Consider the following 115,343-nt stretch of genomic DNA (forward strand, 5'->3'; position numbering starts at 1 on the left):
TGGCGTATATGGACGTAGCGTCAACTGGCAAGTCAAACGGCAAAAGTGTCATTCTTTTCCACGGCAAAAACTTCAATGGTGCGTACTGGCGGGATGTAATTGCATTTTTGAGCAAAGCTGGTTACAGAGTCATTGTGCCCGATCAGATTGGTTGGGGCAAATCCGACTATCCGGATTTACACTACAGCTTTCATGCACTGGCGGCTACGAATAAACGCCTGCTCGACTCACTGAAAATCAGCAAAGTAATCGTTATAGCCCACTCAATGGGCGGCATGCTGGCAACGCGTTTTACGTTGCTTTATCCAAACATAGTAAGCCAGTTGATTCTCGAAAATCCAATTGGTCTGGAAGATTACCGCACCTTCGTCCCGTACGCCCCAATTGATAGCCTGTATAAGTCAGAAGCATCGGCTACGTATGAATCTTACAAGAAGTATCAACAGAGTTACTACCCGCAGTGGAAACCCGAATACGAAGCGTGGGTGCGGGCACAAGCGGCAGCCCTGAACGATCCCCGATTCAAGCAAATTGCCTGGGTCAATGCACTAACGTACCAGATGATTTATGAGCAACCCGTCTGTTATGAGTTCAGGAACATCAACGTCCCGACGCTGCTCATCATTGGTCAGGCCGACCGCACGATTGTCGGCAAAGCCCGCGTTCCAAAAGCTATCATCAATGAGCATGGGCAATATCCTGAACTAGGGAAACGTATACAGCAACAAATCCCCGGCAGTCGATTAGTAGAACTGCCGGGTGTTGGCCACATCCCGCATGTGCAGTCACTGGAAGCTTACACCAAAGCCGTTGTGGGATTTTTGAAGTGATACGTTCATTACCCGCTACAAACTCACGGCCTGCTTCCCTCCTTTCAAAACCATCGTTTTACCCTTCCAACGTAACGTACCGGTTAGGTTCGTCGGGAGCGTTACGTTCCCGGTTAGACCACCCGTTGGCGTTTTCTGGAACTGCACAGCAATCTCGCCCAACGGGTGCGGCATCTTTCCGTCCACCGTTTTCAAATCGCCCAGAAACGGCTCGATACGTACCGCCCGAAAACCCGGCTCCCCCGGTCGAATGCCACAGGTTGTGGACAGAAATTCGTACAAGGGCGAAGCACTCCAGGCATGACAATCGGAACGGGTGGGTTCGGGGTTTTCGGCGAAGGTGGTCAGTCCCATAGCCAGCATATCACGCCAGGGTTTTAATTGAGCAATAAATTGATCACCCAAACCCGTTTTTTTGAGGGCTTCGAACAGATAAAATTTGAAGTAGAAGGTCGCCTGCGTCAATGACGTATCAGCCATTGTTTTCTGAACCAAAGCTGCTTGCTGGGCAGCAGGCACCGCATCGGTTAGTACGGCCAGAATGTTCGCGTGTTGACTAAACGAGTTCTTGTCCGGCGTGTCGGCGAAAAGACCGCGTCCGGCATCATAGCACTGGGCGAAGACGGCTTTGTTCAACCGTCGGCCCAGATCGCGGTAGTATTCAGCTCGTTCGTTCTGGCCGTAATGCGCGAAGAGGTCCCCCGCGCGGAAGTATGTGTATGCCTGTTGCAGCGACAGAATACTCGAACCACCTTTCCGCGCTCCTGCCGGAACACCCCCGGCCGTTTCGTCTTTCGCGTTTTTCCAGGCCGACCAGTCCACAAAGTTCCACCATTCCAGCGGTCCGTTCAGACCAGTCTTGGCGATACGTTGCTCATGCCAGCTTAGTACACTCTGGATACCAGGCAACATCGACTTCACAAAGGTGTCGTCCTGCCGATGCATCCAGTAGTCGTGAATCATACATACCCAGAACAGTGAAAACGTCGGAATCACCTGAAAATCAGCCGATGGATACCGGCTTTGCGTCAGTCCTTCGTTGAAACGGCTGTGGTCATAGTCCATAATGGCTTTGCGCATCAGCCGATCATCACCCGTTACGTAGAGCGAAATCATGGACTGTATGCGCGTGTCGCCGGTGTATTGTAATTGTTCGTAGTAAGGGCAATCGTAATACGTCTCCCCCGCACAGAGTCGGGCCGTTCGCCAGCCGACATTCCAGATGGCTTTCAGCGTTGTATCGCCCGGTGTGGATGTACTCGCAGTAAAATTCGCCTTCTGCTCGAACGGGTAGGCCGTAAATTGACCAACCAGATCATTTAACTCAATCGGCTCTCCCTTCGTTTCAACAGTCAGTTGCAGATACCGATACGTACGGAACCAGAGTGGCCGAAAGGTTCTTTTGGGGTTACCATCGGCTATGAATTGATCTTCAAAACCCAGCAAGGTCCTGCCTTCCACCTCATTACGGTTACCTTTTTTGTTTTTGGCATCCACCAGTGCTTCGGCATAGCCTAAGGTGATAACGGTCCCTTTTCCCCGGCTGACGGTCAATTCGGGATAGGCATTTGTCAAGTAACTCTGATCGAGCAGAAACACAGCTTTTGTGTTAGCGGGCACTGTCACCGACGATTTACCTTGTAGGAACGTATCATCCATTTTACCGTTTTCGCTACGTCGAACGGTTGTCAACCGGAGGGTATTTTCTTCCATCATCGGAATCGTACGTGGCACCAATCCCCAGTTCCCATCGGTCCCCAGGCCCCGCGGCTTAGTCGGAAAACCCAGAGGTTTAGCCGCTACCCAAGCTTTATCGTCGAAGTTCGGTTGCTCCCAGCCCCAGGGGTATTGAGCGGCATCGACCCGATCGCCATCCCCCGCCACGATGTAGGTCCTGAGTTTAGGAATGTCGTTTTTAATGGGCGAATAAGCAGGATTCTGGAAAATTTTCCACGTAGCATCGGTATTCGCCATCTTCTCCGCATCGGTATCTCCCTGTAGCACAAAGCCAAGCTGATAACTCATCTGCGCAAAAGGGGCGCCCTCACCCATATACCACACCTGCGCGGCCAGTACATTACGTCCTGCTTGCAAATAGGGCGCAAGATCGAGGGTTTCGTAATTCCAGTTTTGCGTATCGCTGCGGGCGGGTCCCATCGCCACCGATTTTCCGTTGACAAACAATCGATACCGGTTATCGGCTGAAACATGAACAATAAATCGGGCAGGCTTCTGCGGTAATTCAATGGCCTTCCGGAAATGAAAAATACCGTACTGTCGCGATGGAGCCGTTGGGTGCAGAATCCAGCGGGCCGTCCAGTATTGGTTCGTCCAGTTAGGCGTAGGATTTTGCGAAAAAACGCCGGTAGCATTCAGCAGAAGCAGCGCAAAGAGGTATGTACGAAACATAATAGATACGAAATGAAGCGTGCAAGATAACAACTTCGCTGCATTTGAAATTCGAAGCGATGTTGTATTCCTGTTATAGCCAGTCAACAAGCGAAACGGCCAGCCCGATAGTCGTTTGTTTGTGGTTATAGTCGATGAGCGTTTCGCCATAGCCATGCAGAATCTGAAGATCACCCCGCAAATTGCCTGTTACCGGAAACGTCCAGTCGAATTGAACCTGACCCCTGCTTTTATCACCCCAACGTAGCGAATGACTAGCCAGTGCCGAGAAAAGGTGCCGACCAGTCCGGTAAATAACCGTAGCATCGGCCCGGCCGATATAGTCTGCTACCGCCGGATTTTCATCGTCAGTATCGGGAAGCCGCATCCAGGGACGTAGTAAAACAACCCATTTCCCTCGCTCAAAACCGGCTTGCAGAACGACCCGATTCCAGCTTCGCGAGAGCGGTAGCGCCCGGCCGTTGGACTGGTGGTTAAGCGCAATGCCCAGCATCCGGGTTTTAAAGCCCAGCAGTGGGAAATCTGTAGCAAAATTTAAGATGATCTCCGGCTCGTAGTTGGTTTCCCGGAAGGGGCGCGAGAACGTAGTGTTATACACCTGCCAGTGCGACTTTTGCGTATAGGCAACCCACAAATCACCCTGCTTACCAAAAATACCCTGGAAAACTTTGACCTTCATACTGAACTGAAAGCGAGCTTCGTAGCGGCCCAGATCGATAAAAAAGGGATACGTATAATTCGGATTTTCACTGACGGGATGTTCGTTGGGATCACTTGACCAGCGCCCGGCCGTGACATACACCGGCTTATAAGGTGTAATCAAAAACGTACCTTTTCGGGTAGCAGAATCAAGTTCCCATCGGTCAGACAAGGAACGAAATACCCGTTTCTTATCAAACAACGGCTCTTTATCGGCCTGAGCATGCAGGATAACGGGACAACTACCAATAAATGTTACGACAAGGCATAGTAAACGTTTGAGGCCCATGAGTTACGATTGATTAAGGCTTATGACCAAAGTTTACCGGTTTTTGTCGATTATCAAGCAGCTTTATGAGCAAGCTGCCCGTGTTGGTTGACAGTTGCTTTACTTATTTATCGCTATCGCGTTGTACTTTCGCAACAGATTTCTTAACTCCGGTAACCGCATGTATTTTCTTGGATTCGACCTCGGCAGTTCGTCAGTCAAAGCCTGTTTAGTTGATGCCGACAGTGGCAAAGCCGTTGCTTCTGCCTTTTTTCCACAACCCGAAATGGTGATTGAATCCCCACAGCCGGGTTTCGCCGAACAACAACCCGAAAACTGGTGGAAAAACGCCTGCCTGGCCAGTAAGGCCGTCATGCAGGAGACCAATATACAGCCTGAAGAGGTGAAAGCCATTGGTATTTCCTACCAGATGCACGGTCTGGTTGTGGTTGATAAGGCGTTTAACGTACTGCGCCCATCCATTATCTGGTGCGACAGCCGGGCCGTGCCTTATGGCAATCGAGCCTTCGACAAGCTTGGCCATGATCGTACGCTTCATCATTTGCTCAATTCACCGGGTAATTTCACGGCGGCAAAACTCGCCTGGGTCAAGGAAAACGAGCCAGCGGTCTATGCGCAGGTGGATAAATTCATGCTGCCCGGCGATTACCTGGCCGCCCGTATGACTGGCGATATCGTAACGACGGCATCGGGATTATCGGAGGGTGCGTTCTGGGATTTTCAGGCAAATGAACCCGCTCAGTTTCTGCTCGATTATTTTGGATTTGATACATCATTAATCCCTTCCATTAAGCCAACGTTTGCTCCACAAGGCGAATTGATGGCTTCGGCAGCGGCTGAGTTAGGACTCGCAGCGGGAACGCCTGTAACGTATCGTGCGGGTGATCAACCCAACAACGCCCTGTCGCTGAACGTACTGGAGCCAGGACAGATTGCGGCTACAGCTGGAACGTCGGGCGTGGTGTATGGTGTAAGTGATCAGGCGAGTTATGATCCGAAGTCACGGGTTAATACGTTCCTACACGTAAGTCATACCGCCGAGGCACCACGTTATGGGGTACTGCTCTGCGTCAATGGCACGGGCATTCTGAATAGCTGGCTACGGAATCAGATGTTGCAGCGCTCCATCAGTTACGCTGATATGAACGTACTGGCGCACGAAGCGCCCATTGGGGCCGATGGCCTGCTTTGTTTACCGTTCGGAAATGGTGCCGAACGAATGCTCGAAAACGCCGATTTGGGAGCCTCGTTTCATGGCCTGAATCTAACACGTCACGGCTTGCCACACATGATCCGGGCGGCTCAGGAAGGCATCGTTTTTGCGCTTTATTACGGCATTCAGATCATGGAAAGCGTGGGCGTGGGTTTGCAAACCATCCGCGCGGGCGAAGCCAATATGTTCCTTAGCCCGCTCTTCCGCGACACAATGGCCAACCTGACCGGAGCTACCATTGAACTCTACAATACCGATGGCGCGCAGGGAGCTGCTCGCGGGGCGGGGCTGGGGCTGGGTTACTACAAAAATGCACAGGAAGCTTTCGCTGGCCTACACGTAACGAAAACCATCGAGCCCGATATGCGGGCGCAGGAAGCGTATCGCGATGCCTACGGGCGTTGGCTGGAAGTCCTGGAAACGGAGGTTAAATAAAGAGTTGAGTAAATCTGGCGCGGGCGAATGCCCGCGCCAGATTTACTCAACTCTTTGGTTTCTAGTGACTTCCCCATCTTTAGAGAAACTGGCCTGTCTTCTGGCTGGAATGTAAGTTGAAACAACAACCAGACTTACATTACCGCAATTTTGTCCCGCTTACAAGCCATCAGGGAGTTAAAAAATATTGGTTATACGCTGACTGAAATAAAGCAGATCACTGATTCCTGCGAGCTTGGTGAGTTGGATTGGGTAGCCGGAAAGAAACAGATTTCCGAGAAAGTGCAGGTGACAGACCAGCAAATCAGCCTGTTGCTACGTGTCAAAGACCAATTGATGGAAGCAGTCGCCAATGGCCCGTATGATTGCAAGATCACTATCATCCTCCAGGGAATAATAGCAGCAGAGTAATTCCCAGGGCCTCATCATTTATGTCTCACTAGTCTGGCAAAAGACTTATTTGTACAATTTAAAATTTATTTAATACAACTACCTCAACCCTAATGTACATTTACTCTAAAAAACGATATGAAAACGCTGGCGCTGTTTATCATAAGTGTAGCCACACTGGTGGCCTGCTCACCTAACGCCCAACTCGTTACGCTACGTGGTAGCAACGTCAAACCGGTTTCCGATGAAGGGCTGGTACTAGACAACGATACGTTGACAATTCGCTATAACTTCGCCAGCGAACGGGGACAGATGCACCTTACCCTAATTAATAAACTCAATCAGCCTCTATACGTTGACTGGAAACGATCTTCGTTTATTATTGGCCAGGATAAGGTCGATTACTGGCAGGACGTAGCCGATGTTAACCTGACGGGTTCTTCCTACAGCAATCGTTACGGCCGCTATTCAATTGGGAATTTAAGTGGCGTCATCTCAAAAGAGAATCAGGTGGGTTTTATTCCTCCTCAGACTAAACTCGAAAAGCGGCAATTTGTAGTCCTGCCTGATGGTACAGTACACCTAAAAGGCACGTTCAAAACGGAGGAAGAGAAAGCCAATTGGGTAAACAGTAAAAAGCCAGTTAAGGTCAGTGTATACAGCTACGAAGACGCCGATCAATCGCCCTTAACGTTTCGAAATTATCTGACCCTTTCGACAGATAAAGATTTCAAGACTGAGTTCCATATTGATACAAAGTTTTGGGCGTCAGATGTGAAAGTGTTGCCCCGTGATCAGCTATTGACCCGACAAACTACCGGTGGTGAATATCAATATTCAGAACCCATACCCTTCAAAAAAGCAGATAGTTTTTACGTAGTGCTACCCGTACAATAGTTACCAGCAAGCGGCCTTTTCAAACCATACGCATGAACGCCATTTTCGCTAAACTCAATTACAAATCCCAACCCGAAATCGCTTTCATCAATGCGCCAGCCGAGTTCTTGTCTGTCGTTAATGACATGCGACCCTTGGCAACAATCGTGACCGACGTAGCGGAAATCCAGAGAGGTACATTTGCGATGGCCTTCCTGAAAACTCAGCAGGAAGTTGACGCACTCAGCCCGGTTCTAGCCGACAAGCTAACCGGCGATGGAATCCTGTGGCTGGCCTATCCTAAAGGAAGTTCGAAGAAGCACAAATGCGATTTCAACCGGGATAATGGCTGGACTGTTCTGAGTGAACTTGGCTTTGAACCGGTCAGGATGGTAGCTATTGACGAAGAATGGAGCGCCCTACGTTTCCGGCGGGTCGACTTCATCAAAAAAATGACCCGTCAGAGTAGCCGGACCATGACTGAGCAAGGAAAAACCAGGACAACCCGAGAAGCTACCTAAAGACATTGCCGGGTAAATAGGAAAAACTACCTTTGGCTTTCTTTTTCAATCTAGCAATACCTTAATTCCTTACTTCATGTCTGACGTTAAACTAACACTCGGCGACAAAACGTATTTTCCGTCTATTGAAAAGCCAATTTCGTACGAAGGCCGCGAATCCGACAACCCGCTGGCATTTAAATTTTACGATGCGAATCGACCTATTCTGGGTACGCCCATGAAAGATCTGTTCCGGTTCGCAACCGCCTACTGGCATACATTCTGCGGAACTGGCGCTGATCCCTTCGGACCCGGCGTCAAGCATTTTCCGTGGGATGCCAATCCCGACCGGCTGGCAGCGGCTCATGATAAAATGGACGCAGCCTTCGAATTCATCACGAAAATCGGCATGGAATACTACTGCTTCCACGACGTGGACGTAGCACCCGAAGGAAACTCCAATGCTGAGTTCGAGAAAAACTTCCGTGCCATTGTCGACTACGCCAAACAGAAACAAGCGGCCAGCGGAGTGAAATTATTGTGGGGAACGGCAAACCTGTTTTCGCACGAACGCTATATGAACGGGGCATCAACCAACCCCGATTTTCACGTATTGGCGCACGGTGGCTGGCAGGTTAAAAACGCCATTGATGCCACCATCGAATTGGGCGGGCGCGGCTATACCTTCTGGGGAGGTCGTGAGGGCTATATGTCGCTGCTAAATACAAACATGAAGCGCGAACAGGAGCATTTGGGCAAGTTCCTGCAGATCAGTCGTGATTATGCGCGCAAGCAAGGTTTCAAAGGGGCGTTCTATATCGAGCCAAAACCTATGGAGCCGACCAAGCACCAGTACGATTTCGATGCAGCTACGGTCGTTGGCTTCCTGAATCGTTTCGGTTTACAGGACGATTTTGAACTGAACATCGAAACCAACCACGCTACGTTAGCGAATCACACATTCGCCCATGAATTGCAGATTGCGGCCGATAACAACATGCTCGGTAGCCTTGACGCCAACCGTGGTGACTACCAGAACGGTTGGGACACCGACCAGTTTCCGGTGGATGTGTATGAACTAACAGAAGCCATGCTGGTAATTCTGGAAGCGGGTGGTATTAAATCGGGTGGTGTTAATTTCGACGCCAAAACGCGCCGGAACTCAACCGATCTGGAAGACATCTTCATTGCCCACATCGGTGGTATGGATACGTTCGCGCGAGCCGCCATTGCCGCCGAAGCGATTCTTGACAAATCGCAATACAAAAAACTACGCGCCGAACGCTACGCCAGTTACGATTCGGGCGAGGGTGCCCGGTTCGAAAAAGGCGAACTAACGCTCGAAGACCTGCGCCAGTACGCCATGACGAATGGCGAGCCCAAGCAATTGAGCGGTAACCAGGAATTGTATGAAATGATTGTTAATCAGTATATTTAGGCGGGGAGGCCTTACTGGTGTTGACGCCTGTAAGGCCTTTTTCACAACGTACCATCAACCGTATCGTATGAAAACTCTTTTACTGATTCTCGCCTGTCTTCCGGCTTTCGCCCAAACATCCAGCAACGACGAAGCCGCCGTGAAAGCCACCGTAAATAAGCTTTTTGAAGGGATGCAGAAAGCCGATTCGACTATACTGAGACCGCTATTTACACCCACGGCCCGTCTCCAGACAGTCGTTAACAAGCAAGGCGAAGTAGCTGTAAATGATGATGGAATCGGGAAATTTATCAGTTCTATCGGTAAAGCAAAAGCCGGAACGCTGGATGAACGGCTGGCAAGCATGGAGGTGAAGATTGATGGCGAGCTGGCAACCGCCTGGACACCGTATGTTTTTTATCGTCAGGACCAGAAAAGCCATTGTGGTGTTAATGCCTTTACGCTCGTAAAGATGAGTGGCAGTTGGAAAATTCAAACGATTATTGATACCCGACGGAAAGATAATTGCCCGGATTTGCCGAAGCAATAAATCGTCTATCTACCCCCGCCCTGTCCAGTTCGGCTTTCGTTTCTCCAGAAAAGCAACCATTCCTTCTTTCGCGTCAGGCGTTTGTTGAAGCCGTACAAATTGTTCGTATAAAAAGGCCTGCTGTTCATTGGATGGCAGGTTTTTTAGTTGTTGGTAAACCCGTAACCCAACCTGAATGGCCGTGGGCGAGAATTGCTTTAGCTCATCAGCTAATTGCCCCACAGCAACGTCCAACTCACTTGTTGACACTACGTTCGTCACTAAACCAATGCTCAGCGCATCCGAAGCCGTGAGTGTTTTGGCACGAAGACACAGGTCAAGCGCTGTTCGGGCAGGCATAATATCCAACAGGATAGCCAGCACCTGAAACGGAAACAGGCCCCGTTTTACTTCTGGCAACGTAAACGTAGCGAATTCAGCAGCAATCACGTAGGTACTCCCCCCTACCAGCAAAAAGCCGCCTGCGTAAACTGGGCCCTGCACACGAGCAATACATGGTTTGTGTAAACTGGCCATTAACTCGCCCAAACGAACTGGTCCGGATGGTTCAGGAATTGAGGCAACCTCAGCGTCAGACTCAGTTAAGCTTTTCAAATCCATCCCCGCGCAGAACGTATCGCCTGAAGCGGCCAGCACAACGACCCAGACATCGGCCGTATAATGCGCATACGCCATAACAAACGCCAGTTCGTTTAGCATCGTCGGATTGAGCGCATTCTTTTTTTCGGGGCGGTTTAGCGTGATCGTCAATACGTGATCATCGAGCGATGTAAGCACGTAGCGAAACCCTTCCACGGGCAATTGAGTGGCTTGTTCAGCAGTATAGAGCATGGTGGGAAGTTAAGAAAATACCGCTTAAAAAATCTTTAATCCAGCGTATATAACTATGTATCCATTCTAAGTTATCTGTATAAATCCGGCTTTTCTTTCCCTTAATCATTCATGAAAACGTTTCTACTCCTGTGCCTGATGCTACTGACTATTCAGGCAGCTCGGGCTTCGCATCTACTTGGCGGGTACATTCAGGCAAAACCCGTTGCAGGCTCAGCGCAAACGTATCAGATTACGGTAGCCCTCTATTTGGATGAAGTTCGTGGACAAGCAGCATCTAGTCAAACTACGTCTCTATCGATCTGTTTTGGCGATGGCACAAGTGGGATCGCCAATCGGCAAAGTCAGGTATTGGTGTTGAGCAAAACGGTTAGTGTAAGTGTGTATCAGATGACACATACGTACTACGGCCCCGGTACGTATGTGTTAACCACGTCTCTTCCCAGCCGATCTTTAACTCAGAATATTACCGATGCAACGAACCAGGTATTCTCGCTTAGTTCAACCATTTCTACAAATACCACCGTACAGAATCAAACGCCAACTCCCGGTTTTCCAGAAGCTGGTTTTCATGTTAATCTGAACCAAAAGGCAACTCTTGCGCTAAAAGCTACGGATGCCGAAGGCGATAGCCTGGTCTATGGGTTAGCTAAGCCGCTCACCAGTACGTACAAAGATTTGTGCATCCGGCAGACCATACCGACTTATAAATTTCCGAACGATGTAGCCCAGCAGGGTACATTTAAACTTAATAATCGGACTGGTGATCTCGTTTGGGATGTTCCTACCAGAGAAGGTCTTTACAGCCTCGCGATCACTGTGGACGAATATCGCAATGGTATCCTTATCAGTCAGACGCTACAGGAAATTCCCTTATTTGTTGAGGACCGGCCCGGTACGCCCGGCCCAATTCCGCCTTACGAACCAGCTATAGAAGGTACTACGGGCGTAATTACCGCCATCAGTACGTATGCAGATGCCGACGTCGCCTTTACGGCCTTTCCCAATCCCGTAAACGATCGCTTGCAGGTGGTTATTCAAACGAGTAATCCAACGACAGCTACTGTACAGTTGATTAACGTAAATGGCCGCAAACTACACGAATCAGCTTTAAAAAAGCTTGCCCGACAGCACGATCACGTTATCGATATGGATGGTCTGGCACCCGGCGTGTATCTGCTACGTGCCAACGTTGGTGAGCGCTCGCTGGTACAGAAGATTGTGAAGCAATGAGTCACAGCAACTGTTTCCAGGTGCCTTTCATCCAGTTATACTTGATGGTGCTGGGTAAAGCCCGCCAGAAATACTTGTTAATATCAACGGCAAATGACGGTTGCATGTAGCAGTTGATCGCGCAGCCTTCGCAGGCGGGCAACCGCCCTTCCAAGGCCACTAACTTTTGGACTTCAGCGGACTGATAGAGTTCGTACAGGTTATTATCGATGGCAAAGTCTTTCAGCCCCAAATGATAGCAGGGCAAAACGAGTTTATTTTCGGGGGAGATTACGATGGTGGTGCTGGCCGCCCGGCAAATGGGGTCTTCGATATGGTTCCCACCATCGCGCCGAAGCTGGATAAAGGCATCGTTGAGGTACACGTTTTTCTGCTTACCCCACCAGGACATCTGCAACAGAGCGTCTTCGGAAAGGCGATCACCCGTGTCAACCGTATTGTATTCAAATACCGGATTCAGGATTAGCACCAAATCATTCGGCAGGCAAATCTCTTCATACATTTGCCTGATCTGGTGAACGTTGTGTTCAAAGACCGTAAACAGAATATCGGGGCGTTCGCCCAGTTGGCGGGCAATGGCAATGGATTCCATCACCTTGTCGAAGCATCGTACTCCCCGCGATTTGTTGTGTTCCTCTTCCACCGGCGAGTCCAGTGAAAAATGAAGCATGTCTACCACCCCCCGTAGTTGTTCAGCTTGTTTAGGATAAAGCAGGGCATTAGTCGTAACGGTCGTAATCAGCCCGAGCTGTTTCGCTTCCTGTAGAAGTTCAGGCAGTTGGCGGTGCAGAAGTGGTTCTCCGCCCGTGAAATCGACAACCCGAACGCCTAGTTTTTTGAGATCCCGCAGATTCTGACGGGCATTTTCGAGCGTAACATAAGGTGATGGCCGCTCCCATATGTCGCAAAAGCTACAGCTCGCATTGCAGCGATATGTAACGTAGTAATTGCACAGAACCGGATGGGAGACTAGGCGCATGGGGCGAGGAGCAGGGCGCAGGGAGCAAAGTACAAGAAATTAAACTTTCCGTGCGCCCCGCCCCATGCCCCGCGCTATAACAACATTCTAAACAGGGTCACTACTTTATCTTTCAGGTCTTTGCGGTCCACGATGAAATCCAGAAAACCGTGATCAAGCACAAATTCGGCACTCTGGAAACCCTTGGGCAAATCTTTACCAATAGTTTCCCGAATAACACGCGGTCCGGCAAAGCCGATCAGCGCTTCGGGTTCGGCAATATTGAAGTCGCCCAGCATGGCGTAAGACGCCGTGACGCCACCCGTTGTTGGATCGGTCAGCAGCGAAACGTATGGTAGTTTAGCTTTATCCAGCAACGCCAGTTTAGCCGATGTTTTGGCCATTTGCATCAGCGAAAAACCGGCTTCCATCATACGCGCTCCACCCGACTTGGAGATCATCAGAAACGGCGTTTTATGCTGAATGGCGTGGTCGATGGCGCGGGCAATCTTCTCCCCTACCACTGACCCCATTGAGCCTCCGATAAAATTAAAATCCATAACAGCCATCGTAACGGTCAGCCCATTCATAGGGCCGTAAGCCGTCCGAACAGCGTCGTTTAAGCCCGTCTTGGCAATGGTCGCCTTTACCCGGTCGGGGTAAGGTTTGGTATCAACAAACCCTAGCGGGTCACCCGACTTCATATTGGCATCGAGTTCCGTAAACTCATTCTCATCAAAAAGGATGGAGAAGTAGGCCTCAGAGCCAATTTTTTCGTGGTAATTACAGTGAACACAGGTATACGCATTGAGCTTGTGCTCGCGCGTATTCATTACTTTTTTGCAGTTCGGACATTGATACCACAACCCATCAGGAGCTTCCCGCTTCATTTCGGTTGGGGTCTGAATACCCTTATCTTTTCGGACGAACCAAGACATTTTCGGTAAATAATTATCAGGAAAGTAGTCGTAAAGGTACAAAGAAAACAAGACCAACGAGCACACGTCACCGGCTTGTGGGGTTGCTCCCCAAGTAACAAATCCATCCTGTTACTACGTTCACTAAAAACCGGACAGTCGTTTTACGGCCCATCCGGTTTTTTTATGCTCGATAAAGTTGTTGATTTGCGACTATGAAACACGTCTTAACTGCTTTGCTTTTGGGCATTACCTTGTCCGCCTTCGGTCAGGCTTCCGTAGCCTATTACCCATTCAACAGCAACAATCTTGTTACGGTCAGTACCAACGCCGATCGTCCGTTCTGGCTCGATGCCCGCCTGCAAACCAATACGTTATTCGGGTCGCTCAGCACGACGATCTGCCCAATGGTGAACGTAGCGCGCCGGAATCAGGTCAATTATTACACCGGCTTGGGTGTTCGCTTTAACGCCCTGAATGGTATTGATGATCGGGATATATTGGAAGGATACTCCCTACACGTTGGTGTTCGGGTAAAACCCCTGTTGTTCATGCCGAATCTTCGGGTCGCCTTCGAAATTGCGCCTTATTCCCGAAAAGATTTTAAGACGGGTAACCTGCAGTCGTTTCTGGGGTTTGTCTATCAGTTCAGTAAAAAAGCGAAATAAAAAGAGGAAGGAGACGAAAGGCGTACAGGGTTTATGTTCCCTTTTCCCTTTTGTCTCCTTCCTCTCTTTGTTCCTTTTTCTCTTTTATTTCTGATTATAGGTCATCGTGCCGTGTTCCAGTTTATTAGCGCGATCGAAGAGCGTCAACGCTTTTTGATACGTATCGTCGGTCTGGCTGATAACCCGAAAGAACTCGTTGTTCTGCCCGGCTTTGTTGCTTTTCTGATACACCGTCCGTGCCACCAACGCCTTTATCTGATTGCGGATATAGTTTTTTGAGCGGTTATACTCCTTCTCGTTAAACTTAATTCCTTCAGACGTAGCATCTTTCACCAACCGGTTCATTTGCTCATCGCTTATCGTAACGGTGCGATTGAATTCATCGAACGGCATTTTCTCAAATTTCTTGAGGTTCTCGTTCGTGTATTCCATGGCAAACTCCCGAATGATGTTCTTGCCGTAAAGCTGAATTAGGTAAGACGTCTGCCAGGTAGAATCTCTGGGAATAAAATAGTCTGGCGTAATACCACCACCCCCATATACGACACGGCCACCGTCGGTTTTGAATTTCAGTTTAGGATCGTTTTTAATGGAATCGGCAATGTAGTATTCACCCCGTTTTGAGCGTAGTTCAAGGTCTTTTTCATAGTCACCTTCCTGACCCGGTACGTATTTTTTCTGGATACTTCGGCCGCTTGGCGTGTAATAACGGGATATAGTCAAGCGCAATTCTGAACCGTCCGTGAGTTGAACAGGCATTTGAACCAGCCCTTTGCCAAACGACCGACGGCCCGCAATCAGCGCCCGGTCGTGGTCCTGCAGCGCACCGGACACAATTTCCGAGGCTGATGCACTTCCTTCATCAACCAGCACAACCAGCGGTCCTTCTTCAAATTGTCCGTCAATGTGAGCGTACGTTTTTCGGTCGTAGCGGCTGTCTTTCCCGTCGGTATAAACCAGCAGTTTATTCCCCGAAATGAATTCGTCGGCAATATTCGTAGCCCGGTCCATGTAACCACCAGGATTGTTGCGCAAATCCATCATCAGTTGCGTCATTCCTTTAGCCTTGAGCGATGCCATCGCCGTTTTAAACTCGTCGTAAGTCGTCTCTGAAAAACGGTTGATCTTAATATACCCCGTTTTGGCATCGATCATATAAGCCGCATCGACCGAGTAGGTAGGAATCCGGTCACGCGTGATCGCAAAGTCTTTCGGCTGCTTATCGCCTTTACGCAGGATAGTGAGTTTTACCTCGGTACCACGTTTGCCACGTAGTGCTTTAAAAACGGCACTGTTTTCGATTTTCTTACCAGCCAGCGATACATCGTCGACTTTAATAATCTTGTCACCACTCTGAATCCCGGCCGCTTCCGACGGGCCACCCGCCAGGGGTGTCACTACGTAAATAGTGTCTTTGTAAATGTTAAACTCAACACCAATGCCGTCGAAACCTCCTTCGAGCTGCGACCGGGCCGCCACGGCATCCTGCGGATTCATGTAGGCCGTGTGCGGATCGAGTTTTTCAAGCATCTTCGTGATCGAATAATCCACTAGATCGTCGGTATTAACCGAATCAACGTAGTTATTTTCAATCAGTTGCAAAATCTCTCTATACTTGGTGTAGCTGCGCCCAATAGTATTCAGGCTCTTAGTACCACCAAAGAACGTAGCGCCAATGAGCATACCACCTGCCAGGGTAATTCCTAGCAGCATGGGCATCCGAACGATGGCTTTATTGTTCCGAATCTTATTCGGTTGGCCGTCGCCGGGTTGACGGTCAGGGTTATTCGTAGTGTTATTTTCCACCTCCATTCGTTCCTCTCTTAACTTGTGTCCGTCTATACTCCCATAACGTTATGAAGATAGTGAAATGTTTTCCCAGAAAGTTTAATGCGTGTTAAAAAAACAGAAAAGCGTGAAAGATTGGTATTTTTACGAGCCCTCGCCTACCAAAGGCACTAACAACCCATATTATGTTCGTTCATACCGTTTTTTTCTGGCTCAAACATCCCGAAAGTCAGGACGACCACAAAGCCTTACGCGCTGGTCTTGACTCCCTAAAAAGCATCACTGACATTTCAGTAGCTTATGTTGGTACGCCCGCCGAAACCCGCCGACCCGTCATTGATCATTCGTATGACTTTTCCCTGACGCTGGTTTTCGCCGACAAAGCGGCTCACGATGCTTATCAGGTCCATCCGGGTCATTTGGCGTTCGTCGATACGTGCGCCCATCTTTGGGAGCGTGTAAAAATCTATGATGCGGTGAGCTAGAAATTAATCACTAGTCGTCAGTGGTTAGTCAATAGCTATCAATGTCGTTACCTATTGACTAATCACTGACGACTAGTGACTGTCTTATACCATCACCTCAATTTTCATATCCATATTTCCCTTCACAGCTTTAGAATACGGACAAACGCTGTGAGCCGTTTCTGCTAATTGCTGTAGCTGGTCGTGATCCATGCCTGGCGCTTTGACAGTAATCTTCCCTGATAAAAACATATTGTTGCCATCTTTATTGAGCGAGATGCTGACCTCTACGGCATGTTGTGGAAGAATTACTTTCCGTCGTTCGGCAACGGCCATGAGTGCGCCATTATAGCATGAGCTATAGGCTGCGGCAAACAGCATTTCGGGGTTGGCAGCTCCGCCTTCGCCATGCATTTCAACGGGCCTTTTGATATCTAATTCTAAAATACCATCGAGCGATTTAACATCGCCTTCGCGCCCACCAACATTACTGACGGTGGCTGTATACAGGGTTTCCATGCGTACTGATTTTGAGTTTTTGAGCATTCAGCCTTACTGCTGTGCTATAGATAAACTCCCTGTTAATTGAAAAGTTATACCCCTCTCCTCCCGTCCTTATATCTATTGTGCATGTTTAGCCTACTTGAGCCATATCGTTTTTTTTACCTCATGCGCCATGCCCTATGCCCTATTACTTACATTCCGCCATTTTGAACTACCTTTGCCTAAGGGGTTTACTTGGCCCAAAGCCGCAATAGAACGAGGCAGACCACGTTTTGGTAAATAAGTTCTTCTATACGCCGACCAGCATGGATACGTTATGTAAATTTTATCTCAACCGGCGCCTGATTGGGTGGATAGGTAGCCTCGGGCTGGTTCTTTGGTTTAGTGTTACACCAGCATCAGCCCAACGTCGGCGGGCAAAATCAGGTGCAGATACGACCTTAGCCAAGGCGGCTTCGACCAGTACGGTTCGTATGGAAGAAGAAACGCAGTTTACAGAAGGCATGCGTTATCTGATGACCGATGAACCAACAAAGGCCATCGCTCAGTTTACCAAGGTCCTGCAAAAAGACCCTAATAATGCCGCTGCTCAGTATTCAACCGCTAATGCCCTGCTAAAAACGGGCAAAACGGCCGAGGCTATTCCGTATGCGACTAAAGCGCATTCGTTGGATAGCCAAAACAAGTTTTATGCGCTGTTACTGGCTGAACTCTACGTCAAACAAAAGCGCTATAGCGAAGCTGAGCAGCTCTACGAAGGACTTGTGAAAAAAGGTCCTGAGAATGCTGAGTATGGTGTCGAGCTAGCCGCTATTTATTTATTCAATGAAAAGCCCGACAAAGCACTCGAAGCGTACAATAAAGTGGAGCGGGAACTGGGTTTGAATGAGGAAATTACCCGGCAGAAACAGCGTATTTATCTAAAGCAGAATAAAATTGATAAGGCCGTTGAAGAAGCCGAGAAATTGGTAGCATCGGAGCCAACCGATCCCGATTATTTACTCGAAGGAGCCGAACTACTCATCGCCAACGACCGGGCCGACCAAGCCATTACGTGGATCGACCGGGCGCTCAAACTAAGCGCTGATCTACCGCAAGCCCATGTTCTGCTGGCCGACATCTACCGCAAGAAAGGCGACATGGCCCGCGTTACGAAAGAACTGAATCAGGTGCTGGCAAACCCGAATCTTGAAGCCGGACTCAAAGCACGGATTTTGTCGAGCTACGTAGACGTAACAGGTAAAAATCCGGGTGCACAACAGGATGCATTGGGAATGGCTCAGAATCTGGCTAAAAGCTCGCCCAACGATCCAAAAACGCAGGTCATGCTCGCCGATTTGCTTATGCAGCAAGGCAAAAAGAAAGAAGCCCGGGACGCCTATGCCAAAGCAGCTCAATTGGATGCCTCGATCTACGAAGTGTGGGGAGCCTTGCTTCAACTGGATGGCGAATTAAATCAGGTCGATAGCTTGCTGGTGCATTCCGAAAAAGCGCTTGAGGTCTTTCCAACGCAAGGTCTGTTCTGGTATTCCAACGGATCAGCCAATTTGTTCAAGCGCAAGTATCAGCAAGCCGTTGATGCGTTGGAAGAAAGCAAAAAGCTATTGGTATCCAGTGCAAATACCGAGTTAAAAAAAGGCATTGACGCCCAGCTAGGTGATGCTTACAATGGACTTGGCGATCACGCGAAATCAGATGAGGCTTATGAAGCCGTTCTGAAAGTTGATCCCTTGAACGACCACGTTCTCAACAATTACAGTTATTTCCTGTCGCTACGTAAAGACAACCTGCCCCGGGCGCTACAACTGGGCCAGAAACTCGTCGAACGAAATCCGACCAATGCTACGTATCTGGATACCTATGCCTGGGTGCTCTATGTATCGAAAGATTATGCCAAAGCAAAACAGTACCTGGAAAAAGCACTCGCTGATACAGCCAACCTTAGCGGTACTATTATAGAGCATTACGGCGATGTTCTGTATCAACTTGGACAGCCAGATAAAGCGATGGAACAGTGGAAACAGGCAAAAATGAAAGGGGGCACCAGCACTGATTTAGACAAGAAAATAGCCACTGGAAAGTTATAAAACGGTTTTAGTCTGTAGATGACAGTTTCTGATTTTCGCTGGTAGGAATCTTTACTTATCCTGGCAGCCAAACTCAAAAACGTACGCCGAAAGCCGAAAACAATTCAAATGATTAAATACCAGCTAGTTACATTATTACTGAGCGTATTGCTGTGTTCAGAAGGTTGTCGGCGTCATCATATGTCGCACTCTACAGGACCGGCTCCAGCCTTACCATCCCTTCCTGACTCCACGCTGGCTACGTTACCCGCGACCGGTAAGATCGATTCAACTACGACACCTACACTCTCAACCAGGCCCGGCATTGAAGAAGCCCGCAGCAACGTGGCTGAAATTGATTTCAGGTACCTGACGGCGAAGTCAAAAATATCGTTTAAAAGCCGTGACCAGGATATTGATAACGCCAATGTCAACATTCGGGTCCGTAAAGACAGCCTTATCTGGATGTCGATTTCGAAATTAGGCATTGAGGCCGTTCGTGGATTAATTACGAAGGATTCAATCGTTATCATCGACAAAATTCATCGGGAGTACTCCGTTTACGACTTCCCAACGTTGAGCAAGCAATTCAATTTCGACATGAATTTTGACTTGTTGCAAGCCCTGATTGTGGGCAATTTACCACTCCCCAAACGGCCTGCCCAAAAAGTCAAAAATGAACGGGATTACTTACTGCTACGTCAGAGTGAAGGTAAAGTGTTAGTCGAGAATTATATTGGTGAACAGGACCGGAAATTGAAAAAGCTGATGGTAACCGAGCAGCCTACCAAAAATACCTTGCGACTGGATTATGAGGATTTTACCTCGCTTAGTAATTTTCTGTTTCCATACACCAGTCTGGTAACGCTTGATTACAAGTCGAAGACTGATGGACAGTTTTATCAGACGCTGCTACGTATCAAGCATAGTAAAGTTGAAATGGTTGAGAAATCTCCAGGCTTTCCGTTCAATATCCCGGCTAATTACAAGCGTCGGCCGTAAGTAAATTAGTTGGTTTTCAAGAGCTTATGTACCCCAAATTTTCGTTTTCTTCGTTCGTTTATTGGTTCGTCGTCTCGCTGGTGTGGCTTGCTATGATAAGGCCTACACAATCGGCTCAAGCGCAGGTAACACAGCGCAATCGGCAGGCTTTGGAGGTAGAAAAGAGACGAAATCTGGAGAAAATGAGCCAGATACGTACCATTCTGAAGCAAACGGCTTCAGAAAAGCAGGCGGGTTTAGGGCAATTGAAGGCCCTTGATCAGCAGATTCAGACCCAATCGAAGCAAATCAATCTGCTTAATAAAGACCTCCAGCTTACCGAAACTGAGATCTCGGAATTAAAACAAACCAGCACGGCGCTCACCCGAGATTTAAATAAACTTAGGGCTGAATATGGATCAATGATTTATGCCGCTGATAAACGACGTCAGCAGGTTAACCCATTAGGCTTTTTGTTTGCCGCTGATAACTTCAACCAGTTGGTTGCCCGCTACCGGTATTTACGTCAATATTCTGATGCCCGCCAAAGTCAGGTTCGGCAAATGAACAATGTGAAAACGATGTTGCAGGATAAGCAGCAGGCCACTCAGCGTAAACGCCAGGACCAAAAATCAACAATAGGGGCAAAAATAAATGAGAGTAAAAATCTGGCAACTTTAAAAGAAGAAAAAAATCAGGTTGTAAGAAAACTAAGTCAGAAAGAAACCGAACTCGCTGCCGAATTAGCCGAAAGCCGCCGATCGATTGCCCAACTGGAAGCCATGATCACGCGCATTGTTGCGCGTGAAGCCAAAGAACGGGCCGAACGGGCTGAGCGGGCCGAACGCGAAGCCAGAGAACGAGCCGAGCGCGAACGGGTTGCCCGACGCGAAGCTGAGCGCAAAGCTGCCGAACGCAAACGGGCTGAAGAAGCCATCGCTGCCGCCGAAAAAGTTGGTGAGAAACCCGCCCCAGCCGACATAGCTAAGGTTGAAAAACCAGCAGAACCGGAAGTTGAAGCCGCGCCTAAAAAACTGGACGAGCGACGTAATAACAGCATTAACGACGAAGAAACTGCCCTGGCGTCATCCTTCACTGCTGCACGCGCTCATTTGCCCTGGCCTGTCACCAAAGGATTTATTTCTGACCATTTCGGGCGTAGACCTCATGCTGTATTAAGAGGAATTTTCGTTGATAATCAAGGCGTTGATATTCAAACAAACGCTGGCGAAAGCGTTCGGGCCGTTTATGATGGTATCGTGCAGGATGTAACGAATATACCGGGCATGAACAACGTAGTGGCCATTCAGCACGGCACTTATTTCACCGTATATGCTAAACTACGTACCGTAGCCGTACGCGCTGGCCAGCGCGTGAAAGCCCGCGAGGCCATTGGTACCGTAGCAACCGATAAAACGGGCGTCTCCGAAATGCAGTTTCAAATCTGGAAGGAGTTCACAAAACTCAATCCGGAATCCTGGTTAGCGCCAAGGTAAAAAGTTATTAGATTGTAAAGTCATAGAGTTGTGACAGCGGGTCATTATTTCTTTCGGTTAGCGACTACTCCAGCACAACGCTGTAACTTTGCGACCCGACAACTTTATAACTGGTCAAATGTCTGTTCATAATCCCGACATCAAGCGCGTTACGACGCATACCATTCAGGAGCTAAAAAACAAAGGCGAGAAAATTTCTGCGCTGACGGCCTACGATTATTCAATGGCCCGGGTGGTCGATGCCGCTGGTGTCGAACTAATTCTGGTCGGCGATTCTGCCTCCAACGTGATGGCAGGGCACGAAACAACGCTGCCCATTACGCTCGACCAGATGATCTACCACGCGAGTTCGGTGGTTCGGGGTGTCAAGCGCGCGTTAGTGGTTGTCGATTTACCGTTTGGTTCCTATCAGGGTAATTCATCGGAGGCCTTGCGGTCAGCCATTCGAATCATGAAAGAATCGGGGGCGCACGCGGTGAAGATGGAAGGTGGGCTGGAAATTAAAGATTCTATCGTTCGCATTTTGAGCGCAGGCGTACCCGTAATGGGCCATCTCGGCCTAACTCCCCAGTCTATTTACAAGTTTGGTACGTATGCGGTGCGGGCTAAAGAGGACGCCGAAGCACAGAAATTGATGGACGACGCCCACTTGCTGGAAGACATTGGTTGCTTTGGTGTAGTGCTTGAAAAAATTCCAGCGGCACTCACTAAAAAAGTTTCGGAGAGCCTCACGATTCCAACGATTGGTATTGGAGCTGGTCCTGACGCCGACGGGCAAATCCTGGTTTTTCATGATCTGCTCGGTATCAACAACGAATTTAAACCCCGTTTCCTTCGTCGGTATGCGGAATTACACAAGGTTATGAGGGAGGCTATTGCGCACTACGTAGACGATGTGAAAACCAACGACTTCCCGAACGAGAAAGAAGCGTATTGAGTTATCTAAGGCAGGTGGAAACCCGCTTCCTTATTTCACTACGCGTTTCCGCCCACATTATTTATGAAAAAGAAACCATATCAGGTCGTTTATGAAGACAACCACTTACTGATTGTCAACAAAGAACCAGGTATTCTGGTGCAAGGCGACCGTACGGGCGATACTACGTTGCTGGATGTACTGAAAGATTATGTCAAGGAAAAATATAATAAACCGGGCGAAGTATTTCTAGGATTAGTCCATAGGCTCGACCGACCGGTAAGTGGTCTGGTCGTATTTGCCCGTACATCGAAAGCACTGGAGCGGATGAACGAAATTTTCCGCAAACGGCAGGTACAGAAAACCTACTGGGCTGTTGTTCGGCAGAAACCGCCCCAGGACGCGGATAAACTGGTGAACTGGCTCATTAAAGATGAGCAGAAAAACCAGGTTACCGTTTATGATTATGAGGTTCCCGGTTCTCAGAGAGCAGAATTATCGTATCGGGTGTTAGGCAGAATTAACGAACATTATTTGCTGGAAGTGAATCCAATAACTGGTCGGCCTCACCAGATTCGGGCGCAATTATCGCACATGGGCAGCCCCATTCGGGGTGATGTTAAGTACGGTTACGACCGGGCGGTAGCCGATAAGAAAATTTACCTGCATGCTCGGCGACTGTATTTCATTCACCCGGTAAAACAAGCCGGAGCACCGGATCGACCCATTATTTGTAAAGCAGGCTTGCCAAACGATCCCTTCTGGGAAGAGTTTCTCGATTTGGATGACGAGAATTATAAAGACAAAAACATGGATTTCATTTTCGAATGATGAGTCCATTATTTTGCTTATTTCTTTAACTCTCTCACAAACTATCGAAATGATAAGGGCCGCACATTCTGTCCCCCAGAAAATGCGGCCCTTGTTGTATTCATAACAATCTATATGTCAGCGTTCGGTAAATGTTGTTGTCTGTTCCGAAGGCATTACATCCGAAATTATTTGTTCCATCACTCGCTCAACCATCTGAACAATCCCACGCAAGGCACCAAAGATTATGCATAAGGGTAAAATAATGGGAAGAAAAAACGCCCATTGGAAAATCATGTATATACGGAAATTTCTCATAGGTTTAACAGAATTTTCACGGTTAAGTTTACGGCTATGCAAATTAAGGAACCTTGCAACAATAACTTGGAACTACATTCTATTCATATTCAAAATTAACCTTGACTAAGTACAAAAACAAGTCAAGTCACAAAAAGTTCGTTAAAAATTTAGCTAACTTATTTGATTAAGTCAAAACATATTGTTACCTACCTGGCTCAATTACTGCTTTATTTAATGTAGTTACCCTGAAAATACAGTATCTGTGGCAATAACTTCATTTTTTTTGTCAATATTTTTATTAATCAGCTTTTTAAGCGTTTAGGCAACTCTTCGTCCTAATGAAAAAGGCGTAGAAGGCATAAAATCCCATCTTTAGAGACTTATACCTTCTACGCCTTACACCTTTTGTATTCTACTCCTATTTCAGTGTTGCCACAGCATCTTTGATACGTTGCACAGCCTCAACGAGTGATTCGTCCGAAGCCGCTGTCGAAATACGCAGGCAATCCGGAGCACCAAAACCCGAACCAGCAACCGTTGCTACGTAAGCGGTAGTAAGTAACCATCCGGCGAAGTCATCAGAATTTTCAATCGTTGTCGTACCATCCGATTTGCCATAGTAGTAGCTAATATCAGGGAAGGCATAGAAGGCACCCTCTGGTACGTTAGTGCGGAAGTGCGGTACCTCTTTAAGCAATTTTACAACTAAATCGCGACGGCGATGATACGCCTTGGCCATTTCCATGGAGGGCTCCATTGGGCCATTCAGCGCAGCAACCGTCGCTTTCTGGGCAATCGAATTTGTGCCAGACGTTACTTGTCCCTGTAGTTTCTCAACACCCTCAGCAATCCATTTAGCGGCACCGATGTAGCCAATACGCCAGCCGGTCATGGCGTAGCCTTTGGCAACGCCATTCACCGTAATAACGCGCTCGGCGATTTCGGGAATTGAGCCCATGCTAAAGTGGCCTTCGGGCGTGAAGTTTATATATTCGTAGATTTCGTCGGCCAGCACAAAAACGTTTTCATGGCGAGCCACTACGTCGGCAATGGCCCGAAGTTCAGCTTCCGAATAGATCGAACCAGTTGGATTATTGGGCGATGCATACATTACGATCTTGGTGCGATCCGTAATAGCCGCTTCGAATTGCTCTGGCGTCACTTTGAAATTATTTTCAAAGCTACCGTCAACGACTACGGCCTTCCCTTCCGCCAGCTTCACCATTTCAGAATAGCTAACCCAATAGGGCGAGAAAATAATTACTTCGTCGCCGGGGTTGATCAGCACCTGAATGACATTGGCCAGCGAGTGCTTAGCGCCCGTTGACACGACGATATTTTCGGGTTTCCAATCAATATTATTGTCGCGCTTAAACTTATCAGCAATGGCTTTGCGGAGGTCGGGATAACCAGCAACGGGCGAATAGCCATGAAAACCATCATCAATGGCTTTTTTGGCGGCTTCGCAGATGTGGGCAGGTGTTTTAAAATCCGGCTCTCCAACGCTCAGGCTAATTACTTTGTGGCCCTGCGCGGCCAATTCACGGGCCTTCTTGGTCATCGCCAGCGTGGACGATTCTTCCAGCGCGTTAATGCGGTCGGCTAACAAACTCACGGTGTCAAGCGTGGCAGACATATTTGGTAATGTTTTGAGAAAATGATAACAAACTGGGTGCAAAGGTACTACGTTTTCAGCGGAGGGGCGATATTGGTTTGAAATTAAAAATTGTGACCTCACCTCTATCCTCACACTCCGCCAGTAACTCAAGGTTTGTTTTCAACAAAACAGGATGCACGAAATCTGGTGCAATCTCCGTTAGTGGTACCAACGTAAATCGTCGCTGGTGCAGATACGGATGCGGGATGGTCAACGTATCGGTTTGCAGAATAAGTTGGTCATAATACAGAATATCGATGTCGATCACTCGTGCACCCCACTTTTCTAATCTGACACGGCCGAGTTCCTGTTCGATGGCCTGCGTTTGCCCAAGTACTACATACGGCTCCAGCGTAGTTTCTACCGCCACCACCTGATTTAAATAGCTTGGCTGGTCTGCAACACCCCAGGGCGCCGTCTCGTACAAACCCGATTGTCGAAACACCGCGCCAACGCGTTCGGTAATTAGTTCGACAGCCCGACGCAACGTCTGGACACGGTCGCCGAGGTTAGCACCAAGTAGGAGAAACGTCATTTTAAATGATGAATCGGGGCCGCCCGTGCGGATGAATGATATTACTAAGGGTCTTAACCGAATTCATCATTCATCATTTTTTTAGTAGTCCTTTATTGGCTTAATATCGTAATACGCCTTGATCTCTTCCTCACCGGGGGTTTTGGCGGGCCGCACGATTCGGAAACCAACGAACGATGCCGACGTTAACCACCAGTCTGATTTGGGACTTTGCGGATCGAGTACTTTCCAGGCTGGTGCCGAAGGTGTCCGGGCCGCTGAACGTAGTACCTCCGGACCGTCATCCCAGGAACCGCCCCGTACAGAGTTTGGATAAAGAGTAGTAGTAGGTGCATAAGGCTCCTTTACTTTTCCGCTGGCGACCTGTTTGTAATAATCCGCAACGTATTGATCCTTCGTCCATTCCATTACGTTACCGTGCATATCATACAAGCCGAAGGAGTTAGGCTTCTTGGTACCGACTTTCTTATAGGCACCACCGCTGTTGCCCGTAAAGACAGCGAATTCACCCAGTTTTTTCACGTCGCTTCCGAACGAATAAGCTAACGTAGCGTTCTTGTCGTTTCCCCGGCAGGCATATTCCCATTCGGCTTCGGTTGGCAGACGATAGAAAATCCCCGTTTTGGCGTAGAGCCAGGCGCAGAACTTGATCGCTGCGTATTGAGTCATGTTGATGGCCGGATACCCCTCCCGACCCATCCCAAAAGACATATCCACATAGGGTGGGCTAGGCCGTGTCGTAGCGTCTGTTTTAGTCAGATTCGCATCGGCCTCCGTATACTTTGCTGCCATTTCCTTCTCCATGTTCGTGAAGGCAAACAGGTCGTAGAGATCCCACGTAATCTCATACTTACCCATATAAAATGGCTCAATCGATACGCTATGTTGTGGGCCTTCATCAGCCTGTCGGCCTTTTTCTGTCGCGGGGCTACCCATTAGAAATTTTCCACCGGGAATGGCGACCATGGCGTACGTCTGGTTGCTGCCCGGAACAACCTGGGTGTAGGATTTAAAATCGGTGGTTGTTTGTGCATACGCACTAACAACAGTTCCGGTTGTTAGCGCAATGACGTTAAGGAGATGTTTAGGAGACATTTTGGGTTACACGGGCAAAAGAGACAACATTGAGAGGTAAAAGTACGAACGATTTTCTTTGTTGTACCTTTGTACTTTCAAACCTGTGCGGTTTAGAAAACCTTATAGGTTTATCAGATATATGAATTATTTATCAGCCGAAAATTTAAAGAAGTCCTACGGTGATCGTACCCTCTTCCAGAACCTTACATTTGGAATAAGCCGGGGCGATAAAATTGCGATTGTTGGTGCCAACGGTTCCGGCAAAACCACATTGCTCTCAATTCTGGCCGGCGCTATGCCGCCCGACGCCGGTCTTGTCAGTCAGCGCAAAGACATTACGGTGGGTTACCTCGACCAGCAGCCCGACCTCAACGATGCTCTGACCGTAATGGAAGTCGTGCTGGCGGGTGAAAGCCCCCAACTCGATGCCGTCCGAGCCTACGAACATGCCATTCTCCACGATGACCATGCCGCCCTCGAACGGGCCATGTCGGACATGGAAAAACACGAAGCCTGGGATTACGAATCCCAGATGCGACAAATTCTGGGTGAACTGGGTATTCAGGATGTTGAGCAACGCGTTGGTTCGCTATCCGGTGGGCAACGGAAGCGGGTTGCCCTAGCGCGGGTGCTTATTCAAAATCCCGATCTGTTGATTCTGGATGAGCCGACCAACCACCTTGACTTAGAGGCTATTGAATACCTCGAAAGTTTTCTGACGACGAATAACGGTACGTTGCTGATGGTTTCCCACGATCGCTATTTTCTGGATCGGGTCTGCAACCAGATTGCCGAAATGGATAATGGACAGCTATATACCTATAAAGGCAACTACGCGTATTTTCTGGAGAAGAAAGAGGAGCGCGAAGCAGCTGCGGCATCCGAATTAGCTAAAGATCGGAATACCTTCCGACGCGAGCTGGAGTGGATGCGTCGACAGCCGAAAGCACGGGGAACAAAAGCTCAGTATCGAATTGATGCATTTGACGAACTGAAGGAAAAAACCAGCGGCAAACGTAACGACGGTGATCTAGACCTGAACCTCCGCATGGCCCGGCTTGGCAGCAAGATTCTGGAAGTCGAAAATCTGAGTAAACGATTCGGTGATAAGGTGTTGCTTGATCATTTTACCTATACATTCAAGCGGCCCGACCGCGTCGGATTGATCGGCAAAAACGGCATGGGTAAAACCACGCTGATGAACATGCTGACCGGCCAGCTACGCCCAGATTCGGGGAAAATTACGACGGGAGGTACTGTAAAGTTCGGCTACTATACTCAAACGGAACTGGATTTACCCGAAAATCAGCGGGTGATCGATGTTGTGCAGGACGTAGCGGAAGTGATGAAATTAGCCAACGGCGACACCATCACGGCAACCCAGTTGTTGAGTCGTTTCCTGTTCGATCGGGCTAAACAGTATGATTTCGTTGCTAAACTAAGTGGGGGCGAAAAACGTCGGTTGCAATTGTTGCTGGTGTTAGTACAAAATCCGAACTTCCTGATTCTGGATGAACCGACCAACGATCTGGACATCATGACGTTGAACGTACTGGAAGATTTCCTGCTCAATTTTCCGGGCTGTGTCCTGATCGTCACCCACGATCGATACTTCATGGACCGGCTGGTTGAGCACGTTTTTGTGATGGAAGGTGAAGGAAAAGTGCGGGATTTCCCCGGCAACTACACCGACTATCGTGACTGGCGGGATGCCCAGCCGAAAAAAACGGCACAAAATGATAAATCGGTCGCAACGACCAGCAAGAACCAAACACCTGCGCCGGTAGTTTCTTCGGCACCAACCAACGGAAGCTCAAACGGCACGAAACGAAAATTGTCGTTCAAGGAAATCAAGGAATATGAAACGCTTGAAAAGGAAATTGAGTCGTTGGAACAGCACAAAAGCAACGTAGTGAGCCTGCTTAATACCGGCGGTTCTCATGAGCAATTAATGGCCTGGGCGCGGGAAATCGAGCAAATTGATCAAACCGTCGCCGAAAAATCAGAACGCTGGCTTGAACTGGCGGAACATATGTAAAGAGTGAATGAGCGAAAGAGTGATTTACAACTAACTCTTTTTCACTCTTCCGCTCATTCATTCTTTCGCTCTTTATTTATGGATCAGATTATCAACTTTTTTCACTACCTGCTCAATTCGGAAGAAATCATCCGGACGGGTGGTCTGGTGTTGATTACGCTCATTGTCTTTGTGGAGAACGGCTTCTTTTTTGGCTTCTTCCTGCCAGGAGATTATCTATTATTTTTATCAGGCGTTTTTGCCGGTATAAAGTTGTTAAACGTACCATTATGGCTGTTGCTGACCTGCATTTTTGGAGCAGCGGTTATAGGCTCGTTGATTGGTTACCTAACGGGTTATTATTTTGGCGGACGAATTAAAAACCGGCCTGACTCGCTTTTTTTCAAGCAGAAGTACATTGACAACACACGCGAAGCCTTTATCAAATACGGCAATAGTGCGCTGATTATTTCCCGATTCCTGCCAATTGTCCGCACCTTTGCCCCGCTTCTGGCTGGCCTGATTCACATGCCATTCCAGTTTTTTATGAGCTATAATATCATCGGTGGAGCCGTTTGGGTGATCACCCTGGTAGGCGGAGGGTATTTCTTCGGCGAACGGTTTCCCTGGATTGTCGACTACGTTCAATACGTCATCCTGTTCTTCCTGGCCATCACTACGTTCACCGTGGTTAAAGGGTATTTGAACGCCCGCAACGACAAAAAAAAAGCAGAGAACGTTAGCGAGTAGCTCAGTTTTTTTCGATCCAGATCGTCTTCACGTTTACAAACTCCTTAATACCAATTTCTGATAATTCCCGACCGAAGCCCGAGGTTTTGATACCACCAAACGGCACTCGTGCATCGGAACGCATCAGTCCATTTACGAATACTGATCCAGCCTGAATTTGCCGCGCCAATCGATCAGCTTTGTCTAAATCCTGCATCCAGAGGGCTGAGCCGAGACCAAAATCCGATTGGTTGGCTAGCCGAATTGCATCTGCTTCATCTCTGGCATCAATCAGCACCGCCAACGGCCCAAACGTTTCCTCGTCGAAAGCCGCCATCCCAGGTTTAACTTTATCCAACAGCATTGGTGCTACGTTGCAACCTGATCGTTTCATATCGCCGGTCAATAGTTTAGCTCCCTTCGCCAACGTATCACGACATTGCCGCTCAATGGAATCGGCAAGATCGAGCCGAGCCATTGGGCCCATTGTCGTAGCATCGTTCATTGGGTCGCCCTGTTTAATCTGGTTTATCTGATCCAGAACCCGTTCTGTAAACTGTTTTTTGACTGATTTCTCAACAATAAACCGTTTGGCCGCGATACAACTCTGTCCTGCGTTCTGCATCCGCGACTTAACAGCTACTTCAGCAGCTTTGTCTAAATCAGCATCAGCTAACACGATTAACGCATCAGAACCGCCTAGCTCCAGCACCGATTTCTTGATTTCCCGACCTGCAATACTTGCCACCGACGATCCCGCCCGTCCGCTACCGGTAAGTGTAACGGCCTTGACTCGCCGGTCTTTAAGCAACGTTTCGACAACTGGAACATCGACCAGAAGCGATTGAAAAACGCCTTCGGGTAAACCACACGCCCGAAACAGTTCCTCAATTGCCAGCGAACATCCAGACACATTAGGTGCGTGTTTCAGCAACCCAACATTACCCGCAATCAGGCCCGGAATGGCAAAGCGCATGACCTGCCAGAACGGATAGTTCCAAGGCATAATGGCTAGTACTGCCCCTACGGGTTGATATGTAATGAAACTTGCCTGAGCCTCTGTTTTTATAAACTCGTCGGCTAAAAATGCTTCGGCGTGATCGGCGTAAAACGTACAGGCAGCGGCACATTTCTCCACTTCGGCTACGGCTTCGCGTAGGGTTTTTCCCATTTCAGCGCTCATCAGCTCAGCGTAACGTTGTTTCTCAGTATTTAGATAGCCGCCAACCTTGCGCAAATAATCAGTACGTTCCCGCAATGACAAAGCCGACCAGTCGGCAAACGCCCGGTCGGCTTGTTTAAGTTTCCGCTCGATAGTGTTGCCAGTATCGAGACGATAAGCTTTCAGCTTCCGCTGATTATATGGATTGATGGACGTAAACATGGGATGAAAAATGTAGGGTGTATGATACAGTTGATCGGCGAAAGCAATATATCATACATCTTACTTCATCCATCCCTTTATTGTTCTTCACTTTCCAACTTATTGGCCAGCGTAACCATGGTATCAAGAACATACTCCATCCGTTCATGACCGATAATATCATCAAATTTATCGCGGGCCTCCTGCATGCAGCCTTTGAGCGTGACGAATAATTCCTTCCCCCGGTCATTCAGGAAAATAATATTGGAACGGGAATCCGACGGATTTTTCTGCGTGTATATATAGCCTTCGTCCTCCAGCAAGCCGACGATTTTACTCATCATCTGCTTCGTTACGCAAGCCCGTTTCGCCAATTCGTTATTTGTAGTGCCTCCTTCTTCAATGTTCGATAAGAACATGAGGTAGCTCATTTTGAAATCTTTATATCCCAACGCGTGAAGACGCGGCTCGATAAAATTACTCGTGTACCGTTTAAGTCGCCAGAACAGGCGGCCAATCGACCGCTCCCGGATGGCCCGATACTGGTCAAAATCAAAAGAATTTTTATCTGTTTCCACGAACGTAAAAGCCAAAAAGAATATAACGAACTATTTCTCACTAAAATATTTTACAAATATAGTCAACCTACTTGACTTCATAGTCAACTTGGTTTACTTTTGTGCGACCCTAGTCAAACAACCGGAGCCCCGGAGTGCTGATTATAATGTTGGTTCTGAATTATAAAAGAGTATCTGCCTAAAACTTCACTGACAATGGCAACTTTAACGGAAGAAATGACTACCACAGACGAGAAAAGCGGACTTAGTACGTATTTACCCCGCATTATTATTGGCCTTGTCCTCATCGTAGGAGGCTATTTTGGCTATCAGGCATTTCGCCACAGCCAGCAATACGAAACGACTGACAATGCCCAGATTGAAGGCAACTCGGCCCCAGTATTGGCTCGTGTAGCTGGTTATGTGAAATCAGTTAATGTAGACGATTACGCGCTTGTCAAAAAAGGTCAGTCGCTCGTAACAATCGATCCCGAGGAATACGACGTAGCACTGGCTCAGTCCGAAGCTGATTATCAGCAATCGCTGGCTGATCTCGCAACGGCCCGGGCTGACCTGCAAAATGCACAGGCTACCGCCCGCAACGTATCACAAAACGCCCGCGTTGCTCAGTCGAATGCCGCGGTGCAGGCGATTCGTCGCAACAAAGCCCAGCAGGATTTACAGCGTGACCAAAACCTCTACAAAGAACAGTCGCTAACGAAAAAGCAACTGGAAGACACGCAAAATAATGTGGACATCCAGGCAGGGCAGTACAATGCGAATGTGGAGCAAATCAACCTCGCCAAAACCTCAGAGAGCGTAGCCCAGGCTGGTATTGCCAAAGCGCAGGCTAATATTCATAAGATACAGGCCGTACTAAAAGTAAAACAGGCGGCCATCGACAATGCGAAATTAAGAGTAGGATACGCCCGTCTGGAAGCCCCTATTACGGGTAAAATCGGTCGTAAGAACGTAGTGGCGGGTCAATATGTACAACCGGGGCAAAATCTGTTTACGATCGTAGCCGATTCAACATTCTGGGTGGTTGCCAACTTCAAAGAGACGCAACTTGAGAAAATGCAACTCGGTCAGCCCGTTGACATTAAGCTCGACGCTTATCCTGACCTTGACATCAAAGGCCGTGTAGCTTCTCTATCCGATGCCACCGGCGCCCGGTTCGCTTTGCTTCCTGCCGACAACGCATCGGGCAACTTCGTAAAAATCACCCAGCGGGTACCGGTCAAAATCGAGATTCTGAATCCGGGAAAATACAAAAATCAATTGCGGGCTGGTCTGAGCGTAGACGCTGAGGTGCGGGTAGCAAACTAGAGCTTATATGGCAACTCAAACATTGGCCATGCCTGCGCAGCCGGCTATGCCAACGGGCTTCAGAAAGTGGATTGTGGTCGTCACAGCCATTTCAGCGGCCATTATTGAACTGATTGATACGTCTATTGTGAACGTCGGCCTGACCGACATTGCCGGGAATCTCGGTGTTACAATTGAAGATGTATCATGGGTGGTAACGGCTTACGCCATTGCCAACGTCATTGTGATTCCCATGACCGGCTTTTTGCAGCGGTACTTTGGGCGCAAAAATTATTATATCGGGTCAATTATCCTGTTTACAATAGCGTCCTATGGTTGTGGTTTCGCCGATAGCTTATGGACGCTAGTTGCCTTTCGCTTCTTGCAGGGTGTTGGCGGAGGTGCCTTGCTCTCAACTTCGCAAGGGCTGATGTTCGACGCATTTCCACCCTCTCAGCGCCCCGTTGCCTCAGCCTTATTTGGTATGGGCATCGTGTTAGGACCAACACTTGGCCCAACGCTTGGTGGTTATATTATTGACAATTACCATTGGAGCTGGATGTTTTACATCAACGTACCGATTGGTATCGCAGCGGCCTTTTTAAGCTCAGCCTACATCGACAAGAAGCCTGATGAGATCAATATCAACCGGAAAGCGATCCATATCGACCAGTTAGGTATTTTGCTGCTGGCCGTTGGTATTGGTAGTTTACAATACGTACTGGAACGGGGTGAAGCCGATGACTGGTTCGATGACAATGTAATTAAGTGGCTAACGGTGATCACCGCTATATCGCTTCCGTTGTTCGTCTGGTGGGAATTGCGGGGTACGAAGGAGCCGGTTGTAGACCTTCGTGCGCTGAAAAATCGAAATCTCACGGTCGGGTCACTTCTGATGGTTATTGTGGGATACGGCCTATTCACGTCGGTCTTATTGTATCCCTTGTTTGCTCAGCGAATTGTTGGCTTAACCGCCACGCAGACCGGTCAATTGCTAATTCCGGGTGGTCTGGTTACGTTGCCCATGTTTGCACTGGTCGGGCGGCTGCTGGCGAAAGGTATGTCGCCGAGAGTAGCCGTTATCATCGGCTACGTTGCCTTTGCTACGTTCTGTTTCGTCATGTCTACTTATAACATGGACACGCCGAACAAACTGTTTATTTACGCACTGATTGTCAGAGGTATTGGTCTGGCCTTCGTGAACGTACCCCTAATTAATCAGTCTGTTTCGACACTCGAACCGCGACAATTGCCCACTGGTATTGCTATCGTGAACATGATGCGACAGGTAGGTGGTGCCTTCGGGGTAGCGATTACGAACACCTACGTAACGCAACGTACGGCTGTCCACCGGGGCGATCTGGTGTCGAATCTGCAACCGGGCGATATGCTCACAACCGAGCGGCTCAATGCGATGACACAGGCACTGGCGGCCAAGGGCATTAATGCCTTCGATGCTGTAACGGGCGCTTACAAAAATATGGACCTGATTATTTCGCGGCAGGCGCTGATGCTCTCCTATCTGGATACATTCAAGTTGGCAGGCTTGTTTTTCGTTGTCTCGTTCCCGCTCTTATTCTTGCTTAAAAACAAAAAAATGGATGCCGCAGCCGCAAAAGCCGTTGCCGACGCAGCTCACTGATATTGGTTTACAGTTTTCGGGTTTCGGTTTGTTAACGCATCCAGATTTCGCGTCAGCCAACCGAAACCCATAAACCGTAAACCGTAAACTTCCCCAAACATGAATCCCACATTTCTTACTATATCCATGCTGCTTACGGTTGGGACGCTTCAGGCGCAAAACCAACCTGCGCAACTGCCCGACGACCTTCGGGCGCTGGTTCAGCAGGCAAACACAAACTATCCAGTTCTGAAACAGCAGCAACAGCAAATTCAGGCTAGTGAAGTTCGAGTCGACATTGCCCGGACGGCCATGAAGCCAAACGTATCAGGAAACGCGTCCTACCAGTACCTGAACCCAGTAGCGAAGGCTACCCTCCCAATCGATGGTGTAGATCGAACGCTTCAGTTCGCGCCTAATCATAACCTGAATGCCTATTTCGGCGTTGGCCAAACCATTTACGACTGGGGTCGGACGAACGCAGCGGTGAAACAAGCTGGCGATAACGTACAGGTGCTGCGCCGGAATCTGGAGATTACCCAACAATCTCTAGCGTATCAAGTAGCTGCGGCTTACTACGGTGTTGGCTTTCTGCAAAAGAGTTTATCGGTTCAGGATTCGGTAATTCGGACTGCCGGGGCTAACGTACGCTTATTAGTTACACGCCTGCAAAACGGCGATGCGCTCCAGTATGACGTTCTTTCACAACAGGTGCGTGTAAAGATAGCTCAGAACCGAAAAATAGAGATTCAGAATCAGTTAGAACGACAATTGGCGACACTCACCTATCTGACAGGCAATCCAAATCCTGATATCAGCAAAGCGCTTGATCAATTCAATCTGGAAGCAATGAGTGGCCGCGTTGTTACGCAGCCCTTTAATCTGGCCAATGATACGCAGTCCTTATTGGGTAATAAAGATGTACAACTGGCGCAGGATCGCGTTCGCCAGGCTGAAACCGATATTCTGGTCAGCAATTTATCGGGTCGTCCAAGCTTGAGTTTCACAGGTTCAGCGGGTTTCCGCAATGGCTACTTACCCGACATCAATACGCCCAAATTTAACGTTGCGGCCGGGGTCGTATTAGCTGTACCCATTTATGCAGGCAAGCGGTATCAGTTGCAAAATCAAAATGCACAGTTGACCCTGAATGCGAATCGCTACGCTGTTGAGAATGCGAATGCGCAGGTGCGTCAAAGTATCGCTCAACTTAATGCCGACATACGTAGTAACCAGACGCGACTGGTTAACCTCGAAACTCAGGTTGAACAGGCACAAAAAGCACTACAGATTGCCAACGCCCGGCTACGGAATGGGGTCATCACCAATGTAGAATTGCAGAGCGCCGAAACTGGCGTAGAAGAAGCCGAGTTAGGCCGTCTGAATTTTCAATATCAGCTAATGCTTAATCAATTAGAGCTGAAACGTCTGCTTGGCGAATCATTACTCTAACATTAAAGTCTGTTAAATTTTTGGCGGCCCATATACTAAATCGCACCATAACTGGCTTCTATAAACGTGTTGCAGGTTGAACTAAACAAACGAGCCCGTATGAAAAATCAAGTTATTGAGATCCTGAAGCAATTTGGTATATCGGAATCAGCCATCACTGACCAGACTCATTTCACACGTGATCTGGGCCTCGACAGCCTCGACACAGTTGATTTGATTATGCAGCTTGAAAAAGAATTTGGAATTCGCATTCCCGACGAAGATTATAGCAAACTAACCACCATGCAGGGCTTACTAACGTATCTGGAAGCTGAACAGGCAATTGCTTGAGTCAGAACGTATGATATTTTTTAACCAGAAACGGAAGCTCATTGAGCTTCCGTTTCTGGTTGGGGCATGGATGGGCTTTAAATCTTACTTACAAAAAGGTTACCGGCGTTTCAAGACGAGCTACGCTTCAACGTACTATATACCCCTTAGGTACGTCGGCCATGGCGTCAGACCAGTTTGACTTAATATCGCTGTCTAACGTTCGACTATACATAATCGCGCCGTGCATGGCCGTAAGCCTTGTCCTAACCGGGCGATTGACAGCGTACTCAACCCAGCCACCATTATTCTTGATTACGAGAAAAAGTTCTTTCTCGTAAGAGCGCCACACAGCTTTACGGTTATCCATGTATCCCCAAATACTATTCTTCGCGATTAATTTTCTTTTTGAATGAGCGTAGTGAACGATTAAGTACTTGCTCAGTGCACCACGCGACTCAATCGACGTAATTTGATCCACTGTATCTGGCGCTACGTCCTGATCTGGTGTACTAATCAAGTCCTGGCTGTGGTATAGTAGCCTGCACTGCGCGTTTGTCAGTTGTCCATACACTACACCAAATAACAAAAACACCAATCGTAGGGAATGCATAGCAGAAATACGTATTCGTACTTGACAACCAGAATCTACACCTCCATACTCACCAGCGCATTACCACGTAGTACGGGAATTACGTCGTACAAATCATGCTGCAGGCAGTAGGCAATATCCTTCTGAATACCCAGCCGCTGGAGTCGACGAATGTGCGACGCATTCGCCATATAACTGATCAGATTATCTTTACCCTGCGCATAAAGCCGCCAGGCCATAATCGCACTGTCTTCAGCCATCGCGTAACTGTCTTTCAGCCGCTCAACCAGCGCACCGGCAAAAAGCGTATCTTCCAGATTAACACGACCTTTCCAGCCTGCGCAAAGTACCATGACGTCGTAGCGCTCTGTTTTCAGAAAGCGGACAATAGCATCTAAATTCAGAAATGAACCCACCAGCACTTTCACCGCTGAACGCGATTTCGTGATAGCCAGCGTTCCGTTGGTAGTCGTCATGGCTACGTTGGCGCCCCGGATTCGGTCATCCATATAGGTGAACGGCGAGTTATCTAATTCAAACCCTTCGACCTTACGGGCGTTTCGTTCGGCAGCAGCCAGATAACCACGCTCCTGCAAGAGTCGGCACTCATCAATAGTCGCTACGGGAGTTATGCTGTTAACGCCATAGGCAAAGGCAGTCACCATGCACGAAGTGGCCCGGAACACATCGGCCACCACCACGATGGTATTTTCGACAGTGTGTAGATGTAATAAGTCGGGCGTAAAGCAAACGTCAATTTGTTTCATAGGGGGTGTCTGAACCGGGATTTATGTGATTTGCCTGACTGACTACGATTTTTACAATTGGCTTTCTCTGAAAGCAAAATCATAGTCAGTCAGGCAAATCACATAAATTCCGGTTCAGGTTATTTTTTCACGAAAGGAAGTTTAACGACCTGCGCCTTTAACAGACGGTCGCGGACTTTAACAAAGATTTCGGAGCCAGGCTTGCTGAACTCCTTTCTGACGTAGCCCAGGCCAACGCCCTTGCTGAGCGTGGGCGACTGCGTGCCAGAAGTCACTTCGCCAATTTGATTACCATCAGCATCGGTGAGTTCATAATGACCACGGGGAACACCTCGGTCCAATAGCTCGAAACCCACTAATTTGCGGGGGACACCCTGTTCTTTCTGCGCTTTCAGTACGTCGGCGTCAATGAAATCGTGCGTAAATTTGGTCACCCAGCCCAAACCCGCTTCGATGGGCGACGTTTCGTCGGTGATGTCGTTGCCATAGAGGTTGTAGCCCATTTCTAACCGTAACGTATCACGGGCGCCAAGGCCAATCGGTTTAATACCAAACGGTTCACCCGCTTTTATAATGGCCTCCCAAACACCTTCGGCCTGGTCATTCGATACGTATATTTCGAAACCACCCGCGCCTGTGTAGCCTGTTGCAGATACAATCACGTTGGCATACCCGGCAAAGTCGGTCTTCTCGAACGTGTAATATTCCATCGAATCCAGGTCAGCGTTGGTGAGTGGCTGCAACGCTTTGGCGGCCAATGGCCCCTGCACGGCAAACAAACACATGTCATCAGAAACATTGACCATCGTTAAATCGTAATCCGATACGTATTGACTGATCCAGTTCCAGTCTTTTTCGATGTTCGACGCATTCACGACGAGCATGTACTCCAGCGCGTTGATCCGATACACCAACAGATCATCGACAATACCACCCCGACCGTTGGGCAGGTAGCTGTATTGCACTTTGCCATCAAACAGAATACTGGCATCATTAGCCGATACGCGCTGAATCAGGTCCAGCGCCCCTTCGCCTTTCAGGATAAACTCACCCATGTGCGAGACATCGAAAATACCAACGCTATTGCGGACGGTGTTATGTTCGTCGAGATCAGACGAGTAGCGAACGGGCATACCAAAACCCGCAAAGGGCACGATTTTGGCGCCCAGCTGCTGATGAATATGATGTAAGGGAACTTGCTTAAGCGACATTTGCTCGGGGGTTATCCGGCAAATTTACAAACGTATCCACGGGTTTCAACCAGTAGTTTTTTAGATTGGCGTCAGTTAAGGCTAAAATTAATCGGCAGGTTGTACTTCACCCGTACTTTTTGACCGCGCTGGACACCCGGCGTCCACTTGCCGCTCATCTTTTGTACAACCTGGACCGCTTCCCGATCCAGATCTGACTGAACACCTTTCAAAACTTCATAATCGCATAACGTACCGTCTGTGCAAACCACAAAGCTAACAAACACTCTGCCTTGCGCCCCGGCTTTCTGCGCAGAAACGGGATAGCTTAAATTCTGGTTCAGGAACTGGGCAAGGCCTTTCATACCACCCGGAAACTCTGATTGTTGCCCTAAGGAAGTATAACGAACAGTATCGACTCCCGCTGACCAGCCTTTGCCAGCTTGCAAACCACCTTTAGCATAGATTTCTTCATAAAGATAAGAGCCGTCGATGTAGCGACCCGTCCATAGGCCTTGCTTAACCCCGTTTTCATAGAGTCCCTGCTCAACAAAAAGCGTGTGTCGGGTCGTATCATTTTTAGAAAGCATCTGGTTTTGATATGTCACCCGCCCATTTCCTTCTACCACGTTCTGGCGCCCTGTGCTATCCCAGAAAGCTGTTACCAGCTCAGGATCGTTATTCCCCATCAACTCAACTTTACTGGTCGTTTTTATTTGCCTGATCTGCCCATTCGGATACCATGTCATACTCGCTATTTTCATATCCAGTTCATCACTTTTTTCGGCAATAGAACCATTCGTATGATACCTCATTCCAGAACCGATACGCTTTCCCTCGCGATAAAATGACTGATTAAGAATGATACCGGCTTCGTTAAGCAGAAATAAGTTACCCTCCCATTGCTGTTGGTAGTTCTGATTTCCGACGGTGTATGTTATTCCAGTGGGATAATTGACAGCACTATTTTTACGACGAACCAGGGGCATTTTGAAGTATTCTTTCCAGCGTTTACCTTTCAACTCATACGTGATTATATCGCCCATGGAAACACCATTTGAATCAATTGGAGCGACCTGCTTATAAGTAGCTTGAGTGCTATCAGCAATTGCTTTACTATCAGCCCCGAAGTAGGTAATTTTAGCTCCGTTCTTATACGCAAAAGGCGTATTTGGCTGAAACAGGATGAGCATCGTCACTTTCTGACGTACGGGCTGACCATTTTTTTGAGCTGGTTTCCAGGCATTAAATAACTTGAACACACGCATAGCTTCGCGGTCGCAATCAGGACGAAAGCTTTTTATCACATTTACGTCAGCGATGTGACCGTCTGTTTCAATAATCCCGCTCAAAATTACCTTGCCACCAACACCCTCCGCCTGAGCCGATATTGGTTTCCGTAAGCTGGTTTGAATAAACGTGTTATAAAAAACCATTCCGCCACGCGGTGAAGCAACACTATCAACCTCAAATTCTGCGTAGGGAGTCGTTTGGGCCAATAGTGATGACCCCAAAAGGAGTGGGAGAAGAAACAGCCAATTTTTCATAGCTCAATAAAGGGATAGGAATTGGTATGGTTTTCAAATAGAGCAACAAGATACACCAAATAGTTACACTCGTCAATACAACGGGCAGGGATTAATTCCCATGTTCATTAGGCATCAATACCATCTTTATGAATTGATTAAAGGAGCGTTGAAATAGGTCTTACAACATGCTCGTTTCTACTACTGTATCAGACAAGAATTACTTCTTATCCAAATAATGTACCAGATCCGTGATCGAGCGAATGCCCAGCAAATGGGCCTGTTTCCGGCGCATCATCAGGCAGTAGCTATTATTGAATCCCAGCGGTTTGAGCCACGAGAGCTGGTATTTATCCACAAATTGCTGATTGACAAACTGATAGACCGAATCTGGCTGCATAGGAAGCGCCTGGAGCGTAGCGGCTGGAGGTTGTAAAACAACCAGCAAACCGGTTCCGGTGTATTCGGGGTAAAAATCAATGGCACCAGTACGTAGTGCATCGAAACAGATTTGCGTGCCTCCCATGCCGGTTTTTGTGGCAACGCGCAGTTGGGTTTTGCCCTCAATCAGTTGGCGGTAAATCTCCGCCAGAATGTACTGCTCCGTAAAAACCTTCGAGCCCATCACCACCGTTTGCGCCCGATCGCCGGGCTTAGGTAACTGATATAAATGAGCACTTTTCAGGAAATCGGTAGCGATACGTTCCGGTGACTGGTGCAGGTAATCGGCGCGGTAATTCAGCGCCGTCATGATTGAATCGGTGAGTTTACCCGATAGCAGATTCAGCGTTGGGCCAAGGTCCGGATAGCGGTCAAGCGCAGTCTGTCGAACGACCGGAGCCGCGTCGTAGGGCGGAAAAGCGTGTCGATTATCGGCCAGCACCAGCAAGTCAAATGCTTTGATACGTCCATCGGTCGAATAGCCGCTGATGATGTCAACCTGCTCCCGACGAATGGCTTCGTACATCAAACTCTGGTCAATCAATCGGGGACGTAGCTTCAGTCCGTACGTTTTCTGCAAACCGGGATAACCATCCGAACGACCGTAAAACTCATGGGCAAATCCGGCGATGAGTTTATCCTGTCGGCCCGGCACCAGATAAAAAGCGGAGAGAAAGGGAACCAAGACAACAAATGCCAGTGCACCTATCCGCATTTTTTTAGCGGACAAGTTCTGCAAACGGGCCAACCCAAAATCAAAGCCAACAGCCAGCAAAGCCGCAGGAATGGCCCCCGCCAGCATCATATTGACGTTGCTGAGCGCAATGCCACTGAAAATAAATTCGCCTAATCCACCGGCTGCTACGTAAGCCGCCAGCGTAGCAACCCCCACATTGATGACCGTTGCCGTACGAACGCCCGCAAATATAACCGGCAATGCCAGCGGCAATTCGACTTTGGTCAAGATCTGATTATTTGTCATGCCAACGCCCCTGGCGGCTTCTTTCACCGACGGACTAACTTCCGTAATGCCCACGTAGGTATTCCGGATAATGGGCAGCAAGGCATATAAAAACAAGGCAACCAACGCCGGACCAACGCCAATGCCCAGCAACGGAATCAGGAAACCCAGCAACGCTACGCTCGGCACTGTTTGCAACACACCCGCCACACCCAGCACGCTACTTGCCAGCTTCTTTCGACGCGAAATCAGAATGCCCAGCGGCACACCCATCAGCAAGGCCAGCAACAACGACACAAACGTTAATCCGATGTGCGTCAGCGTTTGCTCCATCAATTTGTCAGCATGGTCGCGAACGAAGGCGAAGAAGTCTTTCATTTAGGACGTAGTATCAGCGAGGCAAAGCACCGTAAACCGGACTAACATTGGTACGTATCAACGACTAATTCGCTGAGGTTGGTCATCCAGAAAATCACGCACGAAATCATTGGCGGGCTGATTCAGCAACTCATCGGGCGGACCAATTTGCACAATACGTCCCTTGTCCATAAGGGCAATGCGATCGGCCAATTCGATGGCTTCACTGACATCATGCGTAACCAGTACGACCGTTGTTTCCCGCAGTTCATTGAGTCCGAACAACTCCCGCCGAACGTGTCGGCGCGTAAAGGGATCGAGTGCGCCAAACGGCTCATCCATCAGCACGACCGGCGGCTTAATAGCCAATGCCCGCGCCAAACCCACACGTTGCCGCTGTCCGCCACTTAACTCGGCCGGATACCGATTCAATATTGTTTCGGGTAATTGAAGCTTCGCCATCAACTCATGAATGCGCTCCTGAATAGCTGCGGGTTCCCAGCCGAGCAGCTTTGGCACCGTAGCAATAGCCTGCGCAACACTGTAATGCGGAAACAACCCGCCATCCTGAATAACGTAGCCAATTCGGCGACGCAACTCAGGACCAGCTTGTTTAACTACGTCAATACCATCTACGCTGATTGAGCCAGACGTCGGTTCAATCAGTCGGTTAATCATTTTCAGCGTCGTGGTTTTACCACAGCCGCTCGTGCCCAATAACACAAGTGTTTCACCCTGACCAATAGCCAGCGATACATCGTCGACAGCGGTGTGTGATGCAAACCGTTTGGTCAGATGCTGGATGTCAATCATTCGACCACCTTTACGCCTTTCCAGAAAGCTACATAGTCTTTGATTTGGCTAGCGGCCGATTTTGGATCAGGATAATACCAGGCAGCATCCGCATTAGTTTTGCCATCAACGGTCAGGGAATAGTATGACGCTAAACCTTTCCAGGGGCAAGTTGTGTGCGTCGGGCTATCCGTTAGATACGTAGCGTTCACTGATTCTTTAGGGAAATAATGATTGCTCTCAACCACAATCGTATCGTCGCTCTCGGCGATGGTTTCACCGTTCCAGATGGCTTTCATTTCGGTAGAATTTATAAAGGTATAGCGTTGTGCTAACTCAATATCGAACAACTCATTGATTAACTAACTGGTTTTATTTCAGCACCTGAACTTCAATTACTGAGTTATCATATACGCGGTGGGTTGCTTTCTGAAAGTCGGCTGCATCGGCTTTATAGATGTTATCCACATATTTCTGTGGGTTGCGGTCGATAAGGGGGAACCACGTACTCTGCACCTGAATCATAATGCGGTGGCCTTTTTTGAACGTATGCAATACGTCCTGCAAACGGAAATTCACGTCGGTTACTTCGCCCGCTTTAAACGGCTCTGGCTTCTCGAACGAATTGCGGAACCGCCCGCGCATCGCTTCCGAACGAACCATTTGCTGGTAATTTCCGAGTGTAATGTTTTTATTCGGCATATAGGCATGATTCGGCTCATCGGGTGGATACACATCGATCAGTTTCACCACCCAATCAGCATCGGTACCGCTGGTGCTAACCTTTAGTTTTGCCATAATTTCGCCACCCAGCGTCATGTCTTCCATCAATACGTCGGTCTGGAATGTAAGTACATCTGGCCGACGGCTCGCAAACCGCTGATCCTCCGACATGTAATTAAACGGCGTAAACCCCTGCAGCGTCGTAATATCTTCAGTATAGGGAACGGGTTTCATCGGATCGCTGACAAATTCCGAAAACTTACTCCCCGCCTGCTGGGCCAGTTTACCATCGTTGGCTAAATAAAACTGCATGGGTTGAGCGTTGGAGGCAGGCCATTTATCAAATGTTTTCCACTCATTTTTTCCCGTATTGAACAAGTAAGCTTCGGGCAAACCTGTTTTGCCATCACCCGCGCCTTTCAGGAAATGCGTAAAGAATTTAGCTTCGATATTTCGCTGATAGAACGTAGCGATGCTGTCGCCAAAATAGACATTACTGTGCAGCGTGTGCCCGGTTTCGCGCGACCATCGACCATGGCCAAACGGTCCCATAACGAGCGTGTTGTAGGCACCTGGGCTGTTTTTTTCAATGGTTTTGTAGATGTTCAACGGACCGTAAAGGTCTTCTGCATCAAACCAGCCACCAACGGTCATAACAGCTGGACGCGTATTCTTCAGGTGTGGGATAATGCTCCGTTTCTGCCAGAACTCATCGTAGTTCGGGTGATTGACGGTCTCCTGCCAATAGAAGTTGTCCTTATAATATTTGTCTACATTTTTTAGCGGACCAAGATCATACTGAAACTGAAAGCCGTCGCTGGTTCCGGTTTTGATGAACTCATTGTTATACCAGGCTTCAGTGGTCGGCTTCGGGTGCTGAACCCCAAATACCGGAAACGTAAACAGATACGCCTGAATGAACGCGCCGTTATGGTGAAAATCATCAAAGAAAAAGTCCGATACCGGGGCCTGCGGTGAGGCTGCTTTGAGAGCGGGATGCGCATTAGGCAGCGAGGCCGCCGTATAGAATCCGGGATAACTGATACCCCACTGCCCTACCCGACCGTTGTTGGCCACGTTTTTCAGCAACCACTCGATGGTGTCATACGTATCGGAACTCTCATCAACGAGCGTGCTGCTAACCGGCGCTGTCACTTTCTTTTTTCCCTTTGACGCTACGGGTGCTGGCTGCTGGTCGGTTACGGTTGGCGTCATGTTCGTCCACGTCCCTTCCGACATCCAGCGACCACGAACATCCTGATACACAAAGATGAACTTATCCCGCATAAGCGTTCCCGACGGACCCACGGAGGTTGGATAAGCATCTGCCCCGTAGGGCGCAACGCTGTAGCACGTCCGCTGCATCAGGAACGGGTACGGCTTGGTTGCCGATGCATCTTTAGGTACGTACACCGCCGTGTGCAGTTTTGTACCGTCACGCATCGGGATTTTATATTCGAACTTCTGGTAATTTTCTTTAACGAAACTACCCGATGATGTCAGTTGTGCCTGCGCCGACGTAATGAAAATAGATAGCAGAGCCAGTAAACGGAGCTTCATGGAAAAGGCATTGATGAATGATAATCAAATATACAGTTTTGCTTATCATTGACTTACAATAGCCTAGTCATTCTCTTTTTTCTTGGTTGTTATTGTTCACAGAGGCCCAAAGCCCACAGAGTTTTTATATTCTCTGTGGGCTTTGGGCCTCTGTGGGCTTTTGAACGTTTAGCTAGAAAATTTATTTAGCATTGGTGGCATACCACTCCCGGAAGCTCTGCTTTGGTGGTTCGGGGAGCTCGCGGGCGATGGCCCAGGGATTCAACGTACCGTTATGCGAGAGTGAGTAAGGCATTGAGGCCAATACCCGGCGGGCCGCACGACCCAAACGGGCGTAGAGTTTCGGACGGGCGAGTACTTTCGCCAACCCTTTCATACCGAGACGTTTGGCGGCAGGCATAGCTTTCTGCTCACCAATAATCTGCCGCCATTTGTAGAGTTGCACATGGATGTCGATCTTCACCGGGCACACATCTGAGCAGGAACCACACAACGTACTGGCAAAGGGCAATGTACTGTGTTTCTTGAGATCTACGTTAGGCGACAGAATGGAGCCAATCGGACCGGGAACGGTATAATCATAACTGTGTCCCCCACTACGTCGATACACCGGGCAGGTGTTCATGCAGGCCCCACACCGAATACATTTCAACGACGCCCGAAAATCAGGTCGGCCGAGCTGTTCAATACGTCCATTATCGACAATCACAATGTGCAACTGCTGACCGGACTTGGGTTTATGAAAATGGCTGGTGTAGGCCGTTGAATATTGCCCCGTGGCTGAACGAGCCAGCAGGCGCGTAAAGACGCCGAGGTGTTCGAGTTTGGGAATGATTTTCTCAATACCCATGCACGCAATATGCACGGGTGCCAACGTAACGCCCAGATCGGCATTGCCTTCGTTGGTACAAACCACAAACCCACCCGTTTCGGCAATAGCAAAGTTTACACCTGACAAGGCGGCATCGGCCGCAACAAAGTGACTACGTAGGTGCTGGCGAGCGGTTTCGGTCAGAAATTGCGGATCGCTGGCACCTGCGGGCGTGCCGAGGTATTTGTTGAAAATATCACCAACGTCTTCTTTTTTGAGGTGAATGGCAGGCATCACGATGTGACTTGGCGGCTCATCGATCAGTTGAATAATCCGCTCCCCTAAATCGGTATCGATCACCTCAACGCCATTTTTGATCAAAAACGGATTCAAATGACACTCTTCCGTCAACATGGATTTACTCTTGACTAGGTGCCGGGCGTTGTTCTCACGCAGAATCGACAACACAATTTCGTTGTGTTCCTGTGCATTTGCCGCCCAGTGGACTTTCACACCATTCGCCTGCGCGTTACGTTCAAACTCCTCCAGATACGTATCCAGATTACTGAGGGCGTGGTTCTTGATCTGGGAAGCCAGTTCACGAAGCTCCTCCCATTCGGGAACGGCATACACCATTCGGTCGCGCTTCTGGCGCACAAACCAAAGCGCCTGATCATGCCAGGTGGTTCGGTCAAAATTGGCCGTAAAGCGGTCGGCAGCCTGAGCGTGAGTCATAATTGGTGAGTAGTAAGGCTAAAGGTCGCGAGCTTTAACGTGGACAGGTTTGCCGTTACGTTCGATAACCAGCGTATCATCATCTCGCTTCGCCTTCTCAATTAACCGTTTATGAGCCAGTCGAAAGCCTTCCATAACTTTTGCAGAGATATCTTCTTTTTTACTTACCGTTTCCATATTGGTTCAATAGAGAGCTCCACAAGACTTGATCAAATACAGCATGTTCCATTAACGTACCCCCTTTGGCTACTTCAACTGGCTCCTCACCACTATTGTTGATAAACATAAATGAATCGCAAGTCGGCATGTAGAGGGTAAAAAGATTCATTAAGGCCCGCTTATACCGACGATAAATCACATCTGTAGGAATGTTATGTCCACCCATAGACACGCGCTTCGCAACTCGACTAACCGCCATTTCTGCCGAAGATAAATATACGAAGAAAAGAGTGATTGTATAACCAGCTTCTTTAGCACGCCGAATCGTCTGGACGTATGAACGCGTTGATAAGGTGGTTTCCAGAGCAAAATCAGTACCTTTATTAAGCAAGAAATCTATGCGCTGCAACATGATTCGACCAGCTTCAAACGCTACCGAATCAGGCTGAAAAGGTGATAAGCCCCGAGCGATTTCATCAGCATTCACAAACTCCCACACGTTTAAAATTTCTGGCAACAACGTGTAAGCTGCAGTGGTTTTTCCGGCGCCATTGGGCCCGGCGATGATATACAGGTTTGGCATAACGATTACGAAACGGCTCCGGTCAGAATTTCCGCTACGTGTAAAACCCGTAACGGCAGCTTCTCCCGACGGACGACACCTTCGAGGTGCATCAGGCACGATACGTCGCTCCCGACAATGACCTGCGCTCCGTTTTTAACGTGATCCTGCACGCGATCTTGCCCCATGCGGGCCGAGACGGCAGCTTCCGACACGCAAAAAGCGCCCCCGAAACCACAGCATTCATCGTAGCGATCCAGTTCAATTAATTCCAGTCCACGAACCTGCTTCAATAAATTACTCACTTTCCCGTCGCGGTTGGGCGTCAGTTCAGAATCGGACGACAGGCGTAAACCGCGCTGCCCGTGGCAACTCTGGTGCAAACCAACGCGATAGGGAAATTCAGCATCGAAGCTCGTCACGCCTAATACGTCGGTCAGAAATTGAATGAGTTCGTAGGTACGTTCGCGGACGTGCTTAACGGCGGGGGTTTGTTCGATGATGTTAAAATGCTTGCGGACGTGATACACACAACTTCCTGAAGGAGCCACGATGTAGTCGTAATCAGCGAAGGCCCGCACGTAATTGTGATACACGGGAATGGAATCGGCCTCGCAACCCGCATTGGCCATCGGTTGACCGCAACAGGTTTGCTGCATGGGGAAGCTTACCTGAACGCCCGCTTTTTCGAGCAGCCGCATCGTGGCAATACCAACCTGCGGGTAAAACTGGTCAACATAGCAGGGAATAAACAGGGCAACGTTCATGGGCGAAAGCGTGCAAGAGCGAAAGAATAAGCAAGTACGTTAACTTTTCTCTCTCACTATTTTATAACGTGAAAATCTTATCCATTAACAGCCATTTTTCGCCGGGTTTCGCCATTGGCAATGCCTGTTGATACGTCCAGAGCATGGTTTCCCACGTCTGAACAATCGGATTGGCCGCATCGGATGCCGCTTTGGCGTCGAACGAAAACGTATCGTCAGTTTCCATTATCATGAACAACCGATTCCCGATGCGATAAATTTCCATTTCCGTAATTCCCGCATCCCGAATGCTGGCTTCAATATCGGGCCAAATACGTTCGTGATAGCGTTCATACTCGGCAATCAGGGCCGGGTCATCTTTGAGGTCAAGAGCAAGGCAATAGCGCATAATTAAGGGGCAATTTCAGGAGGGATATTGGCGCTGTGCAGATCATCAGATGTGATGCGGTAGCCCTGCATGGCGTAGAACACGATAAAGACAAAACAAACCAGCGGCACCAGCAGCGCATATACCGGCCCTTTGGCAAACAAGGCTCCGGCAACCAACGGCATCAACGCTCCACCGACAATGCTCATGATTACCAGCGACGACGCTATTTTCGACTCGGCACCCAGCCCTTTCGTCGCCAAAGCAAAAATGGTTGGAAACTGAATTGACTGGAAGAAATACGTAAAACTAAGCGCGATTACGGCCGTCAGGCCACCCACCAGCATGGCAATAACAACCATTGCTACGGCCCCGATGGCGTAGACACTCAGTACGATATTGGGTCGAATGCGCGTCATCAGCGACGTACCGACGAAGCGACCAAGCATAAACAACACCAGCGCGAACGAGGCATGGAAGCCCGCAATCTGCGTCAGCGACATGTCCGTTGGGGAGCCCGTCAGCGAATTAATAATGTTCATGTAGCCTTCGGCCACCGCCCAATGCCCTTCACGAGAGAAATCGAGTTTAAGGTCAACAAAATAGCCCCAGAGCGTAGCCTGTGCCCCTACGTTGGCAAACTGGGCAATAATACCAAGCGTCAGATGGCGATGCCGGAAAAGACTCGTAATGGAAATTTTCCCGGCAGCCTGCTCCTCTTCAGCCCCCACTTCTGGCATTTTGATAACGGCAAACAAGATCGTAATGACCGCGAGAATAGTGCCGATAATCAGATACGGTCCCTGCACAGAAAGAGCTTCCTGCACGCGAATCGCCTGCGCCTGTGCAGGGGCCATTGCCGTCAGCATATCCTGCGTGTACTCATTTTTCGAGAAAATGAACAAGGCGCCAATAACCGGCCCCAGAATGGCGCTGATGCCATTGAAAGACTGCGAAAAATTCAGCCGCCATTCCGCTTTTTTCGGGTCGCCCAAAACCGTTACGTAGAGATTCGCGGCCGTTTCCAGGCAGGCAATCCCGCAGGCCATAGTGAACAACGCCAGCAGGAAAAAGCCATAGACGCGCACTTCAGCGGCTGGATAAAACAGGAATGCGCCACCGCCGTACAGCAGCAATCCGAGCAGAATTCCGCGCTTATAGCCAAACTTCCGCATAACGTACCCAGCCGGAAGCGCCATGAAAAAATAACCGAGGTAGAACGCAAAGTCGACGATACCCGCCTGAAATCGGTTCAGATCAAGGGCAATCTGAAACTGCTTGATGAGCGATCCATTCAGACTATTGGCCAGCCCCCACAGAAAAAACAAACTGGTAACGAGCGTAAACGCAAGACCATAATTGCCGGTTGATTGTCCGGATTTAAGTTTAACATTACTGGGAGCAGGGCCAAGAGCCATTGAAGTTTTTGATTAAGGGGAGTTGATTTATGTTTTCTGTCATACTGACGACAGGAAGCATCTTCGCAAAACCGCCGGAGCACTAGAAAATACTTATTTACCGAAGATGCTTCCTGTCGTCAGCATGACAAAAACGTGCTCACTGACTAGTGCTAATCAGTAATCGAGCGGTCGAGGTGTGTATAGCCACCGTCAACGTGAACGAGTTGGCCTGTTGTGTGACTTGATTTGTCGGACAGCAGAAAGGCCACCGCGTTGGCCAGTTCTTCGGGCGTTGTCATACGGTGTTCGAGCGGGATTTTTGAGACAATCTGCTTCAGTTTTTTCTCTGGATCAGGCAGCGTTTTGATCCAGTTGGCATAGAGCGGTGTCCAGCTTTCGGCTACAACGACGCAGTTTACACGAATGCCGTAGGGCAACAGCTCAACCGCCCACTCGCGGGTCAGGGCGTTACGCCCGCCATTGGCTGCGGCATAGGCCGACGTATTTCCCTGCCCCGTTTCGGCCACTTTCGAGCCAATATTCACAATCGCCCCTTTCGACGCTTTCAGGAATGGCAACGCGTGATGCGCCATCAGGTAGTAATGAATCAGATTCTTGTGTAGAGAGGCAACGAACCCTACGTAAGAACCATGTTCCAGCCCGACCCCATCGTTTACCCCGGCGTTATTAACCAGTCCATCAATACGGCCGAACTGGGCGACGGTTTGCTCAACAGCCCGCTGACATTTATCGGGTTGGGTTAACTCGGCTACAAACTGATGCGCTTTGCCACCATTGGCTTTAATGGCGTCAACAACAAGCTGGTTGTCTTTTTCACTACGTCCAATAATGACCGGAATAGCCCCCTCGGCCGCCAATACTGTTGAGATACCTTCACCAATTCCTTTGGCACCCCCTGTCACAAGAATTACTTTATCAGTCAGATTCAGATTCATACGTCGTCTATTTACTACGGCAAGAAAAACATCAAAGACGAAAAGAGAAAGACAATCCATTGTCTTTTCTCCTTCCGTCTCGTTTTATTTCACTGGAAACAGGAGTATTCGCTTGCTGGTCAGACAGTCCCTGTGCTACGTGACTCTCGGTAGATTAGCGATGCTGAAGGTATCTGAATAAGCTGATGTGGTAAGTCAGGTTATGGAGCAGGCTGCACATAACGAGACACTACTGCTTAATTTTATTCTTCGTATTGTAAAAGTACAACCTAATCAGCCTTGGTTATTCTTCACTAACTGTCCTTCAAGTCCTTCTTCACTTCCTTGATTAATGACTCGTCGCCGTTCAACGCTCTCGACATAGTACAGCCTTGCTCTTCATAGATACGACCCTTTCTTTCCAGGAATAATAGGTACTCTTTATGCTTGTCATAGGTGAGATCACAGTCTGAATAATGCGATCCAATTTCAATTACTTCGTGGCTGGATAAGGGGCCTTTCAGGGATTGTTTCACCTTTATTTTTACCCGGTAACTTTCATACGGGCGAGGATGGTATCTGGCTAATCTTCTCTCCCGTTTTGTGTCTAATAATTCGACCACTTGAGCGATAACGATAATCTTACTTTTGCTTACAGCCCGCTCAACGGTTATATCGTCACAATCACAGGCTAGTACACCGCTTAACTTCAGACAAAATGATAGCAAGAGGAGGCAGTAGGAGAAAAATCGCATTCGTTGTATAAGTAGCAATATGCTAACCTAAGCTCACTTTCTAGGTAGAATACACACTGGATTCATTTTCGCTAAGCCAATAATGGGCCATCTCCTTTCTCCGCTTCTCACCGCACTAATCGGCATCTGATCAGTGTAAAAAGAATAGCTCTCCGACTTGTTGACCCTGTTAAACCGGATTATATCGGCTCCGTAACTTATTTGATAATATCCGTTAGGCGGTAACTGCTGGTTAAGAAGTTTATCAAACATCATTTTGAACAGGACACTAACTGTATCTTTCTCAATGATAGTGGCTATCCAGTCGGTACTTTCCTTCTCGAAAGCGACTTGGCCCTTTATCGTCTTTAAAGCCATTCCCTGAGACCAGCCCAGAGTTGAACAGAGGGAAGTAATGATAATGAGGTATATCCACTTCATAATACTTACTGCGTTGTTGTGCAATTAAACGTTATGTTAACTCATATAGCTCTGAATCAAAATATTACTTTAAATTAATTCAGTAAGCAAGCTGGCAATCAAAGCTACACCAACTATCCCGTTCTATCTCGTCTGTTAGTCCTTTAACCTACAAAAATATTCTCAAAAAACACATTCCCGTTGGAAGATTCGGCTGGAATAACCTTCAACACCTCCCAGTGCGCGACGATTTACTGAAATCATTTGAGTACAAATATCGGTCCGCCCTGTATCATGCTGGCCATCATTAAACGACAAATGGTTCTTCGGCTATTGACGTTTCAACGTACTCCAGAATGTCCCCAGGCTGGCACTGTAGTACACGGCAGATAGCCGCTAACGTATCAAACCGAATTCCTTTTGCTTTCCCAGTCTTGAGTATTGACAGGTTTACGTTACTAATTCCCACCTGTCGGGATAGCTCGTTAAGCGACATTTTACGTCGAGCCATCATCACATCTAAGTTCACTACAATATCCACCTTATATAAACGCTTCGTTCTCGTGTTTTACCGCAATGGCCTGCCGGGTAAAATATGTCAGCAACAAAATAGAAAGAACCAATACGTAAACAATCAGCGAATGATCAAAAACGTGTTCGGCGAAGTAAAAGGCGAATTTGCTACGCGCTTCCTGAAAGCTAACTGGTTTATGGTAATAATGCCAGGTGGACATTCCGGCATTGGCCAATGAATTACTGATAGCCACAGCCAGGCTTAATAAGCCGAAGCCTTGAAGTTGTTTGATATTGGCTTGCTCAAAGTACCCTTTCTGGAGAAGCGTTTTTTTGATCCGAAAGACCATGTAGCCCATTCCCAGAATACCGGCATAAGTAGCAATTTTAAAAACCCACATCCAGCGAAGAATTCCGTCGTACTGATTTATGATACCTACCCCTCCATAGATAAAGAACAAGCATTGCAGGCCAGTCAACACCGCAATTACCCAAAAGACAGCATTTATTAGTTTCATTATTAATTTGGTTTAGGATTAAGCCAAAACTAATAATTTTTATATACAACGTTTTATTTTTAATGTAAAACATTAAAAATAAAACGTTGTACCACTATCCTCCATCACGGCACGTAGGTTTCCAGTAACGTCATGTCGCCGTCGGGAACGAACGTAACGGTATTGATTGAGGCCGGAACAAGGGTGCATTGTCCCATTTTGAGCGATACGCTGTAGCCACCTTCCGCTTCGATTGTTAGGGCACCAGCCACGCAAATCAGGATTACAAACGAATCAATGTGGGTGTAATCATGCTCTATTTCCTGATTGGCCGTCAGCACATTAGTCACGAAGTAGTCGCTCGTCACGGCGTTAACGCTCTCGTTCAACTTCCTGTCGTACTGTGTTTTGTACTGATCGTAATGATGGTAATTTATGGCATCGACGGCAAGATCTGTGTGCAGTTCACGCTTCTGCCCGGTTGTCGCGTCTACGCGGTCAAAATCGTAAATCCGATATGTAGTGTCGGAGGTTTGCTGGATTTCGGCCAGCAGAAGTCCTTTCCCGATGTAGTGAACACGTCCGGCAGGCAAAAAAAACACGTCTCCGGGTGAGGCTGGTTCAATGTTCAGAATATCCTGAATGGTATTATCGGCGACGGCCTTAACGTACTCGTCTTTAGTCACTTCCCGATTGAAACCCGAATTAAGTTTCGCACCCTCGTCGGCCTGCATGATATACCACATCTCGGTTTTCCCAAAGCCATTTTGCCGCTTTTTGGCTAGTTCGTCATCCGGGTGAACCTGGATCGATAGGTCGTCGTTGGCATCGATGAACTTAATCAGCAGGGGGAATCGGTTGCCGTATTTTTCATATACATGCTGCCCTACGAGTTTGCCCTTATACTGTTCAACTAATTCATGCAATGATTTTCCCTGCAAACTCCCCTCTTTCACCACCGATACGTTGCCTTCTACATCGGAAACCTCCCACGTTTCGCCACAGTTGGGTAAGGGAGAAAATTCTTTCTCCAGAATGGTTTTTATCTTCTGGCCACCCCAGATTTTATCTTTAAAAATGGTCTCGAATGTAAGCGGATACAGCATGATGAATGGGTTATTGAATCGACAATTGATAGAGTTTTATTGTCCACAGAGGCACAAAGAACACAGAGATAAATAGTCGAAAAAAAATTGATAGCTCTGTGTTCTTTGTGCCTCTGTGGACAATAAAACCACGTGATTATAATAAATCTTCGTGATTACTTAGTTGCTAACTAACCGACAAAGTAACGCATTTGTTGGGCTGATTGGAGGCCGACAGTGCAATCCGTTAAGCGAGCGATAGCCACTTCAAAATGGCAGGACCCCAATAATAGAGAGTGAAATAATAGGTTCCAAGTATCAGAAATCCAGTGGCCACGAGCAGCATCAGGGAAGAAAACAACCTGATCGCAGGCGAGGATTTATATGAATTTGCTTTAATGTACGCTTCGACAACCAGCAGGTTGGGAATGTAGAAGAAAAATGCCATTAGCCAGTCAAATGGTCCACTGAACGATTTCCCGTGACCCAGTCCGTCAGTAAGCATGATCCAGAAACCATACTCGATTCGGTATAACCAGGAGCCAATCGCCAGGGCATACAACCGTAATGCCCAGATTCGATGCTGGTCCAGATTCCCTGCTACCGCGTGCCGATACGTTTGTATACCTGCGATAAACATCAATACGCCATAGAGACCAAATCCGATGTTCATCACCAGACCACCAACGGTTCCTTTGATGGCAATAAAGGCCAGCCCACCAACGGCGGCAACCAGGCAGGCTGTTACGTAGATACGGCCAATCCAGCGATGCACAGCAGGGTAACGAGTTCTGACCGAATCAAGTAACTGAATACTTCCCAGAATCAGGATAATACCTCCAGCCGCGAAGTGCAGACCAATTCCACTGGTAGCGGTAGTAGTGCCCTGCTCATACAAACGGGGCAATACCTGATTCCAGCGGTCCATGTTGCCTTCATAAAGCGCCGACGCATAGAAGGCCAGAATGTATAAGCCGAACAGAGCCGCACTGACCCAAACGGTGGTCACCAGCAAAACGCTCGACCAGCGTAGTGCGCTTACACTCAATTTTGCCAGTGGCTGAGGGCCCGGCGGTTGAGGAAGGACATCAGGTATACCGTCTGTCATTGCTTTTACTTTTAAAAATCAGGTGATTACGGGATCAGGAGATTTTGCTTTCTCTTTTTGAGAAAATACACGTATTGACGTTACCTATTTTTCAAGGAAAATCCCTCAGTCAAAAATAACTATTTGGCGTTTTGCTAACAATCTAAATCAGTGGTTTTTACACCTTTCTGTCTGGTCTTTTATTGAGCGGCTACCTGATAAACGCTTCCTTTCTGAGTCGGGAACGTCAGTACGTAGTTTGAGCCAGTGCGCGTTGATTTTGCGGCTACTCCTTTGACGGTCAGCGGCTTGCTACTACTGATTTTACACGTACCACCCAGTAGTGATTTGATTGTTGAGCTGGCGAGTCTATGCTCTTTCCAGGTCATCGCGATTTCAAAACCACCCCTTGCCCGCAAGCCTTTAATGCTTCCCTCTTTCCAGGCATCCGGCAGGGCAGGTAATAGACTTATGCCATCCAGATGACTTTGTAACAGCATTTCGGCCATACCAGCTGTCCCGGCGAAATTACCGTCGATCTGAAATGGCGGGTGGGCATCGAAAAAATTGGGATACGTGCCACCACCCTGCATACTTTCACCCTTGCTACCTGTATAACGCATCAATTGCCGAATCAGCGAATAAGCGTGATTACCATCGAGCAATCTGGCCCACCAGTTTATTTTCCAGCCCTTGCTCCAGCCGGTTCCTTCATCACCCCGTAATTCCAGCGTTTTTCGGGCAGCTTTAAAAAACTCGGGTGTATCCGACGAAATCTGACGACCCGGATGCAAGCCGAACAGGTGCGAAATATGGCGATGGTGCGGGTCGGTTTCTTCGAACTCTTTGGACCATTCCAGGAGTTGCCCCTGCTTACCGATACGTAGTGGTGCAAGTTTGCCACGTTTGGCAAGCAGCATCTCGCGGTACGGTTTGTCGATACCCAGCGCGGTCGAGGCATCGATCAGGTTGGTGAATAAATCCCAGATGATCGCCATGTCCATCGTTGTCCCGACGGATACGCCTTGCTCCTTGCCATTGCTGTCTTTGAACTTGTTTTCAGGCGTAGTCGATGGGGCAGTAACCAGATGACCTTCAGCATCTTCCACCAGCCAATCCAGTGTAAAAGCAGCCGCTTCTTTCATGATCGGATAGGCGTACTCAGCCAGGTATTTTTTGTCGCCCGTAAACCGGTAATGCTCCCAAAGATGCTGACAGAGCCAGTTGCCACCCATGTACCAGTTGGCCCATACAGGATCGCCCGCGCCACGATCGCCAACGGCATTGCTCAACCCCCAGATGTCGGAGTTGTGGTGGGCAACCCAACCTTTGGCATTATAAAATTCGCGGGCAGTCACCTTTCCTGTGGTGGATAAATCTTTTATCCAGGTAAGCAGCGGCTGGTGCATCTCAGAGAGATTGGTCACTTCGACAGGCCAGTAATTCATCTCCGTATTGATGTTGATCGTATAATTAGAACTCCAGGGCGCCCGCAGTTCCTTATTCCAGATGCCCTGCAAATTGGCAGGCGGACCACCCGGCCGCGACGACGAAATAAGTAGATAACGACCAAACTGAAAATACAGGGTTTCCAGGCCGGGATCATAACTATTTTTCGAATACGCCTGCAAGCGCTCATCCGATGGCAATGCACTAGTTGGATTGTTAGCGCTCGTGTCCTTCACCACGAAAGCCAGTCGATTAAAATATGATTGATAATCAGCCATATGAGATGCAAGTAACGTAGCGAATGGTTTTTTAACAGCGCTATTGAGGTAGGAAGCCGCTAACGCTTTTTCGTCTTTTCCATATTTATCCGGGCACTTATCAAACCCATTAAAACTGGTTGCAGCCGCTATGTAGAGCGTGACGTCACTAGCATTTTTTACGTGAACACCCGATGTATCCGTGCGCACAGAACCGTCTTTGGCAACGGCTTTGATCCGATACTGAAACCGCATGCCCCGGCAACCGGTACTGTCCTCATAAACAATCGGATTACGGCCCTTTGGATTGTAGTACGAAGGGTCAAGCCGCGCTGGAGCCTTACCGTTAACGATTAATTCGTTAGTCCCATTCGCAACAAGATCGTAACGTAGTTGCGATTTAGCGGATGCGTCGAACGTCAATCCTCCTTTTTTGCTGCTGGTCAGGTGGATGATCAATACGTTATCCGGTGCTGATGTAAAAGCCTCCCGTTTGTAGTCTATACCATTCACCGTGAAGCGTGTAGTAGCAACAGCATTCGTTAAATTAAGATCCCTATAATAGGCCGATGGCGTGTCGCCATTCAGGTTCTGTTTAATCATCAGATCGCCCATTGGCAGGTACGATTCAGTATAAAACCCCTGCATTTTTTTGGCGAGTTCATTAGCTTTGGCGTAATCCCCCTCTTTCAGCAAGGCCTCCCGTATCTGCGGCAGGTAACCAGCGGCTTCGGGATTAACATTGGTTTTCACCGGCCCTCCCGACCATAACGTAGACTCATTGAGCTGAATAAGCTCGTCGCTTGTTCCACCGAAAATCATAGCCCCAATTTTACCATTTCCCACGGGTAGAGCCTCTACCCACTGTTTGGCGGGCTGTTTATACCAGAGTTTCGCGTTCGTTTGCGCCCATGCAGAAAGCTGGGAGAACAGCGTAATGGCGACCAGAATCAAGCCTGTTTGTAGTGTAGTTCTCATAGAAAAAGTAGGTGGTGTATTGTGTAGCCTGGACTTTCAGTTCGCGTAGTCGTAGGCTAAGTTATAATTAAGAGACTATTAACCTACAGCTATGCAGACTGGAAGTCCAGGCTATTGATACGTTGCTTTCAAAATAAACTCAACGATGGGTGTCGGATCGGGCAGACTGTGGGGATGATGCCCAATGCCGGGTTTATGGATGACCTGGATTTGCCCACCCAATTCTTTTACTTTCTGCTCGAACGGGGTTGTGTTTTCGCTGATCGGAACGGCATCATCGGCGTCGCCCACTACGTGCAGGAGCGGATAACCACCTTTCACAATCTCGGCAACCCGGTCAATGGGATTGCGGTTGAATGCCATGGCTTCCTGATCGGACTGGAAGCCATAGTCCTTTTTGAAGATTTCCCAATCCGCCGGACTGCCTTTAGCTTGTCCTTTGCCACCCGGCCAGCTTTTCAGATCCAGTACGGGCGCATCGGCATATACGCAAGCCACTTTTTTGGGATTCGCCAGCGCCCAGTTGTAGATGTAAACCCCGCCCCTGCTCAATCCTTCCAAGGCTACCTTTTTCGCTAACCCTGCTTTTCGGGCAAACGTATAGAAGTCATTCCAGGCCTCAATAGCTTGAGTATTTCCAAACAGTTCGGCCACATCGCAATAGACCAAATGAAAGCCCCTATCCAGCAAGGCAATATCCGTTTGGGGTTCGTGGCCCCAGAATCTGGCCCGCCATATCCACGGTAAGCCCTTAGCGGGTCGGCGGGGCTTTACCACTTTGCAGGCCCGGCCAGCCATTGAAAAATCGGCACAGTCGTAGCCGTAAAACGACGAGATCGTAACCGGTTCCTTGATTTTCGAAAAGAAGTCGAAACCCTTTTCCTCCTGACTGACGACGACCTCCTGCAATCGTTTGGCAATGATCGTAGCGCCCGCTTCATTGGGGTGCAACTGGTCAGGAAAATAGTCGGGATGGTTGATAAAAAGGGAATGCAAGTCGATCAATTCACATTTCTCCTCAAAGGCTACCTGCCGAATTCGAGGGAGTATCAATTGTGAAATGGCTTTTTCAGTCTGTTTGGTCGTATCTGTCAGGAACGAGGCAACGGGCAATAGCAACACAATACGCGGATGCGTAGGCAACTCCCTAAACGAGTGAATCAGCGTTTTGTAATCCGTGGCGAACGTATCGATTTGCAGTCGGTACGGCAGACGGCTATCATTTGTACCCAACTTAATAAATACAAGATCGGGATTGCTTTTCAGCGCATCCTGATACGCAGTCGTCGCCATGTATGAGTTGACCGTGTGCTTGAGTACCGTTTTCCCGCTTACCCCAAAATTTAGTATGTCGTAACCCGAGCCCAACATCGTTTGTAGCTGGGCAGGATATGAATCCTTCTCCCGCTGCGCCAGCCTGCTTCCATATGTAATGCTGTTGCCCACGCAGGCAATTCGCACCTTCTTTTGCGCGTAGACAACTGGCGAAATCAGGAAACTAAAAACCAGCAGTAGACAGACATAGTGCTTTTTCATGGGCTGTTAATGGCGCTGAGGGAACTGCTACTTACTCTTCTGTTTGTCAAAATATTGCCGCATGAATAGCACTTGATAATTCAGCGAATTATTCCAGTAATTCCAGTTATGACCACCGGGCCTGGTGATGTAATCATGGGCGATATTCCGTTCCAACAGCTTGTCGTGCAGGTTGTTATTGACGCGAAAGAAGAAGTCTTCGGTACCGCAATCAACGATGAGCGCCAAGGCTCCCGGTGTCAGCAAATGAAGTAAATTAATGACCGTGTTCTGCTCCCATCGCTCTGGAAACTGGGCGTAAGTTCCAAGCCGTTTCGCCATATCCCAGTTGTTGGGAAACGGGCGAATGTCAACCCCTCCGCTCATGCTACCGGCAGCCCCAAAAACGGTCTGGTGCCTGAACGCCAGATACAACGCCCCATGCCCACCCATGCTCAAACCCGTAATGGCGCGACCCGTTCGATCTTTGATGGTTTTATAATGACCATCCACCCACGTCACTAACTCATCAGCAACATAGGTCTCGTAGCGAAACGCCGGATCAGCGGGGCTATCGTAATACCAGCTCCCAAAACCACCATCCGGGCAGACAATAATCATTTGATACGTATCGGCAACCGCGCCAAGAGCAGGATCTTTTTTGGCCCAATCGCTATAACTGCCACTGTAGCCGTGAAGCAAATACAGCACGGGCAGCTCTTTTCCCTGCGAATAGGAATCTGGCGTTACCACAACTGCCTTAATGGTCTTTTTCATGGCCGAACTGTACGTATCGACTGTATCAATTTTAGCTGCCTGTACAGACAGGGTAATCAGAAGAAAAAGGCAACAAACAAACAACGTGCGAAGCGTATTCATGGACTCTTTTTTATAACAAGACACGCAAAACAAGGCAACTATAATTGGGTTTTCTACCCATCATCAGGCTCGGAAATTTCCAGAACCATAAAAGAAACACGACTAAGGAATCCAAATTTGGGGCCAATTGCGTACTTTAGCTCATCTGCTGTAGCGCGCAAATACGGATGCATTGCGTATGTAATGTATCTACTTACAGGCCGCCATCAGATACCTATCCAGTACATTTATTCCTCTTTTCTCTCAAAAACAGTGGTTATTTACAACGCAAAAGATTGGTTTGGAGCCCTTAAACATTTTCAAACCAGCTACGTTATCGAAGTGCTCCTTCGACGAGTTCTCTACATAGGTGGTTACGGCGTCCTGGTTACTATTATCAACCAGCATGTTGTCGACGTCGATGTTCCGATCGATAGTACCTTCTTTTCCCTGATGGGTATCTTACTGAGTTTATTGCTGGTTTTCAGGACGAATTCGGCCTATGATCGATTCTGGGAAGGGCGCAAACAGTGGGGGTCGCTGGTTAATTACAGCCGCAATTTCGCCGTTATAATGGACGGAATTCTTCCCGATGATGACCATGAGAACCGGCTTTTTTTCGCGCGCTCCCTGTCTAATTTCGCCCTGGCTCTCAAAGGTCATTTACGAGCCGGCGTCGATTTCACCGAACTGGAAGACCCCGGCGATGAGCACTTTGAATCCCTGCCGAAATACGGACACGTTCCCAGCCGAATAGCGGCTTTGCTGATGCGTCGGTTGCAGGTATTGAGCCGACACCGTATCGTTACCGATGCGGACCTGATTACCATCCGATTGTATCATCAGGCGCTGCTTGATGTGGCGGGGGCTTGCGAGCGTATCAAAAAGACACCAATTCCTTTCTCGTATAGCTTCTTCATCAAGCTGTTTATCACACTTTATCTGATATTACTGCCTCTTGTTCTGGTCGATACGTATCATTATTTCACGATTGTAGCGACGCTGCTGGCCGGTTACGCGCTACTGGGTGTCGAGATGATTGGCGATGAGATTGAGGAGCCTTTTGGTCTGGATTGCAATGATTTACCCCTCAATCAGATTGCCCGTACGATCCAGCGCAACATGCACGAAATTGTCGGTGAAGAGCTTTCATCGGTGGCGCTCGCCAAACCAGAAGTCGATTATATAAAGGTCAATTAATCGTTGATTTGCTCGTTCACACGTCTCTCCCTGATCCCATACGAGTTCCTGTTCATTACAATCGGGCAGGAACTCGTATATTTACGAGCCCTGCCAGACTGCTTACTGGCGTCGTTTCTATTGGTAATTTCACAGGTAAAAACGGGGCATTCTAGTCTATTAACCAGTTGAATGGAAAAGAAAGGGGCAACGGCTCAGATAGCAACCAATAAGGCGAAGTTCATCGCGCTTAGTGAAAGCATTATTGAAAAAATAAGAACTGGAGAACTACAGCCTGGTGACCAGATTCCGTCTGAGAATGAACTCATTAAGACCTTCAAAATAAGTAATACGACGGCGCGAAAGACACTGCTCGAAATCGAGTCTAAAGGCTGGGCCAGGCGCATAAAAGGGAAAGGTACCTACGTACTAAATCGCACGGAAGATCACCATTTGCTACGTACCCTCGGCTCGATTTATGCCACCCGACGTGGTTTTCACGATAGCCTGATTGCCGAAGGATTTACGCCCAAAAACATTGTTCTGGAGAAAACGATTTTGCCAGACGGCATCTCATCGGAGATCAACGGGCGGCATTTTATCATCGACGGCCCAGTCCTGAAACTGCACCAGCTTCGCTACGCCGATGAGTTGCTGATTAAAGATGAAGTCAAATATATTTCCTTGACGCTCTGCCCCAAGATCAATAAAATCCCGACGGAGGTTTCGTATTTTAAAGTTTACGAGACCAACTACCACTTGAAGATTTACGAAGTTCAGCAGACATTGGGCGTGCAAATCCTGCAACCCAACACCACCAACTTTGAACTGAATAAACCAACGCCGGTCTTTGTGCTCGATAGTGCCGTGATCTGCACCGGCGACAAAGTCGTGGAAATTGAGCAGTCGTATTACCACGGTGATAAATACAAATTCGCCGTTATCGCCAACCCGGAATACGATTATCGCCCGGCGAATCCAATTACTTCCTGAACCAATTCATCACTTCGTTGGCAATAACTTCGTGACCTTTCTTATTGGGATGGTTAACGTGTGACATATAGTTTTTTAACTCACCCCGTTTAGCGATCTGCTTAAACTGCGAATACGGATCAGCCAGGCCAACATGATACTTTTCAGCAAGTTCATGAATTTGCTGTACATGCGGTTCCAAGGGGTTTTTAAGGTCCAGAATATCCAGTCGCTGATCGGGCGAAGGTGTCATCAGGATTACGTTTACGTTTTTGGCAAGGGCCGACTGGATCATTTTCTCCCAGGCTTCTTTTATCTTGTCGATCTCCGAGAACCGGTCGTTCAGGGCGTAGTCGATGAACAGCACATCGGGTCTGTGAATCAGTACGTCCTGCTCAAACCGGGTCTGGCCTTTTATGGCGTTTTCTCCACCAATCGCCGTAACAATCACATTGATAACTGCATACGGATACAGCGTTTTCAGTTTAGTCAGCACTAGATTGGGATACGACTCCAGCGTGTGTACTTCGTGGTCATGCCAGAAACCAGCCGGAACCGAGTGCCCATGAAACACCAGATTGATCGTCCGATTTTTCGGCCAGACCATATTCAATTCCGTTTTCACAGTGGCCAGATACGTAGCAGAATCGGCTTGTTGAGCTTTCGTCCCAAAGGATATACTCAGCAATAGAGCGAGGAAAAGACCTATTTTATTCATTATCGGTTAGTTGCACTAAAAGCCTGTCCAGATTTCATTTTCTTGCCACTGGAAGGTATTTCTCAAACCAGTCGGCCAACACATTTAAATCCGATTCCCAGGTTTCTTCCCATCCGTGAGCACCGCCCTGGTGTACAATCAGTTGAGCGGGTACGCCAACAGCTTTTAACCGCTCGATAAATCGCTTCGACTGCTCAAGCGGTACGATAGGGTCCTCCGTTCCGTGGAGGAGCAGCGTTGGTGGATCATCATTGGAAATTGCAAGGTAAGGCGATAACGATTGCATGATCGTCAATTTCTCCGCTCTGGATTTACCGTCTACACCAAATTGCGGCCAGTAACGCCGTACCGTATCACAGTCAACAAATAATCTGCCTGCGTTTCCAAAATTGACCAGATCGGCCGGCGGGAAGAAGCAGGCTACCGCTTGTACCTGGCTGGAAACCAGATCAACCGAATCAACCTGAACAGCCTGCTGAAGCGAATCGGGCACTAGTTTGCGGCCAACTCCTGTACCAATTGACAACGAAAGATGACCGCCGGAACTCATGCCTGAGATACCTAACCGATTGGGATCAACACCATATTTGGCCGCATGAAACCGGATAAAGCGCACCGCCCGATGAACATCCTGAATGACTTCGTGAACCTGAAATTTGGGCGCTGAACTATGGATGACCAGGAATACGGTCTGGCCACGATCAGTAAAATAATGGAAATGCCTGCGTCGCTTTTCAATCATGCTGATATCGGAATGCCAGCCTCCACTCAATATAAACACGACCCCAATACCGTTGGGTCTGGCCGGTTTCAGCACATCCATAGTCAACGCCGTGCCAAACTTATGACTGTATATAACATCCCGAATACGAGCTACTTCGTCATTCGTTTCCGGATGCTCAATAATTACATTCGCACCAACAAGCTCCTGTCCGTTAGCATATTGACACCACCCGGCTACTATCAGTAAACTAATTAAAACTAATTTTTTCATTGAACGGTATAGTTGTCATTTCTCTCACCAGAACGCCACCAGATCACCCGTCACGTTTTCCACTACGTAGTGCTTACCGAATTTCGTATCGCCGGGCTTGAACGCGGTCTGGCCTTTTTTCCAGGGATAACTCGTGTTTGAGTAGACGTGCAGATCCGCATCGGTGATGGAATCATCAGGATAAATGCGAACCGTTGCGTTCTTCAACCCTGTCAGACGCAGGCACCGGTTCATGTGTTTCACGCCCGACGTCATTTCCTGACATGATACGATGCCATCGGCCTGATCGACAAAAATCCGGCTTTCACGATGCCAGGCTTTTGGCATGTTGTAAACCGAATGTCCATCGGCTAATTCGGTTTCATAGCCCGTCAGAATGGGGGCGCCCTGCGGCAACTTGAACCGATGCGTGATGGTTGTATTGGGACAATAACCCGAGAAGAAAAAGCCGTTGCTGCCTCTGGAAATGGTCAATACCGGGTTCTTCACCGACGGATTCCGCTTGTCAATTCGGTAGTCCAGCCCAAACTGATTCAATACGTAGCGCATAAGCAGCGGCCCCGTGAAAAGTTGCTCAGGGTCGTCGGGAGCCAGGAGTTTTCCGCCCGTAAACCTGCTCGAATTGGTGCCACGCACGTAGGCCACCTTACCCCCTTTCCATTCCGGTTTTTCACGTACCCACACTACGTCGCGTTCGTTGTTGGCCTGGCTCATTTTTGCCAGCACTTTAGTACCAACGTCGGCTTTGTTCTTCACCAACGTAGCGATGCCCCCACCCGAAAACAGCGCGCTGTGGACAATCTTATTGGGTTGTTTTTTCGTCAGTTCGTCAAGCGTGATGCTCGAATTTACCTGAAACTCGCCGTCAAGCGCTGTTGTATTCTGGAGATTCAACAGGTTCAGGAAAGCGGGGCCAGCGTGATCGGCGGGGCCATAAATGAGCAACTTACCGCCATTCTGCACGAAATCAATCAGCGTTTTTTCGAGCGACGAATTGGCTTCCGGCACAATAGAAACCAAGATCGATTCATTGAAAAAAGCCGGTTTAGTCGCCAAGATTTTCTGAAGTGAGCCCGTTGACGTAATCGTGTTCAACGGAAAACCGTTGTTAATTGCCTGACGGATAAGCCAGTCGCCATAGTAAATTTCTGGCAGGCGCTCGGGTTGCTTGTAGGCCCAGCTATGGTACTCATCGAAGGGATACACCCAAACCAACGGCCCCGGTGCAGTAGGTGAATCGTATCGGGCTTTCAGAATATGGGGTGTCACCTCATCTGGAACCTGCGCGGGCATCTCGCCGTAGGAATTATCAGCCGTCAGAAAATTCAGGTGCGTCGGCAACCGAATTTCCCCCTTCGCGTTGATACGTGCCACCGACATTGGCAGGTAAATATCATGCGGCTCCTGACCATAGCGATCCAGCCACGGACTATTGACCCACCAGGGATCATGGGTGTAATAACGAAACAGATAGCGTTCGTCGGGTAGCTCGGCCATCCGCGACATATAGCCCACCATTTCCAGACCAAAATCACCATCCAGAGCCGCCCAGGGCGAATTGGGCGGGGGTAGCATGTTGTATTTCCCGTTGTAAATCTGCTTCAAATCGACGCCATCACGCGCTAAATCGGCCCCTGTTGACAGATTGGTGCCACGTGTCTGGATCTGAAAGCCAGGACATTCCTTGCGAAACAGATTCCAGAAACCAGCAATCAGCGCTTTGGTATTCGCCAGTTTTTCGGGCGCAAACGCCTTGCCATTAAAAATAGCGCCAGTCGACGACCAACCTTCAACGCCAAAGCCAAAGCCGTTACTAAGCCAAATGAAATCGTAGCCCAAATCGGTCAGAAAATGCTGACTCTGCCGCCCCAGGAACGTACCAAATGGCGTGTTGGCCGGAATACCTTTCGGAAATCCGGCATAGGCGTCCGTGTCGGCGTTTAGCGTCGAATAACAACTGACCATTGTCTTGTGGCCCATCGCATTGCCGCCGAGAATTTCCGGGTGCTTTTTGTACTTAAACTCCGATTTCGCAAACTCCGGTCCCGGATCGAACGTAGCGCCAATCATAATAGGTTTACCGGTGATACGCTTGCCCGTTTCTTTCAGCGTCTGGATGATGAATTTCAAATCGCCATACGTGAACGCTGGCGGGTTTTCCATGTACAGATACGCCCGCTCGTGAAGCGATAACTCTTTCGGACCAGAACCGACTTCGTGCTCCGTATTGGGATTACCAATGTAGCGTGCCCATTCCAGCGGTTGATTCAGTTTGCCTTTGTAGTCCAGAATTTCCGACCCATCCGACGTCCAGAGCATCACCGAAACCGTGTCAGTATGACGTAGCAAAGACGACCATTGCGTGAATAATTCGGTCGCCACCTGTTGAATATACGCCTTATCGTTTTTCTTGAACGGCTTCAGCGACGCTTCCAACGTGATGTTGTTAAACGGCTTACCCCGTAGCGTCGAGTTGTCCAGATTTGGCGTATCAGTAATGGAGAGTTCTGAATATGTAAAGCCAAAAATGGCCAGACACACTACACAGAGCAAGGTTATTAGTTGGGTACGCATGGGTTGAAAAAGTTAGGATCATCGGCATTTTACACCACGGCAGCGGCCGACCACCCCAACCCCTCCCCTAAAAACTAGGTGAGACGGTCAGCCGCTGCCGGGCTAAAAAAACGGGCGAGACTACTCCTTTCCCCTTAATTCGAGCCGGGCGGCCGGTGCGGGGAGGGGTTGGGGTGGTCGGCCGCTGCCGTGGGGTCAATACCCATTATTCTGCTTCAGTTTTGGGTTCAGGTCAATCTCGGCTTGCGGGATCGGGAATAATAGCTCAAAATCCTGCACCGAAAAGTTAAGTTTCTGACTGGCGTAGTGAGCGTTCAGGACCGTTTGCGCACGTCCGGTTCGGATCAGATCGAACCAACGATGTCCCTCATACAAAAACTCCACCCGTCGTTCACGTTCGAGCGCCAGTCGTAAATCAGCCTGAGCAAGACCCGCCAAGGCGGGTAATTTGGCCCGCTGACGTACCTGATTGATGTAAGGCAACGCATCAGCGGCTTTACCCTGTTCGTTCAAGACTTCTGCATACATCAGCAGTAAGTCGGCATACCGAAGAATCGTAAATGAAATACTCCCATCACCGGGGTCAACGGCCTTAAAATCAACGAATTTCAACCCGTAGCGGCTATATGATTTCTTGCCACCAATCAACAACACCGAATCATTGACGGATACCGCTTTACGCGCATCGCCGGTTTCGTAGGCTTTGGTTAGATCCAGCGTCGGCACGATACGGCCCGCTCCCTGCGAATTTCCCGGAAAGATTGCCATGCTCGTAATGGCGGGCGTGAACAGCGTCGAGTAATTATTTCCCAACGTTTGGCCATTACCAGCCGTCTGGCCGGATAGATAGTCGACTTCCAGGATTGTCTCTGCCAGATTCGTATTGCCGTTGGTCGACAGCGTTTTGTAGTCGGCAACCAACGAATATTGTTTGGAGTCGATCACTTCTTTCAGTTTCGTTGCTGCCAGATCGTAGCTCTGCTGCGTCAAATAAACCTTGCCCAACAACGCTTTCACAGTCATCTGCGAAGCCCTCGTTTTATCAGCCACCAACGTAGCGGGTAATAGCGTTTCGGCGCTGGTCAAATCGGACAGAATCAGCTTGTAGACATCTTCTTTGGGTCTCAATGTTAAATCGGCGGCTGCGACCTGGGCCGGGCTGCTGAACGTTTCGTTCGTAATGGGTACGTTACCAAACAGACGCACCATGTAGAAATAGCTGAACGCCCGCAGAAACTGCGCTTCGCCTTTGATCCTGTTTTTGGTGGTCTGATCGAAGTTAACCGCGTCAATCCGGTTTAAAATGTTGGTACTCTGCGAGATCGTATACAAGCAGGAATTCCAGACCGCCCGGGCAAACGCGTTTGTCGCCGTCACACCGTTCTGGTCCATCTGCATCTCATCCGCCGATGGCGATGACCACTGAATCTCGGTATTGTCGGTCGTTAGTTCGCTCATGTACAGAATATTGCTACTGCTGTACAAGCCCCGAAATGTACTGTACACGCCAACCAGCGCCGTTTCAAAATCATTTTGATTCTGATAGAAGCCCTGATCACTAATTTGATATTCCGGCTTCAGATTCAGGAAATCCTTGCAGGAATATAAGGTGGCCGTCAGAAATAGTATGGCCAGTATTCGCTTTTTCATAGCAGTAAAAGGGTTGTTAATCAATATATTGATTAAATTTATGATAAGCTACCCCACCCCCTTCCCCTCCCCTAAAAACTAGGGGAGGGACTAAAAACGGGCGAGATTGCTCCCCTCCCCTGGTTTTCAGGGGAGGGAAGGGGGTGGGGTAGATACCGAAATACGAGTTCATATCAACTTAAAAAGTCACGCGCAGGCCGACAGTATAGGTTCGTGGGTTTGGATACGAGAAAAAATCAACGCCACTCTTAGCAAGATTATCGCCACCGGTGCTGCCTTCCGGATCGTAGCCCGGATATTTCGTGAACGTGTACAGATTCGTGACGTCGGCATAGACCGAAAGTGCCTGAAGTTTCAGTTTGCTAATCATTGGCATTGGAAAGGTGTACGACAGATTCACATCCCGAATGCGGGTGAATGAACCATCAAAAAGGTACTTGGTGGTTCCGGCACTAAACCCAAACGCGTAGTCGTTACGTATCGCACGGCTGTACAATCCGGCTCCCGGACTTTCCGGCGACCGCCACCGATCGGCCATTGCTGCCAACTGATTTTGCACCCCGGCACCATTTAGATTCACCTCGCCCCCCTGGAAATAAACCTGATTGCCATACGTACCATTTACGCTGATGCTCAAGGCAAAATTTCTGTAACTGAATCGGTTGCCCAGCCCCCAGGTGAACTTCGGCCAGGGATTTCCAACAATGGTTCTATCGGACGTATTGATCGTGCCATTGCCATCAGCATCCTGATATTTATAGTCGCCAGGTTGCACTCTCGGGTTCTGAATCGGACTTTTGCTGATCTCCTCCTGCGTCTGGAAAACACCCAGAATATTGAGCAACCGGAAGCTGGAAATCGGGTAGCCAACCTGCGCCACCTGGTAATCGGACGTAACGATCCGGGCCGCTTCTGAATTGAGCGCCGTCACTTTATTTCGGTTCCAGCTAATGTTAAAATCGGTATTCCACTGAAACGGTCCTTTGCCAATGTTTTGCGAATTCACTGACAGCTCAAGTCCCTTATTTTCAACCTCACCGATGTTCTGAACAGAGTTGTTAAAGCCTGAAGCCGACGGCAGCGTTACGTTCAGCAGCAGGTTCTTTTTAAATGTCTGGTAGGCATCGACCGTAAACGACAAGCGGTTCTGAAACAGAGACAAGTCCATACCCACGTTGGTTTGCAGTGATTGTTCCCAGGTCAGTTGATCGTTGGCCAGACTGTTCGGTACCACACCCGACACAATCTGCCCGTTCGCTACGGTACGCGCCACGCCCAGCAATCCCTGCGTCGCGTAGTTTGGAATCTGATTATTTCCCGAAACGCCATAACTCGCCCTGATTTTCAGGTCGCTGATGAACGTAGCCGATTTCATAAACGGCTCATCTGATAGCCGATACGCTGCCGAAAGCGATGGGAACGTACCCCAGCGATTTTTCGCCCCAAAGCGCGAACTACCATCCTGCCGAATGGTGGCGGTAAGGAGATATTTGCCAGCAAACGTATAATTCACCCGAGCCAGCCACGACATGATGGACCATTGGCTAATGTAATTCGTACCCGTCGAAACGGTTCCAGCGGCCAGATAAGGCACGTAATCCGTCGAGAAACCCGTAGCGCCAGCCTGCAAAATCTCATCCGAATTTTTCTGGATGGTGTAACCCACTAAGGCATCGACGTCGTGCTTGCCGCCAAACTTATGTCGGTAATTCAGCGTGTTCTCGTTCAGCCAGTTCAGGCTTTTCACTTCCGTTGAACCCGCCGTTGCCGCCCCTGTACGGCTGGTCGCGATCCCCACTTTCGACGATTTCCACAGCCGCGTTACGTTGTTGGAATAATTTACGCCGATGGAAGTTTTTAAGATGAGACCAGGTGCAAGTTCAAATTGTAAATAGTTGTTTGTAAATACGTTGGTGTTGTTACGTTTGTCCGAAAATTCAGAAGCAATAATCAGTGGATTTTCAACCGGAATTCCCGTTGGGCTGGAGAATTCAGAATAGGGCGTACCGTCAGGATTACGCACAGGAATAGTTGGATCACTGGCCAGCGCGGCCGAGATCAACCCCCGATATTGCAAGTGCCCCTCCGCGCGGGCGAAATCACCGTAAGAATGTGCGCCAGAAAACGAAGCACCGATTTTCAGGCGCGGGCTGAGGTGCGCGTCAATGTTGGTACGTAGCGTGAACTTATCAAAGTTAGACCCAATCAGGATGCCTTTCTGGTTAAAATAACCACCTGATACGTAGTAGCTTACGTCTTTACTCGTACCACTGGCCGACAGTTGGTAGTTGTGAACCGCCCCTTTCCGGAAAATAACATCCTGCCAATCGGTGCCGTAGCCTTCGTCGGCAAACTGTGATGGATTACGGAATTCGGGTTTCACCTGCGTGGCCGTGCTACGTACGCTGTTCGGGTCGGAGGCTTTACCACCTGCAAATACCCAGGCGTTGTCACGGCCTTCGGCCACAAATTCAGCATATTGACGGGGCGTCAACAACTTCATTTTTCGGGCTAATTCCTGCATCCCCGTTGAGTGCTCGAACGTAATGGTCGGTTTGCCTAATTTGCCTCGTTTGGTTGTAATGATCACTACCCCGTTGGCTCCACGAGAGCCGTAGATAGCCGTTGCCGATGCGTCTTTCAATACCTGAATCGACTCAATATCAGATGGATTGATTATGCTGAGCGGATTGATCCGGTTGGTCGAACTGCTGTTTACGATGCCACTTGCTGTGTATGAGTTCGCTCCAAAACTACTCAGGTCGGACCCACCGCCCCCCGTGCCAATAGCATACCCATCCACTACGTATAAAGGCGAGTTTCCACCCGTAATCGAGCTGATTCCGCGAATAATCACATTGACGTTTCCACCCGGCGCCCCCGATGTTTGGGTAATCTGAACACCTGCCACTTTGCCCTGCATCATCTGATCGACGCTCGTGGCCGACGGCACCGGTACCAGATCTTTGCTGGTTAGATTGACGATGGAACCCGTTAAATCTTTCTTGCGCTGGGTACCGTAGCCAACCACCACTACGTCCTGCAATTGCTGCTGGTCGGTTTTGAGCGAAACATTAATCGTTGATCGAGTGCCAACAGAAATCTCCTGTGGCGAGTAGCCGATAAAACTGACTACAAGCGTTGCGTTAGCCGATACATTGAGCTTGAAGGTTCCGTTCGCATCCGACGTAGTGCCGTTCTGGGTTCCCTTTTCGGTTACGGTTGCACCAACCAGAGCTTCGCCGTCTTCAGTAGCGGTGATTTTACCGCTCACCGACACTTTGTTCGCTTGGGCCGATGCAACCTGAACAGCGGCCAATACACTTAACATGCTGCAAATCACCAGGAGTCGCAGTCGATGAAATAAAAAATGGTTCATGGTTAACGGATTAAGGTTTAAGAGCTTATGGGATTTTTACCCTTGTATGATCACAGATTCAATCTTGAGGTAATCGGCAATTTTCTGGATCGTTTCGGCGTGATGGCCAATGCCCAACGCGAAGTGATGCGTAGGTCCTTCGCTGATCCATCGTTTGAGAAACGTGCGAACATCGGGTTTGAAAAAGCCTCGCGTGTTGGTGTTGCCTGTCGGGGGAATAGGCCCTGCAATCGACTCACCCTCAGCGATGACGAATTTCATTTTGCCCTCGTACGTCGAGCTAATGCTCAGCATCGTAATCGGACCTTCCTTGATTTTGAATTCGACACCCGCGCCAAAACCCGGTTTACCGTGGTACTTTTTCAGACTACGTAACACCGGCTGCCCTTCGGCAATGGCGATATTGTGGGGGCCATCGTGACCCACCAGCACAAAATCTTCTTTGAAATCAACCGGGTGAAATTCGGCGAAGCTGCCGCCAATGCCCAGGCGTTCCATAATGAGCATCGCGATACAGGTTTTCAAATCCGATTCGCCACACATCGGGAAGCCCGCACCCTGAAGCAAGGAATTGCCGACGATCAGGTTCGACATCACTACCCGCGTGTCGCTGTTATCCGGGCCATCGTAGTAATAGGCTAGTCCATCGAGTTTTTTTAGCTTCACAAATTTTTCCAGCGCTACGGCAGCCTGAGCGGCAATGTGTAAATCGGAATCCCGCAGCTTTTCGGAGATCGGATCAGAAACGGGATCAGGCGTATCGAAAAAAGCCAGAATCCGCTCTTTTACTACGTCGATTTCTTCCTCCGTAGCCTGATGATATTGCGTAACAATTTCGTGGGCTTCGCACTGAACAATGTGCGCCCCGAAATGAGCCGTCAGCATGGTCGAGTCGGAGTGCATGTCGAGCATGGCCTCAATTGGATGCCCAATGTGCCCGATTTTAGCCGTTTTCAGGTCATGGAGAACAGCCGCAATTCGGCAATACGTTTCAATTTCTGCATCGGCAGCGGGGTCGTCATATAACGTACCAATGATCACCTGGGGTACCTTTTTTCCCATCCGAACGGCTACACCCGCAAACTCGGGCAAAGAACAGATGTCGTCATTGTATAATTGCAGATACGTTGACGCACGGCTGTAATCCATCGCCTTGTCGGGCTGGAGCGCTACCAGCACAATCGGCACATCGATGCTCTTGATGATGACACCGAACGTACTCGACGTAGCATAGGTCAGCATATCGCAGAAAATCAGGTCCAGATTGGCCGCATTAAGTTTGGGCACCATCTCGTAGGCTTTCGTTACGTCGTCTACCAGACCGAAGTCGATGATTTCTACAGAATCGAGTGCTTCGATTTTTTCAATAAAAATCGACTGTTTTTTCAGCATGTCGTCCAGCAAACCGTCGAACTGGCCCCAGTACTTGAAATAGCCTACGCCAAACACCCCGATTCGTGGACGTGTCTTTTTTCGTTTTACAATGCCAGCCTGCTGTATCGCTACGTCGTTTAGAGATTGGAGATCCATATGTTAAGGGTTTATGTCTTTCTAAAACTAACTTAGTGCACTAAGTTAAATTGAACGTGTTTTGTGAATGTGAAGAACAATTACTTGGTTTAGGAATTATAAACGGGGGCTAATTGACCGGTAGGTTTTGGCCCCCTTTAGGGGGTTGGGGGTTTATAAGCTCACATCAATTGAATTTGGAATTACTTCGTCCTGGTCGGCTCCCAGATTCAACGCTTTAATCGTGGGAATCAGCCAGATGAGCAAGCCAAATGCTAGCGGATATAATAGCCCCGATGCGACCCAGAGGGGTCGATACGAGTAGTTCTGGATGATTATGCCCATTAGCGGATTGAGCAGCAAACCTGATACAGCTCCCGCCGTTCCAGAAAGTCCAACGACCGTGGAAGTCGCCTTCTGGCCAAACATATCCGAGATGGATGTAATATAGTTGGTAATCCAAAACCCATGCGCAAACATGAACACCGACATTAGCGCAACGGCTACGTGTACCGACGAAACCCACTCAATAGCTGGGGCGGCAAGAGTTAACAAAGCGGCAATACCCATTACAGTTTTCCGAGCTCTATTGACAGAAAAGTTATGCGTGATTAGCTTTCCCGAGAACCAGCCGCCCAGTACGTTGGCGATACCCAGCGCCAGAAACGGAATCCAGAATAGCTTCCCAATCTGGTCAAACGATACATTACGCACCGAACTGAGGTATTTCGGAATCCAGAACATCATGAAATAGAAGACCGGATCGAGCAAAAATCGAATAATTATAAATACCCAGGTTGGCCGTTTTTTGAGCAGATCCAGAAAAGGTACTGTTTCTGTAGGCGCTGCTTTAATTGACGTATTAACGGCTAGATTTTCTTTTCGCCAGGGAATCAGTAGCCAGGCAATTACCCACGCTATACCAATAAGGCCAGGAATGAGAAAGCCGCCACGCCAGCCATAATTTCCCGATAGCCAGATAGTTAACGGTGGTGCAACGACCGCTCCAATCGCCGAGCCGCCAATAGCGATGCCATTCGCCAGCGCTCGTTCCTTTTTGTCGAACCAGCGGTAAACCGTCCAGGCGGCTCCGGGAAAACAACCGCCTTCGCCAATGCCCAGCATAAACCGAAAAGCCAGCAATTGCGAAAACGAGGTCATAACCGCATGCAGGCTGTTTGCCACCGACCACAATCCAACCGAAATTGCCAGTCCCCTTTTGCCACCAACCCGGTCAATCAGCCACCCGCCTAAGGTGAACATGATAGCGTAACTGATCAGGAAGCTGGTGTTAATCATACCATATTGAACATCCGTGATATGGAACTCCTCCTGAATCTTGATAATCGCAATCGACAACACCTGCCGATCCAGAAAACTCAGGCCAGTCGCGATAAAAAGAAGGAAAACAATTAACCAGCGGATATTGGTATTCATATAACTTAACGCACTAAGTTAACTACCACAAAGATATAAGGATGTGATCCTAAAAATCAATAGGTATGGCATTTTTTTTCAATCAAATAGAAATAATTTTATACAGTATTTTTCGCTTGACAGTAGTCAAGTACCAACTACATTACTCTTTTTCATAATTGATCAGTTCGCCATCGTCGCTACCTAGTTAGTAGCCATATTGGGCTTAGCTTGCAGAAAAGCGCACCCGATGCCGTCGATAGATTATAGGCTTGCCACCCACCATACAAATCTGTTTATCAGTTGCTTATGTAGCTTTCTGAATCATTGCATAAGCTGTTCCGCAGCTATGACTGACTTTTCTTACTTCGGGTAAAACCAGGACGTAGCAATATGAACGCGAGTAACCAGAAGAACGCTGGAAGGAGGATCTGGCTGTAGGAAGGCGGAAAGTCAACTGACATAAAATCATCTACGGATTCGTCATAAAATGCTTTGAGCGAGTCGTTTGGCTTTAAGATCTCGAAATCGTCTTTACTGATAGGGATGACACGTTCCTGTTGCTGATACCGAATGGTGGCGCTGTAATCGTACCAATCAATAAAATCACGCTTGGAGTGTTTAAACGGCCATTTTCGATCGGTATCCAACACTCGAACAGTCACCTGCTGCCCATCTGTTTTTAAGTGCTGATAATACTGGTAATATCGCCACGTGTCGAAGGTAAAGAAAACGGCCGCAGCGAAAAGCGTAGCCACAAAAACAAAGCGAGCCAATGATTGCAAAAACGGGACAGGCAGAACGGTGGCTATAACACCGGAAATAACAAAGAAGGTAGCTATGGACAGAAACAGGCAGAAAAATAACAGGCGGTTCTCATTACTGAAAAACCGGATGGCCGTCCACTCAATCAACCGTGATGTTCGCTTCGATTGATCAAAGTGAATTTCATCGCCCGGTTGCCTAACCGCATCGTAGCGGGGGTGATACAGTAATTGAACGCGGTCGCCTACACTGACATAGCTAGTATCTCGTACGTAGCGGGTTATATAGTCTTTTCCTTTGCACTCGACAGTCAGGTACACACTATTTCCCAATATATCCCGCCACGACCGCTGGGTATGATCTGCCCGATTTACAGTTACTGAAACGAGCTGTCCTTCTTTGATAAACTCACGCTGCACCAGCGCTTCCTTATAGACTTCCCAAAATGCCCAGGTGGTAAATCCTAGAATTACTGCAACAATCAGCGAGATCAGGAAGTTATAAACGCGACCCAATGACGTAAATAGTTCTTTAAGCATCCCTTTTGTTGTGTAGAAAACACCTTCCCAAAGTATAACAGAGCTGAAAACTAAAGAAATGGAAAACCGGCTGGCAGTAGCTTCCGTAAGTAACAAAAAATAAAGGACGTTTTAATTCGGCAAACTCGTTGAAAGGTTTTTTTCGGACACTGAACTGGCGACAGAAAGACAATAGGATTTAATTAACGAAATGATAACAATAGACAGGGTGGGCTCGAAAGGTATGTTTACCCTATCTTTGGCGATATACCTGTTTTGGGCAGCATTCGATAACTCCAGTTTAGAAGACCCGTCGCCTTTAGTAAGCTGGTTTTCTTTCACTTATTATTAGGTTAGAAGCTTACAAATGTGTAAGTTTGTTACCAAGCAAACAAAGGCTCAATTTTAACTTATTTCCCTTACTCCGTAGATTTCTTTCTATTAGTATGTGTAAGGGCAACTACTCAGCTGTAGTCATTATTTTTATCTGACATTGACTGAACAGATAAATCTCTCCTAATTCCAGTCAAGTTCAAGCACCTCATTTTGTTAACTACCCTATTTGGTACTACTTTTAATTTTTTGCCATACTCTGCCATTAGCCGTTCGCATCTTATCGAAGATACCAACCAATTTGTCTTAAGTAAGCTTAAATAATTTCAGAACTGGCCAGAGCTGGGCAATCACCTTTTTTCGGTTCCGTTAATTAACAAGTACATGACAGGTGACCGAAGTGATTTACCCTTAGTACCGGATCTGAATTTAATTAATCAAAGCTTAGCAATCGTCTGTGGCAAATGGCGGCTATATATCATTCTGCTCTTAGGTAAGCAAACACTACGTTACGGAAAAATCAGTGAAATGCTACCCGGCGTAAGTGAAAAAGTATTGGCCAGCGAATTAAAAACGCTTGTGGCGTTAGGTGTCATGAAGCGTAAGGCATATGCCGAAATTCCGCCACGCGTGGAATATACATTAACAAAAAAAGGCCTCCTGATATTACCAATTCTAAAGCAAATTCAGGAAATTGGCCGTATTTTCAACTGATTTATCAATGTCAAACCCGCTAAAATTTAAAGATTTAAATCGATCACAGTTTTTTGTTACGGCCCGCAAACGAGTCGATGCTTATTTTAAAGAGAATAGTATTTCGCCCAATGCCAATGGGGCGATGTGGGCAAAGGCAATTTTCTTCCTGGCTGGCTACGCACTGTTTTACGGCCTTATCCTATCCAATCAGTTTGGGACCTGGGAAATGTTAGGGCTGGCACTCCTAATGGGCGTGTTTGCCGCCTGTATTGGCTTCAACGTATCGCACGATGGCCTTCATGGCTCATTTTCAAGTCATAGCTGGGTTAACCGACTGATGGGTAATAGTTTTTATCTGATAGGCGCCAATCCGTACGTCTGGAAGATTACCCATAATATCGTTCACCACACCTATACCAATATTCCGGGTCATGATGAAGATATCGAAGTGGCTCCGGGTCTGGTACGGCTGGACCCCGACGAAGAACTTCGTCCCTGGCACCGGTTCCAGCATTGGTATACGATTCCCTTATATTCTCTGGCTTCTCTTTCCTGGGTCTTACGGAAAGATTACGTTAAGTTCTTTAAGGGTAAAATTGGCCATCACGACACATCGTCGCATCCCCGCAAGGAGTACGTTAAATTGTTCATATCCAAAGGTTTATACTATCTTTTCTTTTTAGTTATCCCGTTTCTGGTACTTGACCTGACGTGGTGGCAACTGGCTATTGGTTTTGTTCTGATGCACCTGGCCGAAGGGCTGGTCTTAGGGCTGGTCTTCCAGTTAGCCCATGCCGTGGAAGGTACTGCTTTCCCAATACCCGACGAAAATGGGGATATGCAAGCTGCCTGGGCCATTCACCAGATGCATACAACGGCTAATTTTGCGCCCGATAGTGCGCTGGCTGCGTTTATTTGTGGTGGTCTGAATCGCCAGATCGAGCATCACTTATTTCCGAAGGTTTGTCATATTCACTATCCGGCCATTGCTCATATCGTTAAGCAAACGGCCGAGGAATTTGACCTGCCATATCTGGAAAATGAAAGCTTTGGCTCGGCTCTTCAGTCTCACTATCGCCTTCTACAGAAACTTGGGCAACCGGTAGTCGAGGATATCAAAATGTATAGCGTAGCCGACTGATCAACTTTGTTACATCCATTGATTCTGGTAGATTGCAGGCGTACTCACCTTTTCTATTGGTATCAACTTCCTCCCCGGCCTATGGCTTCTCAGCAAGACCTCGATTTTACGTACACCACTATTGACAAAATTTTTCGTCTGAGCATAGGACAAACCGGTGATTATAGCGGGGCCATGTATAACGGCGATTTTTCGCTCACACTGGAGGAAGCACAACGACAGAAGCATGCATTCATTGCCGATAGTCTGGGTGTGAAGGCTGGCTCCAAGGTGCTCGACATGGGCTGTGGCTGGGGGCCTTTTCTTACATATGTTAAAGGACGTGGCGCTGATGCACGCGGGGTAACGCTTTCAAGCGGCCAGGCCGAAGCTTGCCGAGCTAACGGTTTGAATGTAGAAGTCAAAGACTGTCGACTGATTACGCCCGCCGATTACGGCACGTTCGACGCCATCACCTGCATTGGCGGTATGGAGCATTTTTGCTCCATTGAGCAGTACAAAGCGGGTCAGCAGGATCAGGTTTACGCTGATTTTTTCAATAATCTGTATGACTTGTTGCCCGTTGGCGGACGGTTTTACATGCAGACGATGGTATTTGGCAAAAACATGATTCCATTGGAAGAGATCAGTCTGGATGCTCCGAAGCATTCTGACTCGTATGCGCTAGCACTGATGATTGCCCAGTTTCCGGGTTCGTGGTTACCTTATGGGGCCGAGCAGGTGATACGTAACGCCCAGCCTAAATTCAAACTCATTTCCCAAAGCAGTGGCCGGCTCGACTACATCGAAACCATTGGCCAATGGCGGAAACGGTTTCGTGCATTCAATCTGAAAAAGTATCTTCTTTACGCTTCGCTGCTCCCCAAGTTATTGACGAATAAACCTTTCCAGGATTTAATCGCGGTGTTCCGGGTCAGCCCAAACCGCGTATGTTTTCAGCGGGAAACAATGGAACATTACCGGTTAGTGTTCGAAAAAGTGTAACTTAGAGGACAACCACTTCATTAACTATGTCTGTCCGTATCGCTATTCACCACCACACCCATTATGAATACGATCGGTTGGTTTTACTCTCCCCTCATCTAATACGACTAAAACCAGCGGCTCACGCAAAGGCGTCAATCGAATCATATTCATTGACCATTGAACCGGCGAATCACTCCCTGCACTGGCAACAGGACCCTTTCGGCAACTTCATCGCGCGAATCGACTTCTGGGAATCTATGCAGAAGATGTCCATTAAGGTCGAAATAACGGCGCTTCTGGAACCGATGAATCCCTTCGATTTCTTTCTGGATACCTATGCCGAATCGTTTCCTTTTGACTATGAGTACCAGCTCAAAAAGGACCTGACGCCGTATCTGGAAGTTACCGAACAAGGTTCACTTCTGAAGCAGTGGCTACAGAAAATAGATCTGACGAAGCGAGGTACTGTCGAGTTCCTGATTATGCTTAACCAGCAGATTTTTCAGGATATTGCGTACACTACTCGAATGGAACCGGGTATCCAAACCACCGAAGAAACACTGGAACTAGCCATTGGTTCCTGCCGCGATTCGGGATGGTTACTGGTACAGGTTCTGCGGCATTTCGGGTTAGCGGCTCGCTTCGTTTCCGGTTACCTGGCCCAGATTATTACCGACGAAACGAAACGTAACAATCCGACTGGAGCCAATGAAGACGTACTGGCCCTACACGCCTGGGCCGAGGTGTTCATACCCGGCGCTGGCTGGATTGGCCTTGACCCTACATCAGGGGTACTAGCGACAGAAGGCCACATCCCGTTGGCCAGTACGTCTGATCCGCTCAGCGCAGCCCCCGTAACCGGCACTACCGAGATATGTGAAACGACAATGACGTATAGTAATACGTTAGATCGTTTACCCTGATTTTTAGCGTTTTTAATATCATTCACCTTCCCGTGCAGACGCCTTGAATACACCCACTTCGGCCAACTCAACTGGCCCGTTGGTGTTGGTTAACGTCAGGCGAATCCGGTTGCTCTGAACAGCAGGAAAACGCAACAGTCGCTTATAACCCACTGTTGTGAATGTTTGAAGTGACTTCCAGTTGGTACCGTCCCAGTATTCAACCCGTCCGCTGGCAACACGCTGACCGTTAGCAATATTTTCCTGAATGGAAATTCGGTCGAAGGATTGCTCGGCGCCCAAATCAATGGTCAAGGGTTGATTGGCGGGTAAGGTTGTGAACGTAGCGAGTTGTTTATCTGTCAACTTTGGCTGTTTAGTAACGAGGTTTTTCTTAAATGTCTCGTCCAGAATGCTCCGAAATTCGTGCAGGCTGGCAATATCCGGTTCAGAAAATAATCCCTCCCGATTAGGCGGTACGTTCAGCAGTAATAAACTATTCCGGCCAACCGACTGATAATACAGATTCACTAAATTCTTCGCCGACCGCACTTTCGTATCCTCAGCGGCATGATAAAACCAGCCTGGCCGAATCGATACGTCGGTTTCAGCTGGAACCCATTGCTTACCGGTGGCGTCACCCCGATTAAGGTATTTGGAGTCAGCTTTGCCGGGGGCAAGTCCCTCCGTATTAATGGTTGACCAGCAGGTTTCACCCGCGTTACCCGCTTCGTTACCCACCCAGCGCACATCGGGGCCAGCATCCGAAAACATAACGGCATTTGGCTGCAACTGGCGAACCAGCGCCCAGTAACCGGCAAAGTCATAAGTCATATCTTTGGCATTCTCGCCTTTCGCTCCATCGAACCAAACCTCCGAAATAGGCCCGTAATTCGTTAACAATTCGCGAAGCTGGCTCTTGTAATAGTCATTGTAGGACGACGTACCGTAGCGCGGTTCATGACGATCCCAGGGGGACAGATACACGCCAAACCTTAGTCCAAATTCGCGGCAGGCATCGGCTACTTCACGTACTACGTCCCCCTTACCGTTCTTCCACGGGCTGTTCTTTACCGAGTGTTCCGTCATCTTCGACGGCCACAAACAGAAACCATCGTGGTGTTTCGCCGTGATGATTGCCATTTTGAATCCCGCATCTTTCAACGCCTTGATCCACTGTCGGGCATCAAGTTTGGTAGGGTTAAAAATTGCCGGACTCTCGGTGCCATCACCCCACTCCTTGTCGGTAAAGGTGTTAACCGTGAAATGCAGGAAAGCCGTGGTTTCCTGCGATTGCCAGGCTAATTGGCGGGGCGCAGGTCGAACTGGACTAGTGCTCGATTGAGCGTGGAGCAACATAGAGGTTAACAAACTGGCAACCAGGAAAATAGACTTCATAGAGATAAGATGAATTACGCTTAATTAAGGCTTCAGCTTGATGATTTGCGAACCAGCCAGCAGAAAGGCGCCAGTGCCGTAAACCTCCCAGCTATCTTCACTGAAATTACGTCTAGGATCACCTCCAATGGGCTGCACCCACCCTACCCGGCCTTCGGGCGACACCAGCTTCGTTAGCGCTATCCAGGATTTTTCAACGGCGGGTTGATACGTCTTCTTGGCCAGAATACCCTGATTGATGCCCCACGCTAATGCATAGCAATCAAAACCAGAACCACTGGCTTCACCACCCGGATAGGCAGCCGGGTCCAGCAAACTGGCCCGCCATAATCCATCGGCTTGCTGAAGCGCCAGCAGGCGTTCGCTCATCTGCCGGAATAGCATCAGGTAAAAAGGTCGGCTTGGGTGCTTGACCGGAAGTTCTTCCAACACACGTACCAGTCCGCCCATGACCCAGCCATTGCCCCGCGACCAGAAAATTTTCTGGCCATTCGACTCTTTCTTCCCGGCACCCGTTGCATCCAGGAGGTAGTTGGCATCGCGTGCAAAAAGATGCTCCTGCTGGCTATACAACAGTGTGTAGGTTTGTCTGAAAAGCGAATCAGAAAACATGTTGTAGGTCGGATTATTCAACGTAGCACTCAGTTTGGCCAGAACCGGCGGAGCCATGAACAACGCATCGCACCACCACCAGGTCAGTCCGTGTTTTTCCAGTTCCTTTCCCGGTACCGTTTGCATTTTTCGCACACTGTCAATGGTCGGCTGAATCATCTGACGATCCTTTTTGAGCCGGTATAAATCAATGTATGTCTGGCAAATGGCAATATCGTCCGCATGGTCAAATCGGGCACCGGGACGCCACTTGTTCCGCTCGCCCATCGCCATCAATGAGTCGAGGATTAGTGGCGATTTAGTTGTTTCATAAGCCGCAAAAACGCCGGCATAGAAGGCCCCATTTGTCCAGTCGGTTGGACTGTGTTTGGGGTGCTCAAGTTGCCATTTGGTTGCTTTCAGCAAGGCCGTTTTTATATACCCTGTTGAAAAGACCTCGTCGCGCATTACGTGCCGACGTGATTGATGAGTTCTCCGCTCGTTGTGTTTCGGTATATCACCAAACCCAGTTTCGGCGACTACCGACAAACCAATTAATAAAGCAAATGTGATCTGTAACCCCTTTATTTTCCGATAGTTCATTTTTTGAAAAGAAAATCCACGGCGCTACATACTTGAATTGACTGAATGGAACGGATAAATACGCGCATCAGACGGTCAATCACAAAATCTGTTCAAGCATCTGGATATACCCCTCTACGCCCTCGCTGATTTCTCGTAGATAGATGAACTCATCAGCTGAATGCGACCGGCTCGAATGGCCCGGACCGCACTTGAGCGAAGGACAATTCAATACGGCCTGATCGGACGTAGTAGGCGAACCATAGGTGTGACGACCTAGTGCAAGGCCAGCCTGCACAATGGGGTGATCGACAGGAATAGAAGATGGTTTTAACCGAATTGAGCGCGGTTTCACTTCCGACTGGAGGTTGGTTCGAAGAGTTTCAACGATCTCTTCAAGGGTGTACTGTTCCGTCACACGTACGTCGATCGTGAACGTACAGGCGTCAGGCACTACGTTATGTTGCGTACCCGCATTGATGATCGTTACCGATAATTTGACCGGTCCCAGTGTGGGCGATACTTTCGGAAACTGATACGTAGTGAGCCAATTAATATCCCGAATGGCTTTGTAAATAGCGTTCTCGCCCTCATCGCGGGCAGCATGGCCACTAACGCCGTGGGCCGTACAGTCAATGACAAGCAGCCCTTTTTCGGCAATGGCCAGTTGCATTTCGGTAGGTTCGCCAACAATGGCAAAACTGATTGGTGGCAATTCGGGCAACAAAAGTTCCAGTCCATCGCGGCCAGAAATTTCTTCTTCAGCCGAAGCGGCCATGACGATGTTGTAAGCCATGTCGGGCCGGTCATAAAAGAAAACAAACGTAGCAATCAGTGAAACCAGGCAACCACCGGCATCATTACTACCCAGGCCAAACAATTTGTCGTCGTGTTCAATTGGTTCAAACGGGTCGAGTGTCCAGGACTTATTGGGTTTCACCGTATCATGGTGCGAGTTCAGCAGCAGCGTCAGTTTTTCGGGATCGAAATAACGATTTTTAGCCCAGATGTTGTTCTTCAGCCGATCGAATGGAATCTGTTTCTCCTGAAAAAATGCTTCGATTATCTCAGCGGTACGGTCTTCCTCCCGGCTGAACGACGGTGTTGAAATAAGTCGTTTGAGCAAGGCAAGCGCATCAGCCGAAAGGGCCGTTTGGGACAAGGTTGGAACGTTTAATTCAGCCATACGGAATAGTGTTGACGGCTCAAAGATACAGTAACATGCATTGCTTGTGCCCGAATCTCTAATGAAATCCTGATACAAGCAAACGGAGGTTATGTATGTTTCTATAACATAACAACCTCCGTTTGCTTGAACATTATCCCTTAAAACTGAACCTCGACTGTGCTACGTTCTGAATACAGTTTCCCGAAATTCTTCGCCGGGTATTTTACTCGTTAATTCTCTAACGTAGCGGTTTTTGTTACCTGGATGCTGGGATTAAGCGCCCTTGAAATAACACACATTTTAGCCGCATTTTCCGCAACCTCTTCAAATTGTTCAGCCGTCATACCCGGCACTTTACCTTTGATTTGTAAGTCCACCGCCGTTACCGACAGCGTATCGGTATCCAATGTAAGCGTGGCTGCGACGCTCAATTCATCGGGGGTAAAACCAGCTTGGGCCATAGTGGCGCTAGTGGCCATAGCGTAGCATCCTGCATGGGCAGCCGCTAGCAGTTCTTCGGGGTTAGTACCCGCTTTACCATCTTCGCTAACGAGTCTGGTTTTGAATGAGTACGCGGTATTGTCTAACGCACCACTGAACGACGACATCGTGCCGGTTCCCTCTTGTAAGCCACCTTTCCAGACAGCTGAAGCTCTACGTTTTAACATATTTGTGTAGTGAATGCGCGTTAATGGCATCCGTTTAGTTAACCTACAAAGCTTGCGAAGGGTTTATGCCTACCCATCTGGTACCGGTTTATGCTTCGGTGTAAGGAACGCCTTTTTCCCGTAAGAATGCCTTAATGACGTCAACGTGAACGCACTGCCCTACATTGAGAAAAGGATAGTTCGACACGCGGCTTTTGCGTCCATTGACCAATACTTCATGATCCACGATATCGAAGCCGAGATGCAAGTGGCGCGTAGCCGACTGCATCCCATAAATAAGGCCCTTCATGTCGAACAAGGGGCCGCCACTTTGTCCCCGTAAGCCGGGGGTGCTCATTTCAATACCATTTACTGTGTTCGCTTCAGCCATTAACCGCGTTACAATACCATCGATAGGGAAGCTTGGCGACGTAACACGACCCGTTGTTGTCCACTCAATATCATCGGTGGCGGAGTTGTAGCGAAAGTTCGTAAACTCAGGAAAGGGATAACCCAGTCGGCATAAACTTCGACCCGGTTTTATCCGACTACTGTCGCCCAGGAATGTAGCATGCGATCGGTATAATATTCGATTAAAGCCTTCGAAACGTAGCAGGGCCAGGTCCTGTGTCGGATGTTTATCAATGGTCAGTTTCTGAAATTGATCCACACAACCAATAAAGTTGTTTCTTACCCGAATGATCGTATCAGCACTAAGCTTGAATTTGACCTCCAGTTTGCTGATAAGATGGGCTGCATTTTGCTCGCGCAATACGTCCCGGCGAGCGCCCTGAAACTCGCGATAATTATGGTAGATGGGATCACTTTGAGCGATCAGTTCGGCTACGTGTTTGCACGTAATGGCGCACCCCTCCTGATTTACAAAAAAAAGAGTAGCCGTCCCGGGAACAACCTCACTATGGCCATAAAGCCGAACAATAGAGTGCATGGGACGGGTAAACGAATCAACGCGTTCAATGGCGTCAACAAACATATGTAGAGATTGAGAATCGCCAAAAGGCGGTAAGTAAGCCTGCAAGTTAACCAATACCAACAAACTTACTCACCGGTCAATCCCCGCTCTAGCGACGAATTATTTGTTTTTAGGCCTCACTTTTACTTCAGCCGGAACAACGGCCCCACGATCGCCACTATCAGGTGGGGCTTGTTCAGGCGCATTCAGGTTATTATTCGTCGTATCGCCTTGTCGACCAAATACAGAGCTGTCGCTGGCTGCTGTGGTCGTTTCAGTACTCGCTTCTTTCTTTTTGCCGGAACAACTTCCAAACGTTAAACTTGAGCCGATGAAAAAACTTATCAGTAACCAGGAACGGACGGAACTTGCACGATTGTGTATCATGATTTGTAGAAGGTTGTACTACAATAAACTGAGTCGATCAGAATCTATCCTCCGACAAGAGTATTTAGTAATGTAATGGTAACGTATTACCTATTAAGCTTTGACGAATCGCGGATACCGAGTGGACCGGGCGCCGTTGAATCGACCGGCTGGCCATGAGCGTCCCGAACGCTTTCCTTCGTTGCGGCCGACGTATCTTCAACGGCATTTGATTCAACGCGGGATGTGGAATCAGTACTAACCCCATCAACACCATTCTGATTTTCGCTGCACTTTTGTATGAGCAGACCCAATATCAATACGGCGATAGCGATCATGGCCCAACGAAGCCAACGTACATTTTCATGTCGGCGTTCGCCCTCAGAGCTTTTGGGAATATTAGGATTAACAACCGTTCCGCTAAAATTATCGGTGCCCTGCACCTCCGTTTGTGGGCCAGTAGGTGTCACGAGGTCATCGAAACCAAGCAAACTATCAATTCCACCCAGTCCGTTTGGCAATGCCTGACGAAACTCCGTGGCCTGGCCCAGCAATAAAGTGGTCAGACTCTCCGCAGTAAGCCCTTTTTCCTGTTCCTGCCGACCCAGAACGCCCATCAGCACCGTGCCCGCCAACCCCAGAATGGTTGAGGTAGCCTGCGGTTTTGTACCACTATATACGCTAAGAAGTTCGGTTGTTCGATCGAGTTTATCATCAAAAATGGCTTCCAGAAACGCTCGCCCGGCGGTACTTGTCTTCGCTGTATTCTGGTACGTTTTAATGCCTTGACTGACATCGAGAGGAATTGTACCGTAATTATTTTCATCCAGGAAGTTAATAATTTTCGAGGCACCGCCCGAGGCTTGAACCCGTCGGGTCAGGCCACCTAACAGCGTTGGCAGGCTACCATTGATAACTTTAAGGGTATTGGCAGACGATTCGTTTAGTTCGCCACTAAGCTGATCAACTACTGCGGGCGTGAACTGCTCTTTTAGGTAGGATAATAAATGAACGGCCATGAGTTTTTCGTTGAGTTGGAACCCATTAAACTCGCCATTTGGCCGAATGTTCGTTTTGAGGTTATAGGGTTATAAAGTTAAAAGGGATACAGCGTTCCAACATGCTGCCTCCAGGACCTGCTAATGTTGAAATGCTGTACCCCTTTTACTGTTTATATTTGTGTTTCTACAGTTGCGGAATACGTAGTACCTGATCGGGATAAATCAGGTCAGGATCTTTCAGCATTGGTTTGTTAGCCTCAAAAATTACCCCATATTTCAACGGATCACCGTACACTTCTTTGGCGATTTTGGATAGTGAATCACCCGATTTTACGGTGTAATATTTTCCTTCTGGAGTTGGCTGATCTACTGTTAGCTGATTGTCCACAGCCGAAACGCCCTCTACATTACCAACGGCTAGAGCAATTTTTTCTGAATCTTCCTGCGACTTCACCGAACCAGTTATAGTGACTGTATCGCCTTTCGTCTTAACCGTTAGAGTGTTATAGGCAAGACCTAACTGTTTAACGTGATCAAGCAGGGCCTGTGCCCGAACTGGCTCAACCTTTTCTGCCTCGGCTGGCGCGGCAGGCGCATCGCTATGAAAAATCTTTTCACCCACGCCTTTGAAAAATGATAATAGACCCATTTGTTTAGTAATAGTTTTAATGAAACATTAAATGAAAGGTGGCATATACGCCAACGACTTTAGCAGAAACAACATGCTTAGTTAACGATTGTTTTAGAACCTCCCATTATGACCTGTTAAGTTTTACGCAGAAAGGCCAATTAGGTCACACAAAAAGCAATACTTTTACGTTCTTTTTTACAAGTTTATCTATTTTTCCTACAATCAACCTATTACGCTCGAATGCATTTCAACAACAAAATGCGATGGGGGCTGGTGTTGACTACACTAGTTGGCCTGGTCGCCTGTACGAATAATGACGTTGACCCTAATGCTGTCAGTGGTGAAACACCCAGCAAAGGAAATGCCGATTTCACTAAATACGTAGCCGTAGGCAACTCATTAACAGCCGGTTTCTCCAATGGGAATGCACTGGGTGGCGGTTTGTACCGCGAAGGCCAGCTCAATTCCTACCCGAGTATTCTGGCTGGTCAGTTCAAAACGGTGGGTGGTGGTGATTTTGTGCAGCCTCTTTTTACCGAAGCGCAGGCAGCCGGATCTGGCTATAGCAAACTGATCAAAGTCCCGTCGCTAGCTGATCCAACTAGTCTCATAACGTCAATTGCTCAGGTAGCACCAGCTGCCGTTCGGGGTACAAATTCGGCCGGAAAACCATTATATACCAAGTTCAGCGGTACCAATCAGAACTTAGGTGTTCCGGGAATCAGAGTGGCCGATGTTCTATCGGCGGGCTATGGGTCTCAACAGGGAAATCCTTATTTTGAACGGTTATTACCCGCTACCGACGCGGGTCAAGCTACAACGTATTTTCAATATGTGAGCGACAACCTTACTGGAGCGACTTTCTTCTCCTGTTGGCTGGGCAACAATGACGCGCTGGGCTTTGCTACATCGGGTGGCACGACTCCGCTGACACTATCTGCCTTGTTTACAACCAACTTCGCGGCCATGATGAATAAGTTGACGGAAGGTGGGCGTAAAGGGGTTGTTATCGGCATTCCTAACATTACGACGGCCCCGCTCTTCTCGACGTTAACTATACCCTTAGTACTAGCGCAACTCAACGCGATTTTAAAGCCGACAACACCCCTGACGGCGCTGGTGGTTCAAACAACGGCTGGCGTTCGACCAACGCAGGCAGGCGATTTGCTTTTACTGACCAGTGCGCTGGACTACGCCAACATTGGCAGCACCGCAGTTGGCACGAAAGTTGGTCCATTTGGCTTAAGCGCGACCAATCCGCTACCCAATCAGACGGTGTTGGATGCGGGTGAAGTGGCTGCGCTGAATGCCAGTATCGCCGACTTCAACAATACGATGAAAACACAGGCGGATGCAAAGGGAGCTGCTTATGTTGATCCAAATACTGTTTTGAGCCAGGTAACTTCGGCAAGCGGACTCACGCAAAATGGCATTACTTACAAAGGCGACTTTATTCAGGGGGGCGTGTTCAGCCTGGACGGTATTCACCTGACTCCCGCTGGCTATGCGCTTATGGCCAATGAAATTATCAAAGGAATCAATGCAAAGTATAGCTCAACTATTGCGCCGGTTAATCCCGCCAACTACCGTCGCGTACTGCTACAACCCTAGACCTCACTCATGAAACTTAGTCAACTAGTAGGAACAGCGTTACTTCTGGTAAGCGCATCGGCCAGCATGGCCCAAACAGCGTTGGGAACTCCTCCTGCCCGATCCTTTGAATTTGGCATTAAAGGGGGCGGTACGTTTACGCATGGCTTCACCCATGTTCCGGCTCAATCGATCGGCAGCGTTCAGGTACCCGAATTGGAAAACAAAAACAATGGTATCGGCCTTGGTTATTCAGGTGGATTGTGGGTGCGGAAAAACTTCAGCAACTTTTTCATACAGGCTGACGTAACCTACAATCGTTTCGTATTGAAACAAAAAACTAATGTTACGCTCGATGTCAATGCGAATCCACTTATTGCCAATGCCCTGCCTATCAGTGTGCAGCCCGGCATATTGAACGCCACGCTAAACGCGACCTCAGAATCGATTCTGGAAGCGGTTGACGTTCCCATTCTGATCGGCAAACGCTGGATGGATGGGAAGTTACGTGGCTACGTCGGCCCAAACTTTATTTTTGTTCAGAAGGCTGAAAACAAACGAACTACCAGCGGTTTTCTTAATGCGAATTCTTCTGTTAGTTTTCCACAAACAGATATTCCTACTACTACCAGCTCAACGGATCTGCTGAATAAATATACGGCCCAAAATCTTGAGGTGAAGGATTTTACCTACGCGTTGGAGTTGGGAATAGGTTATACGCCAATTCCATTTCTGGATGTTGACGTGCGCTATGCCGTGCCCGTTGGTGGTGTTTACAAAGATTCGAACATTACAGGATTCCTGGGCATTGCCACGGTTTCACTAGGATTCAAAGTATTTTAAATGAAATGCTGCCCGGAGAATGGATCGTAAGGTACGATCCATTCTCCGGGCAGCATTTCATATTAGGCTATTGGCCATTGGTTGGCGGATCTAAAAAGACTTCGCCAATTGTTGTAAGGTCCAGCAGCGAAGGTAACACTTGCCGCCCTTTCACTGTTAGACGATATTCAACACGAGGAGGAACTTCATTATATGCTTTTTTTTCGACTACACCTAAGCTGGTTAATGCTTTAAGTTCCTGAATTAAAACCTTTTCACTCACGTCAGGAATCATCCGTCGTAGTTCACCATACCGACGGGCTTCATTACCTAACTGATAAATGATATGTAATCTCCATTTCCCGCTAATAATATCTAACGTTTTTTTGAGTGCTATCTGCTTGGATTCAGACGACTCCAGATTACTTACTTTTTCGTTCATATTGACATTAAAAGGCTAACCTTTAGGTGTGTAGTTTATTGATTAAAAGAGACTTATAGAATATGGACAAATATAGTTCTTACTCTACCTTAAAGACACTATTTTGTGGAACATATAAATACCAGAATTTTTGTAATATTTTATTGATCAACAAAAAAAAATTGTGATTGTTTATAAGCGTTTTGCACTTATCAGCACTGGTCTCGTCTTCACAAAAACTGCCCTCTGTCAACCTTATTTCGACAGTACAGAACGAAAATCAGTATCTGCTATATTAATTTTTAACGCAAACGCATTTGCTGAACAGTAACTTATCCAATTTACTACTTGAAAACATTACTTATTGTGGCTGGCCCTACGGCTGTTGGAAAAACTGCTCTGTGCGTCAGGCTTGCAAAGTCACTTAAAACGGATGTGGTTTCAGCCGATTCAAGGCAGCTATACCGTGAACTTAGTATCGGGACAGCCAAACCTACGCCTGTTGAAATGGACGGCGTACGGCATTATTTTATTGATTCCCATACGATTACGGACTCCGTAAACGCCGGACGATATGAGCGCGAATGCCTTGCCTTACTGGATATATTATTTCAGTCAAACGACGTAGTGATTCTGTCGGGAGGAACGGGCCTATATATAAACGCGGTTTGCTTCGGTTTGGATGCTATTCCTCCAATTAGCCCCTCTCTTCGGGAAAATCTGTTTATCCGGTTACAACAGGAAGGGTTGGAATCGCTTCAAAATGAGTTACGCCAGCTTGACCCAGTTTATGCTCAGACCGCCGATTTGAAGAATCCGATTCGGGTAACAAGAGCGCTGGAAGTGTGCCTGACCTCAGGGCAGCCCTATTCGTCGTTTCGGCGACAGCAACCTGCCGAACGACCATTTCGATCGGTGATGGTTTCGCTCGAGCGGCCGCGTGAGGAATTATATACGCGTATAGACACCCGTATGGATGCTATGCTGGAGGCCGGGTTAGTTGACGAAGTACAATCACTCCTATCCTACCGCCATTTGCCAGCTTTACAAACGGTTGGCTATCAGGAAGTATTTCCGTACCTGGACGGTACATATGATTATGAGGAAATGGTCCGTTTGTTGAAACGTAACTCTCGTCGCTACGCAAAACGGCAACTTACCTGGTTTCGAAATCAGGGGAATTACCAGTGGGTCGGCCCAGATGAAGACGAGAGGATTTTAAATTGTATGATATAGGATGTATGCTATATCGTTTACCGGTCAGTTACATCATACATCCTGTATCATACAGCTTTCTACTGCGCCCGGTAGGCTAACATGCCGCCAATAACATTGCGGACATTATTGAATCCATTCTGCTCCAGAATCTGCTGAGCCATGCCGCTACGTTTACCCGACCGGCAGTGAACGATAACTTCTTCATCCTGTAAGCCATCCAGTTCATCTAAGCGATAGGATAAATCGCCAAGCGGAATGAGTGTAGCACCAATGTTGTCGTCTTCGTATTCGTTCGGTTCACGAACATCGAACAGATTCAGTTTTTCGCCTTTATCGAGCCGCTCTTTTAGCTCCTGTACGGTAATGTCCATAAGTAAGTAGTCAATAGTTGTTAGTTGATCAGGGTTGGTCAATCGTAACGTAGCCTAACGTTTACTCATTAACAACCAACCAAAATAATTAATGCTGAATAATCAATTTCTGTACCACCGTTCGCTGGTCTGCCCAAAATCGAAGTAGATAAAAGCCATCGGGCAAATAACTCAAATCTGCCGTTTGTTGCCCACGGGCCGGTTCAAGCGAAAGAAGCATTCGTCCGCTACTGTTCATTACCTCTAACCGGGTTAGCCGTGATTCATCCCAGCGAATCAGCCCTGAGGTCGGATTCGGGTATGCCTGCAGGGGAGCTAGTGGGGTAGGTTCCGGGATAGCGGTCACGATTGAGTCGACCTTAGCCCCCATCACCGGACGTAGCAGGAAAGCCCCCTGTACGTTAAGTGATGATGACGCCAGGTTTTGCTCCCAGTTGGTTCCACCATTGTAGAAAATCTGCGCTCCGAACCGGCTATTTTTATCAAACCCCAAGCGCAAATACGTTGTATCACTGCTGCTAACCTGCTGATAGCCAACAAAGAAAGTATCCCTCACCGAAACGTTCTTTGTGAACGGGAATTCGACAAACCCATTCCGATAAGCCGGATATTTTATTGTGAACGATTGTCGGTAAAGAACAGCACCTGGTTTGCCAGCCCTATTGCTATACACATTAATGACAAATGACTGACCAGTTTGATTCGTGGTAAAAGGGATGATACAAGCTCGTACACCCGACATCGCATCGGGCTTGTTGAGAATGAACCGCACGGCAATTTGTTCCTGCTGTCTGATCTGCTGTGCATATTCCCAGGTCCCATCGTCATAAGCATAATAATCAGCCAGAGCGGCTACGGCCGAAATGGTATCGTTCCGGCGAAGGTTGATGCCAGGAATAGACGGATTCTGATCATCCGTCGTCAGAAGATCGAACTTATACCGAAGCATGGCTTTTGTTGCCGAACCGAATCCCGTAACAGGCGCTGGCTTAGCTGATTTCCCCTGCGAACTAAGCGACGGAATGAGTAGCGAGCTTGTCTGCGGATCATTTTGAACAACACGTCCCGACACTTCATCACGTACGGTGAAGTGGAACGTAGTGAAGTTGAAGTTATTGAACAGATTATTGCTATCCGTATTAACTGAATCGGCAGTCTCCGCAGCCGGGTTCATTACGTATTGTGACAGAGGCATGGCCGTATAACGCTTCAAAAAGGGCGTTAGAGCCTGCCGCATCGCCACATCTTTCACAAACCTATCGTTTACTGAACGACCCTTATTCAGGTAGATATAATCGAGATTCCAGGTATCGAATGGCCCTGATACTTTCCCAAATGTTCGAAATCGAAAGGCAAATCCCGCATGAAAATAAGCCGCATCACGGATAGGTACAAATACCTGGAAAAAATTGTTATTGACAATACCGCCGTCTTTTGCCCATACGGTTTTCCAGACGCCCGTCTGGTCCAGGAATTGAAGAGTAAGCGAATCGGCTGCCTGACGGCTCAGCGAATCACCCGGATCGGGCGCTTCTCCAAGCCCTTTAGCCTGCCAGTAAAAACTGATATACACCGAATCTCTGGCTGACAAGCCCGCCATATTAATGGGCAACGATGTCAACGTATCGGTATACCCCTGCGCCAGCGGATTATTCTGCACATAGGGCAAGCCGTTCGCCATCAAGCCATCAAACGAAGCTACATTGACCGTTGGCTGGTTAATAGCCATGGTATTATTGATATAAACACCACTACCAGGTTGCCAGCGGACAGCTTCAGGCCGGTCGAGGCCGGGTTGGCCACTAGCCGTCGAGAAATCTTCGAAAAATGGGAGACTCAGCGGTGTTTGCGCTATGGCTGTTGATGCCAGCAAAATGCAACAAACCAGCAAAAAGCCGCGCAGAAGCCGTTCAGCAAAAGGTACTATATAAGGTTGTTTATGCAAAGTGATTCCCATTTGATCTGGTGCCGAAAGCGATTTATTGATCCGGCTCAATTGGCCCCACAACCCACAAATCCATTGTTTCGCCAACGCGAATACGTTCACCGGAGCGCGGTTCGGGCCGCTGCCGAACAACCGTACCAACTACCTTTTCGGGGTCTTCAACAGAAATAATAGTACCAACCTTCAGGTTAGCCCCCCGAATGGCCAGCTTAGCCTCATCGAGTGGTAAATCTACAACGCTTGGAATCTCAAACATTGTACTTCCCAGGCCATCACCAATTTCAAGATCAATGTTGGCACCTTTGGGCACGGGGTTTCCGGGCTTAATTTCCTTGCCATTATATAGCTGTCTGAGTACAGCATTTTTAGCTACGTCAGGCACATAAATAGGCGGATTCATAGCCAGTCCTAATGACCTTAAATTTAGTTCAGCACTACGTAGTGTCAGATTGACTAACTGAGGCATCTGCACCATTGGTGGTACACGCTTGGTGATTGTTACGTAGATTTTACGGCCCTCTTTTACTTTCGAATTAGCTCTGGGATACTGCTGAATAACTGTCAGCGGAGGTCTTCCAACAACGAACGTGCAATCTTCAACTTCATAACGTAGATCGCGGTCGTTCAACAGATTCTGCATTTCTTCAATACTCTGATTCGTTACGTCGGGCACGGTGATCGTCTGACCGTGGTTGGTTGTAAACGGCAGGTAAACGAAGAAAAACGCCAGAAATAACGCAGTTAGCAAGGCCAGAATAGTGCCAACATGGATCAGCAGGTCAAAAAAGGAGCGGGTGCTGATTTTAGTCATTCGTTTGTAAAATAGTCCTTCATAGTCATCAGCTACTCACTCATTAGCCTGGCGAGTTATCGCTTATCGTAACGAATAACGACCTGATGACTAGGAATGATAACAAAATCTTGTCGGTAAAATTAATGGTTTGTGTGCGGCTACCGATACCCAGCCAGCATTTTTTTAATATACTTTCCCAGAATATCGAACTCCAGATTGACCACATCCCCCGCTTTCAGCTCACGAAAATTAGTGTGCTCATAGGTATAAGGGATGATCGTAACCCGAAAGGTGTCGTGCTGCGAATTAAAAACGGTTAAACTCACGCCATTGATACATATGGACCCTTTTTCGACCGTTACGTTCTGATTTGAGGGCTCGACTTCGAGATTTCCGTACTGAAAATCGTATAGCCAGCTACCGTTCATATCCTGCACGTTGGTGCATATACCCGTCTGATCGACGTGCCCTTGTACGATGTGCCCGTCGAAGCGGCCGTTGGCGGGCATACAGCGTTCGAGGTTCACCCGATCACCAATAGTCAGTTTCCCCAAGTTCGTTTTTTTGAGCGTTTCGTCTACAGCCGTCACTGTATAACTGCCGTCAGCAATACTCGTAACCGTCAGACATACACCATTATGACTCACACTTTGATCAATTTTCAGCTCGGGAGCCAACGACGACTCGATCCGGAAAGTAATATTTGTGCCTTCTTCTTCAATAGCCGATACAAGACCGGTGGTTTCAATAATACCAGTAAACATAAACGTCGTAAGTCGATAGTTTTTAGTCGATAGTCATTAGTCGATAATTGTCTTTTGCTTCAGGTATAGGTACTGTTGTTAGCTAACCCTTATCGACTGGTGACTGACGGCTTTCGACTACTATGAACAGCGAACTACCAAATGGGGTTCGTCGGAGCGTTTTTTGTTCGATCCGGACGATCTTATATAATGTTTCGTTAAGCCACGTGCTGGGCAAATAAACGTCCGACTGGGCTTCTTCGGGTGCTCGCCAGCCGAGTGCCAGTTGCAATCGTTGCCATTGTCGCATGCCTAGAATTAAGGGTGACAATAGAAAACTCCAGTACGTTGCCTGCTTGATACGTAGTCCGGCAGTGGGCATTAACCGCTTGAAATCAGCCAGCACAAACCGTCGAATAATGCCAACAGCCAGGTCATGCTGCCCCTGAAATGCCTGAAAGGCGTTGTTATTGCTTATCAGAATGCCGTCGGGTTTCAGTCGATGCGCCAAGGCAGCCAGTAAATTTGACAAGTCCGGATCAGAGAAGTAGCAGAATACGTCATTGCAAATGATGGCGTCGTATTGAACGTCTGGCTCAAAACTGGCGAGGTCATTCAAATTAATGAACGTAACGGGAAGACCGCGCTCATGACAAAAGGCAACAGCATCTACTGAGCCGTCGATGCCCTTGAGGTTTGAATACCCGCGTTGACGCAAAAAATCCAGCATGCCGCCCGTTCCGCAACCCGCATCTAAAATACGGATGTCCCGACGGTTTCCACTGTATTGTTCCAACGCATCAACTACGCGCTCATGCAGATGACGATACCACCACAACTGCCCTTCCAGCCGAAACATTTTTTCGTATTCTTCCGAGCGACCGATCATACAAAAAGAGTGAATGAGCGAAAGAGAGAATGAGTGAAAACAGAAGCGTCAGCCGCTCTTTCGCTCTTTCATTCTTTCGCTCTTTTTTTCCACATACGGTGGCAGACCGCTGTAGGCCATGAATAATTTGCCGAGGTACTCGCCTAAGATGCCCAAAAAGAGAAGTTGTATGCCTAAACCAGCGCCGACAGCCCATACGACAATACCCCAACCCGGAATGCTAAACGCGTTACTTAGCCAGCCAATTAACAGCATTAAACCGCTCAACAGACTCAGGCCGAATGATAGGGCACCAAGCCATGTGAATACCCGAATTGGCCAGAGCGAATAACCCACAAACACATTGATAAACAGCCCAATAAGCTTGCGAACGGTGTAACTTGAACGACCTTCAGCCCGCGAATTATGCGGTACCATAACGCTACCAACGTTGCGTGTTACCCGAAAAATAAGGCCGTCAATATAGGGATAGGGTCCACGATAGCGGATAATCTCGTCCACTACGTCGCGCCGGATAAGCTTAAAGCTCGACAGATAAAGATCATGCGGTTTGCCAATCGAATAAGTCGTCAGCTTATTAACAAGCCAACTGCCCAAGTTCCGAAACCAGTGGTGTTGCTTCTGCTCATAGCGACTGTATACGACATCGTATTTTTCGGTTTCGGCCGTTGCAACGAGCGTTAGTATAGCCTCAGGCGGGTTTTGAAAGTCGTCGTCAATAATGACTACGTATTGCCCACTAGCGTGGTTAAGTCCACAGAGTACCGCGTTGAACTCGCCAAAATTCCGACGTAGCGATATGAATTGCACATTCGAATATTGTTCCTCCAGTTGTTGGCAGATTACTTCCGAACGGTCAGCACTACCATCATTCACCAGCACAACTTCGAATATCTGCTCAGCCAGACACGCCTGCAACCGCTCGACCAACGGAGCAATAGTCCGTTCGCTATTGTAGACAGGAATGACGACGGTGAGCTGCATAGGGTGTAGGGAGAAAGTACTACGTAGTATTTCCCGCTTAAATGTCACTAAATTGGTTAATCATCTCGACAATATACGTAACCTGATCATCTGTCAAGCCTGGATTGAGTGGTAGACTAAGTACTTCTCGATGCAATTGCTCCGAAATCGGGAACGACAGTTGCGCATAGGAAACATAAGCTCGCTGATGATGGGGCGGAACTGGGTAATGAACATCCGTACCAATTCCTTTTTGGTGAAGATACGTCCGCAGGGTATCCCGTCGTGGATGTCGGATCACAAATAAGTGCCAAACGTCCTGTTCAACTTGGTCAGGCGGTGGTAAGGCTACGTCGGGATTGCGAATGCCGGTCAAATACAGTTGGGCTAATTCTCTACGTCTTTGATTTTCCCCATCAAGCAACGGCAGTTTCGCCGACAATATAGCCGCCTGTAGCTCATCTAAACGACTATTGTGCCCCAGATAATCATTCACATATTTCTGCGCTGAGCCATAGTTTCGCAAGGCCCGCAACCGGGTGGCTAGCTCAGCATCGTTCGTTGTGATAGCGCCAGCATCACCCAATGCGCCAAGATTTTTACTGGGGTAAAAACTCCAGCCAGCCGCATCACCCAGGTTTCCGGCCCGTTTGCCTTTATAAGTCGCCCCATGCGCCTGCGCAGCATCTTCTAGCACTTTTAGATTGTACTGCTGCGCCAGTTCATTAATCGGCCCCATATCGCAACAGCGACCATAGAGATGAACGGGTAATATGGCTCTCGTTTGGGACGTTATAACGGATTCGATTCGTGCCGGATCAAGTAAATAGGTTTGTGGATCTGGTTCAACGAAAACGGGCGTTAGTCCAGCATGCGTAATACTGAGCACGGATGCGATGTAAGCATTTGAGGCTACGATTACTTCACTGGTTGCGGGAAAGCTCCACGCCTTCAGCACCAACGTCAGCGCATCGAGTCCATTAGCAACGCCAACACAATACTGGCTCTGACAGTAATCGGCAAATAGGCGCTCGAAAGCGTCGACCTCATGCCCCAGAATGTACCAGCCTGAGGCTAAAACGCGATCGATAGCAACCTGAATGGCTGTCTGATGTGGTTCGTTTACCTGTTTCAGATCCAGAAACGGAATCATTCCGAATCAGCCATCACCGAATCACTGGCCAGTCGATGGTTAGGATAAGGTTCGTAGATATAATCGTCTTTATCGTATAACTCGTTTGACACGACAAGCAGAATAGCATCGTCCGAAAACTCATCCATCGTGTGCCAATCTTCGGGCGTCAATACAAGACACTCTCGAGGGTTCGTTAAGTGATATACGGTTTCTTCCTTTCCGTTATTATTATATACCCGACAACTACCGCTCACACAAATAAGGGCGTTCCAGGCGCGATGATGACGATGACCCGCACGTGCTGTATGACCTGCGTCATAAATGTAAAAAACTCGTTGGATCACTCCAGGAATAATGTGTTCAAAAACGGTTAGATTACCGTTTCCCGACGTAAAAGTTTTTAGTTCGTAAAGTTGGGCCATATGCAGGCAGAAATGTTTATTTCAACAGCGGGTAAGTACAGAACCTTAAAGTTATTAAAAAACAATTAAAACAGAAGCGATCAATACAGTACAGGAGCTAACCTACAAATTCCATGAGGAGTAGTAGAATTATTTTACCGAAAAATACCCGTCGAATTTGAATAATTCTAATTTCTCGGGCAAGATCATTTTAATATTTATCATAAAACCAAGATTTTGAGCTTAAGTTGACTATTTTTCCTTTTTTATCCTTTTAATTTCCGCCAGAGACTAAAATTCTATTTGGTTATCTATTTGCAGCAATGTTAAAGAACAAACTTTTTCTGGTAACCTTATTCCTGCTTATCGCAGCCGTGTTGTATTATACTTTTTTTGATGATAACGCCGGTGGTTCAGACGAGTCTCTTAAACCGGAAGTATATCGTCAGGAGGTAGCAGCAGCACGCAAAGAGAAAGACCACTTTCTTAAAACCAGTGCTGAGTCCCCAATTACAGACAAATCGGCATTTAAGGGATTGGTTTATTTCACCCCCGATCCGGCCTATCGTGTTGCCGCCCGCCTGGAGCCTTTCGCCGACAAGACGCAGAAACTTGTAGTCACCATGACCGATGGCAGCGAAGAAGTGTATGATAAGTTTGCCCACGCAGTTTTTAGTCTGAATGGCGAAGCCTGCCGCTTACTGGTCGTAAAGCTGGACAAGACGTATTCCATTCTGTTTCGCGACGCGACATCGGGCAAGGAAACTTACGGTGGAGGCCGCTATATTGAACTCAACCCCGACAAGCTGACCGATAATCGCGTTATACTGGACTTCAACACAGCCTATAACCCTTACTGTTCGTATAATCCTAGTTATGCCTGTCCACTTCCGCCTAAAGAAAATTCGCTTTCTATATCGATAAAAGCTGGGGAGAAATACGTGGCACACGACTGAGTATGGCAGTGAACAAGATTATTCAGGCCAAATAAAGTAGTTCATCAAGTAGGCAATCAACCAATTGGCTAACTTTGCGGTATTTATCTGCTTTGCCGCCGTATGGAAGTTTCCTATAAATGGTTACAAGAGTTCATTGAATTGCCCGAATCACCCGAAGAAGTTGGCAAAATCCTGACTGCAACGGGTCTGGAAGTCGAAGGAGTCGAAAAGATTGACGCTATACCAGGTGGTCTGGAAGGGGTCGTCATTGGGGAAGTGCTGACCTGCACAAAACACCCGGATGCCGATAAATTAAGCCTGACAACGGTAGATGTTGGTGCTGGTCAACCCCTACCTATTGTATGCGGTGCGCCCAATGTGGCCGCTGGCCAGAAAGTTGTGGTGGCACTTGTAGGCGCTACGTTACACCCTGCTTCAGGAGCGCCCTTCCAGATCAAGAAAGCCAAAATTCGCGGGGCAGCCTCGGAAGGTATGATCTGCGCTGAAGACGAGATTGGCCTTGGATCATCTCACGCGGGAATTATGGTGCTCACGACCGATTTACCCAATGGTACCCCGGCCGCCCGCTACTTCAATCTCGAAGCCGATTATCAGATTGCTATTGGCCTTACGCCGAACCGCATCGATGCCGCGTCTCATTATGGCACAGCCCGCGATTTAAAAGCTGTTCTGAATCGCCCGCTACGTCTGCCTTCGTTAGATGCTTTCAGCGTGAGTAATACTAACTTAACGCTCGATGTACGAGTAGACGACGTAGAAGCCTGCCCACGATATACGGGTTTGACCATCACCGGCTTAACCGTTAGCGAATCGCCGGATTGGCTCAAACAACGACTGCTGGCCATTGGTCTGAACCCGATCAATAACATTGTGGACGTAACAAATTACGTTTGCCAAGATTTGGGCCAACCGCTTCACGCGTTCGATGCGGATAAAATAGCCGGGAATAAGGTGATCGTAAAGACGCTACCTGAAGGCACTGCGTTTGTAACACTTGACGGAATCGAACGTAAGCTTTGGGCTACCGACCTGATGATTTGCGATGCCGAAAAACCCATGTGTATTGCGGGCGTATTTGGCGGAAAGTATTCGGGAGTATCAGCCGATACGACCAGCATTTTTCTCGAATCAGCTTATTTCTCCGCTACGTCCGTTCGTAAGACGGCTCAGCACCATGGGCTTAAAACCGACGCGTCGTTCAGGTTCGAGCGAGGTACCGATCCAAACATGCCGGGATTCGCGCTCAAACGGGCCGCGTTACTGATTCAGCAAGTAGCCGGGGGTGCCATCAGTTCAGAGATTACTGACCTCTATCCAACGCCCATTGAGCCGTTTCGGGTGCCGGTACGTTATCGCAACATTGACCGACTGATTGGGATCAAGATTGATCATTCCGAAATCCACCGGATACTGGAAGCGCTGGATATTCAGGCTGAGGAAACGACCGCTGACGGCTTCGTAGCCATTGTTCCACCCTATCGCGTGGACGTAACCCGAGAGGCCGACGTAATTGAAGAAATTCTTCGGATTTATGGCCTGGACAACGTACCGCTCTCGACTAATCTGACGGCTGAATCGTTATCGGAGTTTCCGAAAACTGATCCCGATCAATGGCAGAGCCGCGTCGGGCAATTGATGGCGGCTAATGGTTTCTATGAGATCCTGACGTTATCGCTTACGCGTCCGTCTTATAATGATGCGGTCCGATCTTCATTGCCGGGTGCTGATGTAACGCTGCTTAACCCGCTCAGCGAGGAACTATCGGTTATGCGGCAAACCTTGCTATTTTCGGCGCTCGAAACGCTGGTGTACAACCTGAACCGACGACAGAAAGACTTGAAAACCTTTGAGTTTGGCAAAGTTTATTCTAAAGTACAGCTTGATGAAGGCCAGTCGAAATACGTTGAACGAATGCGATTGAGTCTGGCCATTGTTGGCAATCAGGAGCCAGAAAGCTGGCTTCAGAAAAGTCAGCCGGTGGCCTATCACAACCTGGCCACGGCCGTTCAACGAATTCTGAATTTATTCCGGATTAAATCGTTTGACACACAATCTGCTGACCCAACGTTTTTCCAATACGGCCTGACCTACGTAGTAAATAAAAAACCGTTAGTGAGCCTGGGACTAGTTCAGCCCAAACTCACTAAATTAGTGGACCTAAAACAGCCTGTATTCTACGCTGATTTTGATTGGCAGGCGCTGCTTAAACTAGCGAGTACCAAGGCACGTTATGAAGAAGTTTCCCGGTTTCCTGAAGTCCGTCGCGATTTGTCGCTTGTGCTCGACAAAGTCGTTACCTTCGAACAAATTAGTCGGCTGGCTCGCCAGACAGAACGGAAATTATTACGAACAATAAATGTTTTTGATGTTTACGAGGGAGAAAATCTTGGCGCAGGAAAAAAGGCGTATTCTGTTAGTTTTCTGTTGCAGGACATTACGCAAACGTTGACCGATGTAACCATTGACAAAACTATGCAGCGGCTCATAAACGCATTTGAGCAGGAGTTAGGGGCTGTCATCCGTAAATAATTGGTGAAAGCGTGAAGGAGCGAAAGAGTGAAAGGCCAACGTAGTAAAATAGCATAAGCAATTTTTAGCTTACCAGCGGCCTTGATTCATTCTTTCACTCTTTTACTCTTTCGCTCTTTCACTCATTAAAACTGTGGTTAGCGAACATCAAATTATTGCTTTGGTTGAGCGATTCGAGCACAAGCTCAACTTGCTTAGAAATGCATACACAGATGCCCAGAATCGGATTGAAGAGCTCGAAGTAGAGAACCTCGCGCTTGGTGAAAAACTGAGAGAAAAGGACACTGAGTTTAAAGAGTTACGGAAAAAACATGTTAATTCCGAAAAAAACACACCAAAGTCGAAAGATGTTGGTATAATTGTAAAAGACAATCTGTTTAAGACAGATACGAATGCTGAATTAAAACAACAACTCGACGAGTATATCCGGGAATTGGAACGGTGTATAGCTCATTTGAGTAGTTTGTCATAAACCCAAATAGGTTCCGTGGTTTAGGCGCCACTTGAGCCGACTGCAGCGATGAAAGAACTGCCAATTCGCGTAAAAATAGCCGACCGGACCTACAAATTACGTGTAGAGCCGGAAGCGGAAGCCATTGTGCGCGAAGCCGCCAAGCTTATTCAGGAAGAACTGAAACAATATCGGGATCAGGGCTTCACGGATACACAGGAAGCACTGGCCATGGTAGCCTTCGACTGCTTAGTCACTAAGCTCAGAGGAGAACGACAAATGCAGAGATTACAACAAATGGTGTTTGACAAAATAACTCAATTAGACCAGGTCGTCACGCCGGTCATTACAACATAGACAACCGGCGGGCTGTCCACCCTACACATTACCCCGAGTTAGCGTTCAGAGCACTCGTATCGCAGCAGATTGATAGTTTATTTTTTCAATCCTAACGATATAGTCCGATGGACATTCCAATTTGGTTAACGATTCTTGCTACCCTCGCGGGGGGTGGCATTGGCATATTGATTGGTCGCCAGATGATGGCGGGCGTTCGCGCAAAGCACGAGAAAGAAGCAGAAGAAAGAGCCGCACTTATTTTGAAAAATGCGGAATTACAGGCCGAAACCATCAAGAAAGACCGGATGCTCGAAGCCAAAGAAAAGTACCTTAAATTAAAAACTGAGTTTGAAGAAACAACGAATCAAAAACGAAATATCCTTCTTCAGAACGAAACCAAGCTAAAACAACGCGAACAACAACTTAACCAGCAGGCTGATCAGCAGAAAAATCGCGAAGGTGAACTCAATCAGCTACGTAACGAGATCGGTCAGCAAAAAAATAGTCTCAATCAACAGATTGATGCGTTAAACAAGCGCCGGGAAGATGTTGATAAGCGGCAACAGGAAGCTGACCGGATGATGGCCGATCAGTTGATGCAGCTCGAAAAAATCGCGGGCCTTTCGGCTGACCAGGCGCGGGAGCAACTTATCGAAACGCTGAAGGCTGAAGCTGAAACCCGGGCGTCGTCCTATATCAAAAATATCGTAGAAGAAGCGAAGCTGACAGCCACAAAAGAGGCTAAGAAGGTCGTTATCGAGACCATTCAGCGAACCGCTACCGAGCACGCCATTGAAAACTGTGTATCGGTTTTCAATATTGAATCGGATGACGTAAAAGGGAAAGTTATCGGTCGTGAAGGCCGTAATATCCGTGCCCTGGAAGCAGCTACAGGCGTCGAAATCATTGTAGATGACACCCCCGAAGCCATCATCATTTCGGGTTTCGATCCCGTCCGACGCGAAATTGCCCGTCTATCGCTCCACCGACTTGTGCAGGATGGTCGTATTCACCCTGCCCGCATTGAGGAGATCGTGGCTAAAACCCGCAAAAATATTGAGGACGAAATTGTCGAAATTGGCGAACGTACTGTTATTGACCTCGGCATTCACGGACTGCATCCTGAACTGATCAAGATGGTTGGACGGATGCGTTTCCGGTCAAGTTATGGTCAGAATCTGCTTCAACATTCCCGCGAAGTCGCTAAACTTTGCGCCACCATGGCGGCTGAACTGGGCCTGAATGCCAAGCTGGCAAAACGGGCTGGTTTGCTCCATGACATCGGTAAAGTGTGGCCTGAAGAAGCCGAATTACCCCACGCCATTCTGGGCATGGAACTGGCCAAGAAGTATAAAGAGAATCCGGAAGTTATAAATGCTATCGGTGCTCACCACGACGAAATCGAGATGACGAGCATGATCTCGCCTATCGTGCAGGTATGTGATGCCGTATCGGGTTCACGGCCGGGTGCCCGTCGTGAAATGATGGAGTCATACATCCGGCGCTTAAAAGAACTCGAAGAACTGGCGGGTAGTTTCCCCGGTGTAACGAAGTGCTACGCTATCCAGGCCGGTCGTGAGCTACGTATCATGGTCGACGCCGACCATGTTTCTGACGAACGGGCGGGTATGTTATCGTATGAAATTTCGCAGAAGATTGAGAAAGAGATGCAGTATCCTGGGCAGATCAAAGTAACGGTCATTCGGGAAATGCGGGCTGTGGCCTACGCGAAGTAGTAGTATCTACTGATAATGCACAATGTATAATGAATGCGGCTATAGCCTCTCGTTATACATTGTGCATTTTTCATTCTACATTTAACCCATATGGATTTTTTTACTGTCCTTCTATTAATTCTCGTTGGGGCGGGCGGGGGCGTTGCCTTAGCAAATACCTTACGCAAGCGTGCGGGTATTACCGATATTCAGCGCGATTCCGTGTTGTTGCTGGAGCGGATTGAAAAGGTTTTTAAGGTAGTCATGGCCGAAGGCTATTTCTCAGAAATTTACAATTATCAGGATCAAAAAAAGATTCTATACCTACTAAATGATCCCAAAAAAGCAATGATCATTGTTAAGTCAAAAGTGTTGGTGGGATTTGATTTTGCCAAAATTCGCTTTCAGACACCCGTTAATGGCGAGAAAAAGTTGATTATTGAATCGTTTCCAGAGCCAGAAGTTCTCTCCATTGATACGGATTACAAATTTTACGACATCCAGGCGGGCATTCTGAACCACTTCAGTGGAGCCGACTACACCCAGATTCTGGACGAAGCCAAGCAGGCGATGAACGAGCGGGCCATGCAGAGCGATCTCCCAAAAATTGCCAATAATCAGATTCAGTACATGATGTACCAACTGGCAAGTTCGATGGGCTGGCAACTGCAGCTCCCCGAAGCAGATCAGAAACAACTGGAAGCGCTGAAAGCTCAGGCAGAAGCTGATTCCAGGCTATCCAAACAATTGAATTCTGGCAGTATTTTCGAAAAATAAGGGCAGGCTAATCAAGTGCCTTCTAGCTTGTTAGGTAACAAAAAGCTACTGTGTTATGCGATTTATTTACTTTCTCCTGCTATTACCACTTGTAGCCAATGCTCAGTTAGACAGTGATGCTGGTCAATTCTGCCGGGCAGGTAAGGTGCGCTACTTTGGTCGATTGGCCACAAACCCAAAAGCACGGCTAGCCTATCCTGGCGACGCAACGATCGATGTTACGTATTACGGGCTTGACCTCCGCCTGACCCACACGCCCAACAGCTTACGTGGAGCAGCAACTATCACACTTAAAAGCACAACCGCTGCCCTTACTAGTTTTTTTCTGGACTTAAACTCAACTACGGCAACGACTGGCGAGGGTCTTCGCGTCGATTCAGTTAAAGTCGGTAATCAAAAGGTAACTTTTCAACACGCTCAAAATAAGCTCACGATTACACCCCCACAACCATTGGCCAATGGGCAATCACTAACTTTAATCGTGTTTTATCAGGGTGTGCCCAATAGTAGCGCTCAGGGCAGTTTCCGATTTGGCAGGCACGAGAATAACACCGAACCAGCTATCTGGAGCCTCAGTGAGCCCTACGGCTCTCCAGATTGGTTTCCCTGTAAAGATACCCCTGCTGATAAAGCCGATTCGTCGGCGGTACGTATTACAGCTCCCGCCCGCTTTGTGTCCGTTTCCAATGGTAAGCTTGTGAGCACAGCTGATAATCCCGATGGCACGCGAACATACGCCTGGAAGAACAGCTACCCCATCGCGCAATACCTAATTTCGATTGCTATGTCGAATTATGAGCAGTTCGACACGCCCTTCACATACGGGACGCAAACGATGCCCGTAACCCATTATATCTATCCAGAAATACTCCCACAGGTACGTAGCAACCTCAGTTTGACTCCCACCATGTTGAGTTTGTTCACCGATCGTTTCGGGCCGTATCCATTTCTACGCGAGAAATATGGCCATGCCCAGTTCGGGGAGGGGGGTGGCATGGAACATCAGACAATAAGCTCAATGGTAGTGGGCGCACTGACGCCCACTACCATTGCCCATGAGTTGGCTCATCAATGGTTCGGCGACAAGATTACCTGCCGCGATTGGCAGAACATATGGCTCAATGAAGGATTTGCCTCTTATGCAGAAGCCATTTATATAGAGTCAATTAGGGGTCAATCAGGTTACCAATCGTATATGAACAACTTCATGTCCAGCGCCCGCAATGCCCTGGGAAGCGTATATGTGCAGGACATAAGTACGATTGCTAATATTTTCAGTAGTAGTAGAAGCTATGCTAAAGGTGCGACTATCCTGCATATGCTACGGGGCGTCGTCGGTGATAGCACCTTCTTTCGGATTCTAAAAACCTACGCTGCTACGCCCACACTGGCTTATCAAAGTGCTGTGACGGAAGATTTTCAGGCTGTGGCGCAGCAGGTTTCGGGTAAGGATCTGGCTTACTTTTTTAAACAGTGGATTTATGGCGAAGGCTATCCAACTTATAAAGCCACTCTATCAGGTGGAACGTCAAATTCGACTGTAACGCTACGTTTAGAACAGCGAAATGCAACGGCCAGCAATCCCAGTTCATTCACAATGCCGGTACAGATTAAGATTCAGTCGGCCGCAGGGGATACAATCGTAACGGTGTTTAATGACCGTGCTGATCAAACGTTCTCCCTCCCCATGAAAGGAGCGGTAACGAGTGTCGTCATTGATCCGAACAACTGGATTTTGAAAGCAACTGAAAGCACCCCTATAATCACGGCTATATCGGAACCTCCACCTGGCGGGCTACGAGTTTATCCAAATCCAACAACAGAAACCCTTACAATTGACTTTATGCAAACCCAGGCTGGACCCGTTACGTTATCACTGACGAATCTGCTGGGGCAGCGCGTGAGAACTTCCAGCGAATCGAATCTACCACCGGGTACTTATTCCCGTCCACTTAATTTACATGGATTAGCAACCGGACACTATACTGTCATGGTAGAAACACCGAGCGGCCTACAAAGTCGGGTAGTTTTAGTACGCTGAGCGCTTTACTCCTTATTCTCCTCTTGGCACAACCATCACTACGTCCTCTTTTTCAATCAATACCTGACCCTCGGCCAGTCCTTTAGGCTTTCGGACATATTTTCTAGGCGTTACCGTGACTGGACATAAACTGTCGGTTCGACGTTTGGAGTACCAGGCCGCTAGCTCAGCAGCCCGTTCGATAACGTTCTTCGGAAATGGTTTGCCTGCCTGGTACTTCACAATCACGTGCGAGCCCGTAACATCGCGGGCATGCAGCCAGAGATCTTCTTTGTAAGCGAACTTTTGCGTGAGCAAGTCATTATTTTTCGCGTTCCGTCCGATCAGAATACGAAATGAATCCTGAATTACTTCCTTAAATAATGGAGCAGATTCACCAGATGCCGTTGTGTGGCGATCGGCTACATCAACAAGTAGGTTGTGTTGTTTGATATAACGTCGAAGTTCTTTCAGGGTCAGAATTGGCTCAAGTTCCATTTTCTGCTGATCAATACGTATCAATTCGGCTTCACGCATGCCAATTTGATCGGAAAGATGTTGCTCTTCTATCTTTTCATTCTTGGCTTTGCGGTAGAAATTCTCAGCATTTTTCTGCGGACTAAGATCAGGCTTGAGTTTCAGCGTAATCGGTTGATCACGATAAAAATCGTATAGGGTGATACGTTCAGGTGATTTGGCCCCTGGCACCTGAGGTATATCATGCAGATTTGCCATTAATATATGTCCCATTTCCTCATGACTGGCGCCCTCATCACGTAACACAAGCCGTTGCATAGATGCCTCAATTTGTACTGCAGCCCGTTTCCTACGTTTATCGAGCAATCGGAACAGGTTGGCTTTTTCGTGTTCAAAGGTATTTAGTCCATTGTAAGCAACGTAGAATCGGCTGGATGCTTCGAGGGGGTCAGTAAATTCTCGCTGTATATCACCTAGTGACAATAAGCTAAGGGTTGGTTTGTGGTCGAGCCGGGTTAGATAGTAACGAGGCTGTTCAAGTTGACGTAAGACGTCTTGAATAATAGCCCAAAGGCCCTCCGCTCCTTGCTCTGTACGCTGTGCTTTTTGCTCATCAATCCATCTATTTACTACTTTCCCAAACGTGGGAAATAACTTTTTGTAGTCGAAATCAGCCCGTTCGAAAGCCTCATAAGACTGATCAATTGGTCGGTCGAACGTATTGAGCATCAATTGCTCATCGGCCACTAACTGCTGATTGAACAGGTCAATAACATGGTTTCCCTGATAGGCCAGCAGATTAGGACGATTTCCAAAGAATTTGAACAATAACAAGAAATCGTCTTCTAAAGTAATAGCTAAACAGCGTTCGTTCTGGAATGATCGAACATCAACGACAGTTCGTCCCTCACCCGTTGTTCCAACTAGTGTTTCGAAGAGATTTACACTGTTGGTACGAGCCCGTTGCACCGTCTCGGGAAACAACAATCCAGAGAAATCTGGCCGCAATGTTGCTTTAATATAAAAGGGTTTATAATAATTGGTTTTGCCCTTAGCCTGCGCAAAAACGAGAACTATTTCGTCGCGATCCTGACTGAAACACTCCATAAATCGGAGGCTTGGAGTAGGCTTATCAAGCCCCTCTTCTACCCGAGTAAAACTACTTACCAGATGCGATTTAAGGGCGGGGGCAAGTTGTCTAAGGAAATAATAATTAGTGTGCATAATTCTGTAAAAGTACCTCTATAACTGTCTAGGCAACACATTAAAAAATATCGAATTTTAGTAGAAAAGTATCAACAAAAAATAAGATTAATCTTAGCTACACAACTAAAAAATACAGATAACAAATTGAATATCAATTAATTATTAAATTATCAACACTATAATAATTGTAATTTAATAAGAATTAACCACATTTTAATTATAATACATAGACACGATTATCAAAATTTCTTTTTGAAATATGATTTAAACGGCATAATATTGATCCGTTTTAACAAATTTTAACCAACCTAATCTTCATGAAAACATCGTTCTACAGGTTTCTGCAGACCGCTTGTTTTGGGGCAGCCCTGCTGCTTTGGAGCCTAACCGCTTCTGCCCAAGACCGTCAGATAACCGGGAAAATTACTGGTGCCGATGGGCCAGTTCCTGGTGCTAACATTGTATTGAAAGGTACCCAGACAGGAACATCTTCCGACGCTAATGGTGACTTCAAATTGAGTGTGCGAGGCAGTGATCCTTCTCTTGTTATTTCTGCTATTGGCTTCAAAACGCAGGAAGTTGCAATCGGTAACCGTACAGCCTTAGAGGTCAAACTCGAAGATGATGCTACTGCCTTGAGCGAAGTAGTCGTAACAGGGTATTCTACTGAAAATCGCCGGGATGTAACGGGAGCTGTTTCGACCGTAAAACCAGCACAATTGAAGGTTGTTCCATCAACGAACGTTGAACAACAGTTACAGGGTCGGGTGGCTGGATTAACCGTTATTACGAACGGTCAACCAGGTACGACCAGTCAGGTTCGGGTACGGGGCTTTGGCTCATTTGGTGGTAACCAGCCTTTATACGTAGTAGACGGCGTTCCAACACAGAGCATCCAGTACATAGCACCGGATGACATCGAAACAACTACTGTTTTGAAAGATGCTGCCTCTGCATCTGTTTACGGAGCACGGGCCGCTTCTGGAGTTATCGTATTGACGACCAAGAAAGGTCAACGGCGGGCACAAAAACTGAGCATTAGCTACGATGGCTTATATGGTGTGACAGATCCAGGCCATGGCCAAAAAATTCTGAATCCGCAGGAACAGGCTGACTGGACCTGGCAGGCTCGTAAGAATGATTTATATCAGGCTGGCACCGCCGTTGGTCCTGATAGCTTCACGGGTATTGCTAACGGTCAGTATGGCACAGGCCAAACACCTGTTCTACCAGATTATCTGCTGGTAGGTAGCCAAACTGGCGTATCCGCATCACAGGTAGATTTAGCAGCGGAAAAGTTAAAGTATAACATCAATCCCGCCAATGGTTCTATATACAACGTCATTGCGGCCAACAAACAAGGCACCGACTGGTATAAAGAAATTACTCGTGTTGCTCCGCTGATGCGGCACACCCTAGGCTTTTCGGGTGGTACAGAATCGAGTCGTTACTACCTTAGCTTAGGTATGCAGCAACAGGCGGGTATCATTACATACAATAATTTCTCCCGGTATACCTTCCGGGTAAATACTGAGTTTGACATAACCAAAAAACTGCGGTTCGGCGAGAATATTCAGTTTGCGTATGTATCAACTACAGGGCTACAGGGAAGTACAGGAAGTACATTAGGCAATGGCACGAACAACAACTCCAGCGTTGCCAATGATGAAAACGACATCCTGCTGGCTTTCCGTCAGGCGCCAATCATTCCGGTCTACAACGTGTTTGGTGGCTATGCGGGTACAGCTGCATCCGGTTTCAATAATGCCCGTAACCCAGTGGCTAACCGTATAGGTGCAAAGGATAACCTCAACTACAACCTTATTGCCTTTGGTAATGCTTATCTGGAGTACGATGTAATTCCAGCTTTAACACTTCGCAGTAGCCTTGGTGGTACATATTTCAGCAATTACAGTAATTCCTACAACCGGGCTCAGTACGAAAACTCGGAGAATAATACGAACTATGTATACAACGAAGGAGCAAATGTTGGCCTAGCATGGACTTTCACCAATACCGCCCAGTACAAGCAGAAATTTGGTATTCATGACATTAGCGTCCTGGCAGGTATTGAAGCGTTGAATACAGGTAATGGTCGGGGGATTAGCGGCTCGGGCTTAAATCCAGCCGTAACTGATCCTAACTACGTAACCATCGGTACAACTACACCAGGTGCCACCCGTACCGTAAACAGTTATTATGGAAAAGGAAATAATTTCTATTCACTGTTTGGTCAGGCTCGTTATACCTACAACGATAAATACATTTTAACGGGTGTTGTTCGTCGTGATGGTTCTTCGCAGTTTGGACCCTCCAATCGTTATGGTGTGTTTCCAGCTGTTTCGGCGGCCTGGCGCCTTTCAGGAGAGGAATTCATGAAGAATCTGCCCTGGATATCTGATTTAAAAGTTCGGGGAGGTTATGGTCTGATGGGTAATTCTAACTACCTGAGTGCAACGAACCAACTTACGTTGTATGGTACCAATGCAGCTAACAGCTACGATATTACTGGTGCCAATACATCTGTACAGTCAGGGAATTATCGCAGTCAAATCGGTAATCCCGACGCTAAATGGGAGACCAGCGTTACGTCTAACATTGGCGTTGATGGATCCTTCTTTAATAACAAGTTAGAAGTTGTACTTGATTTTTGGCAGAAAGACACGAAGGATCTGCTTTACCCATTGGCACTTCCAGGTGTAGTTGGTGTGCGGGCTAATGCACCTTACGTAAACGTAGCGAGTATGCGTAATAAAGGAATCGACCTTTTGATTACCAACCGTGGTAACGTAACAAACGATCTCAGTTATGAAGTTACAGCTGTGGGTAGCATACTGGATAACAAAATTACAGGTATTGCTCCATCAGTTCCCTTCTTCTACAATACTACGGGTAGTCAACGTCTGAGCACACCTGTGGTTCGGAACGAACCAGGGCATGACCTTTCCTCTTTTTATGGATATAAGGTTATTGGTTTGTTCAACAGCAATGCGGATGTATCAGCTGCTGCTGTGCAAAGTGGCGCTGCCCCAGGTCGCTTCCGCTATCAAGATACGAACGGAGACAAAGTTATCAATGATGACGACCGCGTATACCTTGGCAGTCCTATTCCGAAATTTACGGGTAGTATAACGCTTACACTTAAGTACAAAGGCTTTGACCTGAATACACAAGTATATGCTTCGCTGGGTAATTCGATCTTTAATAACTCAAAATGGTATACCGACTTCTACCCTTCTTTTCCAGGGGCAGCTGTTAGTGCCCGGGTGAAAGATTCATGGTTGCCGACCCATACCGACACGAACGTACCAATTTTCGAAAACACGTCTAACTTCAGCACCAATCAGGTAGCTAATTCTTATTACGTGGAAAATGGCTCTTACGGTCGTATGCAATACCTAACTTTGGGGTATACGTTCCCTGCTACGTTGCTGGATCGCCTTAATCTGAGCCGGTTAAGACTGTCGCTTTCGGCAACCAATCTATTCACAATCACGAAGTATAGTGGGTTAGATCCAGCCGTTGGCGGTTCAGCTGACCAGAACTTTGGGATTGATATTGGTAATTACCCTGTTACTCGGGGCTACAATGTTGGCTTAAGCTTCGGTTTCTAAAACCAGATCAGTATAAGGCAGGATGATCAGTCCTCATGAATTGATCATCCTGTCACTAAAAGAACTATAATCATTTAATTTCTTAGTCAACTTGCACTATGAAAAATCCTATTACAAAAGGCACTGTAACCGCAGCTATGCTAACGCTGGTTTCATTCGCCTGTAGTGACAAATTTCTGGATGTACCAGCCACGGGTCAGCTAGCTCTAAGCCAGACAACCTCCAAGGCTGGACTTGAAGCTTTGCTTCTCTCCTCGTATGCCCAATTAAATGGGCGGGGATTCTCAAGAGCCACCAGCTCATTCAACTGGGTACGCGGCAGTGTATCAGGGGGAGAGGCTAATAAAGGTTCTAACTCTGGTGATGGTGGTGGCAATACTAATTTTAGCACCTTCCAACGTTATGAGATTTTACCAACCAACGGCGATATTAACGATAAATGGCGGGGTATGTATGAAGGCATTAGCCGAGCTAATGCGGCAATCCGTGCGCTGGCCTCGGCAGGTCCTGACCTTACAGCAACCGACAAAACACGCATAACGGCAGAAGCTCGTTTTTTGCGGGCTCATTACCATTTTGAATTAAAACGTTCGTTCAATATGGTTCCTTATATAGATGAATCGCTGGACTATGGATCGGGTATTGAAAAGGTTACGAACGCTACTGACATCTGGCCAAAAATTGAAGCGGACTTTAAATTTGCCGTCGATAATTTACCTGCAACACAGGGTGCAGTTGGTCGCGCAAACAAGTGGGCCGCAACCACCTATCTAGCCAAGACGTATTTGTATCAAAAGAAGTATACGGATGCTAAGACGCTTTTCGATCAGGTTATCGCAAGTGGCACAACCAGTGATGGTAAGAAGTACGGTCTGGTAGAAAATTACACAGATGTTTTTAATGCGGCAAAAGACAATAGTCAGGAGTCTGTCTTTGCTATTCAGGCCGCCGTCAATACGGGCGATGTGTCTAACTCCGCTCAGGAGCTAGATTTGAATTTCCCTTATAACACGGGGTCGAATGGGCCTGCTGGTTGCTGCGGATTCTTCGCTCCCAGCTTTGAATTAGCTAACTCATTCCGCGTTAGTGCTACTGGCTTGCCATTACTGGATGGCTCTTACAATACAGGTGCTAACCAATTAAAGAACGATCAAGGTATTGACTCGAAAACAGCTTTTACGCCAGACGCAGGTCCAGTTGACCCACGTTTAGACTGGTCGATAGGCCGCCGGGGTATTCCTTACTTAGACTGGCAGGTTCACCCAGGCCTTGACTGGATTCGTGATCAGAGCTATGCCGGTCCCTTTTCGCCTAAGAAGTTTGTCTTTTACCGTTCGCAGGATAAAAGTCTGACCGATGGTAGCTCCTGGACAGATGGGTACTCTGCGATTAACTACAATATTATTCGTTATGCTGATGTGCTGTTAATGGCTGCTGAAGTTGAAATCGAAGCAGGTAGCCTGGAAACAGCTCGTAACTACATCAACCAGGTTAGAACCCGTGCTGCCAACGCAGCTACTTGGGTAAAAACAACTGATGGTAAAAATGCCGCAAACTATGTAATCAGTACCTACACCACGGCCTTTGCTAGTAAAGAGGCTGCCCGAACTGCGGTTCAGTTTGAGCGTAAACTGGAGCTCTCGGGTGAAGGTCATCGTTTCTTTGACCTCGTTCGTTGGGGTATTGCAGCTCCTACGCTGAATTCTTTCCTGGCTTATGAAAGCGCGAAACTACCAACAGGCTATTCAGGAGCTAAATTTACGGCGGGTCGGGATGAATACTTCCCGATTCCACAGACACAGATCGACTATCAGGGTAAAGATATTCTGAAGCAAAATCCGAACTACTAAAAATAGACAAGTCTGTAAGTTCTTTTAAAAAGCCTGTTCTAGATCAATTAGAACAGGCTTTTGCTTATAAAACAATCTTACAAAGCTCAGAGTTATTAGCCTATACAACAACTAGACAAATGTTATGGCTAATCACAAAACCACAGACCAGCCGGGGTCTAAAGACTTGCAGGCTAACCATAAGCGGACCCGAAATCAGGAAGCTCATGATACGGGTAAAGATCGTCCGAATGGAGAACGGACCATGCAGCCTTCTAATAAAAGCAAGCAGGGGCCAGAGGATGATCATCAGGAAAATACAAAAACCATAAGCGAACTTGCTGAAGAACGCGGTGGACACGGTCACTCTGGACACAGCAGCAGTCGTAATGGGAGCCGTAAATAATAGTCAGTAAGACAGTAGTTTTTGTATCCTCGCCTTTTTCATCTTCATAGAAGTAAAAAAGGCGAGGATACAATTTTTATGAACGCTGACCTAAAGCAACTTACTGCCGAGCTTCGGCAGGAACACAAGGATATTCTGGCCTACTGGCAGCGTTACGCCCCTGACCCTACGAATGGTGGCTTCTATGGTCGAGTCAACTACCAGAACCAGCCCGATCCTAAAGCCGATAAAGGTATTGTCTTGAATGCCCGAATTTTATGGACGTTCTCAGCAGCTCTTCGCCATACGCAACACGACGATTATCGCGCTGTTGCCGATCAGGCTTTTCAATACATTCAAAAATATTTTATTGACCCACAATTCGGTGGTGTCTATTGGTCAGTCGATAATAAAGGCCAGCCGAAGTACCCGCTTAAGCATCTATATGGGCAAGCATTCGCCCTCTATGGCCTGAGTGA

The 115,343-nt window shown here is 48.0% G+C and carries 100 protein-coding genes (2 of these 100 only partly in view); 41 read left to right on the forward strand and 59 right to left on the reverse strand.

Annotated elements, in window-relative coordinates; all coding sequences use genetic code 11:
- Positions 1-830, forward strand: partial view of an alpha/beta fold hydrolase gene (locus BM202_RS13140; protein WP_093826714.1) — the 3' portion only. Its footprint begins 127 nt before the window's first position; 830 of the gene's 957 nt are visible here — the last part of the coding sequence; its start codon lies beyond the left edge, outside the window; its stop codon occupies positions 828-830.
- A 15-nt stretch (positions 831-845) separates the two neighbouring features.
- Here BM202_RS13140 and BM202_RS13145 read toward each other — a convergent pair whose 3' ends face one another.
- Positions 846-3,239: an alpha-L-rhamnosidase-related protein gene (locus BM202_RS13145; RefSeq protein ID WP_093826716.1), complete on the reverse strand. Its 2,394-nt coding sequence runs from the start codon at positions 3,237-3,239 to the stop codon at positions 846-848.
- Positions 3,240-3,312: 73 nt separating this feature from the next.
- Complete coding sequence (locus tag BM202_RS13150; RefSeq protein WP_093826718.1) at positions 3,313-4,227, reverse strand: phospholipase A; 915 nt, start codon at positions 4,225-4,227, stop codon at positions 3,313-3,315.
- Positions 4,228-4,387: 160 nt separating this feature from the next.
- Between BM202_RS13150 and BM202_RS13155 the strand changes: the two genes are divergently transcribed.
- The 6 genes from BM202_RS13155 (at position 4,388) to BM202_RS13180 (ending at position 9,608) form a co-directional block, all read left to right on the forward strand.
- The gene (locus BM202_RS13155) at positions 4,388-5,875 is read left to right on the forward strand and encodes a xylulokinase (protein ID WP_093826720.1); all 1,488 of its coding nucleotides are present in this window, start codon (positions 4,388-4,390) and stop codon (positions 5,873-5,875) included.
- A 150-nt stretch (positions 5,876-6,025) separates the two neighbouring features.
- The gene (locus tag BM202_RS13160) at positions 6,026-6,286 is read left to right on the forward strand and encodes a MerR family DNA-binding protein (RefSeq protein WP_177236577.1); all 261 of its coding nucleotides are present in this window, start codon (positions 6,026-6,028) and stop codon (positions 6,284-6,286) included.
- 117 nt (positions 6,287-6,403) lie between these two features.
- On the forward strand, positions 6,404-7,162 hold the full coding sequence (locus BM202_RS13165) for a hypothetical protein (protein ID WP_093826724.1): 759 nt from the start codon (positions 6,404-6,406) through the stop codon (positions 7,160-7,162).
- Positions 7,163-7,194: 32 nt separating this feature from the next.
- Complete coding sequence (locus BM202_RS13170) at positions 7,195-7,662, forward strand: hypothetical protein (protein ID WP_093826726.1); 468 nt, start codon at positions 7,195-7,197, stop codon at positions 7,660-7,662.
- 76 nt (positions 7,663-7,738) lie between these two features.
- The gene (gene xylA, locus BM202_RS13175) at positions 7,739-9,079 is read left to right on the forward strand and encodes a xylose isomerase (protein ID WP_093826728.1); all 1,341 of its coding nucleotides are present in this window, start codon (positions 7,739-7,741) and stop codon (positions 9,077-9,079) included.
- Positions 9,080-9,146: 67 nt separating this feature from the next.
- On the forward strand, positions 9,147-9,608 hold the full coding sequence (locus BM202_RS13180) for a nuclear transport factor 2 family protein (RefSeq protein WP_093826730.1): 462 nt from the start codon (positions 9,147-9,149) through the stop codon (positions 9,606-9,608).
- 9 nt (positions 9,609-9,617) lie between these two features.
- On the opposite strand, the gene BM202_RS13185 is transcribed toward BM202_RS13180, so the two are convergent.
- A complete protein-coding gene (locus BM202_RS13185) occupies positions 9,618-10,439 on the reverse strand; it encodes an enoyl-CoA hydratase-related protein (RefSeq protein ID WP_093826732.1) in 822 nt (273 codons plus the stop codon).
- A gap of 111 nt (positions 10,440-10,550) precedes the next feature.
- Between BM202_RS13185 and BM202_RS13190 the strand changes: the two genes are divergently transcribed.
- On the forward strand, positions 10,551-11,672 hold the full coding sequence (locus tag BM202_RS13190; RefSeq protein ID WP_093826734.1) for a T9SS type A sorting domain-containing protein: 1,122 nt from the start codon (positions 10,551-10,553) through the stop codon (positions 11,670-11,672).
- Between the two features lies 1 nt (position 11,673).
- On the opposite strand, the gene BM202_RS13195 is transcribed toward BM202_RS13190, so the two are convergent.
- On the reverse strand, positions 11,674-12,651 hold the full coding sequence (locus tag BM202_RS13195; RefSeq protein WP_093826736.1) for a radical SAM protein: 978 nt from the start codon (positions 12,649-12,651) through the stop codon (positions 11,674-11,676).
- Between the two features lie 74 nt (positions 12,652-12,725).
- Positions 12,726-13,568, reverse strand: coding sequence for an acetyl-CoA carboxylase, carboxyltransferase subunit beta (gene accD, locus BM202_RS13200; protein ID WP_093826738.1), 843 nt, complete (start codon positions 13,566-13,568; stop codon positions 12,726-12,728).
- Positions 13,569-13,762: 194 nt separating this feature from the next.
- Here accD and BM202_RS13205 point away from each other — a divergent pair, with 194 nt between their 5' ends.
- A complete protein-coding gene (locus tag BM202_RS13205) occupies positions 13,763-14,215 on the forward strand; it encodes a hypothetical protein (protein WP_093826740.1) in 453 nt (150 codons plus the stop codon).
- Positions 14,216-14,299: 84 nt separating this feature from the next.
- On the opposite strand, the gene BM202_RS13210 is transcribed toward BM202_RS13205, so the two are convergent.
- Positions 14,300-16,027, reverse strand: coding sequence for a S41 family peptidase (locus BM202_RS13210; RefSeq protein WP_093826742.1), 1,728 nt, complete (start codon positions 16,025-16,027; stop codon positions 14,300-14,302).
- Positions 16,028-16,188: 161 nt separating this feature from the next.
- On the opposite strand from BM202_RS13210, the gene BM202_RS13215 reads away from it, so the two are divergent.
- Positions 16,189-16,488 (forward strand): Dabb family protein, encoded by a 300-nt coding sequence (locus BM202_RS13215; protein ID WP_093826744.1) that lies wholly within the window; start codon positions 16,189-16,191, stop codon positions 16,486-16,488.
- 84 nt (positions 16,489-16,572) lie between these two features.
- On the opposite strand, the gene BM202_RS13220 is transcribed toward BM202_RS13215, so the two are convergent.
- Complete coding sequence (locus BM202_RS13220; RefSeq protein WP_093827260.1) at positions 16,573-16,986, reverse strand: Ohr family peroxiredoxin; 414 nt, start codon at positions 16,984-16,986, stop codon at positions 16,573-16,575.
- Between the two features lie 290 nt (positions 16,987-17,276).
- Here BM202_RS13220 and BM202_RS13225 point away from each other — a divergent pair, with 290 nt between their 5' ends.
- The 5 genes from BM202_RS13225 to BM202_RS13245 all read left to right on the forward strand — a co-directional run bounded on the left by BM202_RS13225 (position 17,277) and on the right by BM202_RS13245 (position 23,261).
- Positions 17,277-19,058 (forward strand): tetratricopeptide repeat protein, encoded by a 1,782-nt coding sequence (locus tag BM202_RS13225; RefSeq protein WP_093826746.1) that lies wholly within the window; start codon positions 17,277-17,279, stop codon positions 19,056-19,058.
- Between the two features lie 180 nt (positions 19,059-19,238).
- The gene (locus tag BM202_RS13230; RefSeq protein ID WP_245776655.1) at positions 19,239-20,039 is read left to right on the forward strand and encodes a lipoprotein insertase outer membrane protein LolB1; all 801 of its coding nucleotides are present in this window, start codon (positions 19,239-19,241) and stop codon (positions 20,037-20,039) included.
- 26 nt (positions 20,040-20,065) lie between these two features.
- Positions 20,066-21,514 carry a murein hydrolase activator EnvC family protein gene (locus tag BM202_RS13235; protein ID WP_093826750.1) on the forward strand — a complete coding sequence of 483 codons (1,449 nt, stop codon included), beginning with the start codon at positions 20,066-20,068 and terminating at the stop codon, positions 21,512-21,514.
- Between the two features lie 118 nt (positions 21,515-21,632).
- Positions 21,633-22,451, forward strand: coding sequence for a 3-methyl-2-oxobutanoate hydroxymethyltransferase (gene panB / locus BM202_RS13240; protein ID WP_093826752.1), 819 nt, complete (start codon positions 21,633-21,635; stop codon positions 22,449-22,451).
- Between the two features lie 63 nt (positions 22,452-22,514).
- On the forward strand, positions 22,515-23,261 hold the full coding sequence (locus BM202_RS13245) for an RluA family pseudouridine synthase (RefSeq protein WP_093826754.1): 747 nt from the start codon (positions 22,515-22,517) through the stop codon (positions 23,259-23,261).
- Between the two features lie 697 nt (positions 23,262-23,958).
- Here BM202_RS13245 and BM202_RS13255 read toward each other — a convergent pair.
- The 3 genes from BM202_RS13255 to BM202_RS13265 all read right to left on the reverse strand — a co-directional run bounded on the left by BM202_RS13255 (position 23,959) and on the right by BM202_RS13265 (position 26,827).
- Positions 23,959-25,176 (reverse strand): pyridoxal phosphate-dependent aminotransferase, encoded by a 1,218-nt coding sequence (locus BM202_RS13255; protein WP_093826758.1) that lies wholly within the window; start codon positions 25,174-25,176, stop codon positions 23,959-23,961.
- Between the two features lie 55 nt (positions 25,177-25,231).
- Entirely contained in the window at positions 25,232-25,732 is a 501-nt protein-coding gene (gene folK, locus BM202_RS13260) for a 2-amino-4-hydroxy-6-hydroxymethyldihydropteridine diphosphokinase (RefSeq protein ID WP_093826760.1), read from the reverse strand.
- An 81-nt stretch (positions 25,733-25,813) separates the two neighbouring features.
- Positions 25,814-26,827 carry a formylglycine-generating enzyme family protein gene (locus BM202_RS13265; RefSeq protein ID WP_093826762.1) on the reverse strand — a complete coding sequence of 338 codons (1,014 nt, stop codon included), beginning with the start codon at positions 26,825-26,827 and terminating at the stop codon, positions 25,814-25,816.
- Between the two features lie 121 nt (positions 26,828-26,948).
- Here BM202_RS13265 and BM202_RS13270 point away from each other — a divergent pair, with 121 nt between their 5' ends.
- Positions 26,949-28,847 (forward strand): ABC-F family ATP-binding cassette domain-containing protein, encoded by a 1,899-nt coding sequence (locus tag BM202_RS13270; protein WP_093826763.1) that lies wholly within the window; start codon positions 26,949-26,951, stop codon positions 28,845-28,847.
- A 78-nt stretch (positions 28,848-28,925) separates the two neighbouring features.
- A complete protein-coding gene (locus BM202_RS13275; protein ID WP_093826765.1) occupies positions 28,926-29,576 on the forward strand; it encodes a DedA family protein in 651 nt (216 codons plus the stop codon).
- 1 nt (position 29,577) lies between these two features.
- On the opposite strand, the gene BM202_RS13280 is transcribed toward BM202_RS13275, so the two are convergent.
- A complete protein-coding gene (locus tag BM202_RS13280; RefSeq protein WP_093826767.1) occupies positions 29,578-30,939 on the reverse strand; it encodes an NAD-dependent succinate-semialdehyde dehydrogenase in 1,362 nt (453 codons plus the stop codon).
- 77 nt (positions 30,940-31,016) lie between these two features.
- Positions 31,017-31,496, reverse strand: coding sequence for a MarR family winged helix-turn-helix transcriptional regulator (locus BM202_RS13285; protein WP_245776656.1), 480 nt, complete (start codon positions 31,494-31,496; stop codon positions 31,017-31,019).
- A gap of 195 nt (positions 31,497-31,691) precedes the next feature.
- Here BM202_RS13285 and BM202_RS13290 point away from each other — a divergent pair, with 195 nt between their 5' ends.
- The 4 genes from BM202_RS13290 (at position 31,692) to BM202_RS13305 (ending at position 36,186) form a co-directional block, all read left to right on the forward strand.
- Positions 31,692-32,804 carry an HlyD family secretion protein gene (locus BM202_RS13290; protein WP_093826771.1) on the forward strand — a complete coding sequence of 371 codons (1,113 nt, stop codon included), beginning with the start codon at positions 31,692-31,694 and terminating at the stop codon, positions 32,802-32,804.
- Positions 32,805-32,811: 7 nt separating this feature from the next.
- Entirely contained in the window at positions 32,812-34,425 is a 1,614-nt protein-coding gene (locus BM202_RS13295) for a DHA2 family efflux MFS transporter permease subunit (protein WP_093826773.1), read from the forward strand.
- Positions 34,426-34,524: 99 nt separating this feature from the next.
- Complete coding sequence (locus BM202_RS13300) at positions 34,525-35,856, forward strand: TolC family protein (RefSeq protein ID WP_093826776.1); 1,332 nt, start codon at positions 34,525-34,527, stop codon at positions 35,854-35,856.
- Between the two features lie 99 nt (positions 35,857-35,955).
- The gene (locus tag BM202_RS13305) at positions 35,956-36,186 is read left to right on the forward strand and encodes an acyl carrier protein (protein WP_093826778.1); all 231 of its coding nucleotides are present in this window, start codon (positions 35,956-35,958) and stop codon (positions 36,184-36,186) included.
- A gap of 127 nt (positions 36,187-36,313) precedes the next feature.
- Here BM202_RS13305 and BM202_RS13310 read toward each other — a convergent pair whose 3' ends face one another.
- The 21 genes from BM202_RS13310 to BM202_RS13420 all read right to left on the reverse strand — a co-directional run bounded on the left by BM202_RS13310 (position 36,314) and on the right by BM202_RS13420 (position 60,224).
- Positions 36,314-36,778, reverse strand: coding sequence for a hypothetical protein (locus tag BM202_RS13310; RefSeq protein ID WP_093826780.1), 465 nt, complete (start codon positions 36,776-36,778; stop codon positions 36,314-36,316).
- A gap of 35 nt (positions 36,779-36,813) precedes the next feature.
- Positions 36,814-37,524, reverse strand: coding sequence for a 2-phosphosulfolactate phosphatase (locus BM202_RS13315; protein ID WP_093826782.1), 711 nt, complete (start codon positions 37,522-37,524; stop codon positions 36,814-36,816).
- Positions 37,525-37,643: 119 nt separating this feature from the next.
- Complete coding sequence (gene gcvT / locus BM202_RS13320; RefSeq protein ID WP_093826784.1) at positions 37,644-38,735, reverse strand: glycine cleavage system aminomethyltransferase GcvT; 1,092 nt, start codon at positions 38,733-38,735, stop codon at positions 37,644-37,646.
- A 71-nt stretch (positions 38,736-38,806) separates the two neighbouring features.
- Entirely contained in the window at positions 38,807-40,261 is a 1,455-nt protein-coding gene (locus BM202_RS13325; RefSeq protein ID WP_093826786.1) for an energy transducer TonB, read from the reverse strand.
- Between the two features lie 199 nt (positions 40,262-40,460).
- Complete coding sequence (locus BM202_RS13330) at positions 40,461-42,020, reverse strand: ABC transporter permease/substrate-binding protein (protein ID WP_093826788.1); 1,560 nt, start codon at positions 42,018-42,020, stop codon at positions 40,461-40,463.
- A gap of 57 nt (positions 42,021-42,077) precedes the next feature.
- Positions 42,078-42,812, reverse strand: coding sequence for an ABC transporter ATP-binding protein (locus tag BM202_RS13335; RefSeq protein WP_093826790.1), 735 nt, complete (start codon positions 42,810-42,812; stop codon positions 42,078-42,080).
- Entirely contained in the window at positions 42,809-43,090 is a 282-nt protein-coding gene (locus tag BM202_RS13340; protein ID WP_093826792.1) for a DUF427 domain-containing protein, read from the reverse strand. Before BM202_RS13340 ends, BM202_RS13335 begins: the two co-directional genes overlap by 4 nt.
- A gap of 73 nt (positions 43,091-43,163) precedes the next feature.
- Positions 43,164-45,074, reverse strand: a complete 1,911-nt coding sequence (locus BM202_RS13345; RefSeq protein WP_093826793.1) for a CocE/NonD family hydrolase — start codon at positions 45,072-45,074, stop codon at positions 43,164-43,166.
- Between the two features lie 181 nt (positions 45,075-45,255).
- Positions 45,256-46,620 carry a lactate utilization protein B gene (locus tag BM202_RS13350; RefSeq protein ID WP_093826795.1) on the reverse strand — a complete coding sequence of 455 codons (1,365 nt, stop codon included), beginning with the start codon at positions 46,618-46,620 and terminating at the stop codon, positions 45,256-45,258.
- Positions 46,621-46,780: 160 nt separating this feature from the next.
- On the reverse strand, positions 46,781-47,362 hold the full coding sequence (locus BM202_RS13355; RefSeq protein WP_093826797.1) for an ATPase: 582 nt from the start codon (positions 47,360-47,362) through the stop codon (positions 46,781-46,783).
- A 5-nt stretch (positions 47,363-47,367) separates the two neighbouring features.
- The gene (locus tag BM202_RS13360; RefSeq protein WP_093826799.1) at positions 47,368-48,108 is read right to left on the reverse strand and encodes a (Fe-S)-binding protein; all 741 of its coding nucleotides are present in this window, start codon (positions 48,106-48,108) and stop codon (positions 47,368-47,370) included.
- Between the two features lie 61 nt (positions 48,109-48,169).
- On the reverse strand, positions 48,170-48,496 hold the full coding sequence (locus BM202_RS13365; protein WP_177236578.1) for an L-rhamnose mutarotase: 327 nt from the start codon (positions 48,494-48,496) through the stop codon (positions 48,170-48,172).
- A gap of 2 nt (positions 48,497-48,498) precedes the next feature.
- On the reverse strand, positions 48,499-49,893 hold the full coding sequence (gene fucP / locus BM202_RS13370; RefSeq protein ID WP_093826802.1) for an L-fucose:H+ symporter permease: 1,395 nt from the start codon (positions 49,891-49,893) through the stop codon (positions 48,499-48,501).
- Positions 49,894-50,045: 152 nt separating this feature from the next.
- Positions 50,046-50,831, reverse strand: a complete 786-nt coding sequence (locus BM202_RS13375) for an L-fucose dehydrogenase (RefSeq protein ID WP_093826805.1) — start codon at positions 50,829-50,831, stop codon at positions 50,046-50,048.
- Positions 50,832-52,271: 1,440 nt separating this feature from the next.
- The gene (locus BM202_RS13390; protein WP_093826811.1) at positions 52,272-52,505 is read right to left on the reverse strand and encodes a helix-turn-helix domain-containing protein; all 234 of its coding nucleotides are present in this window, start codon (positions 52,503-52,505) and stop codon (positions 52,272-52,274) included.
- A 1-nt stretch (position 52,506) separates the two neighbouring features.
- Entirely contained in the window at positions 52,507-52,995 is a 489-nt protein-coding gene (locus tag BM202_RS13395; RefSeq protein WP_093826813.1) for a hypothetical protein, read from the reverse strand.
- A 104-nt stretch (positions 52,996-53,099) separates the two neighbouring features.
- A complete protein-coding gene (locus tag BM202_RS13400; RefSeq protein ID WP_093826815.1) occupies positions 53,100-54,080 on the reverse strand; it encodes a type I phosphomannose isomerase catalytic subunit in 981 nt (326 codons plus the stop codon).
- A 226-nt stretch (positions 54,081-54,306) separates the two neighbouring features.
- Complete coding sequence (locus BM202_RS13405) at positions 54,307-55,167, reverse strand: DUF2306 domain-containing protein (protein ID WP_093826817.1); 861 nt, start codon at positions 55,165-55,167, stop codon at positions 54,307-54,309.
- A 179-nt stretch (positions 55,168-55,346) separates the two neighbouring features.
- On the reverse strand, positions 55,347-57,830 hold the full coding sequence (locus BM202_RS13410; protein WP_093826818.1) for a glycoside hydrolase family 95 protein: 2,484 nt from the start codon (positions 57,828-57,830) through the stop codon (positions 55,347-55,349).
- Between the two features lie 111 nt (positions 57,831-57,941).
- Entirely contained in the window at positions 57,942-59,366 is a 1,425-nt protein-coding gene (locus BM202_RS13415; protein WP_093826820.1) for a GDSL-type esterase/lipase family protein, read from the reverse strand.
- Between the two features lie 27 nt (positions 59,367-59,393).
- Positions 59,394-60,224 carry an alpha/beta hydrolase gene (locus tag BM202_RS13420; RefSeq protein WP_093826822.1) on the reverse strand — a complete coding sequence of 277 codons (831 nt, stop codon included), beginning with the start codon at positions 60,222-60,224 and terminating at the stop codon, positions 59,394-59,396.
- A 252-nt stretch (positions 60,225-60,476) separates the two neighbouring features.
- On the opposite strand from BM202_RS13420, the gene BM202_RS13425 reads away from it, so the two are divergent.
- Complete coding sequence (locus BM202_RS13425) at positions 60,477-61,403, forward strand: bestrophin family protein (protein WP_093827262.1); 927 nt, start codon at positions 60,477-60,479, stop codon at positions 61,401-61,403.
- Positions 61,404-61,574: 171 nt separating this feature from the next.
- Positions 61,575-62,375, forward strand: coding sequence for a GntR family transcriptional regulator (locus BM202_RS13430; RefSeq protein ID WP_093826824.1), 801 nt, complete (start codon positions 61,575-61,577; stop codon positions 62,373-62,375).
- Here the strand turns inward: BM202_RS13430 and BM202_RS13435 are convergent.
- The 8 genes from BM202_RS13435 to BM202_RS13470 form a co-directional block, all read right to left on the reverse strand.
- The gene (locus tag BM202_RS13435; protein ID WP_093826826.1) at positions 62,365-63,072 is read right to left on the reverse strand and encodes an SGNH/GDSL hydrolase family protein; all 708 of its coding nucleotides are present in this window, start codon (positions 63,070-63,072) and stop codon (positions 62,365-62,367) included. The genes BM202_RS13430 and BM202_RS13435 overlap by 11 nt on opposite strands.
- Before the next feature lie 34 nt (positions 63,073-63,106).
- Positions 63,107-64,066 (reverse strand): alpha/beta hydrolase, encoded by a 960-nt coding sequence (locus tag BM202_RS13440; protein WP_093826828.1) that lies wholly within the window; start codon positions 64,064-64,066, stop codon positions 63,107-63,109.
- A gap of 24 nt (positions 64,067-64,090) precedes the next feature.
- On the reverse strand, positions 64,091-66,640 hold the full coding sequence (locus BM202_RS13445; protein WP_093826829.1) for a hypothetical protein: 2,550 nt from the start codon (positions 66,638-66,640) through the stop codon (positions 64,091-64,093).
- A gap of 195 nt (positions 66,641-66,835) precedes the next feature.
- Positions 66,836-68,290: a RagB/SusD family nutrient uptake outer membrane protein gene (locus BM202_RS13450; protein ID WP_093826832.1), complete on the reverse strand. Its 1,455-nt coding sequence runs from the start codon at positions 68,288-68,290 to the stop codon at positions 66,836-66,838.
- 178 nt (positions 68,291-68,468) lie between these two features.
- Positions 68,469-71,669 (reverse strand): SusC/RagA family TonB-linked outer membrane protein, encoded by a 3,201-nt coding sequence (locus BM202_RS13455; protein ID WP_093826834.1) that lies wholly within the window; start codon positions 71,667-71,669, stop codon positions 68,469-68,471.
- Between the two features lie 36 nt (positions 71,670-71,705).
- Entirely contained in the window at positions 71,706-73,199 is a 1,494-nt protein-coding gene (locus BM202_RS13460; RefSeq protein WP_093826836.1) for an L-fucose/L-arabinose isomerase family protein, read from the reverse strand.
- 153 nt (positions 73,200-73,352) lie between these two features.
- The gene (locus BM202_RS13465; protein ID WP_093826837.1) at positions 73,353-74,615 is read right to left on the reverse strand and encodes an MFS transporter; all 1,263 of its coding nucleotides are present in this window, start codon (positions 74,613-74,615) and stop codon (positions 73,353-73,355) included.
- A 326-nt stretch (positions 74,616-74,941) separates the two neighbouring features.
- Positions 74,942-75,898: a hypothetical protein gene (locus tag BM202_RS13470; protein ID WP_093826838.1), complete on the reverse strand. Its 957-nt coding sequence runs from the start codon at positions 75,896-75,898 to the stop codon at positions 74,942-74,944.
- Positions 75,899-76,594: 696 nt separating this feature from the next.
- On the opposite strand from BM202_RS13470, the gene BM202_RS13475 reads away from it, so the two are divergent.
- The 4 genes from BM202_RS13475 (at position 76,595) to BM202_RS13490 (ending at position 79,936) form a co-directional block, all read left to right on the forward strand.
- Positions 76,595-76,924, forward strand: coding sequence for a winged helix-turn-helix transcriptional regulator (locus BM202_RS13475; RefSeq protein ID WP_093826840.1), 330 nt, complete (start codon positions 76,595-76,597; stop codon positions 76,922-76,924).
- Positions 76,925-76,931: 7 nt separating this feature from the next.
- Entirely contained in the window at positions 76,932-78,047 is a 1,116-nt protein-coding gene (locus BM202_RS13480) for a fatty acid desaturase family protein (protein WP_093826842.1), read from the forward strand.
- Positions 78,048-78,128: 81 nt separating this feature from the next.
- A complete protein-coding gene (locus BM202_RS13485) occupies positions 78,129-79,031 on the forward strand; it encodes an SAM-dependent methyltransferase (protein WP_093826844.1) in 903 nt (300 codons plus the stop codon).
- Between the two features lie 26 nt (positions 79,032-79,057).
- A complete protein-coding gene (locus BM202_RS13490) occupies positions 79,058-79,936 on the forward strand; it encodes a transglutaminase family protein (RefSeq protein ID WP_093826846.1) in 879 nt (292 codons plus the stop codon).
- An 18-nt stretch (positions 79,937-79,954) separates the two neighbouring features.
- On the opposite strand, the gene BM202_RS13495 is transcribed toward BM202_RS13490, so the two are convergent.
- From BM202_RS13495 to lysM, 8 genes are all read right to left on the reverse strand, one after another.
- Positions 79,955-81,274: an alpha-L-fucosidase gene (locus tag BM202_RS13495; RefSeq protein WP_394333790.1), complete on the reverse strand. Its 1,320-nt coding sequence runs from the start codon at positions 81,272-81,274 to the stop codon at positions 79,955-79,957.
- 63 nt (positions 81,275-81,337) lie between these two features.
- Entirely contained in the window at positions 81,338-82,507 is a 1,170-nt protein-coding gene (locus BM202_RS13500; RefSeq protein ID WP_245776657.1) for a glycoside hydrolase family 88/105 protein, read from the reverse strand.
- A gap of 79 nt (positions 82,508-82,586) precedes the next feature.
- Positions 82,587-83,672, reverse strand: coding sequence for a M20 family metallo-hydrolase (locus BM202_RS13505; protein WP_093826850.1), 1,086 nt, complete (start codon positions 83,670-83,672; stop codon positions 82,587-82,589).
- 212 nt (positions 83,673-83,884) lie between these two features.
- The gene (locus tag BM202_RS13510; RefSeq protein WP_093827266.1) at positions 83,885-84,322 is read right to left on the reverse strand and encodes an OsmC family peroxiredoxin; all 438 of its coding nucleotides are present in this window, start codon (positions 84,320-84,322) and stop codon (positions 83,885-83,887) included.
- An 88-nt stretch (positions 84,323-84,410) separates the two neighbouring features.
- Complete coding sequence (locus BM202_RS13515; protein ID WP_093826852.1) at positions 84,411-85,295, reverse strand: S1 family peptidase; 885 nt, start codon at positions 85,293-85,295, stop codon at positions 84,411-84,413.
- Between the two features lie 99 nt (positions 85,296-85,394).
- Entirely contained in the window at positions 85,395-85,661 is a 267-nt protein-coding gene (locus BM202_RS13520) for a hypothetical protein (protein ID WP_093826855.1), read from the reverse strand.
- A gap of 86 nt (positions 85,662-85,747) precedes the next feature.
- Positions 85,748-86,659: a DUF937 domain-containing protein gene (locus BM202_RS13525; protein WP_093826857.1), complete on the reverse strand. Its 912-nt coding sequence runs from the start codon at positions 86,657-86,659 to the stop codon at positions 85,748-85,750.
- A 166-nt stretch (positions 86,660-86,825) separates the two neighbouring features.
- Positions 86,826-87,290 (reverse strand): peptidoglycan-binding protein LysM, encoded by a 465-nt coding sequence (gene lysM, locus BM202_RS13530; protein ID WP_093826859.1) that lies wholly within the window; start codon positions 87,288-87,290, stop codon positions 86,826-86,828.
- 222 nt (positions 87,291-87,512) lie between these two features.
- On the opposite strand from lysM, the gene BM202_RS13535 reads away from it, so the two are divergent.
- Entirely contained in the window at positions 87,513-88,883 is a 1,371-nt protein-coding gene (locus BM202_RS13535) for an SGNH/GDSL hydrolase family protein (RefSeq protein ID WP_093826861.1), read from the forward strand.
- 9 nt (positions 88,884-88,892) lie between these two features.
- Complete coding sequence (locus tag BM202_RS13540) at positions 88,893-89,705, forward strand: outer membrane beta-barrel protein (protein ID WP_093826863.1); 813 nt, start codon at positions 88,893-88,895, stop codon at positions 89,703-89,705.
- Positions 89,706-89,772: 67 nt separating this feature from the next.
- Here BM202_RS13540 and BM202_RS13545 read toward each other — a convergent pair whose 3' ends face one another.
- Positions 89,773-90,126 (reverse strand): winged helix-turn-helix transcriptional regulator, encoded by a 354-nt coding sequence (locus BM202_RS13545; protein ID WP_093826865.1) that lies wholly within the window; start codon positions 90,124-90,126, stop codon positions 89,773-89,775.
- Between the two features lie 327 nt (positions 90,127-90,453).
- Here BM202_RS13545 and miaA point away from each other — a divergent pair, with 327 nt between their 5' ends.
- Positions 90,454-91,341 carry a tRNA (adenosine(37)-N6)-dimethylallyltransferase MiaA gene (gene miaA / locus BM202_RS13550; protein WP_093826866.1) on the forward strand — a complete coding sequence of 296 codons (888 nt, stop codon included), beginning with the start codon at positions 90,454-90,456 and terminating at the stop codon, positions 91,339-91,341.
- A gap of 59 nt (positions 91,342-91,400) precedes the next feature.
- Here the strand turns inward: miaA and BM202_RS13555 are convergent, their stop codons facing one another.
- The 8 genes from BM202_RS13555 to BM202_RS13590 all read right to left on the reverse strand — a co-directional run bounded on the left by BM202_RS13555 (position 91,401) and on the right by BM202_RS13590 (position 98,584).
- Positions 91,401-91,694: a rhodanese-like domain-containing protein gene (locus BM202_RS13555; RefSeq protein ID WP_093826868.1), complete on the reverse strand. Its 294-nt coding sequence runs from the start codon at positions 91,692-91,694 to the stop codon at positions 91,401-91,403.
- A gap of 88 nt (positions 91,695-91,782) precedes the next feature.
- On the reverse strand, positions 91,783-93,651 hold the full coding sequence (locus BM202_RS13560) for a T9SS type A sorting domain-containing protein (protein ID WP_093826870.1): 1,869 nt from the start codon (positions 93,649-93,651) through the stop codon (positions 91,783-91,785).
- Positions 93,652-93,673: 22 nt separating this feature from the next.
- Positions 93,674-94,450, reverse strand: a complete 777-nt coding sequence (locus BM202_RS13565) for a PASTA domain-containing protein (RefSeq protein ID WP_093826872.1) — start codon at positions 94,448-94,450, stop codon at positions 93,674-93,676.
- 140 nt (positions 94,451-94,590) lie between these two features.
- Entirely contained in the window at positions 94,591-95,196 is a 606-nt protein-coding gene (locus tag BM202_RS13570) for a riboflavin synthase (RefSeq protein ID WP_093826876.1), read from the reverse strand.
- An 82-nt stretch (positions 95,197-95,278) separates the two neighbouring features.
- Positions 95,279-96,064: a class I SAM-dependent methyltransferase gene (locus BM202_RS13575; RefSeq protein ID WP_093826878.1), complete on the reverse strand. Its 786-nt coding sequence runs from the start codon at positions 96,062-96,064 to the stop codon at positions 95,279-95,281.
- A gap of 48 nt (positions 96,065-96,112) precedes the next feature.
- On the reverse strand, positions 96,113-97,048 hold the full coding sequence (locus BM202_RS13580; RefSeq protein WP_093826881.1) for a glycosyltransferase family 2 protein: 936 nt from the start codon (positions 97,046-97,048) through the stop codon (positions 96,113-96,115).
- Positions 97,049-97,085: 37 nt separating this feature from the next.
- Positions 97,086-98,180, reverse strand: coding sequence for a DegT/DnrJ/EryC1/StrS family aminotransferase (locus BM202_RS13585; RefSeq protein ID WP_093826883.1), 1,095 nt, complete (start codon positions 98,178-98,180; stop codon positions 97,086-97,088).
- The gene (locus tag BM202_RS13590; RefSeq protein WP_093826885.1) at positions 98,177-98,584 is read right to left on the reverse strand and encodes a sugar 3,4-ketoisomerase; all 408 of its coding nucleotides are present in this window, start codon (positions 98,582-98,584) and stop codon (positions 98,177-98,179) included. Before BM202_RS13590 ends, BM202_RS13585 begins: the two co-directional genes overlap by 4 nt.
- Positions 98,585-98,886: 302 nt before the next feature.
- Here BM202_RS13590 and BM202_RS13595 point away from each other — a divergent pair, with 302 nt between their 5' ends.
- The 7 genes from BM202_RS13595 to BM202_RS13625 all read left to right on the forward strand — a co-directional run bounded on the left by BM202_RS13595 (position 98,887) and on the right by BM202_RS13625 (position 107,374).
- Entirely contained in the window at positions 98,887-99,519 is a 633-nt protein-coding gene (locus BM202_RS13595; protein WP_093826887.1) for a DUF1684 domain-containing protein, read from the forward strand.
- Between the two features lie 102 nt (positions 99,520-99,621).
- Positions 99,622-102,051, forward strand: coding sequence for a phenylalanine--tRNA ligase subunit beta (gene pheT / locus BM202_RS13600; protein ID WP_093826889.1), 2,430 nt, complete (start codon positions 99,622-99,624; stop codon positions 102,049-102,051).
- A gap of 133 nt (positions 102,052-102,184) precedes the next feature.
- Positions 102,185-102,523 carry a hypothetical protein gene (locus BM202_RS13605; RefSeq protein ID WP_093826891.1) on the forward strand — a complete coding sequence of 113 codons (339 nt, stop codon included), beginning with the start codon at positions 102,185-102,187 and terminating at the stop codon, positions 102,521-102,523.
- Positions 102,524-102,571: 48 nt separating this feature from the next.
- Positions 102,572-102,859, forward strand: coding sequence for a cell division protein ZapA (locus BM202_RS13610; RefSeq protein WP_093826893.1), 288 nt, complete (start codon positions 102,572-102,574; stop codon positions 102,857-102,859).
- 107 nt (positions 102,860-102,966) lie between these two features.
- Positions 102,967-104,577 carry a ribonuclease Y gene (gene rny, locus BM202_RS13615; RefSeq protein WP_177236579.1) on the forward strand — a complete coding sequence of 537 codons (1,611 nt, stop codon included), beginning with the start codon at positions 102,967-102,969 and terminating at the stop codon, positions 104,575-104,577.
- Positions 104,578-104,667: 90 nt separating this feature from the next.
- Positions 104,668-105,333 (forward strand): DUF4230 domain-containing protein, encoded by a 666-nt coding sequence (locus BM202_RS13620; RefSeq protein ID WP_093826895.1) that lies wholly within the window; start codon positions 104,668-104,670, stop codon positions 105,331-105,333.
- Positions 105,334-105,388: 55 nt separating this feature from the next.
- The gene (locus BM202_RS13625; protein WP_093826897.1) at positions 105,389-107,374 is read left to right on the forward strand and encodes a M1 family metallopeptidase; all 1,986 of its coding nucleotides are present in this window, start codon (positions 105,389-105,391) and stop codon (positions 107,372-107,374) included.
- Positions 107,375-107,386: 12 nt separating this feature from the next.
- Here BM202_RS13625 and BM202_RS13630 read toward each other — a convergent pair whose 3' ends face one another.
- Complete coding sequence (locus BM202_RS13630) at positions 107,387-109,054, reverse strand: NFACT RNA binding domain-containing protein (RefSeq protein ID WP_093826899.1); 1,668 nt, start codon at positions 109,052-109,054, stop codon at positions 107,387-107,389.
- 299 nt (positions 109,055-109,353) lie between these two features.
- On the opposite strand from BM202_RS13630, the gene BM202_RS13635 reads away from it, so the two are divergent.
- The 4 genes from BM202_RS13635 to BM202_RS13650 all read left to right on the forward strand — a co-directional run.
- Positions 109,354-112,650 carry a SusC/RagA family TonB-linked outer membrane protein gene (locus tag BM202_RS13635; protein WP_093826901.1) on the forward strand — a complete coding sequence of 1,099 codons (3,297 nt, stop codon included), beginning with the start codon at positions 109,354-109,356 and terminating at the stop codon, positions 112,648-112,650.
- 98 nt (positions 112,651-112,748) lie between these two features.
- Complete coding sequence (locus tag BM202_RS13640; RefSeq protein WP_093826903.1) at positions 112,749-114,500, forward strand: RagB/SusD family nutrient uptake outer membrane protein; 1,752 nt, start codon at positions 112,749-112,751, stop codon at positions 114,498-114,500.
- A 124-nt stretch (positions 114,501-114,624) separates the two neighbouring features.
- Positions 114,625-114,885 carry a hypothetical protein gene (locus BM202_RS13645; protein ID WP_093826905.1) on the forward strand — a complete coding sequence of 87 codons (261 nt, stop codon included), beginning with the start codon at positions 114,625-114,627 and terminating at the stop codon, positions 114,883-114,885.
- A gap of 78 nt (positions 114,886-114,963) precedes the next feature.
- On the forward strand, positions 114,964-115,343 hold the 5' end (the start) of the coding sequence (locus BM202_RS13650; protein ID WP_093826907.1) for an AGE family epimerase/isomerase. 832 nt of this gene lie beyond the right edge of the window; the window shows 380 of its 1,212 coding nt (coding positions 1-380); the start codon lies at positions 114,964-114,966; its stop codon lies off the right edge, out of view.

The sequence above is a fragment of the Spirosoma endophyticum genome, assembly GCF_900112365.1.
Taxonomy (GTDB): Bacteria; Bacteroidota; Bacteroidia; order Cytophagales; family Spirosomataceae; genus Spirosoma; species Spirosoma endophyticum.

Coding starts and splice junctions, on each gene's coding strand:
- BM202_RS13145 (WP_093826716.1), bottom strand. CDS start 3,239: ATGTTTCGTACATACCTCTTTGCGCTGCTTCTGCTGAATGCTACCGGC.
- BM202_RS13150 (WP_093826718.1), bottom strand. CDS start 4,227: ATGGGCCTCAAACGTTTACTATGCCTTGTCGTAACATTTATTGGTAGT.
- BM202_RS13155 (WP_093826720.1), top strand. CDS start 4,388: ATGTATTTTCTTGGATTCGACCTCGGCAGTTCGTCAGTCAAAGCCTGT.
- BM202_RS13165 (WP_093826724.1), top strand. CDS start 6,404: ATGAAAACGCTGGCGCTGTTTATCATAAGTGTAGCCACACTGGTGGCC.
- BM202_RS13170 (WP_093826726.1), top strand. CDS start 7,195: ATGAACGCCATTTTCGCTAAACTCAATTACAAATCCCAACCCGAAATC.
- xylA (WP_093826728.1), top strand. CDS start 7,739: ATGTCTGACGTTAAACTAACACTCGGCGACAAAACGTATTTTCCGTCT.
- BM202_RS13180 (WP_093826730.1), top strand. CDS start 9,147: ATGAAAACTCTTTTACTGATTCTCGCCTGTCTTCCGGCTTTCGCCCAA.
- BM202_RS13185 (WP_093826732.1), bottom strand. CDS start 10,439: ATGCTCTATACTGCTGAACAAGCCACTCAATTGCCCGTGGAAGGGTTT.
- BM202_RS13190 (WP_093826734.1), top strand. CDS start 10,551: ATGAAAACGTTTCTACTCCTGTGCCTGATGCTACTGACTATTCAGGCA.
- BM202_RS13195 (WP_093826736.1), bottom strand. CDS start 12,651: ATGCGCCTAGTCTCCCATCCGGTTCTGTGCAATTACTACGTTACATAT.
- accD (WP_093826738.1), bottom strand. CDS start 13,568: ATGTCTTGGTTCGTCCGAAAAGATAAGGGTATTCAGACCCCAACCGAA.
- BM202_RS13205 (WP_093826740.1), top strand. CDS start 13,763: ATGAAACACGTCTTAACTGCTTTGCTTTTGGGCATTACCTTGTCCGCC.
- BM202_RS13210 (WP_093826742.1), bottom strand. CDS start 16,027: ATGGAGGTGGAAAATAACACTACGAATAACCCTGACCGTCAACCCGGC.
- BM202_RS13215 (WP_093826744.1), top strand. CDS start 16,189: ATGTTCGTTCATACCGTTTTTTTCTGGCTCAAACATCCCGAAAGTCAG.
- BM202_RS13220 (WP_093827260.1), bottom strand. CDS start 16,986: ATGGAAACCCTGTATACAGCCACCGTCAGTAATGTTGGTGGGCGCGAA.
- BM202_RS13225 (WP_093826746.1), top strand. CDS start 17,277: ATGGATACGTTATGTAAATTTTATCTCAACCGGCGCCTGATTGGGTGG.
- BM202_RS13230 (WP_245776655.1), top strand. CDS start 19,239: ATGTCGCACTCTACAGGACCGGCTCCAGCCTTACCATCCCTTCCTGAC.
- BM202_RS13235 (WP_093826750.1), top strand. CDS start 20,066: ATGTACCCCAAATTTTCGTTTTCTTCGTTCGTTTATTGGTTCGTCGTC.
- panB (WP_093826752.1), top strand. CDS start 21,633: ATGTCTGTTCATAATCCCGACATCAAGCGCGTTACGACGCATACCATT.
- BM202_RS13245 (WP_093826754.1), top strand. CDS start 22,515: ATGAAAAAGAAACCATATCAGGTCGTTTATGAAGACAACCACTTACTG.
- BM202_RS13255 (WP_093826758.1), bottom strand. CDS start 25,176: ATGTCTGCCACGCTTGACACCGTGAGTTTGTTAGCCGACCGCATTAAC.
- folK (WP_093826760.1), bottom strand. CDS start 25,732: ATGACGTTTCTCCTACTTGGTGCTAACCTCGGCGACCGTGTCCAGACG.
- BM202_RS13265 (WP_093826762.1), bottom strand. CDS start 26,827: ATGTCTCCTAAACATCTCCTTAACGTCATTGCGCTAACAACCGGAACT.
- BM202_RS13270 (WP_093826763.1), top strand. CDS start 26,949: ATGAATTATTTATCAGCCGAAAATTTAAAGAAGTCCTACGGTGATCGT.
- BM202_RS13275 (WP_093826765.1), top strand. CDS start 28,926: ATGGATCAGATTATCAACTTTTTTCACTACCTGCTCAATTCGGAAGAA.
- BM202_RS13280 (WP_093826767.1), bottom strand. CDS start 30,939: ATGTTTACGTCCATCAATCCATATAATCAGCGGAAGCTGAAAGCTTAT.
- BM202_RS13290 (WP_093826771.1), top strand. CDS start 31,692: ATGGCAACTTTAACGGAAGAAATGACTACCACAGACGAGAAAAGCGGA.
- BM202_RS13295 (WP_093826773.1), top strand. CDS start 32,812: ATGGCAACTCAAACATTGGCCATGCCTGCGCAGCCGGCTATGCCAACG.
- BM202_RS13300 (WP_093826776.1), top strand. CDS start 34,525: ATGAATCCCACATTTCTTACTATATCCATGCTGCTTACGGTTGGGACG.
- BM202_RS13305 (WP_093826778.1), top strand. CDS start 35,956: ATGAAAAATCAAGTTATTGAGATCCTGAAGCAATTTGGTATATCGGAA.
- BM202_RS13310 (WP_093826780.1), bottom strand. CDS start 36,778: ATGCATTCCCTACGATTGGTGTTTTTGTTATTTGGTGTAGTGTATGGA.
- BM202_RS13315 (WP_093826782.1), bottom strand. CDS start 37,524: ATGAAACAAATTGACGTTTGCTTTACGCCCGACTTATTACATCTACAC.
- gcvT (WP_093826784.1), bottom strand. CDS start 38,735: ATGTCGCTTAAGCAAGTTCCCTTACATCATATTCATCAGCAGCTGGGC.
- BM202_RS13325 (WP_093826786.1), bottom strand. CDS start 40,261: ATGAAAAATTGGCTGTTTCTTCTCCCACTCCTTTTGGGGTCATCACTA.
- BM202_RS13330 (WP_093826788.1), bottom strand. CDS start 42,020: ATGAAAGACTTCTTCGCCTTCGTTCGCGACCATGCTGACAAATTGATG.
- BM202_RS13335 (WP_093826790.1), bottom strand. CDS start 42,812: ATGATTGACATCCAGCATCTGACCAAACGGTTTGCATCACACACCGCT.
- BM202_RS13340 (WP_093826792.1), bottom strand. CDS start 43,090: ATGAAAGCCATCTGGAACGGTGAAACCATCGCCGAGAGCGACGATACG.
- BM202_RS13345 (WP_093826793.1), bottom strand. CDS start 45,074: ATGAAGCTCCGTTTACTGGCTCTGCTATCTATTTTCATTACGTCGGCG.
- BM202_RS13350 (WP_093826795.1), bottom strand. CDS start 46,620: ATGACTCACGCTCAGGCTGCCGACCGCTTTACGGCCAATTTTGACCGA.
- BM202_RS13355 (WP_093826797.1), bottom strand. CDS start 47,362: ATGCCAAACCTGTATATCATCGCCGGGCCCAATGGCGCCGGAAAAACC.
- BM202_RS13360 (WP_093826799.1), bottom strand. CDS start 48,108: ATGAACGTTGCCCTGTTTATTCCCTGCTATGTTGACCAGTTTTACCCG.
- BM202_RS13365 (WP_177236578.1), bottom strand. CDS start 48,496: ATGCGCTATTGCCTTGCTCTTGACCTCAAAGATGACCCGGCCCTGATT.
- fucP (WP_093826802.1), bottom strand. CDS start 49,893: ATGGCTCTTGGCCCTGCTCCCAGTAATGTTAAACTTAAATCCGGACAA.
- BM202_RS13375 (WP_093826805.1), bottom strand. CDS start 50,831: ATGAATCTGAATCTGACTGATAAAGTAATTCTTGTGACAGGGGGTGCC.
- BM202_RS13395 (WP_093826813.1), bottom strand. CDS start 52,995: ATGAAACTAATAAATGCTGTCTTTTGGGTAATTGCGGTGTTGACTGGC.
- BM202_RS13400 (WP_093826815.1), bottom strand. CDS start 54,080: ATGCTGTATCCGCTTACATTCGAGACCATTTTTAAAGATAAAATCTGG.
- BM202_RS13405 (WP_093826817.1), bottom strand. CDS start 55,167: ATGACAGACGGTATACCTGATGTCCTTCCTCAACCGCCGGGCCCTCAG.
- BM202_RS13410 (WP_093826818.1), bottom strand. CDS start 57,830: ATGAGAACTACACTACAAACAGGCTTGATTCTGGTCGCCATTACGCTG.
- BM202_RS13415 (WP_093826820.1), bottom strand. CDS start 59,366: ATGAAAAAGCACTATGTCTGTCTACTGCTGGTTTTTAGTTTCCTGATT.
- BM202_RS13420 (WP_093826822.1), bottom strand. CDS start 60,224: ATGAATACGCTTCGCACGTTGTTTGTTTGTTGCCTTTTTCTTCTGATT.
- BM202_RS13430 (WP_093826824.1), top strand. CDS start 61,575: ATGGAAAAGAAAGGGGCAACGGCTCAGATAGCAACCAATAAGGCGAAG.
- BM202_RS13435 (WP_093826826.1), bottom strand. CDS start 63,072: ATGAATAAAATAGGTCTTTTCCTCGCTCTATTGCTGAGTATATCCTTT.
- BM202_RS13440 (WP_093826828.1), bottom strand. CDS start 64,066: ATGAAAAAATTAGTTTTAATTAGTTTACTGATAGTAGCCGGGTGGTGT.
- BM202_RS13445 (WP_093826829.1), bottom strand. CDS start 66,640: ATGCGTACCCAACTAATAACCTTGCTCTGTGTAGTGTGTCTGGCCATT.
- BM202_RS13450 (WP_093826832.1), bottom strand. CDS start 68,290: ATGAAAAAGCGAATACTGGCCATACTATTTCTGACGGCCACCTTATAT.
- BM202_RS13455 (WP_093826834.1), bottom strand. CDS start 71,669: ATGAACCATTTTTTATTTCATCGACTGCGACTCCTGGTGATTTGCAGC.
- BM202_RS13460 (WP_093826836.1), bottom strand. CDS start 73,199: ATGGATCTCCAATCTCTAAACGACGTAGCGATACAGCAGGCTGGCATT.
- BM202_RS13465 (WP_093826837.1), bottom strand. CDS start 74,615: ATGAATACCAATATCCGCTGGTTAATTGTTTTCCTTCTTTTTATCGCG.
- BM202_RS13470 (WP_093826838.1), bottom strand. CDS start 75,898: ATGCTTAAAGAACTATTTACGTCATTGGGTCGCGTTTATAACTTCCTG.
- BM202_RS13475 (WP_093826840.1), top strand. CDS start 76,595: ATGACAGGTGACCGAAGTGATTTACCCTTAGTACCGGATCTGAATTTA.
- BM202_RS13480 (WP_093826842.1), top strand. CDS start 76,932: ATGTCAAACCCGCTAAAATTTAAAGATTTAAATCGATCACAGTTTTTT.
- BM202_RS13485 (WP_093826844.1), top strand. CDS start 78,129: ATGGCTTCTCAGCAAGACCTCGATTTTACGTACACCACTATTGACAAA.
- BM202_RS13490 (WP_093826846.1), top strand. CDS start 79,058: ATGTCTGTCCGTATCGCTATTCACCACCACACCCATTATGAATACGAT.
- BM202_RS13495 (WP_394333790.1), bottom strand. CDS start 81,274: ATGTTGCTCCACGCTCAATCGAGCACTAGTCCAGTTCGACCTGCGCCC.
- BM202_RS13500 (WP_245776657.1), bottom strand. CDS start 82,507: ATGAACTATCGGAAAATAAAGGGGTTACAGATCACATTTGCTTTATTA.
- BM202_RS13505 (WP_093826850.1), bottom strand. CDS start 83,672: ATGGCTGAATTAAACGTTCCAACCTTGTCCCAAACGGCCCTTTCGGCT.
- BM202_RS13510 (WP_093827266.1), bottom strand. CDS start 84,322: ATGTTAAAACGTAGAGCTTCAGCTGTCTGGAAAGGTGGCTTACAAGAG.
- BM202_RS13515 (WP_093826852.1), bottom strand. CDS start 85,295: ATGTTTGTTGACGCCATTGAACGCGTTGATTCGTTTACCCGTCCCATG.
- BM202_RS13520 (WP_093826855.1), bottom strand. CDS start 85,661: ATGATACACAATCGTGCAAGTTCCGTCCGTTCCTGGTTACTGATAAGT.
- BM202_RS13525 (WP_093826857.1), bottom strand. CDS start 86,659: ATGGCCGTTCATTTATTATCCTACCTAAAAGAGCAGTTCACGCCCGCA.
- lysM (WP_093826859.1), bottom strand. CDS start 87,290: ATGGGTCTATTATCATTTTTCAAAGGCGTGGGTGAAAAGATTTTTCAT.
- BM202_RS13535 (WP_093826861.1), top strand. CDS start 87,513: ATGCATTTCAACAACAAAATGCGATGGGGGCTGGTGTTGACTACACTA.
- BM202_RS13540 (WP_093826863.1), top strand. CDS start 88,893: ATGAAACTTAGTCAACTAGTAGGAACAGCGTTACTTCTGGTAAGCGCA.
- BM202_RS13545 (WP_093826865.1), bottom strand. CDS start 90,126: ATGAACGAAAAAGTAAGTAATCTGGAGTCGTCTGAATCCAAGCAGATA.
- BM202_RS13555 (WP_093826868.1), bottom strand. CDS start 91,694: ATGGACATTACCGTACAGGAGCTAAAAGAGCGGCTCGATAAAGGCGAA.
- BM202_RS13560 (WP_093826870.1), bottom strand. CDS start 93,651: ATGGGAATCACTTTGCATAAACAACCTTATATAGTACCTTTTGCTGAA.
- BM202_RS13565 (WP_093826872.1), bottom strand. CDS start 94,450: ATGACTAAAATCAGCACCCGCTCCTTTTTTGACCTGCTGATCCATGTT.
- BM202_RS13570 (WP_093826876.1), bottom strand. CDS start 95,196: ATGTTTACTGGTATTATTGAAACCACCGGTCTTGTATCGGCTATTGAA.
- BM202_RS13575 (WP_093826878.1), bottom strand. CDS start 96,064: ATGATCGGTCGCTCGGAAGAATACGAAAAAATGTTTCGGCTGGAAGGG.
- BM202_RS13580 (WP_093826881.1), bottom strand. CDS start 97,048: ATGCAGCTCACCGTCGTCATTCCTGTCTACAATAGCGAACGGACTATT.
- BM202_RS13585 (WP_093826883.1), bottom strand. CDS start 98,180: ATGATTCCGTTTCTGGATCTGAAACAGGTAAACGAACCACATCAGACA.
- BM202_RS13590 (WP_093826885.1), bottom strand. CDS start 98,584: ATGGCCCAACTTTACGAACTAAAAACTTTTACGTCGGGAAACGGTAAT.
- BM202_RS13595 (WP_093826887.1), top strand. CDS start 98,887: ATGTTAAAGAACAAACTTTTTCTGGTAACCTTATTCCTGCTTATCGCA.
- pheT (WP_093826889.1), top strand. CDS start 99,622: ATGGAAGTTTCCTATAAATGGTTACAAGAGTTCATTGAATTGCCCGAA.
- BM202_RS13610 (WP_093826893.1), top strand. CDS start 102,572: ATGAAAGAACTGCCAATTCGCGTAAAAATAGCCGACCGGACCTACAAA.
- rny (WP_177236579.1), top strand. CDS start 102,967: ATGGACATTCCAATTTGGTTAACGATTCTTGCTACCCTCGCGGGGGGT.
- BM202_RS13620 (WP_093826895.1), top strand. CDS start 104,668: ATGGATTTTTTTACTGTCCTTCTATTAATTCTCGTTGGGGCGGGCGGG.
- BM202_RS13625 (WP_093826897.1), top strand. CDS start 105,389: ATGCGATTTATTTACTTTCTCCTGCTATTACCACTTGTAGCCAATGCT.
- BM202_RS13630 (WP_093826899.1), bottom strand. CDS start 109,054: ATGCACACTAATTATTATTTCCTTAGACAACTTGCCCCCGCCCTTAAA.
- BM202_RS13635 (WP_093826901.1), top strand. CDS start 109,354: ATGAAAACATCGTTCTACAGGTTTCTGCAGACCGCTTGTTTTGGGGCA.
- BM202_RS13640 (WP_093826903.1), top strand. CDS start 112,749: ATGAAAAATCCTATTACAAAAGGCACTGTAACCGCAGCTATGCTAACG.
- BM202_RS13645 (WP_093826905.1), top strand. CDS start 114,625: ATGGCTAATCACAAAACCACAGACCAGCCGGGGTCTAAAGACTTGCAG.